This window comes from Urechidicola vernalis (assembly GCF_031846385.1).
Taxonomy (GTDB): domain Bacteria; phylum Bacteroidota; class Bacteroidia; order Flavobacteriales; family Flavobacteriaceae; genus Urechidicola; species Urechidicola vernalis.
Genome location: NZ_JAVRHV010000002.1, coordinates 346,029 through 431,475 on the forward strand (window position 1 = coordinate 346,029; position 85,447 = coordinate 431,475).

Annotated in this window: 77 protein-coding genes, 2 tRNA genes and 1 pseudogene (1 of these 80 running past the window's edge); 44 read left to right on the forward strand and 36 right to left on the reverse strand. The window is 33.6% G+C overall.

Going from position 1 to position 85,447, the window contains the following annotated elements:
• From RM519_RS06785 to RM519_RS06800, 4 genes are all read left to right on the forward strand, one after another.
• Positions 1-1,447 carry the 3' end of an amidohydrolase family protein gene (locus RM519_RS06785; RefSeq protein WP_311592907.1) on the forward strand. 1,838 nt of this gene lie to the left of the window's left edge, so the window shows 1,447 of its 3,285 coding nt (coding positions 1,839-3,285); its start codon lies beyond the left edge, outside the window; the stop codon is at positions 1,445-1,447.
• 13 nt (positions 1,448-1,460) lie between these two features.
• The gene (locus tag RM519_RS06790) at positions 1,461-4,580 is read left to right on the forward strand and encodes a glycoside hydrolase family 2 TIM barrel-domain containing protein (RefSeq protein WP_311592908.1); all 3,120 of its coding nucleotides are present in this window, start codon (positions 1,461-1,463) and stop codon (positions 4,578-4,580) included.
• Positions 4,581-4,584: 4 nt separating this feature from the next.
• A complete protein-coding gene (locus RM519_RS06795) occupies positions 4,585-5,016 on the forward strand; it encodes a YybH family protein (RefSeq protein ID WP_311592909.1) in 432 nt (143 codons plus the stop codon).
• A 292-nt stretch (positions 5,017-5,308) separates the two neighbouring features.
• Positions 5,309-7,657, forward strand: coding sequence for a TonB-dependent receptor (locus RM519_RS06800; RefSeq protein ID WP_311592910.1), 2,349 nt, complete (start codon positions 5,309-5,311; stop codon positions 7,655-7,657).
• 150 nt (positions 7,658-7,807) lie between these two features.
• Here the strand turns inward: RM519_RS06800 and RM519_RS06805 are convergent, their stop codons facing one another.
• The 4 genes from RM519_RS06805 to ruvB form a co-directional block, all read right to left on the reverse strand.
• Entirely contained in the window at positions 7,808-8,284 is a 477-nt protein-coding gene (locus RM519_RS06805) for an acyl-CoA thioesterase (RefSeq protein WP_311592911.1), read from the reverse strand.
• Between the two features lie 29 nt (positions 8,285-8,313).
• On the reverse strand, positions 8,314-8,910 hold the full coding sequence (locus tag RM519_RS06810; RefSeq protein WP_311592912.1) for a TetR/AcrR family transcriptional regulator: 597 nt from the start codon (positions 8,908-8,910) through the stop codon (positions 8,314-8,316).
• Between the two features lie 79 nt (positions 8,911-8,989).
• Positions 8,990-9,412: a rhodanese-like domain-containing protein gene (locus RM519_RS06815; protein ID WP_311592913.1), complete on the reverse strand. Its 423-nt coding sequence runs from the start codon at positions 9,410-9,412 to the stop codon at positions 8,990-8,992.
• 12 nt (positions 9,413-9,424) lie between these two features.
• On the reverse strand, positions 9,425-10,444 hold the full coding sequence (gene ruvB, locus RM519_RS06820; protein WP_311592914.1) for a Holliday junction branch migration DNA helicase RuvB: 1,020 nt from the start codon (positions 10,442-10,444) through the stop codon (positions 9,425-9,427).
• A 197-nt stretch (positions 10,445-10,641) separates the two neighbouring features.
• On the opposite strand from ruvB, the gene RM519_RS06825 reads away from it, so the two are divergent.
• The gene (locus RM519_RS06825) at positions 10,642-12,042 is read left to right on the forward strand and encodes a Gfo/Idh/MocA family protein (RefSeq protein ID WP_311592915.1); all 1,401 of its coding nucleotides are present in this window, start codon (positions 10,642-10,644) and stop codon (positions 12,040-12,042) included.
• A gap of 121 nt (positions 12,043-12,163) precedes the next feature.
• On the opposite strand, the gene RM519_RS06830 is transcribed toward RM519_RS06825, so the two are convergent.
• The 8 genes and pseudogenes from RM519_RS06830 to RM519_RS06865 form a co-directional block, all read right to left on the reverse strand.
• The gene (locus tag RM519_RS06830) at positions 12,164-13,915 is read right to left on the reverse strand and encodes a cytochrome c oxidase subunit I (RefSeq protein WP_311592916.1); all 1,752 of its coding nucleotides are present in this window, start codon (positions 13,913-13,915) and stop codon (positions 12,164-12,166) included.
• 25 nt (positions 13,916-13,940) lie between these two features.
• Complete coding sequence (locus RM519_RS06835) at positions 13,941-14,951, reverse strand: cytochrome c oxidase subunit II (protein ID WP_311592917.1); 1,011 nt, start codon at positions 14,949-14,951, stop codon at positions 13,941-13,943.
• A 23-nt stretch (positions 14,952-14,974) separates the two neighbouring features.
• Positions 14,975-16,309, reverse strand: coding sequence for a quinol:cytochrome C oxidoreductase (locus RM519_RS06840; RefSeq protein WP_311592918.1), 1,335 nt, complete (start codon positions 16,307-16,309; stop codon positions 14,975-14,977).
• Between the two features lie 30 nt (positions 16,310-16,339).
• Complete coding sequence (locus RM519_RS06845) at positions 16,340-16,885, reverse strand: c-type cytochrome (protein WP_311592919.1); 546 nt, start codon at positions 16,883-16,885, stop codon at positions 16,340-16,342.
• Positions 16,886-16,889: 4 nt separating this feature from the next.
• Complete coding sequence (locus RM519_RS06850) at positions 16,890-17,414, reverse strand: DUF3341 domain-containing protein (RefSeq protein WP_311592921.1); 525 nt, start codon at positions 17,412-17,414, stop codon at positions 16,890-16,892.
• Between the two features lie 44 nt (positions 17,415-17,458).
• Positions 17,459-18,841, reverse strand: a pseudogene (gene nrfD / locus RM519_RS06855) (NrfD/PsrC family molybdoenzyme membrane anchor subunit); the annotation flags it as partial.
• Positions 18,842-18,876: 35 nt separating this feature from the next.
• On the reverse strand, positions 18,877-21,903 hold the full coding sequence (locus tag RM519_RS06860; protein ID WP_311592922.1) for a TAT-variant-translocated molybdopterin oxidoreductase: 3,027 nt from the start codon (positions 21,901-21,903) through the stop codon (positions 18,877-18,879).
• A 61-nt stretch (positions 21,904-21,964) separates the two neighbouring features.
• Entirely contained in the window at positions 21,965-23,224 is a 1,260-nt protein-coding gene (locus RM519_RS06865) for a c-type cytochrome (RefSeq protein WP_311592923.1), read from the reverse strand.
• A 291-nt stretch (positions 23,225-23,515) separates the two neighbouring features.
• On the opposite strand from RM519_RS06865, the gene RM519_RS06870 reads away from it, so the two are divergent.
• The gene (locus tag RM519_RS06870; protein WP_311592924.1) at positions 23,516-23,881 is read left to right on the forward strand and encodes an SPOR domain-containing protein; all 366 of its coding nucleotides are present in this window, start codon (positions 23,516-23,518) and stop codon (positions 23,879-23,881) included.
• A gap of 98 nt (positions 23,882-23,979) precedes the next feature.
• Here the strand turns inward: RM519_RS06870 and infB are convergent, their stop codons facing one another.
• Genes infB through rimP form a run of 3 tightly spaced genes read right to left on the reverse strand, consistent with a single transcriptional unit; the run spans position 23,980 to position 28,577 of the window.
• The gene (gene infB / locus RM519_RS06875) at positions 23,980-26,802 is read right to left on the reverse strand and encodes a translation initiation factor IF-2 (RefSeq protein WP_311592926.1); all 2,823 of its coding nucleotides are present in this window, start codon (positions 26,800-26,802) and stop codon (positions 23,980-23,982) included.
• Between the two features lie 46 nt (positions 26,803-26,848).
• On the reverse strand, positions 26,849-28,105 hold the full coding sequence (gene nusA / locus RM519_RS06880; RefSeq protein ID WP_311592927.1) for a transcription termination factor NusA: 1,257 nt from the start codon (positions 28,103-28,105) through the stop codon (positions 26,849-26,851).
• A 4-nt stretch (positions 28,106-28,109) separates the two neighbouring features.
• Positions 28,110-28,577, reverse strand: coding sequence for a ribosome assembly cofactor RimP (gene rimP, locus RM519_RS06885; protein WP_311592928.1), 468 nt, complete (start codon positions 28,575-28,577; stop codon positions 28,110-28,112).
• Between the two features lie 244 nt (positions 28,578-28,821).
• On the opposite strand from rimP, the gene RM519_RS06890 reads away from it, so the two are divergent.
• From RM519_RS06890 to RM519_RS06900, 3 genes are read left to right on the forward strand one after another with little or no spacing between them, the layout of a single operon-like run.
• Entirely contained in the window at positions 28,822-29,655 is an 834-nt protein-coding gene (locus RM519_RS06890; protein WP_311592929.1) for a universal stress protein, read from the forward strand.
• Positions 29,656-29,687: 32 nt separating this feature from the next.
• A complete protein-coding gene (locus RM519_RS06895; RefSeq protein WP_311592930.1) occupies positions 29,688-30,611 on the forward strand; it encodes a phage integrase SAM-like domain-containing protein in 924 nt (307 codons plus the stop codon).
• A 26-nt stretch (positions 30,612-30,637) separates the two neighbouring features.
• Positions 30,638-31,468 (forward strand): amidohydrolase family protein, encoded by an 831-nt coding sequence (locus tag RM519_RS06900; protein ID WP_311592931.1) that lies wholly within the window; start codon positions 30,638-30,640, stop codon positions 31,466-31,468.
• 104 nt (positions 31,469-31,572) lie between these two features.
• On the opposite strand, the gene RM519_RS06905 is transcribed toward RM519_RS06900, so the two are convergent.
• Positions 31,573-31,644 (reverse strand) — tRNA-Gln (locus tag RM519_RS06905).
• A 164-nt stretch (positions 31,645-31,808) separates the two neighbouring features.
• Between RM519_RS06905 and RM519_RS06910 the strand changes: the two genes are divergently transcribed.
• Both RM519_RS06910 and RM519_RS06915 read left to right on the forward strand, forming a co-directional pair.
• Positions 31,809-34,898 carry a protein O-mannosyl-transferase family gene (locus RM519_RS06910; protein WP_311592932.1) on the forward strand — a complete coding sequence of 1,030 codons (3,090 nt, stop codon included), beginning with the start codon at positions 31,809-31,811 and terminating at the stop codon, positions 34,896-34,898.
• Between the two features lies 1 nt (position 34,899).
• Entirely contained in the window at positions 34,900-35,520 is a 621-nt protein-coding gene (locus tag RM519_RS06915) for a polysaccharide deacetylase family protein (RefSeq protein ID WP_311592933.1), read from the forward strand.
• Here RM519_RS06915 and RM519_RS06920 read toward each other — a convergent pair.
• The 3 genes from RM519_RS06920 to RM519_RS06930 all read right to left on the reverse strand — a co-directional run bounded on the left by RM519_RS06920 (position 35,517) and on the right by RM519_RS06930 (position 38,655).
• Complete coding sequence (locus RM519_RS06920) at positions 35,517-35,813, reverse strand: thioredoxin family protein (RefSeq protein WP_311592934.1); 297 nt, start codon at positions 35,811-35,813, stop codon at positions 35,517-35,519. The genes RM519_RS06915 and RM519_RS06920 overlap by 4 nt on opposite strands.
• Positions 35,814-35,963: 150 nt before the next feature.
• Positions 35,964-37,364, reverse strand: a complete 1,401-nt coding sequence (locus tag RM519_RS06925; protein WP_311592935.1) for an aldehyde dehydrogenase family protein — start codon at positions 37,362-37,364, stop codon at positions 35,964-35,966.
• Between the two features lie 73 nt (positions 37,365-37,437).
• Complete coding sequence (locus tag RM519_RS06930; RefSeq protein WP_311592936.1) at positions 37,438-38,655, reverse strand: metallophosphoesterase; 1,218 nt, start codon at positions 38,653-38,655, stop codon at positions 37,438-37,440.
• A 160-nt stretch (positions 38,656-38,815) separates the two neighbouring features.
• Between RM519_RS06930 and polA the strand changes: the two genes are divergently transcribed.
• From polA to RM519_RS07015, 17 genes are all read left to right on the forward strand, one after another.
• Positions 38,816-41,641 carry a DNA polymerase I gene (polA, locus tag RM519_RS06935; RefSeq protein WP_311592937.1) on the forward strand — a complete coding sequence of 942 codons (2,826 nt, stop codon included), beginning with the start codon at positions 38,816-38,818 and terminating at the stop codon, positions 41,639-41,641.
• Positions 41,642-41,754: 113 nt separating this feature from the next.
• Positions 41,755-43,236 carry a thioredoxin-like domain-containing protein gene (locus tag RM519_RS06940; protein WP_311592939.1) on the forward strand — a complete coding sequence of 494 codons (1,482 nt, stop codon included), beginning with the start codon at positions 41,755-41,757 and terminating at the stop codon, positions 43,234-43,236.
• Between the two features lie 432 nt (positions 43,237-43,668).
• The gene (locus RM519_RS06945) at positions 43,669-44,799 is read left to right on the forward strand and encodes a glycoside hydrolase family protein (RefSeq protein WP_311592940.1); all 1,131 of its coding nucleotides are present in this window, start codon (positions 43,669-43,671) and stop codon (positions 44,797-44,799) included.
• A gap of 205 nt (positions 44,800-45,004) precedes the next feature.
• Positions 45,005-45,472 carry an OsmC family protein gene (locus RM519_RS06950; RefSeq protein ID WP_311592942.1) on the forward strand — a complete coding sequence of 156 codons (468 nt, stop codon included), beginning with the start codon at positions 45,005-45,007 and terminating at the stop codon, positions 45,470-45,472.
• Between the two features lie 70 nt (positions 45,473-45,542).
• Entirely contained in the window at positions 45,543-45,923 is a 381-nt protein-coding gene (locus tag RM519_RS06955; protein WP_311592943.1) for a VOC family protein, read from the forward strand.
• Between the two features lie 8 nt (positions 45,924-45,931).
• Entirely contained in the window at positions 45,932-46,363 is a 432-nt protein-coding gene (locus RM519_RS06960; protein WP_311592944.1) for an MBOAT family O-acyltransferase, read from the forward strand.
• Between the two features lie 205 nt (positions 46,364-46,568).
• Complete coding sequence (locus tag RM519_RS06965; protein WP_311592945.1) at positions 46,569-47,054, forward strand: hypothetical protein; 486 nt, start codon at positions 46,569-46,571, stop codon at positions 47,052-47,054.
• A complete protein-coding gene (locus RM519_RS06970) occupies positions 47,047-47,622 on the forward strand; it encodes a magnetosome magnetite crystal formation protein family (protein WP_311592946.1) in 576 nt (191 codons plus the stop codon). The genes RM519_RS06965 and RM519_RS06970 overlap by 8 nt, the downstream gene beginning before the upstream one ends.
• Before the next feature lie 198 nt (positions 47,623-47,820).
• The gene (locus RM519_RS06975; protein ID WP_311592947.1) at positions 47,821-47,991 is read left to right on the forward strand and encodes a hypothetical protein; all 171 of its coding nucleotides are present in this window, start codon (positions 47,821-47,823) and stop codon (positions 47,989-47,991) included.
• A 33-nt stretch (positions 47,992-48,024) separates the two neighbouring features.
• A complete protein-coding gene (locus RM519_RS06980; protein ID WP_311592948.1) occupies positions 48,025-48,822 on the forward strand; it encodes an alpha/beta hydrolase family protein in 798 nt (265 codons plus the stop codon).
• Positions 48,815-49,264, forward strand: coding sequence for a hypothetical protein (locus RM519_RS06985; protein ID WP_311592949.1), 450 nt, complete (start codon positions 48,815-48,817; stop codon positions 49,262-49,264). Before RM519_RS06980 ends, RM519_RS06985 begins: the two co-directional genes overlap by 8 nt.
• 183 nt (positions 49,265-49,447) lie before the next feature.
• Entirely contained in the window at positions 49,448-49,903 is a 456-nt protein-coding gene (gene rplM, locus RM519_RS06990; protein ID WP_311592950.1) for a 50S ribosomal protein L13, read from the forward strand.
• 2 nt (positions 49,904-49,905) lie between these two features.
• Positions 49,906-50,292, forward strand: a complete 387-nt coding sequence (rpsI, locus tag RM519_RS06995) for a 30S ribosomal protein S9 (RefSeq protein ID WP_311592951.1) — start codon at positions 49,906-49,908, stop codon at positions 50,290-50,292.
• A gap of 153 nt (positions 50,293-50,445) precedes the next feature.
• On the forward strand, positions 50,446-51,189 hold the full coding sequence (gene rpsB, locus RM519_RS07000; protein WP_311592952.1) for a 30S ribosomal protein S2: 744 nt from the start codon (positions 50,446-50,448) through the stop codon (positions 51,187-51,189).
• 64 nt (positions 51,190-51,253) lie between these two features.
• On the forward strand, positions 51,254-52,075 hold the full coding sequence (tsf, locus tag RM519_RS07005; protein ID WP_311592953.1) for a translation elongation factor Ts: 822 nt from the start codon (positions 51,254-51,256) through the stop codon (positions 52,073-52,075).
• A gap of 133 nt (positions 52,076-52,208) precedes the next feature.
• A complete protein-coding gene (locus RM519_RS07010) occupies positions 52,209-52,664 on the forward strand; it encodes an acyl-CoA thioesterase (RefSeq protein WP_311592954.1) in 456 nt (151 codons plus the stop codon).
• A 46-nt stretch (positions 52,665-52,710) separates the two neighbouring features.
• Positions 52,711-53,355, forward strand: a complete 645-nt coding sequence (locus RM519_RS07015) for a hypothetical protein (RefSeq protein ID WP_311592956.1) — start codon at positions 52,711-52,713, stop codon at positions 53,353-53,355.
• Between the two features lie 51 nt (positions 53,356-53,406).
• Here the strand turns inward: RM519_RS07015 and RM519_RS07020 are convergent, their stop codons facing one another.
• Positions 53,407-53,949 (reverse strand): DUF2911 domain-containing protein, encoded by a 543-nt coding sequence (locus RM519_RS07020; protein ID WP_311592957.1) that lies wholly within the window; start codon positions 53,947-53,949, stop codon positions 53,407-53,409.
• Between the two features lie 194 nt (positions 53,950-54,143).
• Between RM519_RS07020 and RM519_RS07025 the strand changes: the two genes are divergently transcribed.
• Positions 54,144-56,459, forward strand: coding sequence for a M28 family peptidase (locus tag RM519_RS07025; protein ID WP_311592958.1), 2,316 nt, complete (start codon positions 54,144-54,146; stop codon positions 56,457-56,459).
• A 172-nt stretch (positions 56,460-56,631) separates the two neighbouring features.
• Here the strand turns inward: RM519_RS07025 and RM519_RS07030 are convergent.
• Positions 56,632-56,713 (reverse strand) — tRNA-Leu (locus tag RM519_RS07030).
• A 200-nt stretch (positions 56,714-56,913) separates the two neighbouring features.
• Here RM519_RS07030 and RM519_RS07035 point away from each other — a divergent pair.
• From RM519_RS07035 to RM519_RS07045, 3 genes are all read left to right on the forward strand, one after another.
• Positions 56,914-57,453, forward strand: coding sequence for a gluconate 2-dehydrogenase subunit 3 family protein (locus RM519_RS07035; RefSeq protein ID WP_311592959.1), 540 nt, complete (start codon positions 56,914-56,916; stop codon positions 57,451-57,453).
• A complete protein-coding gene (locus RM519_RS07040; RefSeq protein WP_311592960.1) occupies positions 57,446-59,155 on the forward strand; it encodes a GMC family oxidoreductase in 1,710 nt (569 codons plus the stop codon). The genes RM519_RS07035 and RM519_RS07040 overlap by 8 nt, the downstream gene beginning before the upstream one ends.
• Positions 59,156-59,248: 93 nt before the next feature.
• Entirely contained in the window at positions 59,249-60,637 is a 1,389-nt protein-coding gene (locus RM519_RS07045) for a dipeptidase (protein WP_311592961.1), read from the forward strand.
• Positions 60,638-60,785: 148 nt separating this feature from the next.
• Here RM519_RS07045 and fabD read toward each other — a convergent pair whose 3' ends face one another.
• On the reverse strand, positions 60,786-61,673 hold the full coding sequence (fabD, locus tag RM519_RS07050; protein WP_311592963.1) for an ACP S-malonyltransferase: 888 nt from the start codon (positions 61,671-61,673) through the stop codon (positions 60,786-60,788).
• A gap of 241 nt (positions 61,674-61,914) precedes the next feature.
• Between fabD and RM519_RS07055 the strand changes: the two genes are divergently transcribed.
• On the forward strand, positions 61,915-62,604 hold the full coding sequence (locus RM519_RS07055; RefSeq protein ID WP_311592965.1) for a queuosine precursor transporter: 690 nt from the start codon (positions 61,915-61,917) through the stop codon (positions 62,602-62,604).
• On the opposite strand, the gene RM519_RS07060 is transcribed toward RM519_RS07055, so the two are convergent.
• The gene (locus tag RM519_RS07060) at positions 62,591-63,385 is read right to left on the reverse strand and encodes a DUF2797 domain-containing protein (protein WP_311592967.1); all 795 of its coding nucleotides are present in this window, start codon (positions 63,383-63,385) and stop codon (positions 62,591-62,593) included. The genes RM519_RS07055 and RM519_RS07060 overlap by 14 nt on opposite strands.
• Before the next feature lie 43 nt (positions 63,386-63,428).
• On the opposite strand from RM519_RS07060, the gene RM519_RS07065 reads away from it, so the two are divergent.
• The gene (locus RM519_RS07065; RefSeq protein ID WP_311592968.1) at positions 63,429-64,955 is read left to right on the forward strand and encodes a GH3 auxin-responsive promoter family protein; all 1,527 of its coding nucleotides are present in this window, start codon (positions 63,429-63,431) and stop codon (positions 64,953-64,955) included.
• On the opposite strand, the gene RM519_RS07070 is transcribed toward RM519_RS07065, so the two are convergent.
• The 8 genes from RM519_RS07070 to RM519_RS07105 form a co-directional block, all read right to left on the reverse strand.
• On the reverse strand, positions 64,952-65,752 hold the full coding sequence (locus tag RM519_RS07070; protein WP_311592969.1) for a cyclase family protein: 801 nt from the start codon (positions 65,750-65,752) through the stop codon (positions 64,952-64,954). The genes RM519_RS07065 and RM519_RS07070 overlap by 4 nt on opposite strands.
• Positions 65,753-65,820: 68 nt before the next feature.
• Complete coding sequence (locus RM519_RS07075; RefSeq protein ID WP_311592970.1) at positions 65,821-66,207, reverse strand: hypothetical protein; 387 nt, start codon at positions 66,205-66,207, stop codon at positions 65,821-65,823.
• 6 nt (positions 66,208-66,213) lie between these two features.
• A complete protein-coding gene (locus RM519_RS07080; RefSeq protein ID WP_311592971.1) occupies positions 66,214-67,191 on the reverse strand; it encodes a polyprenyl synthetase family protein in 978 nt (325 codons plus the stop codon).
• A gap of 47 nt (positions 67,192-67,238) precedes the next feature.
• Complete coding sequence (gene rlmN / locus RM519_RS07085) at positions 67,239-68,279, reverse strand: dual-specificity RNA methyltransferase RlmN (protein ID WP_311592973.1); 1,041 nt, start codon at positions 68,277-68,279, stop codon at positions 67,239-67,241.
• Positions 68,280-68,367: 88 nt separating this feature from the next.
• Positions 68,368-69,417, reverse strand: a complete 1,050-nt coding sequence (queA, locus tag RM519_RS07090; protein ID WP_311592974.1) for a tRNA preQ1(34) S-adenosylmethionine ribosyltransferase-isomerase QueA — start codon at positions 69,415-69,417, stop codon at positions 68,368-68,370.
• A gap of 78 nt (positions 69,418-69,495) precedes the next feature.
• Positions 69,496-70,701 (reverse strand): 3-phosphoshikimate 1-carboxyvinyltransferase, encoded by a 1,206-nt coding sequence (gene aroA / locus RM519_RS07095; RefSeq protein WP_311592975.1) that lies wholly within the window; start codon positions 70,699-70,701, stop codon positions 69,496-69,498.
• A gap of 3 nt (positions 70,702-70,704) precedes the next feature.
• Complete coding sequence (locus RM519_RS07100; RefSeq protein ID WP_311592976.1) at positions 70,705-70,944, reverse strand: hypothetical protein; 240 nt, start codon at positions 70,942-70,944, stop codon at positions 70,705-70,707.
• Positions 70,945-71,271: a nucleotide pyrophosphohydrolase gene (locus tag RM519_RS07105; RefSeq protein ID WP_311592977.1), complete on the reverse strand. Its 327-nt coding sequence runs from the start codon at positions 71,269-71,271 to the stop codon at positions 70,945-70,947.
• A 328-nt stretch (positions 71,272-71,599) separates the two neighbouring features.
• On the opposite strand from RM519_RS07105, the gene RM519_RS07110 reads away from it, so the two are divergent.
• Positions 71,600-71,791, forward strand: a complete 192-nt coding sequence (locus tag RM519_RS07110) for a cold-shock protein (protein WP_311592978.1) — start codon at positions 71,600-71,602, stop codon at positions 71,789-71,791.
• Between the two features lie 75 nt (positions 71,792-71,866).
• Here the strand turns inward: RM519_RS07110 and aat are convergent, their stop codons facing one another.
• A complete protein-coding gene (aat, locus tag RM519_RS07115) occupies positions 71,867-72,517 on the reverse strand; it encodes a leucyl/phenylalanyl-tRNA--protein transferase (protein ID WP_311592980.1) in 651 nt (216 codons plus the stop codon).
• A 50-nt stretch (positions 72,518-72,567) separates the two neighbouring features.
• Here aat and RM519_RS07120 point away from each other — a divergent pair, with 50 nt between their 5' ends.
• The gene (locus RM519_RS07120; protein WP_311592981.1) at positions 72,568-73,437 is read left to right on the forward strand and encodes an AraC family transcriptional regulator; all 870 of its coding nucleotides are present in this window, start codon (positions 72,568-72,570) and stop codon (positions 73,435-73,437) included.
• 101 nt (positions 73,438-73,538) lie between these two features.
• Positions 73,539-74,273 carry a methyltransferase family protein gene (locus tag RM519_RS07125; RefSeq protein ID WP_311592982.1) on the forward strand — a complete coding sequence of 245 codons (735 nt, stop codon included), beginning with the start codon at positions 73,539-73,541 and terminating at the stop codon, positions 74,271-74,273.
• A 51-nt stretch (positions 74,274-74,324) separates the two neighbouring features.
• On the opposite strand, the gene RM519_RS07130 is transcribed toward RM519_RS07125, so the two are convergent.
• Together RM519_RS07130 and RM519_RS07135 are read right to left on the reverse strand one after the other, a co-directional pair.
• Positions 74,325-74,690: a DUF3127 domain-containing protein gene (locus RM519_RS07130; RefSeq protein WP_311592983.1), complete on the reverse strand. Its 366-nt coding sequence runs from the start codon at positions 74,688-74,690 to the stop codon at positions 74,325-74,327.
• 10 nt (positions 74,691-74,700) lie between these two features.
• Positions 74,701-75,561 (reverse strand): flavin reductase family protein, encoded by an 861-nt coding sequence (locus tag RM519_RS07135; protein ID WP_311592984.1) that lies wholly within the window; start codon positions 75,559-75,561, stop codon positions 74,701-74,703.
• Between the two features lie 85 nt (positions 75,562-75,646).
• Between RM519_RS07135 and RM519_RS07140 the strand changes: the two genes are divergently transcribed.
• Positions 75,647-76,831 (forward strand): sensor histidine kinase, encoded by a 1,185-nt coding sequence (locus RM519_RS07140; protein WP_311592985.1) that lies wholly within the window; start codon positions 75,647-75,649, stop codon positions 76,829-76,831.
• A 64-nt stretch (positions 76,832-76,895) separates the two neighbouring features.
• Positions 76,896-78,593, forward strand: a complete 1,698-nt coding sequence (locus tag RM519_RS07145; protein ID WP_311592986.1) for a tetratricopeptide repeat protein — start codon at positions 76,896-76,898, stop codon at positions 78,591-78,593.
• Here RM519_RS07145 and RM519_RS07150 read toward each other — a convergent pair whose 3' ends face one another.
• Both RM519_RS07150 and greA read right to left on the reverse strand, forming a co-directional pair.
• Positions 78,594-78,983 carry an HIT family protein gene (locus RM519_RS07150; RefSeq protein ID WP_311592987.1) on the reverse strand — a complete coding sequence of 130 codons (390 nt, stop codon included), beginning with the start codon at positions 78,981-78,983 and terminating at the stop codon, positions 78,594-78,596.
• The gene (greA, locus tag RM519_RS07155) at positions 78,983-79,456 is read right to left on the reverse strand and encodes a transcription elongation factor GreA (RefSeq protein ID WP_311592989.1); all 474 of its coding nucleotides are present in this window, start codon (positions 79,454-79,456) and stop codon (positions 78,983-78,985) included. The genes RM519_RS07150 and greA overlap by 1 nt, the downstream gene beginning before the upstream one ends.
• Before the next feature lie 136 nt (positions 79,457-79,592).
• Between greA and RM519_RS07160 the strand changes: the two genes are divergently transcribed.
• From RM519_RS07160 to RM519_RS07180, 5 genes are all read left to right on the forward strand, one after another.
• Positions 79,593-80,003, forward strand: a complete 411-nt coding sequence (locus tag RM519_RS07160; protein WP_311592990.1) for a Rieske (2Fe-2S) protein — start codon at positions 79,593-79,595, stop codon at positions 80,001-80,003.
• Positions 80,004-80,053: 50 nt separating this feature from the next.
• Positions 80,054-81,208 carry a 5-(carboxyamino)imidazole ribonucleotide synthase gene (locus RM519_RS07165; protein ID WP_311593000.1) on the forward strand — a complete coding sequence of 385 codons (1,155 nt, stop codon included), beginning with the start codon at positions 80,054-80,056 and terminating at the stop codon, positions 81,206-81,208.
• A 2-nt stretch (positions 81,209-81,210) separates the two neighbouring features.
• On the forward strand, positions 81,211-81,696 hold the full coding sequence (gene purE, locus RM519_RS07170; protein WP_311592992.1) for a 5-(carboxyamino)imidazole ribonucleotide mutase: 486 nt from the start codon (positions 81,211-81,213) through the stop codon (positions 81,694-81,696).
• 67 nt (positions 81,697-81,763) lie between these two features.
• Positions 81,764-83,803, forward strand: a complete 2,040-nt coding sequence (locus RM519_RS07175; RefSeq protein WP_311592993.1) for a M3 family metallopeptidase — start codon at positions 81,764-81,766, stop codon at positions 83,801-83,803.
• Between the two features lie 584 nt (positions 83,804-84,387).
• Positions 84,388-84,894, forward strand: coding sequence for a CAP domain-containing protein (locus RM519_RS07180; RefSeq protein ID WP_311592994.1), 507 nt, complete (start codon positions 84,388-84,390; stop codon positions 84,892-84,894).
• The last annotated feature ends 553 nt before the right edge of the window (positions 84,895-85,447 follow it).

Below are 85,447 nucleotides of genomic sequence, written 5' to 3' on the forward strand. Positions count from 1 at the left end.
TTGGTCTTTAGGTGGGGAATACTTTTCAAAAAATATTACAAACAACTTAACGGATCCCTTTTCTGAAACCGCATTGGGAGAAAGCTCTGATGGAATTGAAATTAACTTAACATCAAAAGCGGATGTTCCTGAGGGTATTATCGCATTTATAAATGCCCGTATCATTACCATGAATGAAGATGAAATAATTGAAAATGGAACCATTGTAATTAAAGAAAATAAAATTGTAAGTATTGGAACTTCTAATAATGTAAATATTCCTTCAAAAGCAAAAGTATATGACATGGAGGGCAAAACCATAATGCCGGGAATTGTTGATGTACATGCGCATGTAGGTGCCTTTAGAAATGGTTTAAGCACCCAAAAACATTGGCAGTTTTATGCAAACTTAGCTTACGGTGTTACGACATCTCATGATCCTTCTGTAAATACCGCTGCTGCATTTACTTTAGAAGAATTGCAACGCTCAGGATTAACTGTCGGGCCTAGAATGTTCTCAACAGGATTTATTTTATACGGTGCAGAAGGAGATTTTAAAGCTGTAGTTAACAACTTAGAAGATGCAAGATTTGCCATTGAAAGGACAAAAGCCTTTGGAGCATATTCTGTTAAAAGTTACAATCAGCCACGACGCGAACAGCGTCAACAAATTATGCAAGCGGCCAAAGAATTTGGGGTAAATGTAGTGCCGGAAGGAGGTTCTACTTTCTTTGCTAACATGAGTATGATCTTTGACGGACACACGGGAATTGAGCATAACGTACCTGTAGCACCTTTATATAAAGATGTACAAACACTTTGGAAAAATAGCGAAACCGGCTATACGCCTACCCTAGTGGTAAACTATGCTGGAATGAGTGGTGAATATTATTGGTATCAAAAATCTAATGTTTGGGAGAATAGTAAATTATTAAGTTATACTCCTAGACATGTTGTAGACCCGAGGTCAAGACATAGAACCATGATTCCGGATGAAGAGTATGAAAACGGTCATATTTTAACTTCAAAATCTGTGTCTAAATTGGCCGAATTAGGAGTTAAGGTAAACGTAGGAGCACATGGACAATTACAGGGATTAGGAGCACATTGGGAATTATGGATGCTTCAACAAGGTGGTATGAGCAATCATGAAGCGCTTAAAGCAGCCACCATAAATGGGGCCTGGTACTTAGGCATGGATGAAGAAATTGGATCTCTAGAAGTTGGAAAATTAGCGGATTTGATTGTTTTGGATAAGAATCCATTAGAAGAAATTCAAAACACTGATTCAGTTAAATATACTATGATAAACGGTCGTTTATATGATACATCTACCATGAATGAAATTGGAAATTACGACACGAAACGTTCTAAATTCTATTGGGAAAAAGAAGGTCATAATCAAGGTGTACCAATTAATTTAGAAACAAACAGTTTTACCATTCCAACATGTAGTTGTCACAATTAATTCTTAGTTCCAAATGAGTCTAAAAACCTTTTTGATTGCTTGCAGTCTTATTAGTTTAATAAGTTGCGAAAAGGAGAAACTACAATCAGTTCCAAGCCAAGAAAACCATTTCAATCATGAAATATTTGAGGAAAACAAACTAGATCCTCGTGCTACTTTTTTCGCTTTTGAAAATTCTAAAGTATCAACTAAAGAAGCGTCTTCTAGATATCTAAGTCTAAACGAAAAATGGAAATTTCATTGGACAAAGAACCCTAAAAATAGGCCGAAAACATTTCATCATTTAAATTATGATGATTCGGATTGGGATCAAATTCCAGTACCAGCAAACTGGGAAGTAGAAGGCTTCGGAAACCCGATTTATTTAGATGAACGCTATCCATTTAACACGAATTGGCCCAATGTTCCAGAAGATTATAATCCTGTTGGAACCTATCGCAAAGTAATAGACCTAGATAAAAACTTCTTAAAGGAAGATGTCATTCTTCATTTTGAAGCAATAAAAGCGGTTTATATTTATGTTAACGGTCAATACGTCGGGTATTCTCAAGGCAGTAAGACAGCTGCCGAATTTGATATTACTTCATATTTGAATGAAGGAAAAAATTTAATCGCTTTACAAATGTATCGATGGACGGACGCCAGTTATTTAGAAAGTCAAGATATGCTAAGAATGAGTGGCATTGAGCGCGATGTATATTTGTTTACGAGGCCAAAAGTATTTATTGAAGATTACTACGCTAAAACAACCTTGGATGATTCTTATAAAAACGGAGTATTTAATGGTGAAGTAACAGTCTCTAATACTACAATGGATGGAGTATCAAGAGCCATTGAATTGGAAATATTAGATGGTGATCATTCCATATTTAAAACTACGGACACTATCAGTATTCATGGAAATGGAAATGCTGTTTACAAAACAACTTCAATCCTCAAAAATTTGAAATCTTGGTCGGCAGAAACCCCAAACTTATACGGTTTGCATATTTCTATAGGCAATCAAATTATTAAACGAAAAATTGGATTTAAACGCGTAGAAATTAAAAATGCTCAAGTTTTAATCAACGGAAAAGCGATTTACATAAAAGGTGTGGATAGGCACGAAACAGATCCGTTTACGGGTCATGTGGTTTCAAAAGAATTGATGGAGAAAGACATTAAATTAATGAAGCAAAATAATATTAATTCGGTACGTTCATCTCATTATCCGAACAACCCTTATTGGTTAGAGTTATGCGATACATACGGATTGTATGTTGTAGATGAAGCAAATATTGAAAGTCATCCATTGGCCATTTCAGAAGATACTCAAATTGGTAATGAAATGAGTTGGCTACCTGCTCATATGAGCAGAACACAACATATGTATTATAGAGATCGAAACCACGTTTCTATTTATTCTTGGTCTTTAGGCAATGAAGCCGGTGAAGGAGATGTTTTTAGAACTACATATAAATGGCTAAAGGAGCAAGACGATAATAGAATTGTACAATATGAACCGGCAGGAAAAGAGGATTATACCGATTTGTATTGTCCTATGTATCCAAAACCTGAATATCTCTTAAAACATGGAGAATCTGATTCTGACAAGCCTTCTATAATGATTGAATATGCCCATGCTATGGGAAATTCTGTTGGAAACTTACAAGATTATTGGAACATTATAGAAAAGTATGATAACCTTCAGGGTGGTTTTATTTGGGATTGGGTAGATCAAAGTTTGGAGTATAAAGATGAAAACGATAAACCGTATTTGGCTTATGGTCACGACTATCACCCAGATTTACCAACTGATGGAAATTTCTTAAATAATGGGTTAGTAGATCCATATAGAAATGCTCATCCGCATTTATCTGAAGTAAAAAAAGTTTATCAACCCGTAGAACTTTCATATTTAGGATATCAAAAAATACAGGTTAAAAACAAGAATTTCTTCTCTAACTTGTCCGATAAAACATTGAATGCAAAGGTTTTTATGGATGGCTTATTGGCATTCGAGGAAAAAAATATCAACATTCAAGTTGCGCCGCAATCGAGTAAAACTTTTATAATTTCTGAAATTCCAGAAATGTTTATTCCAGAGAGCGAATACGTTTTGGAGTTAAGTTTAGTTCAAAATGAAACTTCAAAAATGCTACCAAAAGGCCACGAAATTGCTTGGGAACAATTTATAATAAAGGAAGGTGTGACTATAAATTTCGAAAATCATGAAACACCTGAACTAGCGATTCAAAATAAATCGAACACAATTGAAATTAGTAATGAATTAGTGCAGTTATCCATTGATTCAAAATCGGGAGAAATTGTTTCATGGAATTATGAAGGGCAAGAAATAACGAAATCTCCAATCAGGCCAAATTTTTGGAGACCTCCTACGGACAATGATTTAGGAAATGGCATGGATAAATGGGCTAGAATATGGCAAAACGCAACATACAATTATACTGCTAGCTTAATTGAAAAACCTAAAGCAAATGATACAGGAGTTTATTTTAAAGTAAATTATCAAATTCCTAATAATGCGGCAACTATCAAAGTAGGATATTATCTTTCTAACAATGGAAGTTTAACAGTTGATTATACTTTTAGCCAAGCTCAAAATGATTTACCTAATATTCCTCGATTAGGTATGTACTTAACAGTTACTAATAAATTTACCGATGTCTCTTGGTATGGAAAAGGCCCGGAAGAAAGTTATTGGGACCGAAAAACTGGACAAAAAGTCAGAGAATATTCTGGTAAAATTAAAGACCAATTTCATCCCTATTCAAGGCCACAAGAAACCGGAAATAAAACAGATGTTAGATGGATGCAGATAAAATCTGATAAATTGGAATTACTCGTTAACGGAAATAAATCACTAAACTCAAGCACATGGCCCTTTGAAATGAAGGAAATCGACTTCAATTCTGATGACGCCGGAGAATCTGCTTCAGGATTAGTTCCTGTTACAAAAAAACATGGTGCGGATATTAAAATTGGAGAAACCGTACAATGGAACATAGACTATTTGCAAATGGGTGTTGGAGGTGACACTTCTTGGGGTCGATTGGTACATCCAGAATATACCATTCCCGCTAACAAAGATTATTCCTATTCTTTTACAATTATTCCATCACTCATAAAATAAATACATGAAAAGATTACTTACATTTTTTATCGTAATTACAAGCCTAATTTCCTGTAGCACAAGCAATGAACAACAGGATAAAAAAGAAATACTGACGCTAATGGACCAGCAACAATCAGCCTGGTCTAAACATGACTTAGAAGGATTTATGCGAGGCTATTGGAAATCCGATTCTTTAAAATTCTACGGGAGCAATGGATTAACTTATGGCTGGAATAAAACGTTGGCTAATTATAAAAAAGGCTACCCTACTCCAGATCATTCTGGAGAATTAAAATTTAAAATAAATGATATTTCTAAAATAGAAAACGAATCGTATTATGTAATGGGTGAATACCATTTAACGCGAAAAGTTGGAAATGCTGATGGTGTTTTTATGATCATTTTCAAAAAAATTAATGGGGAATGGAAAATTGTAGCAGACACTTCTTGCTAACATTTTGATATCGTGTAAACTAACAACACCAACCATCAAAGTAAAAATTATTAAAAAACCGTTTTTTATCTAAAAATACTTTCTAATTTTGCGGCGTTCTCATAAAGGGGTGCCGCAAGGCTGAGATCATACCCATTGAACCTAGAACAGGTAATGCTGTTTAGGAAGGCGAACATCGCCAAACTATGTTAAACCAGAAAAAGAATTAAAAAATAGCCATTCTTTTTCGAAAATTAATTATTCAAAACATCGAGTAATTACCTCTTTTTATTCGTTTTAAATTTTATTTAAAATGAAAAAATTATCACTTATTTTATTAATGCTTGTCGCAATTTCAAGTTTTGCTCAAGAAACGTTTAATGTAACTGGAACATTATTCGACGAAAACAAAGATCCGTTACCCGATGCTACTTTGCGAATCGTAGACACTGATTTCTACACCATTACTGATATAGAAGGTGTCTATTATTTTGATTTAGTTCCTGGCGAATACACTATCGAAATTATGTATATCGGTTACCAGTCAATTCGTAAAACAATCAAATTAGACTATCACATTAAAAATTTAGATTTTAATCTTGTTCCTTCTTCAGAATTACTAGATGAGGCATTAGTTTCTGCGGTTCGTGTAGATTCAGAATCTCCTGTTACCCACTCAAACATGAGTAAAAAAGAAATTGCAAAAAGAAACTTAGGGCAAGACATTCCTATAATTATGAATTACATGCCAAGTGTTGTTACTACCTCTGATGCTGGTGCAGGGATTGGATATACTGGTATACGTGTTCGTGGTAGTGATGCCACTAGAGTAAATGTTACCATTAATGGTATACCTTATAACGACTCTGAATCTATGGGAACTTTCTGGGTAAATATGCCAGATTTCTCTTCATCTGTAGAGAATTTACAATTACAGCGTGGAGTTGGAACATCTACCAACGGTGCGGGTGCCTTTGGTGCTAGTTTAAATTTATTAACTGATGCCGTTTCTGAAAAAGCATATGCCGATGTTTCATTATCAACAGGGTCGTACAATACTTTTAGAAGTAATGTAAAATTCTCTACAGGAAGAATTAATGACCATATCGAATTTGCAGGAAGGCTTTCAACAATTAAATCTGACGGCTATGTAGATAGAGCTTCATCAGATTTAAAATCTTACTTTTTACAAGGTTCTTATGTTGATGATAACACTTTGATTAAAGCTTTAGTATTTGGTGGGCAAGAGGAAACCTTCCAAGCGTGGTATGGCGTTACAGCAGAAGACCTTGAGAACGATAGAACTAAAAACTATTATACGTATGACAATGAAGTAGACCACTATAACCAAGATCACTATCAATTGCATTGGAATCAAACGTATAATGAAAACTGGTCTTCTAACATTGCATTGCATTACACTTATGGAAGAGGGTATTACGAGCAATTTAAGGAAGATGAAGACTTTGCCGATTACGGTTTTGACCCTATAATGATTGGTGGCGAAACTATTGATGAAACAGATATCATCAGAAGAAAATGGTTAGACAATGACTTCTTCGGAACTACGTTTTCGTTTAAATATCAAAACAACGACGACTTTAACTTAACTGTTGGAGGAGCTTGGAATAAATATGACGGAGATCATTTTGGAGAAGTAATTTGGGCAGAATATGCGAGTCAAACTGACATCAGACATCGCTATTACGATGATTATGCTATAAAAACTGACTTCAATTTATTCGCAAAAGCAAACTACACTTTAAATGAAAAACTCAATCTATTTGGTGATTTGCAAATTAGAAACATTAATTACGAAGCGAATGGTGTTTCTGCAGATATCGTAGATGATAATTTCAATTTCTTCAATCCAAAGGCAGGTGTTACCTATACTGCTTCTGAAGAAAGCAGTATGTATTTCTCTTATGCAAGAGCTAACAGAGAACCAAACAGGACGGATTATGAAAATGGAAACCCTAAACCTGAAAAATTAAATGATTTCGAATTAGGGTGGAGATGGAAAAAGGAGTCTTTCAAAATCAATACGAACTTATACTATATGCGTTATCAAGATCAACTAGTTTTGACTGGTGAATTAGATGATGTAGGAGCACCAATTAGAGCGAATGTAGGTGATAGTTATAGATTAGGATTGGAAATTGATGCCAACTTTGTATTAAGTGATAAGTTTAGCATTGTACCGAATCTTGCCATTAGCAGTAACAAGAACATCGACTTTACAACTAAATGGGACGGAGAAGTTAGCAACTTAGGGAATACAAATATTTCGTTCTCTCCAAATGTAATTGTTGGAAATATGTTGAACTATTCCCCTGTACAAAACTTACAATTATCGTTGTTGTCTAAATATGTCGGAGAGCAATATATGGGTAATGTAGATACTGAAAATTCTAAATTAGATGCTTATTTCACAAATGACCTTAATGTAAACTATGTAATTGCTACGAATAAAATATTTAAATCAATTGTATTAAGTGCGTTGGTAAACAATATCTTTAATGAGGAATATGTTTCTAATGGATATTATTATACTTATGACGATACTTGGTCAGTGCCAGGAGAAACGACGACATTGGATGGTGCAGGATATTACCCGCAAGCAACAATTAACTTTTTGTTAGGTGCAACATTTAACTTTTAATTGAGAACATATTGTCATTCTGAGTGAAACGAAGAACCCCATTCTACATCAATAGATTCTTCACATAAGTTTAGAATAACATGACACAAAAAAAGGAGCGCAATGCGCTCCTTTCTCGTTGAGAACTAATAACTGTAATTTTGAAAATTATTAGAGTTTACCTTTTAAAATATTGGTCATACGTTCTTCAAAAGTCTTTGCTTCTATTGGAGCATGCGCCTCTGAGAACAATTTCATAAAATCTTCAGAATGTTCCGCTCCATTCTGATTTCTAATATCAAAATAAGCAAACTTAGACCACATAATAGATTTCAATTGTGTTTTAGATTCATCAAACATTCTCAACTCTACTTGAATACTTCTTTGAGAAAAATTAATTATTTGAGATTCTACCGTAACAGTTTCTGTCAATAATGCTGGCTTAAAATAACTAATCTGATTCGATACTACTACCCAACCTTTTCCAGTTTTTTGCGCATGTTCATATATGTCTATGTCATAATCTTTTAGTAATTGATCTTCACGCGCATTGAAGAAATAATCTATATAACTTGAATTATTCAAATGATTAAATGGATCACAATCTTGAAACCGAACTCTTACTTTGCTTTCTAATATTTTTGTCATAGTATTTATTTTATACCTATTGGTATTAATTATTTTAATAATTCCTTTTTTATTACCTCATCAATATGATTCATCATTTCTGAAATATAAACTTTATCCTTATGCATAAATGCCATGAAAATACTACCTTCTATCATTGAGTAAATATTCTTGGAAATCATCTTCGCATTTACACCTTTTTTTATTTCATTTTCAGAAATTCCGACCTGAATCAACTCTTCTAAACTTTCTTCTAATTTCTTCGCTACTTGTTTTACTGATTCAAACAATTTTTCATTTAAATTATTCGTGTCTGATGCAATATTTAAAATTGGGCATCCACCGTAATCATTAACAAAATCATAATACTCTCTATAATAATTAGTCAGTGCAAATAATTTATTAATTGCTCCGCTATGTATGTTTAACTTCTCTGTTAAAGGTTGTAAAACACGTTTCACATTGTGCCTAAATGCTTTTATTGCCAAATCTTCCTTATTCTCAAAATTTCCATAGATAGCGCCCTTCGTTAATTTCGTTGCATTGGTTAAATCAGAAAGGCTCGTAGCTGCATATCCCTTCTTATTAAAAATAGGTGATACACTATCTAAAATGAATTGTTTAGTATGTTCTGATTTAGACTTCATACCGCAAATATACAAAAATATACCAATTGGTATATTTTTAATTAAAGAAAAAGCCTAAAATTAATTAAGCTCTATTTTATTAGTCCATGCTAATTTGTTTTCCTTGATCTAACCAAGTTCCATAACCTTCTGTATAATTATAAACTTTTGTAAACCCAGCATCCTTCAGTTTTTCCGCTGCTTTTGTACTTCTAACTCCTGCCATGCAATACACATAGACCGGTTTACTTTTATCAATCAGAATTGTTTGCTCTAAAAACTCATCCGATTTTACATTTAAATTAATCGCATTTTTGATATAGCCTTGTTCAAACTCTTCCGGAGTTCTTACATCAACCAACTGTATATCATTCCCCAATTTTTCCAACTCTGAAGTCGAAATTGTTTCAATTACGGTAACCACTTCTTCTATTGGTGCCGGTTCGTTCTTTTTTTCATCAGACTTACAAGATGTTGCAAATACCAACACAAGCAACATCGCTAAACTCAATAATTTTCTCATTATAACTTTAATTTAAAATAATTCTCCTGGTCTATTTCTTTTACGTCCCAAATGTTTGTAGGCAGCCTCTGTTACTTCTCTACCCCTTGGAGTTCGCATTATAAAACCTTCTTGAATTAAGAACGGCTCATATACCTCTTCTATTGTCTCACTACTCTCTCCAACTGCAGTTGCTATTGTTGTAATTCCTACTGGACCTCCCTTAAACTTATCTATAATAGTTGAAAGAATTTTATTATCCATTTCATCCAAGCCATGGGCATCTACATTTAACGCTTCTAATGCGTATTTTGCTATTTCTATAGTAATTGAACCATTTCCCTTAATCTGAGCAAAATCACGAACCCTTCGTAATAACGCATTGGCTATTCTTGGTGTTCCTCTACTTCTACCGGCAATTTCAATTGCAGCTTCCATCGAAATTGGGACTTGCAAGATATGTGCACTACGTTGCACTATGGTTGTCAATAACTCTGTATTGTAATATTGTAAACGACTACTTATTCCAAAACGCGCGCGCATTGGTGCGGTTAACAATCCAGAACGCGTGGTTGCTCCAACCAAGGTAAACGGCTCCAATTCTATTTGAACAGAACGCGCGTTTGGTCCCGTTTCAATCATAATATCAATTCGAAAATCCTCCATTGCAGAATACAAATACTCTTCTACTATTGGACTTAAACGATGAATCTCATCAATAAACAGCACATCTCTTGGACTTAAATTAGTCAATAACCCTGCTAAATCACCAGGCTTATCCAATACTGGTCCTGATGTGATTTTAATACCGACATCTAATTCATTTGCTAAAATGTGCGCCAAAGTAGTCTTACCCAATCCCGGAGGGCCATGAAATAAAGTATGGTCCAAAGCTTCCTCACGTTGATTCGCAGCCTGAACAAAAATTTGGAGATTCTCCAACACCTGTTCTTGCCCTGTAAAATCATCAAAGGACAGTGGACGTAATTGCTTTTCAACATCCAACTCATCAGGTGAGTAATTCGAATTTTCAGGATTTAAATTTTCGTTCATTCTAGACAATCATAAGTTCTTACGAAGATATAAAAATATGTGTTGATGATTTCATAATATCCGATAGAATATAAATCCATACGAATAAAAAAAAATAAAAAGGTCAACCGGTCTTAATCCTTTTCATAATAAAATCCAAACACTTGAAATTAGAACTTCTTATTTGTATTTTTAAAGCTAATTTTTACACAATCACAATGAATTCAAACCGAAGAGATTTCCTTAAAAAAACATCTATTGCTGGCGCCGGAATGGCAATGCTGCCGAATTTTCTGCAAGCATCCAATTTTACGAACGCTTTTAACTTTAATCAACAAAAATATATGGGAGATTTCATAGCTCCTAAATTGGAAACAGTTCGCTGCGCTTTTATTGGTGTAGGTGCACGTGGTTCAGGGCATTCGACTAGAACGGCTACGATTGAAGGAACTGAAGTTGTCGCTATTTGTGATTTATATGAAGATTTAGCGACAAAGTCTGCTAATAAGTGTAAAGAGATCGGTAAAGGTGAAAGACATCAGAACATAGCCTTATATCATAGCGACAAGAAGGCTTGGAAAAAAATGTTGAAAAAGGAAAAACCTGATGCGGTTTTTATTAGCACTCCTTGGGCAGACCATGCAACAATGGCAATAGAGGCCATGAAATCTGGGGCTCATGCTTTTGTTGAAGTTCCAATTGCTCTTACCATTGAAGAGATGTGGAAAATTGTAGATACTTCTGAAAAAACGCAGAAGCATTGTATGATGATGGAAAATGTTAATTATGGGCGTGAGGAATTACTTTACCTTAATATGTGTAGAAAAGGCGTGATTGGTGAATTACTGCATGGAGAAGCGGCTTATATTCATGAATTAAGATTTCAAATGAATGAAGTTGAAAGAGGAACCGGATCTTGGAGAACCTATGAGTATGAAAATAGAGATGGTAACCTTTATCCAACTCATGGACTTGGACCTGTAGCACAATACATGAATTTAGGACGTGGTGATGATAACTTTGAAAGAATTGTATCTATGTCTTCTCCGGCTAGAGGAAGAAACTTATATGCGAAGAAAAACTTTCCAGCAGACCACAAATGGAATCAATTAGATTTTAAAGGTGGAGATATGAATACATCCATAATAAAATCTACCATTGGGAGAACTGTCATGGTTCAATGGGATGAAACAAGTCCTAGACCTTATTCTCGTCATAATTTAATTCAAGGAACTAAAGGAACTTTAACCGGTTTTCCAACTCGTATTGCTTTAGAAGGCGGAGTTGAAGATATTACTAAAAACCACCATCAATGGGCGCAGGGAGAAGCGCTAGATGCGATTTACGAAAAGTATGAGCACCCAATGTATAAACGCTTAGGAGAAATCTCTAAAAAACAAGGAGGACATGGTGGAATGGACTTTATGATGTCTTATAGAATTATAGAATGTTTGCGTAAAGGACAACCCTTAGATCAAAATGTATACGAAGGTTGCTTCTGGAGTGCTGTAGGTCCATTAAGTGAACAATCTGTCATGCAGCATGGAAGTTCTGTTGAGTTCCCAGATTTTACAAGAGGGCAATGGAAAAATACAAAACCGCTAAATATTGTTTCATAAACAATAACTTAAGTAATGTTAAAAGAGCGTTCAAATGAACGCTCTTTTTTAATTCCCTTTGCAAATAAAAAAGCCTTTCTAAATGAAAGGCTTTTAATTTTATAATAAGTACGTTTTTCTTTTATGATTCCTCTTCTCCATCTTTTAACGGAACCGTTTGCATAACGAAATCTTCGTCATGTCCTGGCTTAGAATAATCATAAGCCCAACGGTGAACTTCAGGAATAGCTCCTGGCCAGTTTCCGTGGATATGCTCTACAGGAGTAGTCCATTCTAATGTGTTTGACTTCCATGGGTTTTGAGATGCTTTTTTCCCTTTATAAATACTAAAGAAGAAATTCGCTAAGAATATTAATTGTGCAGCTCCTCCAAATAAAGCAAACATTGTAATGATAACGTTGATGTCTGCTAAATCATCAAAATAAGGGAATGCTGTATTTGTATAATATCTACGTGGTAATCCTGCCAGTCCAACAAAATGCATTGGGAAGAAAACTCCGTAAGCAGCAATTGCTGTCAACCAGAAATGCCAGTATCCCAATGTTTTATTCATCATTCTACCAAACATCTTTGGGAACCAATGATAAACCCCAGCAAACATACCATAGATTGCAGATACACCCATTACTAAGTGGAAGTGAGCTACTACAAAGTACGTATCATGTACATTTATATCCAAGGCACTATCTCCAAGAACTAAACCAGTTAAACCTCCAGATACGAATGTTGACACCAATCCGATTGAGAATAACATCGCCGGATTGAATTGTAAGTTTCCTTTCCAGAGTGTCGTTATATAGTTGAATGCTTTTACCGCTGAAGGAATTGCAATTAACAAGGTTGTAAATGTAAACACTGAACCTAAGAATGGATTCATACCTGTAATAAACATATGGTGACCCCATACGATTGTAGATAAGAATGCAATTGCTATTATAGAACCAATCATTGCACGATATCCAAAAATTGGTTTACGAGAATTGGTTGCAATAATTTCTGATGTAATACCTAATGCTGGTAATAATACAATATATACCTCAGGATGCCCTAAAAACCAGAATAAGTGCTCAAATAATATTGGCGACCCTCCTTGGTAATGTAGAACACCTCCATCAATAAAGATGTCAGATAAATAGAAAGAAGTTCCGAAACTTCTATCGAATATTAATAATAATGCTGCAGATAATAATACCGGGAACGAAACCACACCAATAATAGCAGTGATAAAGAACGCCCATATTGTTAATGGTAAACGTGTCATTTTCATTCCAACTGTTCTTAAATTTAATACAGTTACAATGTAGTTCAATGATCCTAATAAAGAAGATGCAACGAAAATAGCCATAGAAACCAACCATAAAGTCATACCTGCTCCTGAACCAGGAATAGCTTGTGGTAATGCACTTAATGGAGGATAGATTGTCCAACCTGCTGATGCTGGCCCTGCCTCTACAAACAAAGAAACCAACATTAAAACACTTGATAAGAAAAATAACCAATACGATACCATGTTTAAGAAACCTGATGCCATATCTCTAGCCCCAATTTGCAATGGAATTAGCAAGTTACTAAATGTACCAGACAAACCTGCTGTTAAAACAAAGAATACCATTATTGTTCCGTGAATGGTAACTAAAGCCAAATAAATATCTGGACTCATTACCCCGCCATCTTGATGGTTTCCTAAAAACGCTTCTATAATACTAAATGAGTGGTCTGGCCATGCAATTTGCAAACGAAATAACATAGACATAAATACACCTATTATTCCCATAAAAATACCAGTAACCAGGTATTGTTTAGAAATCATTTTATGATCTTGACTAAATACGTATTTAGTTATAAATGTTTCTTTATGATGATGATCTGACATAATCGCTATCTTTTTTTATCGTATCTTATTTGTTTATAACTTCTGTTATTGTTTGTTGTTCAGCAATCCATTTATTAAAATCTGCCTCTTCTTCAACAACAATTTTCATTTGCATATTATAATGCGATGCTCCACAAATTTTGTTACATAATAACAAGTAATCAAATTCATAAGCATCTTCACCTTTCTCTGCTCTTATTTTGTTGATGTTTTCAACCTTCGCAACAATCATTTCGTCCTGACGCATTTCTGCAGTCGTCTTATTTGGAGTAAATGCAAATTGAGTTGTCATACCAGGAACACAGTTCATCTGCGCTCTAAAGTGAGGCATATAAGCTGAGTGTAAAACATCCTGAGAACGGAATTTAAAGATTACCGGTCTACCTTTTACTAAGTGTAATTCACGAACAGGAATATCATCTGCAGCATTTGTATCCGTCATATCAACACCCATTGTATTGATACCCTTTATATTTCTGACGTTTGCTCTACCCAAAGTGTTATCGTCACCTGCATAACGCGCTTCCCATTGGAATTGCTTTGCATACACTTCAATAACTAATGGATCTTCTAAGTCAGACACATCCGTAATATCCGTCCAAACAGATAAACCATAAATAATAATACCTGCTAAAACTACTGCTGGTGTAATTGTCCAAATAGTCTCTAGTTTATGGCTATCGGCATAAAACAATGCTTTTCTATTTTTAATACCTCTGTATTTATACGAAAAGTAAAAGATTAAGAATTGCATAATTGCTTGCACAACTAAAATCAATACCATTGTGATAAGATATAAATTATCGTATCTCAATCCTTCTTCTGACGATGCTCCAGGCAATAACACTTCGCTATAAGCCCAAAAACAGTAAATCATTAAACCATAGAAGGCAACCATAAAGGCAAACATTAGTTTTCCTTGTTGGTCGTTATCACTATCGTCTGCAATAGGTGTCTTTAAATTAAAGATATTGGTCAATTGCCAAATTACACTTGCAACGAATATTCCAATTAAAATATAAATTAATGCTAACATATTTCTTTCTTTTCTATATCTAATTAATAGTGATAATTTTCACTTTCTTTCATAAATGGATTTCCTTTCACTTTCAAAGGAGATTTGCTCAATGCAGTAAATACAACGAAAATAAACAAGCCTAAGAAAAATAACATAGATCCTATAACTTCAACTGATAAGAATTTCCATTGTGCTCCAACTGATCCAGGAGTAATTAAAAGATACACATCAATATAGTGTCCTAATAAAATTACAATCCCTCCCATTACAACAAACCAAGGTAAACGCTTATAATCACTGTTCATTAATAATAATACAGGGAACGCAAAGTTCATTGCAACCATTGTTAAGAACGGTACTTTAACTTCTTCAAAACGTTGAACATAATATGTTACTTCCTCAGGAATATCTGCATACCAGATTAACATAAACTGAGAGAACCATAAATATGTCCAGAATACACTAAATCCAAACATAAACTTTGCCAAATCATGAATATGACTGTCGTTTACGTATTCTAATAATCCTTTAGATTTTAAGTAAATAGTAATCATTGCAATAGTTGTGATTCCACAAACAAACATACCTGCAAATACATACCATCCGTATAATGTACTAAACCAGTGGTGATCTATAGACATTAACCAATCCCAAGACATCATAGATTCTGATACTAAGAAGAATACTAAGAATATAGCGGATGCTCTAAATGTTTTCTTATAATGCGTTAAATCTCCTTCAGCAGCAGCGTCTAATTTTAAAGATTGCTTTTTAGTATAATGACGGTACCAAACCCAACCAGCAATATAAATTGCAGATCTAATTAAGAAGAAAGGTACATTTAAGTAACCTTTTTTGTCATATAATAAATGATCAAATGTTGGACTATCTGGGTCTACTAATGCAGGATCCATCCAAGCAAATACATGATTCATATGTAAACTTGACAACACTAAAAACGCAAACAAAATTACTGCACCAATTGGTAAATAGGCCGTAATTCCTTCCATAACTCTAAACAAAACAATAGACCAACCGGCTTGTGCTACATGCTGTATGGCATAAAAAGCCAACACTCCCAGTGCTATCATCATAAAGAAAAATATCCCTACATATACAGCAGACCAAGGTCTGTTTTGTAATTGATGTAAAGTATGTACATCATGCGAAGCATCATGGTGTTCATCTGCATGAGAATCGGCATGTGCATCTGCACTTCCAACACCTCCATGATGACCATCATTACTATGTGCTACTATTTCTTTTGCCTCTTCTACCGTAGATGGCGCAGATAAGAATCCCCATCCAATTCCAAGGGCTCCAATAATCATTAAAGCAAAGGCTGCTGTTTTTAATTTACTCGAAAACTGATACATATCTTCTAAAATTCTAATTAAAAAGAATTATTAATTGTTTCTTAATTCTTGAACATAAGCAGTTACTTGCCAACGCTCTTCTTCAGTTAATTGTGATGAATGAGATCCCATCATGTTTTTACCATACATAATTGTATGATAGATACTACCTTCTGTAATTTCTCTATCTTTATAATTAGGTATACCCAAAAACTTTTCATTTTTCACTAAATCTCCTTGACCATCACCTTTTGTTCCGTGACAAGAAGCACAATAGATTGTGTAAAGTGATTTTGCTCTGTCAGCATCTACCATAGTAGAATCTAAAGGGCTTTTTAAATTCGCTTTTGCCAATTCATAACCTTCAATGCTATTGTCATATTCAAATGCAAACTCCGCACCTCTTGCTATAGTACCTGCCACCGGCATACGCTCTTCCATTCCTGGTGCGTAATTAGGATTAGACATATACGTTTCATAAGGAACTGCCTCATACATATTAGGCATAAATTGCAAGTTTGGCGTTCTCTTGTCATTACAAGAAACAATTACCAAAGTAACTGCCAAAACTAAAAATGTATTGATTACTCTCTTCATCGAATTAATGCTTTTCAGTTATTTTAATTTCAACTGCTCCCGTAGATTCTAAAAATGCAGTCATCTCTTTTTCATCACCAGTAACTGGAATCTCCATTAAGAACATATCATCTGTAGTTCTTGGATCAGGATTTTCCGCTTCTTTAAATGGCCATAATTTTGAACGCATGTAAAATGTAATTACCATTAAATGCGCTGCAAAAAACACAGTCATCTCAAACATAATTGGCACAAATGCCGGTAAGTTATAGAAGAACGAAAAACTTGGTTTACCACCAATATTTTGTGGCCAGTTCTCAATCATAATATAATTCATCATCCACATTGCTGTACATAACCCAACCAATCCATACATAAATGCAGTAATTGCAATTCTTGTGTGAGGCAAGCCCATTGCTTTATCTAATCCATGTACTGGAAATGGCGTATAAATTTCTTCAATATGATGGTTTGCAGCACGTACTTCTTTTACGGCTGACATTAACACATCATCGTCATTGTATATTGCGTGTATTACTTTAGAACTCATAATACTTATTTTTTAGATTTATTAGTTGGTGCCGGGTTTTCTCCACCTGCATCTCTATATCTCTTGTAATTATCTCCAGAAGACTTTAAGATAGACTTCACCTCTGCCTGTGCAATTACAGGGAACGTTCTAGCGTATAATAAGAACAATACAAAGAAGAATCCGATTGTACCAACGTATATTCCGATATCTACAAATGTTGGTGAGAACATTGTCCAAGACGATGGTAAATAATCTCTATGTAATGAAGATACGATAATTACAAAACGTTCGAACCACATTCCTATATTCACAACAATTGAAATAAAGAAAGAGAAGCGAATACTTGTTCTTAATCTCTTAGACCACATAAATTGTGGAGAGAACACATTACATGTCATCATTAATAAATATGCCCACCAATAAGGTCCCGTTGCTCTGTTTAAGAATGCATATTGCTCATATTCTACTCCAGAATACCAAGCTATAAATAACTCAGTGATATAAGCACAACCAACGATAGAACCCGTAATCATAATTACAATGTTCATTAATTCGATATGTTGTATTGTAATATATGCTTCTAGGTTAGATACTTTACGCATAATAATCAACAAAGTATTTACCATGGCGAACCCAGAGAAAATAGCCCCTGCCACAAAATACGGTGGGAAAATTGTTGTATGCCATCCTGGAATTACAGAAGTAGCAAAGTCCATAGATACAATTGTATGCACTGAAAGTACTAATGGTGTTGCCAAACCTGCCAATACTAAAGATACTTCTTCAAAACGTTGCCAATCTTTTGCACGACCTGTCCAACCGAAACTCAGTAAAGAATAAATTTTCTTTTGAAACGGCTTAACAGCTCTATCACGTAACATTGCAAAATCAGGTAATAAACCAGTCCACCAGAATACTAATGACACCGATAAATAAGTTGAAATTGCGAATACATCCCACAAAAGAGGAGAGTTAAAGTTTACCCATAATGAACCAAATTGGTTTGGTAATGGTAAAACCCAATATCCCAACCAAGGACGTCCCATGTGTATAATTGGAAATAAACCTGCTTGAACTACCGAGAAAATAGTCATGGCTTCTGCAGAACGGTTAATACCCATTCTCCATTTTTGACGGAATAATAAAAGAACGGCAGAAATCAAGGTTCCTGCATGCCCAATACCTACCCACCATACAAAGTTGGTAATATCCCAGGCCCATCCAATAGTTTTATTCAATCCCCAAACTCCGATTCCTGTTCCTACGGTATATAAAATACAACCGATTCCCCAAAGGAAGGCTGCGATAGATATACCAAAAACAATCCACCATTGCTTGTTTGCTTTTCCTTCAACAGGAGCTGCTACTTCAACTGTAATGTCGTGGTAACTTTTGTCTCCTTTAATTAAAGGCTCTCTTATAGGTGCTTCGTAATGCGACGCCATAATCTATATATAATTACTTAATTATTATTCTTTTTTTATGCTTCCGTGTTTCTTACTTTCACTTGGTATACAACATTTGGTTGTGTACCAATATGCTCTAATAAGTGGTAAGATCTTTTATCGTTCTTTAACTTGTAAATATCACTATTTTCATTGTTGATATCTCCAAACACCATTGCTCCAGTACTACAAGCGTTAGAACAAGCTACTTCAAACTCATTGTCTCCAACAGGTCTTCCTTCTTTCTTCGCTTTTAATATAGTTGCTTGCGTCATTTGGATACACATAGAACATTTTTCCATAACTCCTCTAGAGCGAACTGTAACATCTGGATTCAATACCATTTTCCCTAAGTCGTCATTCATGTTGAAATCAAACTCACTATTGTTAGAGTAATCGAACCAGTTGAAACGACGTACTTTATAAGGACAGTTGTTTGCACAATATCTTGTTCCAACACAACGGTTATATGCCATATGGTTTTGACCTTGACGACCGTGAGATGTTGCCGCAACCGGACAAACAGTTTCACATGGTGCATGGTTACAATGCTGACACATAATTGGCTGGAATGCTACCGTTGGATTCGCCGAAGGCTCTTCCATTTTTTGGTATTTCTCTTTTCCTCCAACATTGTTATCATGTGCATATTCTTCAGTCATATCTGAAGAGTAATATCTGTCAATACGCAACCAGTGCATATCTCTCGATTTTCTTACTTCTGCTTTACCTACTACAGGAACATTGTTTTCTGCGTGACATGCTATAACACATGCTCCACAACCAGTACAAGAGTTTAAGTCAATAGATAAATTAAAGTGATGTCCTACTGAACGATCAAACTCATCCCATAAATCAACTGTTGTTGCATCAACTTCTTGGTGCTTCAATGAAACCTTTGGAACTGGGTTGTAAACCTCAGGATCAGTAGCAGTATTAAATACTCCTAATGTAGTTTCTTTAATAATATCTCCGCGACCCATCATAGTATTATGTAACTGCGTACATGCAAACTTATGAGTTCCTGAAACTTTTGTTATTGTTACTCCGGTTTGAGTTGTATTGAAATCGTTGTATAAAGGGTAAGCATTTACTCCTGTTTGCATTGCCGATTTCATTCCTGTTGTACGTCCGTAACCTAATGCTAAACCAACAGACCCTTCTGCCTGACCAGGCTGAACTAATACAGGAACTTTTAAAGAAACATTACCAGATTTTAACTCAACGTAATCACCATTCATTGCACCATCGGCAACATATACATTCTCTAAACCTAATGCATCAGCATCAGCCTTAGAAACAGTTAAGTAATTATCCCAAGTTGTTCTAGTAATAGGATCTGGTAATTCTTGCAACCAAGGATTATTTGCCTGCTGACCATCTCCTAATCCTGTTTTTGTATATAATTGAAGTTCTAACTCACCTACATTAGGTTTCTTAGCGCTTTTTAATTCTGTGTTTAAATCAAATCCTTCTACGATTGACGCTGTTTCCGTTACCTCTAAGGCAAACGAACCATCATGTAATGCTTGATTCCAAGAAGTACTTGCTCCTAATGTAGCAAATGTTTCTTTTAAATTTTCATAATAAGACTGCGTACTTCCACTCCACTTTAATAAACTGTCTTGCACTTGACGCGAATCAAACAAAGGTTGAATAGTAGGCTGCATTAAACTATACTGACCTTTCTTCATTTCAACCATTCCCCACGACTCTAAGTAATGAGGGGTTGCCAATGCAAAATCAACAACATTTGCAGTTTCATTATCTGCCATTGTAAATGCAACAGATGCATCAACTTTTGCTAAACCATCTACAAACTCTTTTGAATTTGGTAACGTGTAAACTGGGTTTGCATTATTAATTAATAACACCCCAACCTTACCTGCGTTCATATCAGCAATTAACTGAGCAACTGCAGTATCGTTTCCTTTCTTTGTATTGTTTGTTATAGAAACATCCATTGCTGCACTTTGAATAGCATTGTTAATTGCTAACGCTAACAATTGAATGTGTTTATCATTTACACCTGATACAACTACTGCTTTTGAACCTGCCGCTTTAATTTTAGAAACTGCATTTTGAACAGCATCTTGTAAAGGACCAGCCTCTCTAGTAGAGACACCATTTACTACCGCCTGATATAATTTAGTCATTGCTAAATATTGCTCAGATGGTTTTACTTTTATTCTTTTATCAGCATTCGCTCCAGTCAATGTCAAGTTTGACTCGAACTGAATATGATGTGACATTTTTCCATTTTTAGGAACTCTTCCTTTTGCATAGCCACCTTCATAACCTCCACCTTGCCAATCTCCTAAGAAATCTGCACCAACAGAAACAATAACTTCTGCTTTAGAAAAATCATACGATGGTAATGTTCTTGTACCATACATAGTTTCATATGCATCTACCGCTCCAGATTCAGACACCGCATCATAAACAACATGGTTCACTTCACCTAAAGAAGCAACTAAATTTGCAGTAGAAGGACTCGCATCAGAACTCGATAAGAAAGCAATTTGCTTTCCTGATGCTTTTGCAGCAGCAATTTTCTTGCCTACTTCAGCATCAACTTCATTCCAAGAAATATAACCGTCTTTTCCTTTTGGTCCTTTTAAACGCAACCCATCATATAAAGATAATACAGATGCTTGCACACGTGCATTCGTTTCACCGCTTGCATCTTTATTCGGTTCGATTTTAATTGGACGCCCTTCTCTAACTTTTACTAATACATTTGCAAAATCATGACCATCAGCAATCGCTGTAGCATAATAATCTGCAACACCAGGTATTAGTTCGTTTGGTTTCACTACATAAGGGATTGCCTTTTTTACAGGCCCTTCACAAGCTGCCAATGAAGCCGCTGCAGTCGTAAATCCAACATATTTTAAGAAGTCTCTACGAGTTGTTGATGAATTATCTAATGATTCCTTATCTCCTAAGAATTCATCTGTTGGTAATTCTTCTACAAATTCGTTTTTCTTTAACGTATCAACAATAGAACTATTTTCGTTTAGTTCCTCAACACTTTTCCAGTATTTTTTGTTTGATGCCATTTGATTATTTATTTAATTAATAAAAGGAACTTACGTTACTTTCAATTTTAATTTTATTTTTTTAGTAGTGACATTTACCACATTCCATTCCGCCCATCTGAGCTTCTGTCACTTTCTCTACTCCGTATTTACCAGCTAACTGCTCGTGAATTTTCTCGTAGTATCCATTTTCAGTCATATCCACTTCAGTATCTCTATGACAGTCTATACACCAACCCATTGTTAACGGAGCGTGTTGATAAACTTCATCCATTTCTTCAACAGGACCATGACATTCCTGACATTTAACACCTGCTACAGTAACGTGCTGTGAATGATTGAAATAAGCGAAATCTGGTAAATTATGAACACGAACCCATTCAATAGGTTTCTTCTCGTACCCTTCGATGTATTGCAATTTGTCTTTATCCCAACCAATTGCATCGTATAATTTTTGAATTTCCTTATCTAACACTTCTTTCCCGTGGTTTCCAATTGCAGTTCCTTCAGCAACTTCAGAAATATTCATATGACAGTTCATACAAACGTTTGCTGATGGAATACCTGAAGTCTTACTGTGCTTTGCAGAAGCATGACAGTACTGACAATCAATTTTATTATCTCCAGCGTGAATTTTATGAGAAAACTCGATTGGCTGAATAGGTTGGTATCCTTCATCTACACCAACTTGCATAAACCATGAGAACACAATATAAGCTGTAGATAACAAAAAGAAGATCGTTAATAAGAAATGTAAAAACTTATTAGCTTTAAAAGCAGCCCATATTGCATTTGCTTGTTCTCCTGTTGTTTTTCTTTTTGGAGCATCGTCTCTTAATTCTGAAACGGTACGATATAGATTTACAACCATTAACAACAATACAAATACAATTGCTATTAAAATATACAATAACGTATTGTCTGCTTCAGCAACTACTACATCTCCTCCTCCAGTTGTAACGACTGGTGGTGGTGGCGGTGGTGCAGACGTATATGCTAAAATATCATCAATATTTTCATCTGTTAAAAACGGAAACGCCGTCATTGCTGTCGGGCTATATTTTGCCGCTTCTTTTGCATCAGCATCTGTAGCTTGCAATGCTGCATTGTCTTTGATCCATGCTTTTAACCAAGCATCTTCACGGACATCTGTAATTCCACCTAACTTAGGCCCTACTAAATCTTTATCTAATTTATGACATGCCGCACAATTTGTATTGAATAGTTTTTTACCATTCGCTGCATCTCCCTGGGCCGATAAATTTAAAGTGAAAAAGAATAGGAAAGCAATACTACTGAACGCTAATCTTGCTGTTAGACTCTGTTGTTTCACGCTTTTCATATAAATATATGTTTTCTTTCTTGTTTGGTACAATAATTTCAAATGAATTACGTACTGATTAAAATAGTGGCACAAAAGTACTATTAATTAGCAAGATTTAAAATCTAAAAATAATGTTAAATGCAATTTATAATTATTCTAAATAGAGTAAAATGATACCGTTTTAATAAACAATAGATTAGATTTGCAAAGCCTTATTTCGGATTAAAATCGGACAAATAATACGTTTTAATCCCAGTACAAAAACAACAATAAAATTGCTTATTTTAAGCATCATAAAAATATATAAAAATGAAAAAAACAACATTTGGCTTCTTAAGTTTTTTATTCTTCCTCTTGATTGGAACATCTGGAATGGCTCAGGAAAATACTGAGATTAATGATGTTTTAAGAAAAAAAGCGGCCTATAACAAAGAACATCCTGAAGCAAACGGATTTAAAATTCAATTGTATAATGGTAATGAAACCCAAGCATACCGAGTAAGAAGTGAATATCAAATTGAATTCAATAAAAAGGCGGAATTAATTTATGAGGCCCCAGAATGGAAAGTTAGAGTTGGTAATTATTTGACTCGATTAGAAGCAGATAGAGCACTTTTAGAAATTAAAAAAGAATTTTCTGGTGCTATTGTATTAGAGACTGAAATTAAAATGTAATCGCTTCGATTTCATTCGTAATCTTTCTAATAATTAAATGACATAAAAAAACCGAATCAATCTTGATTCGGTTTTTTTTATATCCTGAAGGTTGATTTTTATTTCAACTTCTTCTTAACTGCTACTTCTTCGTAAGCTTCAATTACATCACCGATTTTTATATCGTTGAATCCTTTAATTTGAACCCCACAATCGTACCCTTTTGTCACTTCTTTAACATCATCTTTAAATCGTTTCAACGCTGTTAATTCTCCAGAGTGTACAACAACTCCTTCGCGAATAATTCTAATCAATGAATTACGCATAATCTTACCGCTTACGACCATACAACCTGCAATGTTTCCAACTTTAGAAATTTTATAAACTTCTCTAATCTCAACATTACCAGTAACCTCTTCTTTCATCTCTGGCGATAACATTCCTTCCATGGCATCACGTAAGTCATTAATCGCATCATAAATAATCGAGTATGTTCTAATGTCTATTTCTTCCTGATCTGCAATCATTCTTGCATTTCCAGAAGGGCGCACATTAAATCCAACAATAATCGCTTCAGATGCAGATGCTAACAATACATCAGATTCTGTAATTGCTCCTACTCCTTTATGAATAATATTTACTTGGATTTCTTCAGTAGATTGTTTTTGGAACGAATCAGTCAAGGCCTCTACAGAACCATCCACATCACCTTTAAGGATAATGTTCAATTCTTTAAAGTCTCCTAACGCTATTCTACGTCCAATTTCATCTAACGTAATATGTTTCTGAGTTCTAACAGATTGCTCACGTTGTAATTGAGAACGTTTTGTTGCAATTTGTTTTGCTTCTTTCTCATCTTCGAATACATGGAAACGATCACCTGCTTGTGGTGCACCATCCAATCCTAAAATTGAAACTGGTGTTGAAGGTCCTGCTCCGTCCATTGCGTTTCCACGCTCGTTGAACATTGCTTTTACCTTACCACTATTCTTTCCTGCTAATACGTAATCTCCAACTTTTAAAGTACCTTCTTGCACTAAAATTGTAGATACATAACCACGACCTTTATCTAAATACGCCTCTACAACTGTACCGATAGCACGTTTCTCAGGATTCGCTTTTAAGTCTAGCATTTCAGCCTCTAACAATACTTTCTCCAATAATTCGTCAATTCCTTGACCTGTTTTTGCAGAAATATCATGCGATTGAATTTTACCTCCCCAATCTTCAACTAACAAGTCCATACCTGCTAATTGTTCTTTGATCTTATCTGGATTTGCTCCTTGCACATCAATCTTGTTGATTGCAAATACAATAGGAACCCCGGCTGCTTGTGCGTGACTAATTGCTTCTTTTGTTTGAGGCATTAATCCATCATCCGCTGCAACCACAATAATAACTAAATCAGTTACCTGAGCACCACGTGCACGCATCGCCGTAAAGGCCTCGTGACCTGGTGTATCTAAAAAGGCAATTCTCTCACCGCTTTCTAATTGTACACCGTATGCTCCAATATGTTGTGTAATTCCACCAGACTCACCAGCAATTACATTCGCTTTACGGATATAATCCAATAACGATGTTTTACCATGATCTACGTGACCCATTACTGTAATAATTGGTGCTCTACCTTCTAAATCTTCAGCGCTGTCTTCTTCCTCAACAATTGCATCTTCTACCTCTGCTCCAACAAACTCAACTTTATAATCGAATTCTTCTGCTACGATAGTTAATGTCTCTGCATCTAAACGCTGATTCATTGTTACCATCATACCTAATGACATACAGGCACCAATAATTTGATTCACCTGAATATTCATCATCGTTGCAATTTCACTTACAGTAACAAACTCTGTTACTTTTAGAATTTTGCTTTCTGCCGCTGCAATTTCCTGATCAATTTCAGTTTGTTGACGGTGCGAATCTCTTTTATCTCTTCTATATTTTGCTCCTTTAGACTTCTTACCTTTTCCTTGTAATTTCTCTAAAGTTTCACGAACTTGTTTTTGCACATCAGCTTCAGAAGGCTCTTCTTTAACAACATTTCTGCGTCCTTGACCTCCTTTATTAAATCCTCCACGTTGATTTCCCTGTCCTTGACCTGGCTTAAATTCTTTACGAATTCTTTTACGTTTACGCTTATTATCCGTTCCTGCTCCTCCTGGTTTTTTATCGCCAGGCTTTTTATCTCCAGGCTTCCCTGCTTCAGGCTTTTTCTTTTTAGGCTTCTCGAATTGCTTTAAATCAATTGTCCCTGCCAATTTAGGCCCGTCTAATTTCTTATACTGAGTCGTTATTGTTTGCGGTTCTGTTGGCTTTTCTTCTTGAGGTTTTTCCTCAACCTTTTTAGACACAACAGGTTCTACTTTTTTAGACTCACCTTTTTTAGGCGCTTCCTTTTTAGGTTCTTCTTTTGGCTTTTCCTCTTTCTTCTCAACTGGTTTTGGCGCCTGAGCAACAACCTTTGGACCGTCCAATTTCACCTTAGCCTTAATAACCTCTACCTTTTCCTCTTTTACTTCAGGTTTCGCAACTTCTTCAACTTTAGCAGGAACTTCTTCAACTTTCTCTTCTTTTTTAGAAGATCCATCGATATCGATTTTTCCAACAGTTTTCACCTCAACCTTTTCAGCTTTCGCTTTTAAGACTTCGTTTTTGGCCTCTTCTTCAAGACGCTGCTTTTCAAGTTTGGCTGCACGTTCTAATGCAATAGCTTCCTTTTCCTTTCTTTTCTCTTCACCAACCTCTTTCGATTCCGCTTTTTTGCTTCTATCGGTTTGGAAACCATCTAGTAAAACTTCATACTCTGCGCTAGAAATTTTGGTTGTAGGACGTGCCTCTATTTCATGCCCTTTACTGGCAAGATGTTCAACCGCTCTGTCTAACGAAATATTCAGTTCTCTTAGAACTTTATTAAGTCGCATTGTTTTGTTTTCAGACATACTTATTGTTACTCTTAATTATAATTCTTTTTGCGAAAATTACTATTTAATTTTCAAACTCTGCTTTTAAAATGTTTTGAACCTCTACGATTGTTTCTTCTTCTAAATCAGTTCTTTTCACCAATTCAGCAACATCTTGACTCAATACACTTTTTGCAGTATCTAATCCAACATTTTGGAATTCCTTAATTACCCATCCTTCGATTTCGTCCGTAAATTCAGCTAATTCAACATCTTCGTCTTCAACTCCTTCTCTTTGAACGTCTAAATCGTATCCAGTTAATTGGCTCGCTAAACGAATATTCACTCCGTTTCGTCCAATTGCTTTAGAAACTTCCTCTGGCTTTAAGAACACATCTACACGTCCTTTCTTACCGTCTTCTCTTCCTTCTTCTTCATGAATATCCATAGATGTTACTTTAGCAGGGCTCAAGGCACGTGCTATAAATAACTGGTTATTCTTAGTATAGTTAATTACATCAATATTCTCATTTCCTAATTCACGAACAATACCATGAATTCTAGATCCTTTCATACCAACACAAGCTCCTACAGGATCAATTCTATCATCGTAAGAATCTACCGCTACTTTTGCCTTTTCACCAGGGATCCTTGCGACACCTTCAATAGTAATTAAACCATCAAATACTTCTGGAATCTCTTGCTCAAATAATTTCTCTAAGAACTTAGGTTCTGTTCTAGACAAAATAATTACTGGCTTATTTCCTCTTAACTCAACCGTTTTAATAATACCTCTTACAGACTCTCCTTTTCTAAAGTAATCCGAACGAATCTGTTCACTTTTAGGCATGATGATTTCGTTTCCTTCATCATCTAACAAAATAACAGCATTATGCTTAATATGATGTACTTCTGCACTATATAAATCGCCCTCTAAATCTTTAAAGTGCTTAAATATATTTGTGCTATCGTGCTCATGAATTTTAGAAATTAAATTTTGACGTAAAGCCAAAATTGCTCTACGACCTAAATCCATTAATTTAACCTCTTCCGATACATCTTCTCCAATTTCAAAATCTGGCTCAATTTTTCTCGCCTCTGCTAATTCAATTTCTTCATTATCATCCTCCGACATTCCATCAGCTACAACAATTCTATTTCTCCAAATCTCTAAATCTCCTTTATCTGGATTTATAATAATATCAAAATTATCATCTGAACCAAATTTACGTTTTAAAGCCGCTCTAAACACCTCTTCCAATAACGCCATTAACGTTACTCTATCAATACTTTTGTCGTCTTTAAATTCTGAAAACGAATCTATTAATGCTAAATTTTCCATTTCTTTAATTAAAAATAATCTTCACTTTTGCTTCCTTTATACTATTGTAATCAATTACTGCTTGTTTTGTTACAGTAACTTTTCCTTTTCCAATTGGTTTAGGCTCTCTAGCTTTCCATTCTAAACTTACATTGTTTAAATCTGCACTCACTACAGTTCCTTCTATTTTTTCTCCTTCAACAGTTTTAACACTTAAAATCCTTCCAATATTCTTTTGATATTGTCTTGGAACTTTTAACGGCTTAGAAATGTCTACCGAAGTCACTTCAAGAGAAAAATCTTCATCTTCTCTATCTAAATTATGCTCTATATGGCGGCTAATTCTAATACACTCATTCAAGTTAATTCCAGCATCACCATCTAGCTCTATAAAAATCTTATTATTTGCTAAAAAAGATAATTCAATCAAGAATAAAGTCTCATTCTCTTCCAATGCTTCCTGCAACAACTGCTTTACAACCTCTTGATTCATTTATTAAATTTCACTTTTATTATGAAACAAACTTTCTTTTTATGAAGTAATTTTTAAAAAAATTACAACTGTTTTTTTTATTCTTTTGTATAAAAAGAGGGGACTTCACGTCCCCTCCACTTTCCAAATAATACTTTATTTTCGACTGCAAATATACAACTATTTTTTTAATGATAAAAATCATTTAAACTTGTATTTCTTTTTTTGTAACTTTACAAAACACCCACTATAAAAAATGATGGTCATGAAAAAAATTTTAGTCCCAATAGATTTCTCAAATCAGGCAGAATATGCAGCCAAAGTAGCAGCAAAAATTGCAGAAGAAACAAATAGTGAACTGCATTTATTACACATGTTAGAATTGCCAACTGAAGTAATTGATCCTTCTAACTTTGGCGCCGAAAACAATTCTCCTTCTACGCTTTTATATATGAAACGTGCACAGGAGAAATTTGAAAAATTAACGAAGCGCTATTACCTAAGAAATGTAAAAGTGGTAAAATCTGTTTTTTTTCATGAAACTTTTGACGGTATTATTAAGGAAAGTCAAAAACAAAATGCAGATTTAATTGTTATGGGATCTCAAGGAGTTTCTGGATTTGAAGAAATGTTTGTGGGTTCTAATACAGAAAAAGTAGTACGTCATTCTGATGTTCCAGTATTAGTTATTAAAAATGAAATTGATGATTTTAAATTAGAAAATCTCGTCTTCGCCTCTAATTTTGACGAAGATGGACTCAAAACATTCACAAACATCGTTTCATTTGCAAAAATATTCAATGCTAAAATTCATTTATTAAAAGTGAATACTGCTCAGAGTTTTGAACCTACAATCAAATCTCAATTAAAAATAAAAGAGTTTGTAAACCATTCTGATTTAAAAAACTATACCATAAACATTCATAATGATGTTACTGTAGAAATGGGCATCTTAAATTTTGCCGAATATATTGAAGCTGATGTTATTGCATTAAATACACATGGTCGCAGAGGTCTTATGAGCTTCTTTAGCGGCAGTATCTCTAAAGACATTTCGAATCACTCCGTTTTACCAGTTATTACTTTTAAATTGAAATAATTCTTGATTAATTTTTTATTTCTGATACAAAGATGACGGACAAACCTCAAAACTTTTTGCTTACCGACGCAATTCAAAACATAATTCACTCTTCTAGATCTGGTACTAAAAAATTATCAAAAAACAGGATTGCCTCGTACGGCTCATTTAAAAAAATAATAGAAGGCTATGAAATTTACCTGCAAAAATCAATATATGTTCAAAATATAAATTTAGATTTTCTGAATAAGTTCTCTTCTTATTTAGAAGAGGAAAAAAAATATTCTAATGGCTATTCATTGAAGAAAATAGCCGATTTAAAAACGATTTGTTTAAATGCAGAACAGAAAGGTTTTAAAATTAACACCGAATTAAAAACATATAAAGCACTCAAAGAGAAAAAGCAACACATCATCTATCTAACTATTGAAGAGTTAGAAATGATCAAAATATTTCCTCTTTTTGACTCAGAACTAGAAAACGCTAGGAAATGGCTATTATTAGGATGTGAAATTGGTCAAAGATCTGTTGATTTATTAAAAATCGACGAATCAAGTCTAACCACAAAAAAAGGAATAGAAGTAATTGAACTAACACAAGAAAAAACAGGCAAGCAAATTTCTATTCCGATTCGACCATCTTTAAAACTAATACTAACTGATGGATTTCCTACTAAAAAACCTCTTCACAAGTTAAACGAACAAATTAAAAAAATCTGCAAACTATGCGGAATCAATCAAAAGATTGAAGGTGTCTTATATGATTTTGAATCAAAACGTAGAACAGAAGGAATTTTTGAAAAACACAGGTTGATAACAGCTCATGTATGCAGACGGACATTTGCCATAAACAACTACGGAAAAATGCAAAGTCGCTTATTAAGACAAATTACTGGACATAGCACAGAAACAATTTTACTCGAATATATTGGCAAGAAAGAGACTCCTCACAAATCTCAAACATTAAGTTTATTTTAATTATTTATGCTCTCAATACCTAAATCATGGTAATAGATTCTCATCAACATTTTTGGAAATACAATATAGAATCCCATGCTTGGATAAATGACGAAATGAAAGTAATCCGCCAGGATTTTCTACCATCTGATTTAAAAGAAGTATATCTGAAACACAATATAGATGGCTGCGTAGCAGTTCAAGCAGACCAAACTACTGAAGAAACTGACTTTTTAGTATCATTAGCAGAAGAAAACAACTTTATTAAAGGGGTTGTTGGATGGGTAGATTTAAAGTCTGGCATACTTGAAAAAGATTTAGAGAAGTATAGCACCGACTCACTTGTAAAAGGATTTAGGCATATTGTACAAGGTGAGACTGACCCAGAATTCTTACTCAGATCTGATTTTTTGCGAGGGATTTCTAAATTAGAAAAATACGGTTACACCTATGATATTTTAATTCTCCCGCATCAATTAAAAACTACTTTAGAGTTTGTGAAACGTTTTCCAAATCAAAAATTTGTCATAGACCATATTGCAAAACCATATATTAAAGATGGTTTATTCAATGAATGGGCTACTTTAATGAAAGAAATTGGAAAACACGAAAACGTTTATTGTAAAATTTCGGGAATGATTACCGAGGCTCACTATAAATTATGGACTCCAGCACAAATAAAACCGTATATGGATTTAACATTAACTGCTTTTGGACCCGATAGAATTATGTTCGGTTCTGATTGGCCAGTTTGCTTGGTGGCTGGCAACTATGAAAAAGTAAAATCGTTGGCCACAAATTTCATCGCTCAATTGAGTAGTAATGAGCAAGAAAATTTTATGGGAGCCAACGCCATTAAATTTTACAATTTGACTTGAAATGATTCTTTTTTTTCCAGTGTAAATAACTCATTTTCACTATAAAAAAACTGACATTTAAAGCCACTAAAAAAGCCACTCAAATGAGTGGCTTTAAATGCTTGTTGTCCCACAAGGACTCGAACCTTGAATGTCGGTACCAAAAACCGGTGTGTTACCAATTACACCATGGGACAATTGCGGGTGCAAATTTACTGTATTCTTTTAATTTTGCAAACATTTTTTAAGTTTTTTAAACTGTAATTTAAATTTAACATCTTGTTAATACTTTTTGCACCTAAAACTCCGTTTTATTGCATCACTTATTTTTAGTAAATTCGCCCTTGATAAAAATGAATCTATGTCATCATTGAACTATTCCAAACTAAACACCATTCTAGGATGGTCAGTATTTGCAATTGCATTATTAACTTACACCTTAACTCTAGAACCAACCGTTAGTTATTGGGATTGTGGCGAGTATATTTCTACCGCCGTTAAATTAGAAATTGGACACCCTCCTGGGGCTCCTCTATTTCAAATTTTGGGGGCGTTTTTTGCTATGTTTACATCAGATGTCACTCAAATTGCAGCAATGGTCAACTTTATGTCGGCCTTATCTAGTGCTTTTACCATTCTATTTTTATTCTGGACGATTACTGCTTTAGCTAAAAAAGTGGTTGCCAAAACGGAAGAAATTAGCGGTGGAAACATGTATGCTATATTGGGTAGTGGCTTGGTAGGATCTTTAGCCTATTGTTTCTCAGATAGTTTTTGGTTTAGTGCTGTTGAAGGTGAAGTATATGCAATGTCATCATTTTTAATGGCATTGTTATTTTGGCTAGGAATTCGTTGGGAAGCAGAAATGCACAAACCAAAAGGAAATAAATGGTTGCTAATTATCAGTTTTGTTGTAGGACTCTCATTTGGAGTACACATTCTTTCATTGTTGGTAATTCCTTCATTGGTTTTGCTTTATTTCTTCAAAAACTATAAGAGCTATGATAGTAAGAAATTTATCATAGGAAACATTGCTTCTATAGCCGTATTACTTTTCATTTTTAAATTTTTATTCCCGTTTACTTTAAAATACTTTAGTGCTTTAGAACTATTCTTCATCAACACTATTGGACTTCCTTTTAATACAGGAAGTATTATAGCTATGATTTTACTGGTCGCTGGATTCTATTTTGGATTGAATTATACCAGAAAGAAAAACAAAGTAGGCGCCAATACACTATTATTATCAGTACTCTTTGTAATGATCGGATTTTCATCTTGGTTAATGTTACCAATAAGAGCCAATGCAAATACAACGATAAACGAAAACAATCCTTCGAGTGCACGTGAATTATTAGCCTATTACAATCGTGAGCAATACGGAGATGCAAGTGTCTTCTACGATAAATATTATTCACTTTATTATAAAAGAGAACAAAAAACAGATCCTCAAGGAAATCCTCTTTTTAGAGACGATAAACCTAAATACGAGAAAAATTTTGAAACAGGGAAATATGTAATTGTTAATGATTTCACCAATGTTTTACCTGATTATTCTGACAAACACAAAGGACTTATTCCAAGGATGGTAGATCCTTCACCAAATGTAATCCAAAACTATAAAGCCATAGCGGGTATTCCGCAGAGTAGCAAACGAAAGCCTACTATGATTGAAAATGTTCGATTTATGATCGATTTTCAATTTGGCTATATGTACGGTCGTTATTTTATGTGGAATTTTGTTGGACGACAAAACGACATTCAAGGAAACCTAGACATTCACAATGGAAACTGGATAAGCGGTATTAATTTTATTGACAGCATGCGTCTTGGACCACAATCCGACCTTCCGGATGATATTAAAAACAACAAGGGAAGAAATACCTATTTTTTCCTTCCATTAATATTAGGTTTAATCGGAGTATTATTCCATTTAAGAAATGACAAAGAGAATTTTTACACCCTATTATTATTCTTTGTATTCACCGGATTGGCAATTATTTTCTACACCAATCCAAAACCATTTGAACCAAGAGAACGCGATTATGCCGTTGTAGGTTCGTTTTATGTATTCGCTGTTTGGATTGGATTTGGCGTGTTGGCTTTGTATCAAATTGCATCGCAGTTTGCTCCTAAAAAAATTGCCGCGTTTGCAATTTCTGGAATTACCTTATTAGCAGTTCCTGTTTTAATGGCGCAGCAAAATTGGGACGATCATGACAGGTCAAACAGATATACCTCGCATTTAAATGCAAAAGCTTATTTAGATTCTTGCGCAGAAAATGCAATCATGTTTACCATTGGAGATAATGACACTTTCCCTCTTTGGTATATGCAAGAAGTGGAAAATTATAGAACTGATATTAAATTGGTAAACACAAGTCTATTTGCTACAGATTGGTATATCGATCAAATGAAACGAGCAACATATGAAGCGCCTCCAATTCCTTCTCAACTAACACATGATGAGTATAAATATGGAACTATGGATTTGGCGTACCACTATCCGCTGCCTCAATTTAAAGATAGTATCATAGAAATCGATTATTTAATGCGTTGGATACAAAGTAAAAATGATGTTACTTACGTAGAAACCATAAATGATAAAAAAGAAAAAACATATCCTACAAATAAGATTAGAATTCCTGTTGACAAGGCTGCTGTTTTAGCAAGTGGATTGGTTAAACCGCAAGATGCCGATTTAATCGTTCCTTATATAGATATTGAAATTGATCAAGACGGATTGACCAAGAATAGAATTTTAATGTTGGACATCTTAGCCAATAACAATTGGAAACACCCAATTTACTTTACTGGTGGAGCGTCAGCAGATGAAGAATATATCTGGCTAAAAGATTATTTACAATCTGATGGACTGGTCTTTAAGTTTGTTCCTATTTACACGCCAAAAGGAGATAAGAGTTTATTTGATATGGGGCGTTTAGACGCAGAAATAAACTACAATTACTTTACCAATATAGATTGGAAAAACATTAACGATGGCAAAATTTATTTAGATACAGAAACTCGTAAAAATGCCGTTTCTATGCGTAATAATATGTTGCGTTTAGTTGACCAATTAATTCTAGAAGGAGACTCTATTAGAGCGGAAGAAATAATTGATCTTTCTTTAGATAAAATGCCGGTAGAAGGCTTTTTACATTACGGAATGTTATTAGGCTACCCAGAAGCATATTACAGAATTAACAAGCCAGAAAAAGCAAGGATATTAATTGAAGAGTTAGCCGTTAAATTCGAGCAGAACTTAGTGTATTATAGCCGATTTGACGATACTTATTTAGAAGCCGTTTTTGATGAGATTGAAAACAATTTAATGATGTATGATCAACTTGTAAGAACTGTTAATAATTACGATACAGAAGAACAAGCTAAACTTGCACGAGATAGGTATGTTGAACATATTGAATTATTCAGTGATTTATTAGAATAATATGAAGGCGTATTTTGTAAAAACTCCACACTGGATTCAACGTTTATTTAAGAATTGGGTTTGGAGTTTTTCTACTTCTAAAAAAGAGATTTACCTAACTTTTGACGATGGACCAACGCCAGAGATAACCGAATGGACGCTAACAGAACTTGCTAAGTTCAATGCCAAAGCTACCTTCTTTTGTATCGGAAAGAATGTAAAAAAATATCCTGACATCTTTCAAAAAATTATTGAGCAAGGACATTCTATTGGCAACCATACGCACAATCATTTAAATGGCTGGAATGAGCAAACTGAGGAATATTTGAATAATTCGGAGAAAGCGGCCTTGGAGATCGATTCAAAACTCTTTAGACCTCCTTATGGAAAACTAAAATTGAGTCAGGCTAAAAAACTGAGAACACTTGGCTATAAAATTATTATGTGGGATGTTTTAAGTGCCGATTTTGATCAATCAATCTCTAAAGATAAGTGTTTGGAGAATGTTCTAAAGAACACGCAAAACGGTAGTGTCATTATTTTTCATGACAGTTTAAAAGCAGCAAAAAACTTGAAATTTACACTCCCTAAAGTCTTAGAAGCGTTTACTAAAAAAGGATATAGTTTTAAAGCAATAAACTAAACGTATTGCTCTACTAAACTTATTAACGAATTAGCATCTTGTTCTCCCGTTTGACGCCATTTCATCTCCCCTTCTTTATAGATAATAAAAGTTGGATTCCCTTTGATTCTTAATGCGTTTGCTAAGGTTTCATTTTTATCAACATCAATCTTAATCACCTTTGCCTTGTCACCTAAAGCCGCAGCCACATCTCGTAACACAGAATGCAATTCAGTTGTCGCTTCTTCTAACTCTGCATAAAAGTCTATTAACACAGGGATTTCAGAACTTATTAACTCGCCAAACTTTGCCATAAATAGAAAATATTGTTTGTATCTTAACTTAAAATGTAGGTGAATTATTATAATTATCTGTAATTCAACAACACTTTAATACACAAATATAAGATTTTCTTATAATTTAACATAATTAGAGTGTTAGGGGAATGTTAAATCGAAGAACACCTAAAACCACTTAACAGTAAATTCTGTCAATCGTTTCTTAAAATTATTATAAGGAGGAAACAATAATTGAATCGCTCCAAAGGTATGTTGTTTCATTACTGAACGCGCGTTAGAAAATTCTTGAAAACCATAAAAACCATGTACCTTCCCTATTCCACTATTGTTAGAACCACCAAATGGTAGATAGTGATTTGAATACTGAATTAAGTTATTATTAACACAAGTACTTCCTGCTCTGGTATTGTCTAATAAGTACTTTATGTTTTTATTCTTAGAACTATAAATATAAAGTCCAAGTGGCTTCTCTTTTGATTGAATGATTTCAATGGCCTCTTCTAGCGTATTGAAGGTAACAATTGGTAAGAGTGGGCCAAATATCTCCTCTTGCATTACTCGAGAAACCAGAGTAACATTAGACAAAACGGTAGGTTCTAATCTAAGAATATCCTTATCACTATTCCCACCAATTTCAACAGTTGCACCGCTTTTAACTGCATCATCTAACATTCCTTTCATTCGATCAAAATGACCCTCATGTATCAATTTACAATAATGTTCTGATTGCATTGGATGCTCGGTAAAGAAATCGGTTATGGCATTCTTTAAAGCCCCGATAAACTCTTTTTCTACCTTTTGTTCAACTAACACATAATCTGGCGCTAAACATGTTTGACCAGCATTGGCAAAACGACCCCAAACAATTTTCTTCGCCGCCGTTTTTAAACTAGCGCTACTATCAACAATTGTTGGTGATTTACCTCCTAACTCTAGGGTTACAGAAGCCAAATGTTTGGCTGCCGCAGCCATAACTATTTTTCCAACCTGTGGTGAGCCAGTAAAATACACATGGTTAAAGGGTAACTTCAACAAATCAGTAGATTCTTGAACTGCTCCTTGAACCAATGCTATTTCATTTTCATTAAATAAATCCTTTATTATTTTCTCAATTATATCAGTAACATTCGGGCTCATTTCTGAAGGTTTTAAAACCACCGTATTGCCAGCAGCAATTGCCGAAACTAAGGGGCATAATGCCAAATGAAATGGGAAGTTCCAAGGTGCAATAATTAAACTAACACCTTTAGGTTCATATTTTATCCAGGAAGAAGCACCTAATAAAGACATCGGCGTTTTTACATAATTATTAGAAACCCAAGTTCTCATGTATTTAATGGCAAATTTTATCTCGCTAATTACAGGGAACAACTCTGTAAGATCTGTTTCTACTCTTGGTTTGTTCAGATCTGCTTCTAAGGCCTTATAAATATCTTCTTTATAAGTAACCATAATAGCCTTTTTTAAGGCTTCTAATTTTTTGATTCTCTCTTTAGCAGTAGTATTAGCCAAAGCATATTGATTTGCCTTTTGTGCATCAAATAATTCTTGAAATGGATTACTCATTTTAAATACTTTTTTAACAGATTGAAGGCGTATAATTTACGGCTAAATATAAAAGAATTTTTGAGAAAACAGACTAAGCGGTTTGTTTTTTCTTCTTTAGTGTAATTACCGAAATCTCCGGCCAAATACCTACACGACCTGGAAAGGCTAAAAATCCAAATCCTCGATTTACATTTATATAGCGCCCAAATTCTTCATACATACCTGCCCATTTTTTGTAAACATACTGTACCGGACTCCATTTAAAGCCAGGAATCTCGATACCAAATTGCATTCCGTGGGTATGTCCACTTAAAGTTAAATGGAATTTATCATCGTGATTTTTCACTTCAGACTCCCAATGCGAAGGATCGTGGCTCATTAATATTTTAAAATCTTCTTTATTAATTTTAGCAGTCGCCTTTTGCAAGTCTCCAGCCTTTTTAAATCGTGTTCCCCAATTTTCTACCCCAATCAAAGCAATTTTTTCATTCTCACGCTCTAAATATACACTATCATTCAACAATAAATCGAACCCTATTTTTGGATGAATATCTTTTATGGCTTGAAAGTTTTGCTCCTTTTCCTGAACAGAATTAAAACTCACATATTCTCCATAGTCATGATTTCCAAGAACTGAATATTTTCCTTGTTTTGCCTCTAACTTTTTAAAATAAGGAATCCAATCATCCATTTCACTCGCCACATTATTTACGATATCACCCGTAAACAAAATAACATCACTCTCTTGCTCATTAATCAAATCTATACCGTGTGCAATTTTTTCAGCATTGTCAAAACTACCACTATGCACATCTGAAATTTGTGTTAATTTAAACCCATCAAACGCTTCTGGCAAATCCTCAAAAAATAAGGTATGTTTCACAATCTGATAATTGTATTTCCCTCGAGTCATTCCGTATAAAATGGACGCAAAAGGAATCGCAGCAACACCTAAGGCCAATTTCCCTATAAACCCTCTTCTACTCGGAATTGAAACTCCTTCACCTTTAAAAAAATTAATAGACAGTCGAATAATTCTACTGATATCTTCACCAAACATAAAAAGCAGCATGAACAACTTTGGCACAAATGATAGAATAACCAATCCAAAACTTAACATTAAAGATTGAGGCATCCCACTACTTCTGTCGCTAGTTTCTATTTGATAAATTACATTGGCAATTATTGCTAAAGAAACAAGCCAATAAACCCACAGCCCTATTTTACTTTTTACAACTGTTTTAAAACTTTGAAACGCATAAAAATCCGCAACTAATAAAATTCCAATAAAAATAATCCAACGAAGCATAAACAGTTTAATTTGAGGTAAAAGTATTTTAATTATTGTTAAGTAGCGCCCCCTATTAGGGTTAATCTCTTGTTAAAAGTAGTATGACGAATTTGTTTTGGAAATATTACAAACAAGGTCGACTGATTTTAGTATTTTTACTTTCAATAATTATTTACACATGCCAGAACAAAAAAGACTCTTTCTTCTTGATGCCTTTGCCTTAATTTTTAGAGGTTATTACGCACTTATAAAAAATCCAAGAATCAATTCTAAAGGAATGGACACCTCTGCTATTTTAGGTTTTACCAATTCCTTATTAGATGTTATTAGACGCGAAAAACCAGATCATTTAGCCGTCGCTTTTGATAAAGGAGGTTCTTCGGCCAGAGTTGACGCTTTTCCAGAATATAAAGCCAACAGACAAGAAACACCGGAAGCTATTAAAATTGCCGTGCCGTATATTCATAAAATATTGGAAGCCATGAACATTCCGATTATTGAGGTAGCAGGTATTGAGGCGGATGACTTAATTGGAACACTTTCGGTGCAGGCAGATAAGGCAGGTTACAAAACCTTTATGGTTACCCCTGATAAAGATTATGCACAATTGGTAACCGATAATGTGGTGATGTATCGACCAGCAAGAATGGGGAATGGTATTGAAATTTGGGATGTAGAAAAAGTAAAAGAAAAATTTGAAATTGAAGACCCAAAACAGGTCATTGATTATTTAGGAATGATGGGAGATGCTGTAGACAACATTCCTGGTTTACCTGGTGTTGGAGACAAAACGGCGAAGAAATTCTTAAAAGCTTATGGTTCTATGGAAGGCTTACTTGCCAACACACATGAACTAAAAGGAAAAATGAAAGAAAAGGTAGAAGCCAATAAAGAACTAGGGCTTTTATCTAAGCAATTGGCTACCATTATACTCGATTGCCCAGTGCAGTTTCATGAAGATAATTTTGAATTATCTACTCCAGATTTTCAAGCGGTGTCAGACATTTTTCAAGAATTGGAATTTAGACGAACGTTTGAAAATTTTCAACGAATCTTTAAAGCACCTACTGAAAATAATACCGCAGAAAAAACAACACCAGTTTCAGAATCTGGAGGCAATGCACCAAGTACTTCGCAATTAGATTTATTTGCAGCGCCAAGCGACGCCCCGGCTGAAGTAATTACCGGATTTCAGGAAGCAAAAAACACCAATCATTTTTACCAACATATTAATAATGAATTAGCGCAAAACCTTCTCTTAAAAAAACTAATGCAACAAAAATCGGTTTGTTTTGATACCGAAACTACAAGCCTAAATACGTTTGAAGCACAATTAGTCGGAATCGCATTTTCTTTTGAAAAAGGAAAAGGATATTACTTACCAATTCCCGAAGACAAAAATCAGGCCTTAGTTATTTTGGATAAATTCAAAGCGTTTTTTGAAAATGAGGAAATTGAAAAAATTGGGCAAAATATCAAATACGACATCAAGGTTTTAAGCAATTATAGCATAGACGTGAAAGGCCCTATTTTTGATACCATGCTTGCGCATTACCTTATCAATCCAGACATGCGCCATAACATGAATGTGCTAGCAGAGTCTTATTTAAACTACCAAGCTATCTCAATAGAATCATTGATTGGCAAGAAAGGTAAAAATCAAAAAACAATGCGCGATGTTTCTGTTGATGATCAAACAGAATATGCCGTTGAAGATGCCGATATTACATTTCAATTAAAACAAGTTTTTGAAAAAGAACTGAAAGAAAACGGATTGACAAAATTGTTTTCAGAAATTGAAATTCCGCTATTGAAAGTCTTGGCTAAAATGGAAATAGAAGGAATTAATGTAGATGCAGACTTCCTTAAAGGTTTATCGGAAGATTTAAACAAAGACATTTTAGAATTGGAAACGAGTATCTATGGTGAAGCGGCGGTTGAGTTTAATCTGGCATCACCAAAACAGTTAGGAGAGGTACTATTTGATCACCTAAAATTGGTGGATAAACCAAAGAAAACAAAAACAGGTCAATACAAAACAAGTGAAGATGTATTGTCTTACTTGGCCAACGACCATGAAATTGTTGCCAATATTTTAAAATGGAGAGGCTTGGTAAAACTAAAAAACACCTATGTAGATGCCTTGCCAAATGAAATCAATTCAGAAACCAATAGAATTCACACTACTTATAGCCAAGCGGTAGCTGCAACAGGTAGATTGAGCTCTAACAATCCGAACCTACAGAATATTCCAATAAGAACCGAACGTGGCAAGCAAGTGCGTAAAGCCTTTGTTCCAAAAGATAAAAATTACACTCTATTGGCAGCGGATTATTCGCAAATAGAATTGCGTTTAATTGCGGAATTAAGTGGTGATGAAACTATGAAAAGTTCCTTTTTAAACGGAGAAGACATTCACCGCGCAACAGCGGCAAAAGTGTTTAATGTTGCTTTGGATGAAGTTACCAGAGAACAACGTAGCCATGCAAAAACCGTGAATTTTGGAATTATTTATGGAGTCTCTGCATTCGGTTTGAGTAACCAAACCAATTTAAGCAGAAAAGAGTCGAAAGCCCTAATTGACACCTATTACGAAACTTACCCTACCTTAAAAGCATACATAGCCAAACAAATAGATTTTGCCAGAGACAACGGCTATGTAGAAACTTTGTTAGGCAGAAGACGCTATTTAAAAAATATAAACTCGCAAAACGCAATTGTTCGTGGAGCAGCGGAACGAAATGCGGTAAACGCTCCAATACAAGGAAGTGCCGCTGATATTATTAAAATTGCGATGATTAATATTCAGAACCTATTTGAAAAAGAAAACTACAAATCTAAGATGTTATTGCAGGTGCATGATGAATTGGTTTTTGACATACATAAAGACGAATTAGAATTATTAAAACCGATTATAAAAGAGGAAATGGAAAACGCCTATAAATTATCTATTCCTTTAGATGTTGATATGGATATGGGCGATAATTGGTTGGATGCTCATTAAACTAAAAGAAAAAAATAGATAAACTCACAGAAAACTACGTTTATCCGGAAATAGCACCAGGATAAAAGTATATATTCTTATGATATAACACGTTATATGCAAGCAAGTTAAAAATGAGAAAACTACTGTTTCTAATAATTGCTATTTCAACAATCTATTGTAAACAAGAAAAAAAAGAAGTTTTTTCACTGAAAAAAGATGAATCAATTACTTTTAAGGAAATACCTAATGAAGTAACAATAACTGTTAATGATACGGTTTACTCTCAGGTTTTGAATATCTCTTTTAATGAATTTCAACCTATGCTAGATAAACTCTATCTGGGAAAATATCATAATAGAACATCTATAACTTTACCATTAGAAGATGAACTATCAATTAGTGGTTTTGACCTTCGGGGAAATTTTGGATATAACATTACAGTTCATAAAGGAGATAGTGTTTCAATAATTCATAATCACTTTAAATTAATTAACGGATATGAATTTGATTACCCAACATTTGAAATAACTAATAGAACTGCAAGTTTCTGTGAATTGAATTTTGATTATTTATTATATAAAAAAAATTTAGAAACAAATGCTTTTCCAACTACAAAACATGGAATACTGAAATTAAAGGATTTGGATTATAGTCAAAATGACAATAATTCAATTTATCTATTGGATAGTTTATTTGCAATTGACGCAATCTCTTCTGATTTTAGAAATAAAAAAGAAGTAGAATTATCCATTAATAGAGCTCAAATCACATTATATAAATCCATTGATAAAAAAGAGAAACTTGATGTCTCAGAATTAGAAATGTCATTAAATAATGAAGAATTATATTTAAATGATAAATATCTATCTTTCTTATTAAGTGTGATTAAAAATGAATATTTCTTTGATAGAAAAAAATATCCGAAACCATCAGAGTATTTTGATTATATCTCTACAAATGAAACTTTTTTAAAAGGAAAATTAAAAACAGCTATTTTAAAAAGAAATTTAAAAGGTATTAACTCAAGTGAGAATGAAAAGTTTTTTCTCTACTTAGAAAAGTTCAAACAAATTGCAATAGATAAGGAGGATATAGATTTCTTGGAGCGTGCTTTAAAATATCAAGAAAAACAAAGGAATTCAACAGGTGGTTTAATGGAAATACCTACTGATAATATTAGTCGTTTGAAACTGATGGGAGATGAAACTATTTATGATTTCGAAAAAATATTGAAAAGTGAAAAAGGAAAAGTAGTATTGGTTGATTTTTGGGCTAGTTGGTGTATTCCTTGTAGGCGAGAAACACCCTACCTTCAAAAACTTGATGAATCAATAGACCATTCTAAGTTCACAATAATTTCGATATCAACAGATAAAGATTTAAAGGCATGGGAAAGAGCCTCAAAAATGGATGGTCTTGATAAAAACAAACATAACTACTTAATTTCTAATTGGGAAAATTCATCACTTCATTCAAATTATCAGATTCACACAATTCCTCGGTATTTGCTTTTTGATTCAGATGGAAAAATAATTGATGATGATGCTCCAAGACCAAGTAACGAGGAACTTAAAAAACTAGTGGAGAAAAACATAAGCAAAGCCAGCATATAACAATGGCTATAATTCATTGTGGCATTAGAAGAAAAAAATATAAATTTAACAAACCAATCGGCTGATTTCATAAGAGGAAAAGTCTCCGACATTTTCCACAACGAAATCATAGCCTAACCGTTGTGACACATTCAACTAGCGTTGAACTTTTGTTGCTACGTGCTTTGCACGCCCAATAATCAGAATTTAGTTCAGTACATCGTCATTTTTTATTGGTCTTCATGAATCTCACAAGTTCGATTTGACAAATAACGATAATGATATTATCTATTTGATGAACTATTATCGAACTTTAATAGGAAGTACTTTACTTCGATAATAGTTCATCAAATTCTTTATATTTACTCTTAAAACACAGAACGGAGCATGTCCCGAAGAATTGAGGGTTTTAGCAGGTCGTTAGCGATTATACTATAAAGCGAAGAACGCATAATGAAACTTAAAAGAATAAAAAGATTACTGGTACAAATATTTTGTATTATAGCCGTTTTTTCCTGCCAAAATAGTTCTTCGCCTAGTAGAACAAAATATTTAAAAAAAGCAGACTATAAGGATTTACGTTTTGATGAGTTGTCCCCAAGCGTGAAGGAAAATTTCTTTAATCATTCTAAAAATGAACATGTTCTTGTAGAAGAAGATTATTATGTCTGGGGAGTATCGGTAATAAAATGGAAAGGAAAATATCATGCATATTATTCAAGATGGAACAAAAAATACAAGCATAAAGGATGGATGACCAACTGCGAAATTGCTCATGCAATTTCTGAGAAACCGGAAGGTCCCTTTAAATTTGTTAATGTAGTTTTACATGATAAAAAAACTAGTGGGTGGGATATAAACAATTCTCATAATCCTTATGCTATAATAGTGGAGGGGGAAATATGCCTGTACTATATTTCTAATGACATTAAGCCACTCCTAGAAAATGATAATTCCAATATGGCTTATCCTGATAGTTCTTGGTTTGCCAAAAACAGAAAAAATTTAAGAAATAGTCAACGTATTGGTGTGGCAATTTCTGACAATCCATCTGGTCCATTTTTACGTTCAGAAAAACCATTAGTGCAGCCAGATAATATTAAATTTAAAAATATTGCTGTTAATCCTTCAATTGTATATCATAACGATACATATACCATGATAATGAAGGGTGACGATGTAAATAAAGAAAAATGGTATAGAATTCAGTTGGTAGGCAAATCCTCTTCACCCGAAGGACCCTTTGAATTTTCATCAAAACCAGTATACAATAAGGCGCAAACAGAAGATGCTTGTATTTGGTTTGACGAAGTTTTGAATAAATATTACATGGTTTGTCATGTAATGGGAAAAACCGAACTTGCTCTTTTCAATTCAGAAAATGGTTCTGATTGGCGTCCAGATGAAAGAAGTATTTTTATGAAAAAAGAGTTTGCTCTTTCTGATGGTACAATATGGAAACCAGAACGTGTTGAACGTCCATTTGTTTTAACAAATGAAAAAGGCCAGCCAATAATGTTTTATGTTGCTGTTGCTGATAAAAATATTAACGGTAATATTGCCATACCAATAAAATTGGAATAAAAAACAAGTGCTAACAATAAGATAAATAAAAAGCCTAAATCGCTAAAAATGTGAGTAATTCATAAAGTTTCATAAGTTTTCAAGCGTTATAACGCCCATCAATTTTTGGTGGTAAACTGATAAGTTTGAATCCAAACTCCTTACCAAATCATTGCCAAAACCATTTTAAGTTATTTGTGAAATTGAATAAAAATTTAAATTCAGAATGAAAAAACATAGTTATGAAGTAAAAGTTCAATGGACAGGAAACGAAGGAAACGGAACTCTCAATTACAAGTCTTATAACAGAAACCATAAAATCATAGGTGACGGAAAATATACCGCAATCAATGGCTCATCTGACCCTGCTTTTTTGGGAGATAAAACAAGATATAATCCGGAAGACCTTTTTTTATCTTCTTTATCTGCTTGCCATATGCTTTTTTATTTACATCTATGTTCAGCACATAAAATAATAGTAACCGAATATGTAGATAAGGCTACAGGAATTATGGAGGAAACTAAAAACGGGAGCGGGAAGTTTAGCGAAGTTACCCTTAATCCGAAAGTAAAAATCACTGACGCAAATATGATAGAACAGGCAAATGAATTACACAAAAAAGCGAATGAACTCTGTTTTATTGCAAACTCTTGTAACTTTAAAATTGGACATAAAGCGGAAACAATCACGTGAAAATTAATTCTTATTTCTCACTACAAAGTCACAAACAAACATGTAGTATTCGATAATAATAATTTAAATAATGAACCTAAACCAAATAACAGTTCCATCATTAGACTTAACAAAATCAATTCCCTTTTATGAAAATTTAGGATTGAAATTGATTGTAAAAGCACTTCCGCATTATGCAAGGTTTGAATGCCCAAATGGAAACGCAACCTTTTCAATTCATCAAACAGACAAACTACCCAAGGGAGATGGAGTATATGTGTATTTTGAATGCGAAAATCTTGATGAGCACGTTGAAAACATAAAAAGAAATGGAATTGAGTTTGACCAAGAACCAACGGACCAAAGTTGGTTGTGGAGAGAAGCAAGGCTAAAAGATCTTGACGGGAATCAGCTGATATTATTTTATGGCGGAGAAAACCGACTAAATCCACCTTGGAGAATTAAAAACTGAAACCATAAATGTTGAATTTATCTGACTACGTAAAAAGAAGAAACGGCGTACCTTTAGGGCATCGAGATTCGCTTCGGAATATGTTATATCGCTCTCTAGGTGCAGGGAGGTTTTCCATATTTTGGAAATACTGGAACCCAATTTGGGGATATTATTTAGGGAAATACATTTTTAAACCGCTAAAACTGGTTTTACCTAAAGCATTAGCTCTTGTAATTACTTTTGTTGTCTGTGGTTTTATACATGACCTAGCCGTTATATTATTAAAACAAGCGCTTTTCCTGCTACTAACACCTTGGTTCTTATGTATGGGCATCTTTGTGGTTTTAGGAGACTATAGCAAAATTGACTACTCAAAATTGCCATGGATAGCACGTGCTTTCATAAACATATTAATCGTATCAATTTGCTTAGTTCTTGCTTACCAAGTAAGATTCTAAAATAAAATCTAGTTATTAAATTGTCTAACAAAAAAACGAATCACACCATCTATAAAAAACATTGTGTTCAGTTTCAAGAAAAAATGCTGTTTTATCTATGTTTCTGAAATTAAGCATAGATGACGTAATAATGTCCTATACATGACGACATCAATGCCTACCCTACTGTTTACTTTTGTTTCAGATATTTAATCATAGTTAATTAATGGAAACAAAAATAAACATTAAACAAAAAACAACATTTCGTCGTGCTCTGCGCCTAGCTAAAACTGCAATACTATTTGCATTAATATTAACACCAATTCGCTTTTCGCTTGAACTTATTGGATTACCTGAAAGGATTATTTTTATTATTGGACTACTCTGGTTAACATTAGCATTTGCGATTTATTGGGGAATTAAATTATACAATGAAGAGAACGCTTTAGGAGTACTCCTTTTAAGTTTATTACTATTTTCCCCAATTTCAAGATTTCCAGTGGCTGTAATTTGGTGGATTGATCACAAATGGGAAATAGGAACTCATTATAGCCTACATTTTGATAACTTTGCCCAAGCTGCATTTCAACAAGTTGTTTATGGTTCTTTAATCCAATTAATACCTGGTTTTTTGTTAGGAACAATAACAATTGCTATAATGCGAAAAAAAAATAATGGAATAAAGAAAATGAACACTATTCATAATGAATAATAACTACTTAGCAATCAGACTAAAAAAATTAAGAAATCAAAGAGGTATGTCTCAAGAGGCTCTTGCCGATGAATCAGGGTTAAGTTTAAGAACTATTCAACGTATTGAAAATAATTCTACAAACCCAACTGGAGAATCGCTGAAAAGATTGTCAAATGCATTGAGCGTAAATCCAGATGAATTAATTGATTGGACTATTAAAGAGGATAAAAAATATTTGGTATTTCTAAATCTTTCCTCACTTACATTTTTGTTTTTTCCAATGCTTGGGATTCTAGTTCCATTTATATTATGGACATCAAAAAAGGATAAAATAAAGAACATTAATAAATTAGGTAGAGACTTAATTAACTTCGAAATAACGTGGACAATACTTCTTTTTTTTATTCCTATTTTATTTCTTTTCCTTTCAAAAATTGGAATTTTGGAAAATCTTTCTTTAAATATGATTTTTACTATAACTGGGCTTATGTATATAATTAATCTATTTTATATATTATGGAATATGTTAAGAATTAGTAATGACCAAAGTGTGATGTATTATCCTAAAATTAAATTTTTAAGATAAAAGCCAACTTTCTAAAACCTCAATGATTTATTTCTTACACTATTTTTCTAAAGAAAAAGGTAGAATCATATTTAATTTCACTTCTTTTTCAGAGATTTTATATTCGGTTTGTATTTATTAAATTAGATGCTTAAAACAACTTAACCATATCATACAATTTGTTTTTTCATTTTAGAATTTAACATAAACCAATAAATGATGACTTATAAAAAGTACCTATCACTTTCTGCCGTTTTCTTAATAGGCTATTTAGTAATTGAATTTACGGACATATATGGTGACCCAGGATGGTTTAAATTTTATCTTGTAATAATTGGTGTTACATTTTTAATCAGTGGTATTTCAGAATATTCAAAAACTAAAAAATAGAAAAAATCGTTATGTATTTGTAATACTTGGCTTATGAAAAATTTAATCTTATTATTTGTTATTTGCTTCTGTTCAATATTTTATTCTTGTGATTCAAAGAATAAAATTCTGAAAACTGAGACCGCAAATGACTTAAAAGAAATTAGTTTTATCACTTCGGACAGCATAAAAATTTATGGCGATTTATATGAAAAAGATAAGTCTAGTCCTATCATTTTATTATTTCATCAAGGAGGCTCAAATGCAAGAGCAGAGTATGACTCCATCATTCCAAAATTAATAAGTCAGGGGTTTAATGTACTAGCCATAGACCAAAGAATGGGAGGGCAATATTATGGTGGGTATAATCGAACGGTTGCCCAAATAAAAGATCATATTTTTGGCAACCCATACTCCTATTGTGATGCGTACAACAATTTGGAAGGAGCCTTAAATTATGTTATCGGATCTGGCTTTACCGGAAATAAAATTTTGTGGGGCAGCAGTTATAGTGCTTCATTGGCAATTAAATTAGGTAACAACCACCAAACGGATATAAGCGGTGTATTGGCATTTTCTCCAGCTTCCGGAGGTTCTATGAAAAACTGCCTTCCCGACCCGTATTTTGAATCCTTAAAAATTCCATTGCTTATTTTTAGACCTCCGAATGAAATGAAAAGTGAGAATTCCAAAACTCAATTTGAAAAAGCGCGTCGATTCGGCCATCAAACTTATGCCGCGATAAATGGAGTTCATGGATCTTCCATGTTAGTCAAAGAACGTGTTGGAGCCGACACTAGTAAAGCTTGGGAAGTTGTTAATTTGTTTTTAGCAAAATTTAAAAATGACTAACCGCAACGCAACCCTTATTGTTTTAGTAGCAATTACTTTAACCATAGGAGTGCTCTTATTTTTGGGAACTCCAATTCTATCTAAATCATTATTTGAAGGAATAACGATTCCGGCAGGCACATTAATTACTTGGCTCGGACTAATAGGACTGCCACTTTCTATTTTCATTGGAGTTGTTGAATTTAGAAAGCCCTCGAACAAATGGTTTAGGTTTTTATCCATTCTAATAAAAACCATCTTAGTTTTAGCCATCTTATGGGTGCCAATCTCATATCTTTTGTCTGGAAGTTTTTCCTTTAACTATTCGAATACTGATTCTTTTCAAGGAGGCCATATTGCCATGAAAATATTTTGGATTTTGAGTTATGGAATCGCAATTGGCTCTTTATCTATTTTGATACTGTATTGGATTTCACTTCTAGTGAAAAAGATTAAAAAATAAGTTAAATTTCAAACAGAATTTAACCCCTAATTCAAAGGGTGAAATTCAACCCTAATTTTCTTTTATTTACATTTAAAAAAATAACTGACACTCTGTTTGTTATCTAGTTTTTTGTTTGTACATTTGCACTCCCTTTTTAGAGGGATAAAAATTATTTATTAACATACAAAAACTAATAGTGTAATGAACACATTAAGTTACAAAACAGTATCGGCAAACAAAGCGACTGCTAACAAAGAGTGGTTGGTTGTTGATGCGGACGGACAAACATTGGGTCGTTTAGCTTCTAAAGTAGCAATGCTAATTAGAGGTAAATACAAGCCTAACTACACTCCTCACGTGGATTGTGGTGACAACGTTGTTATTATCAACGCTGAAAAAATTAATTTAACTGGTAAAAAGTGGACAGATAAATCTTATATCCGTCACACAGGTTACCCAGGTGGTCAAAGATCATTAACTGCAACAGAAATGTTTGAAAAAGATCCTACAAGATTGATTGAAAAAGCAGTAAAAGGAATGTTACCAAAAAACAAATTAGGTAGTGCATTGTACAGAAATTTATATGTATATGCTGGAACTGAGCACGGACAAGAAGCTCAAAAACCAAAAGCTATTAACCTTAACGATCTTAGATAAGCATGGATACTATACATAAAATAGGAAGAAGAAAAACAGCTGTTGCTCGTATCTATCTTTCAGAAGGAAAAGGAAATATTACAATCAACGATAGAGCGTTTGATAACTATTTCACAACTGGAACCTTACAATATAAAGTAAAGCAACCTTTAATGTTAACAGAGAACGAAAAGTCTTTTGATATTTCTGTATCTGTTTTTGGTGGAGGTGTAACTGGACAAGCGGAAGCAATTCGTTTGGCTATTTCTAGAGCTTTATGTGAAATTGATGCTGAAAACAGATCAGTTCTTAAGCCAGAAGGATTGCTTACTAGAGACCCAAGAATGGTTGAGCGTAAGAAATTCGGTCAGAAGAAAGCACGTAAGAAATTCCAATTCTCGAAACGTTAATATTTGTTGGACTTGTTCCTTCATTTATTTTACAAACAGAGATTTAAAAAGAAAATTAAATTTAATGTTGTTAAAGTTTAGCATCTAAATAATTAAGACCGAATTATCGCTACTTAGTTATTGCTATCGCAACGAACGTAAACTAAAAACAAAATGGCAAACATCGAAATTAAAGAATTATTAGACGCAGGTGTACACTTCGGACACTTGACAAGAAAATGGAATCCAAACATGGCTCCGTATATTTATACAGAGCGTAATGGAGTTCACATTATCGACCTTTACAAGTCGGCTGCAAAAATGGAAGAAGCAGGAAAAGCATTAGGTAAAATTGCTGCTTCTGGAAGAAAAATCCTTTTTGTTGCAACTAAAAAACAAGCAAAAGACATCGTTGCTGAACAAGCAGGAAATGTAAACATGCCTTTCATCACAGAAAGATGGCCAGGTGGTATGTTAACGAACTTTGTTACTATTAGAAAAGCTGTTAAAAAAATGGCTCAGATTGATAGAATGAAAGTTGATGGATCTTTTGATGCACTTTCTAAAAGAGAAAAATTACAAATTAACCGTCAGCGTGCAAAATTAGAAAAGAACTTAGGTTCTATCTCTGATATGACACGTTTACCAGGTGCATTATTTGTAGTTGATGTAAAGAAAGAGCACATTGCAGTTGCTGAGGCTCAGAAATTAAACATTCCAATTTTTGCAATGGTTGATACAAATTCTGATCCAAGACCAATCGACTTCGTTATTCCTGCAAATGATGACGCGTCAAAATCAATCAACAAAGTATTGGGGGTTGTGACTGAAGCTATCGCTGAAGGTTTATCGACTAGAAAGTCTAATAAAGAAAAAGAAGTTGCTACAAAAGCAACAAAAGAAGAAGTTAAAGCATAATTAACATTTGATTCAATTACCCAAGTAAAATTGGGTAGTTGAATTTATATAAATACACAATAAAATGGCAAATATTTCTGCTGCAGACGTAAAAAAATTACGTACTACCACAGGTGCTGGTATGATGGATTGTAAAAAAGCATTGGTTGAGGCTGATGGTGATTTTGACAAAGCAATTGAAATCCTTAGAAAAAAAGGACAAAAAGTTGCTGCCAAAAGAGCTGATAGAGAATCTACTGAAGGTGCTGCTATTGCTAAGGTAAATGCTGACAGTACAACAGGAGTTTCTATTGTATTAGGATGTGAAACTGACTTTGTTGGTAAAAACGACAGCTTTGTTTCTTTAGCTAATGAATTGGCTGAATTAGCATTAAACTGCGCTTCTAAAGACGAGTTTTTAGCTGCTGATTTCGGAGGAATGACTGTTGCTGATAAATTAATTGAGCAAACTGGTGTAATTGGAGAGAAAATTGAAATCAATGGTTTCGAAAAATTAGATGCTCCATTCGTAGGATCTTATATCCACGCGGGTAACAAAATTGCTACTATGGTTGGTTTATCTGCTAATGTAGATGGTGCTGCTACTGTTGCAAAAGATGTTGCAATGCAAGCTGCCGCTATGAACCCAGTTGCTTTAAACGAAGATGCTGTTGATGCTACTGTAATTGAAAAAGAAATTGAGATTGCAAAAGATCAATTACGTCAAGAAGGTAAGCCAGAAGCAATGTTAGATAAGATTGCACAAGGAAAAATTAAAAGATTCTTTAAAGATAACACTTTAGTAAATCAAGCATTTATTAAAGATAGCAAACAAAGCGTTTCTCAATACGTTAAAACTATTGGTGATGTTGAAGTTGTAAGCTTTAGTAGAGTTGCTTTAGGATAATTTTCCTAAACCTTATAAAACAAAAATCCCGAAGCAAATACTTCGGGATTTTTTTATGTTTAAATATTATAAAAACAGGAGTCTTTAATTAATTCGGAATTAAATGTAAGTTTGTGCAACTTAAATTTAAACTATGAATTTCGAAATTGCATTCCCTACTATTTGGGCAAACTTTGATGCCAATGCACATATGCGACACACTGCATATAATGACTATGCTGCTGAAGTAAGATCAAGGTTTTTTGCCTCAAATGGATTTTCTTTAACCGATTTTGCAAAGCACAATATCGGACCGGTTCTATTTACAGAAAACACAAAATTTTACCGTGAAATATTAATTGGAGAAAACATTAAGGTAAACTTAATTTTTATTGCTGCTTCTAGCAAATTTGAGCGCTTTAAGTTCAACCATCAAATTATTAAAGAAGATGGAGTTATATCTGCAGAAATTGAAATTTATGGAGCATGGATAGATTTAACCCAACGAAAACTAACTACACCTCCACAACAAATGATTGATATTTTTAATGACCTGGAAAAATCGGCTGATTTTGAAGAAATTGTATTAAAATCTAAACCATTGAATTAAATTATTAAATTTGAGTGTTTCAAATAAAAATCTAAAAAGACCAAATATGAAAACTCAAATTTTAAGTTTCGTTTTAATTTCACTTCTTATTAGTTGTAATTCAAAACCAAATGAAAATGCAACTCCTGAACCAGCACCAACTCCCGAAGTTGAATTTCCAAAAAACCAGCAACTGACAAAAGAACAGCAAATTAAGGCCGCTCTTTTTGCCGCACCTTCAGATGCTCGTGATGGAGCTATGGTGTATGGATTTGATGATAACAATGAATTTGTTGTTATAAAAGAAGGAACTAATGAGTTTATCTGTATTGCTGATGATCCTAAAAAGGATGGATTTCAGGTAGCGGCATATCATAAAAGTTTAGAGCCTTATATGGCAAGAGGTAGAGCATTGAATAAGGAAGGCAAAGGAAGAAAAGAAAAAGAAGAAATTCGATCTTCAGAAGCAGCATCTGGCGTTTTACAAATGCCTGAAAATCCGGCTACATTGCATTTGTATTATGGAAAAAACGGATATTTTGACACTGAAATTGATTCAATTAAAAACGCAAAATATAGGTATGTAGTTTACATACCCTATGCTACTCAAAAATCTACTGGTTTAGGGTTAAGCCCTAACAAAAGTGGGCATCCCTGGTTAATGTTCCCAGGAGCCTACAACTCTCATATTATGATTACTCCAATAGAGTAATAAAAAAAGGGTCCAAGTTAACTTGGACCCTTTTTTTTATCGTATAAATCTTTACCCTTTAACTGGTAAACTTGCTACAACATTTCCAAATCCAAAGTGCATTTGGAAATCACTTCCTTCACCATCGAACATAATAGAGAATGCCTCAATAGATTCAGCAGCATTACTAACCTTAGCGGTTACGCGAACAACATCTTCATTTTCTTTATAGAAATAGGCTCCCCAAACATTGCTTGCAGTGCTTAAAATTACAGTCCATTCACCTTCATTTGGAATTGTAAATAAGGTATAAGTACCTGCCTTTACATCTTTACCTCCAAAATTAACATCTTTATAAAAAGTAATTTCTGGTGCTTCATTTGCTCCAGTTCTCCATACTTTACCTGCAGGTGCTAATTCACTTACAGCTCTTCCTTTTAATTGTGGTCTACCGTAAGTTATTTTTACCACTTTATCTGATATTTTATAACTCGATGGATAAGATGCTCCATCCATTGGACTTTTATCTAACCCTGGAAATTCTTGAGCCGAAGCATCAAAATTTACAAATAAACATAACGTAAAAATTGCTGTAAAAAATAGTTTCGATTTCATCTTAAATAAATTTGGTTTAATAATTATTTGATTTGTTTGTCGAATTTAATTCAATTCTTAACAAACTCAATAAAGAATTTTAAAATTATTCAATCTTATCTCTCTAAAATTCAGAAAAACAAGCATCTAAATGATTTAACAAAATGTTTTCTTAAATTCGTGTACCATCATCAATTTAAACAAGACTAACTATTATGAAGAGAATTATTCACTTTATTTCATTACTACTAATCATAACATTAACATTTCTTAGTTTTTATTCTCTTTTACCTAAAAAAATTAGTGATTTAAATACAGAAAAGACTTCGTTTTCTACAGAGCGCGCAATGAAACAACTTGAAGTAATTGCTAAGGAACCGCATTTTGTTGGAACTAAAGCCCATACAGAAGTTCGGAATTACATTTTAAATGAACTGCAAAAACTAGGAATAGAACCTCAAGTTCAAGAAGGATACACATTTGAACAATGGGGTGGTTATGGCAGCCTAGTTAAACCAAAAAACATCCTTGCACGTATTCGTGGTACAGGAAGTGGAAAAGCCGTCTTGCTAATGTCGCATTATGACAGCGCTCCTCATAGTTCATCATATGGAGCAAGTGATGCTGGTTCTGGAGTTGTTGCTATTTTAGAAGGCATAAGGGCCTTCCTTGCTAAGGAAATACCACCAGTAAATGACATTATAATCTGTTTTACTGATTCAGAAGAGTTAGGCCTGAACGGCGCACGCCTATTTGTAAATGAACACCCTTGGGCAAAAGACATAGGAATCGCATTAAATTTTGAGGCACGTGGAAGCGGAGGACCTTCGAATATGATTGTAGAAACAAATAATGGAAATTCAAATTTAATAAAAGGTTTTAAAGAGGCAGATGTACCATATCCAGTTGCAACCTCGCTAATGTATAGCATTTATAAAATGCTTCCCAACGATACAGATTCAACCGTATTGAGAGAAGATGGTGATATCGATGGTTTTTTCTTTGCTTTTATTGATGATCATTTTGATTACCACACTTCTAATGATGTTATAGAAAATTTAGACAAAAATAGTCTCGAACATCAAGGAAGTTATCTAATGCCTTTACTTAACTATTATGCAAATTCCGATCTATCTAAAGTAAAGTCTAATGAAGACTATGTGTATTTTGATGCTGCCGTTGTAAATTTTATGGCCTATCCCTTTTCATGGATTTGGCCAATGGTTTTTTGTGCATTTATTCTTTTTATTACACTCATAATCTATGGTTTAAAAAAGGAAAGACTCCATATAAAAAGCATATTCAAAGGGCTTTTAATTTTCTTGGTAAGTATTTTTATTAGTGGTGGACTTTTATATCTCTTATGGGAAATAATAAAATTGATATACCCTTCTTATTTAAATATGCTCCCTGTATTTTTATACAACGGTCATTGGTATATTATTGCTTTTGTTATGCTTACTTTAAGTTTAGTATTCAGTCTATATCAGAAATATACAACTCCAGAAGACACTCCTAATTTATTAGTTGCACCGCTATTTGTTTGGTTGCTTATAAATGTTATTGTTGCTTCTAAGTTACAGGGTGCGGCTTTTTTTATAATTCCTGTTTATTTTGGTCTGCTAGGATTATTTATGATTTTAAATCAAGAAAGTCCGTCCAAGATTTTATTAACTTTTATTTGTGCCCCAGCAATTTTCCTAATTGCGCCTCTTATTCAATTTTTTCCAATCGGATTAGGACCAAATATGCTCTATGTTTCTTCCATTTTTCTGACATTACTATTTGGATTATTAATTCCCGTTTTTGGTTATTATGAAAACAAGAAAATAATTGGGGTTTCAACTCTATCTCTAGGACTATTATTTCTAGTAATTGCACATCTAAATTCTGATGCCACTCCAGATAGTCAAAATCAAAACAGTTTAATTTATTATTACAATATGGATCATGGAAAAGCATATTGGGCAACTTATGATAAATCAATGGATAATTGGACCAAGTCATTTTTAGGAGAGCAGCCTGAAGAGGCATCAAAATATATTGGAAACGCGGCAGGTAGCAAATACAATACTCCCTATTCTTATGCGAAAGAAACTGATACTATTGATTTCCCAGAGACGGTTATTCAAATTAAAAAAGATACGGTTATAGGCAATTTACATTATAGGACTATCAACATTTCCCCTAAGCGAAATGTGCATCAATTACGTCTATATACCGATCGTAATATAGATTTTAGACATCTAGAATATAATGGTATAATTTTTAAACCAGATAGCACAGAAACCTTGTATAAAAAAAGACGAAGTAAGGGTATTTTAAATTACTTTATTGGAGAGGGAGAATCGCTAGAATTCACCTACGCCGTTCCTAATGGAACAGAACCAATTTTTACACTTAAAGAGTTTTCTTATGAATTACTGAACAATCCATATATGTCGGTTTCACCACGTCCGGATACTAGCATGCCTAGACCTTTTATTCCAAATGACGCTATAATTATTGAGCGTACATTATCATTATACTAGAAGCATAAAGCATCATTTAATTCAAAAAAGACTCAGAATCATTTGAGGCTTTTAATTTGTACGGCGGAGAGACACCTTTCAACTCCGGCCAGGATTAACTTCTCGATCCACTTAAAAAAACTATATTCTGAAAAACAAAAAAGCTTCAGATAATTCTGAAGCTTTTAACTCGTGCGGGCGGAGAGACTCGAACTCTCACACCGCAAGGCACTAGATCCTAAGTCTAGCGTGTCTACCAATTCCACCACGCCCGCAAAGTGGGTGCAAATATACACAATACTTATAAATGTCAAAGGAGAAGTAGTATATTTTTAATGTTACTTTCTCCTTATTTTGATTGCTTTTTAACTTTCCTAAATCGTTTTCTATCGAAAACATTTGAATTCCATGGCTAAACTCAATATATTTAAATAATTATATCTATTGACAACTAATTAATTGCTAAACTACTTGCATGAATAGAAGAAATGCTCTTAAAAATTTAGGCTTATTTACTGGTGGAGTGTTACTCTTTCCATCTTGTGATTTTTCTGACGAAAAAGTTGGGATCATATTAAACAAACTAAAAATAAACGCTAAACAAGAATCTTTATTAACTTCTATAGTTGATACAATTATTCCTGAAGATAAAACACCGGGTGGAATTTCTGCTAAGTGTCATAATTTTGTTTGGGCTTATATAGATGATTGCACATCTCCTGAAGATCAAAAAAAGTTTATCGCAGGTTTAAATGAATTCAATACAAAAACAAACAATTCATTTGATCAAAAAAATATGGAGGAAAGAACAAAAATAGTAGATAGTTCTTTTTCTGACGATAATAAAAACATTCAAAATTTCCTTAATTCTGTAAAAGGCTTATCTGTGTGGTGCTATACTAATTCTGAACATTTCTTAACTGTTGAAATGCCGTATAAATTGGTACCTGGAGCCGGAACTTACAACACCTGTAAAACGATAGATCCAAACCAAAAAATAAATAGCAATGCCTAATTTTAATATAGACAATACAACTAAAAACACCTTTGATGCTATAGTTATTGGTTCTGGTATGAGCGGTGGATGGGCTGCTAAAGAATTTACTGAGAAGGGGCTTAAAACATTGGTTTTAGAAAGAGGAAAATCTGTAGAGCACATCAAAGATTACCCTACCACAAACATGCAACCATGGGAATTAAAACATGGCGGGCAATTAAATTACGATCTTAAAAAAAACAATCCAATTGCAGCAAGTTGCTATAATTTACGTGAAGATTCTCAGCACTTTTTTACAATGGATGATGAGCAACCTTATATTCAAGAAAAACCATTCGAATGGATACGCGCTTATCAAACTGGAGGAAAATCTTTGCTTTGGGCTAGACAAACACAGCGTATGGGTGATTTAGACTTTGAAGGCCCAATTCGAGATAATTTTGCTGTAGATTGGCCAATTAGATATAAAGATATTGCCCCATGGTACAGCCATGTTGAAAAATTTATCGGGATTTCTGGTGAGTATGATAATTTAGACATCCTGCCCGACGGAGAATTTTTAAAATCGATGGGGCTTAATTGCACCGAAGAACATTTTAGAGATGTTGTTGCTAAAAAATATGGTGGGAAACGACATGTAATCTATGGACGATGTGCACATATAACCGAGAATAAAGAGATATTCACAAAACAAGGTAGAATGCTTTGTCAGCAAAGAGATTTATGCAGAAGAGGCTGTCCGTTTGGGGGATACTTCAGCGCCAATGCTAGCACATTACCTTGGGCTCAAAAAACGGGAAATTTAACATTACAAAATAACGCTGTTGTTCATTCTATTATTTATGATGATAAGAAAGAAAAAGCAACAGGAGTATTAGTTATTGATGCTATAACCAAAGAAACTACTGAATATTATGCTCCGGTAATTTTTGTAAATGCTAGTGCTTTAGGCAGTAATTTGATTTTACTTAATTCAAAATCTAAACGTTTTCCAAATGGTTTAGGAAATGACAATGGTTTACTCGGAAAATACATCGCCTTTCATAATTACAATGCTAGTATCAATGCAGAATATGAAGGGAACTTGGATAAAACAACTGAGGGAAGAAGACCAACTAGCGCCTATTTACCAAGATTTAGAAATGTTTACAAACAAGAAACAGATTTTTTAAGAGGTTATGCTTCAGGATTCTCTGCATCGAGACAAACACATCAAAACAGTAATGGAATTGGATCTAATTTAAAAGAGAACTTAACGAACCCTAGTTATGGAAACTGGAGAGTAGGAGCACATATGATGGGTGAAACTATCCCAAAGGAAGAAAGCCAGGTGCGTTTAGATTCAGAAAAAACAGATAAATATGGCATTCCACAATTGCGTATTAATATTGATTATGACGAGAATGACCGAAAGATGATGAATGATTATTTAGAGCAATTTACAGAAATGTTCGAAGCGGCAGGTTTTACAAACATCAAAACGAATAGTAATTATAGAGCTCCAGGAAATGACATTCATGAAATGGGTGGGATTCGTATGGGTAAAGACCCTAAGACCTCATTGCTAGATAAATGGAATAGATTGCATAATTGTAAAAATGTTTATGTAACAGATGGTGCTTGTATGACGACTACAGCTACTCAAAACCCATCATTAATGTTCATGGCTTTAGCTGCTAGAGCTGCAAATCATGCAATTGAAGAATCAAAGAAAGGATAAACTTTAATCTTCAAAAAAATAGTAAGGCCACTAATTAACAGTGGCTTTTTTTATTGATAATTTCGTAATTTCGACACTCTAAAACTATCAATTATGCAAGACAACCTTTCCTACATAAATCAACATAAAGACCGATTTATCGATGAGTTAATCCAACTTTTAAAAATACCGTCTATAAGCGCGGATCCTGCCTATAAAAACGATGTGATTAAAACTGCAGATTTGGTAAAAGAATCATTGAAAAAAGCGGGGTGTGATAACGTTGAAATCTGTGAAACACCTGGATATCCAATTGTGTATGGTGAAAAAATCATAGACCCTGCACTACCGACAGTCTTAGTATATGGTCACTATGATGTGCAACCAGCCGATCCAATAGAATTATGGGACTCACCGCCATTTGAACCGGTAATTAAAAAAACGGATATTCATCCAGAAGGAGCCATATTTGCACGTGGTGCATGTGATGACAAGGGACAAATGTACATGCATGTGAAAGCAATGGAGTTAATGACCGAAAATGACCAATTACCTTGTAATGTAAAATTTATGATCGAAGGTGAAGAAGAAGTTGGATCAGAGAGTTTAAGTTGGTTTGTTAAACGCAATCAAGAGAAATTAGCGAATGATGTAATCCTAATTTCAGATACTGGAATGATTAGCAATACGCAGCCATCTATAACAACTGGATTAAGAGGTTTGAGTTATGTAGAAGTTGAAGTCACCGGACCTAATCGAGACTTGCATTCTGGATTATATGGAGGTGCTGTGGCAAATCCTATAAACATATTAACTAAAATGATTGCATCCCTACACGATGAAAATAATCATATTACAATTCCAGGATTCTACGATAAAGTTGAAGAATTATCAAGAGAAGAAAGAGACGAAATGGCAAAAGCACCATTTTCTTTAGATGCTTATAAAAAGGCACTGGATATTGAAGAAGTTTATGGTGAAGCAGGTTATGTAACGAATGAACGAAATGCTATCAGACCTACGTTGGATGTGAACGGAATTTGGGGTGGATACACTGGTGAAGGAGCAAAAACCGTAATTGCATCCAAAGCATTCGCCAAAATATCAATGCGATTGGTTCCAAATCAAGATTGGCATGAGATTACAGATCTTTTTAAAAACCATTTTGAAAGTATCGCACCAAAATCAGTAAAAGTTGAAGTGAAACCTCATCATGGCGGACAAGGTTATGTGACTCCAATCGATAATATTGGATATAAGGCAGCTAACAAGGCTTATACAGAGACTTTTGGCATACAAGCAATTCCGCAACGTAGCGGAGGATCAATTCCTATTGTAGCGCTATTTGAAAAAGAATTAAAAAGTAAAACTATTTTAATGGGCTTTGGATTGGATAGCGATGCTATTCATTCTCCAAATGAACACTACGGAATTTTCAATTACCTAAAAGGGATTGAAACTATCCCTCTTTTTTACAAGTATTTTACTGAAATGAGTAAATAGTATGCAAAAAAAATCCTACCAAGACTGGTAGGTTTTTTTTATAAGAACTCTTAATAAGTTATTGTCAAACTGAGCCTGTCGAAGTTTAAACACCATCGTAATTAGTCTTCGACAGGCTCAGACTGACAACCGATAATCCCATAAATCTTTAAAAAGATATTTCTGCACTTTTTGCCACAACAGATCTATCAATTTTACGCATTAAGCCAACCAAGACTTTTCCAGGTCCAACTTCCGTAAATTCTGTTCCCCCGTCGGCAATCATCGCTTGCACACATTGCGTCCATTTCACAGGTGCAGTTAACTGAGCAATTAAATTCTCTTTAATCTCACTTGGATTTGTTACCGCTTTGGCCACCACATTTTGATAAACTGGGCAAGTTGGTTCATTAAAGTTCGTAGCTTCAATTGCCGCTGCAAGTTCTTCTCTTGCTGGTTCCATTAACGGTGAGTGAAATGCGCCTCCAACAGGCAAGACTAATGCTCGTCTCGCTCCTTTTTCGGTTAAAACTTCACATGCTTTATTTATAGCCTCTATTTCTCCTGAAATTACCAATTGACCCGGGCAATTGTAATTTGCTGCAACTACTACACCATTAACCTCAGCACATCCTTCCTCAACAACATTATCATCTAATCCTAAAACTGCTGCCATAGTAGATTCTTGTGCTTCACATGCTTTTTGCATGGCCATAGCCCTTTTAGAAACTAATATCAATCCATCTTCAAAAGACAATACACCATTTGCAACCAAGGCAGATAATTCTCCTAAAGAATGTCCCGCTACCATTTCTGGTTTAAATGAATCTCCCATTACCTTTGACATAATTACTGAATGTAAAAAAATAGCAGGCTGTGTTACCTTTGTTTGTTTTAACTCTTCAGCCGTTCCTTCAAACATTATTTTGGTAATTTCGAAACCTAAAATTTCATTCGCCTTATCAAACAACTCTTTAGCAACGGGTGAGTTTTCATACAAATCCAACCCCATACCTGAAAATTGCGCTCCTTGTCCAGGAAAAATATATGTTTTCATATTAAATGTTTTATTCAAAAATTAAAGTGCAAAATTAAGAAATTAGATTCTTCGCTTCGCTCAGAATGACAAATAATTGTAAATTCAAGTGATTTTATATTTGATTACAAATTGAAAATTGTATCGAGAATCTATTTTAACAATATTGCTTTTAGCTCTCGATACTTTATCCACAGGATCAAACTCGACCTGACAAAGCAATCTTTTTTATTTTTCTATCTTCGTGTTTCAACAAACTCTCATGACAACCCAAAAAAAGGCTTTAGCATTTAAAATTTATCTCATTCTTGCAGGAATGTTTATTGCTGCTCTGGTAGCCTCAAACCTAATTTTTCAAAAATTTTTTTATTGGAATCCGTTTGGACTTTTTCGCTTTGAAATATCTGTAGGTATACTTCCTTACCCTATCACTTTTTTAGTCACCGATATAATTTCTGAGATTTATGGAAAAAAGAAAGCCTATCAGGTAGTTGTAGCCGGAATTGCCGCATCTGTTTTTTCTATGGGAATTATTTATGTTGCTAATATTGCTCCTGCAATTCCGAATTCTCCAGTTGATGATATCACATTTACAAAAGTCTTTGGTCTGTCACCTCTTGGAGTGTTTGCTTCTATGATTGCATACCTTTTTGCTCAATTTATTGATATTCGAATTTTTCACTATTGGAAGGCAAAAACACAAGGTAAACACTTATGGTTACGAAACAATTTTTCCACATTTACATCTCAGTTCATAGACACCTTTACTGTTGTTGGACTCCTATGTATTTTTGAAGTTTTGCCATGGGAGATGTTTGGAGGTTTATTACTCAGTGGCTTTCTATTTAAAGTAATTATCGCCGCTTTGGATACACCAATTCTTTATATACTTGTATATATGTTCAGAAAAGAGTTCGGATTAAAAATTGGTGAAGAAATTAAACTTCAATAGAAACAACTAACCCTTCATTAGCCCGTACATTAAAAACGGTATTGTCTTCAAATATTAAATACTGTGCTTTAATCCCTTTCAGCACTCCACTATATGTTGGTGTTTTAATCAAATTTAAACTCTTCACTTTTTCTGGGTATTTTTCTACCGGAAAATTTATGTGAATCTCTTCGGAGTTTGCTTTAAGATAATATTCTTTGGCCTCATCAGGAATGTATTGAGATAATTGTTCTTTTACTGCGACCAAATCAGCATCCTCATTGTCATTAGTTAGCATCTTTCTCCAATTCGTTTTGTCGGCAACATGCTCTTTTAGTGCTACTTCAGTAATCCCTGCTAAATATCTATTAGGCGCCTCCAAAATTTCAATTGCTTCATGCGCACCTTGATCAATCCATCGTGTTGGTACTTGTGCTTTTCTAGTAACCCCTACTTTTACGTTGCTAGAATTTGCTAAATACACTATATGTGGCTTTAATTGCATTTCTTTTTCAAATTCTAAATCCCTATCCTCAACACCTAAATGTGCCTTACTCAATTCTGGACGCATAATCCAATCTCCTGCCCTAGGGGTCTCAAAAAAACATGATTGACAAAAACCTTGACGATATATCTGCTTTTCTAACCCACAATTCAAACATTCATACTTTACAAATGACAGTGTTATTTCCTTATTTATTAACTGATTCATATTTAAAAAATCAGCCTCCATGTCTAAATAATATTGTACAACATCATTATTAGATGTCATCATTTTTTTAAGTACTCCTTGATAGGTCATTTTGAATTTGTATTTTTAACTCGATAAAGATACTCAATTAACGATGCCAATACCAATAGTAAATTCGATAATTTCGTGGTTTTTAAAAAAGAGGATTCATCAAATTGAATTGTTTTTAAAATACCCTAATGACGTTCAAGAAGAGTTATTGATGCGCTTAATTAAGAAATCTGAAAACACCGTTTTTGGGCTCACTTACAATTTTAAGTCGCTTCAATCTTATGAAGATTTTGCAGCGAGAATGCCTATTCAAAAATACGAATCCATTGCACAATATATAGAACGAAATAGATCTGGAGAACAAAATATATTTTGGCCAACAACTATTAAATGGTTTGCAAAAAGTAGTGGTACAACCAACGCCAAGAGTAAATTTATCCCTGTTAGTGATGAAGCTATAGAGAACTGCCATATGAAGGCAGGAAAGGACATGCTGTGCTTGTACATTAACAACAATCCAGATACTCAATTATTTACTGGTAAAGGATTGCGTTTAGGAGGTAGTTCTGCAATTTATGAGGATAACAACACCTATTTCGGCGATTTATCTGCAATTATAATTGAAAACATGCCGTTTTGGGCTGATTTTAGTTCCGCTCCAAAACAAGAAACTGCTTTAATGGGTGAATGGGAGACAAAAATGGATGCCATAATTTCGGAAACTATAAATGAAAATATTACGAGTTTAGTTGGAGTTCCTAGTTGGATGCTTGTACTTTTAAATAGGGTTTTAGATGTAACCGGAAAAGACAATATTTTAGAAGTTTGGCCCAATTTAGAAGTCTACTTTCACGGAGGGGTTAATTTTAACCCATATCGTGAACAGTATAAAAAATTGATTCCGAAAAAAGACTTTAGATATTATGAAACATACAATGCCTCAGAAGGCTTTTTTGGAATACAAGATCAAAACAATTCAGATGAATTATTGCTAATGTTAGATTATGGAATATTCTATGAATTTATTCCTATGAGTTCTTATGATGGTGAAAATTCTATTGCAATACCCTTATCTAAAGTAAAGAAAAATACAAACTATGCTGTTGTAATTACAACCAATGGAGGGCTTTGGCGCTATTTAATTGGTGATACTGTTAAGTTTACCTCATTAAACCCATATAGAATTAAAATTACGGGAAGAACCAAACACTTTATCAATGTTTTTGGAGAAGAACTGATTATAGAAAACGCCGAAGAAGCATTAAAACAAGCTTCTAAAAAAACGAATGCGACAATTTCCGATTACACGGTTGCTCCTATTTTTATGAATGGAAAAGAAAACGGTTCACATGAATGGATTATTGAATTTAGCAAAGTTCCTAAAAATTTAAATCTATTTACAGAATTATTAGACAATGCTTTAAAAGCTATTAATTCTGACTACGAAGCAAAACGCTATAACAATCTAACATTATCAATGCCAAAAGTACACCAAGCAAGACAGGGTCTTTTTTATGATTGGTTAAAAATGAAAGGCAAACTAGGCGGGCAACACAAAATTCCAAGGCTTTCTAATAAACGTGAATTTCTGGAAGAACTATTACAATTGAGTATTGTTACGAGCAATTAATTTAACAAAGCAATAATTCTTAAAGGGGCACCACTTCCTCCTTTAATTTTCATAGGCAAGGCAACTACATTAAATCCATAAGGAGGCAGTTGATTTAAATTTGTTAAATTTTCAAAAGCCGGAATATTTTTTGACAATAAAATTACATGACTTTTAAAAAAGGTTGATTGCCCATAATCGATACTAGGTGTATCCAACCCTATTGCATTGATGTTTCTGTTCTTTACTAGCCACGCAGCCGCCTCAGGATCTAAACCTGGAAAATGCAATTCTTTTACTGCATCTTCTCCTCTGGCAGTTGTACCCAAATATTTCTGAGCATCAGGGTAGAACTTTGAGAAACCAGTTTCTAACAACACAATACTGCCGTCAGGGATTTGCATTCCTTGCTTCTTTTCCCAAGTCTTAAAATCATCAATATTAATTAAATAATCAGAATCGCCTTTTGCATTTGCAGTAACATCAATCTTAATTGCTGAACCCACTAATTTTTGAAGAGGCAATTCATCGACAGACATGGTGTTTTCTGCAAAATGAATAGGGGCATCTATATGTGTTCCTCCATGCTCAGCTGTTTCAAAATTATTGGCTGTATAGTAAAATCCTTTATCAGTAGTCCCCGCAAAAACCGTATCTAATTTAAACTCCTTCGCTGTAACCCAATATAAAGTTTCGCTAGAATAATCGTGACTAAGATCCACAATCTTATTAAAATTTAGAAGTTCTTGGCTAGGTTCTATTTTGCTTGAACAAGAATAGAGATTAAAAGCAACCAGAAAAATGAAAAGTTTCTTCATAATGTAATTGTTAAAAATCTAGAAGAGATTTCTATTGGATTATTGCAAGATAAGAAAATATGATAAGGTTAAGGCTTTACTTTTATTGAAGCAATACTATCGACCTTTACTTTATGTATCATCCCTCCAACCAAATAAGTTGGCCCCATACCTTTAAATTCATTCTCAAATAAAGACATCGAATTCAAGTAATATCTAAATTTAAATCCATCTTTTCTTGTTACCTTTAAAACTATAGGCGTATCGGTTTTGAGTACTACTTTTTCCCCATTACCATTTAATACTATTAATTCTTCTAAGTTCTCGCCTTTAAAAAAAGTGATATCCCTTCCTTCACTTAATGAATCAATTACAGGAGTAGTTTTCTGTAATTGCGATTGCAAACTATCTGCGTCAATTTGATATGATTTACACGAAACTAAAAGTAGAAAACAAAGTACAAGAAATTTATTCATCAAAACTTAAATTTTTCGTTCGATTACATAATTCACCATGGTATGCAATGATGTTTTATACTCCGATTCTGGGTAGCTATTTAAAATTTCTAAAGCCTCTTGTTGGTATGCCAACATTTTTTGAGTAGTATATTCTATTCCGCCTTTTTCTTTTACAAAAGCAATAACTTCTTTTACACGTTTTTTATCTTTATTGTGTTTTTTAACCGAGTTAATTAACCATTTGCGTTCTTTAGATTCGCAGTTATTCAAAGCATAAATAAGCGGCAAAGTCATTTTCTGTTCTTTGATATCGATACCTGTAGGCTTACCAATTTTGGCATCGGTATAATCAAATAAGTCATCTTTAATTTGGAACGCAATTCCAATCAATTCTCCGAACTTTCGCATCTTTTGGATCTCTTCTTCATCTGCTCCAACTGAAGCTGCTCCTATACCACAACAAGCAGCAATTAATGTCGCTGTTTTCTGTCTAATAATCTCGTAATACACCTCTTCGGTAATATCTAATTTTCGAGCCTTTTCAATTTGTAGCAATTCTCCTTCACTCATTTCACGAACGGCAACTGAGATTAATTTCAACAAATCAAAATCATCATTATCAATAGAAAGTAATAAGCCCTTAGATAATAAGAAGTCTCCAACTAAAACAGCAATTTTATTTTTCCATAAAGCATTTAAAGAAAAGAATCCTCGACGTCTATTAGAGTCATCTACAACATCATCATGCACCAATGTGGCTGTATGAATTAATTCTATAACCGAAGCACCACGATATGTTCGCTCATTAAACTTTCCGTCAGAAACCATTTTAGCAACTAAAAAAACAAACATAGGACGCATTTGTTTTCCCTTACGACGGACTATATAATGTGTAATTCTATTGAGAAGGGGAACCTTTGAAGCCATAGACTCTTTGAATTTCTCTTCAAAGAGTTCCATTTCAGATAAAATGGGTTGTTTAATTTGTTCTACGACTTTCATTGAAGATTCAAAAATAAGAAAAGTTCCATTGACAAAGAAGTAGTTATTTAAGAAGATTTATTTGCCAATTGACCACAAGCAGCATCTATATCTTTTCCTCTACTTCTACGCACATTCACAACAACATCATTCATTTCTAAAACTGCAACATAATCATCTATTGCACGAGTTGATGCTTGTTGAAATTCACCATCATCAATTGGATTGTATTCTATGAGATTTACTTTACAAGGCACATAACTACAATATTTTACCAAAGCATCGATATCGGCTCTTGTATCGTTAATTCCTGCCCAAACAATGTACTCATAAGTTATCATTCTTTCAGTTTTCTCATACCAATACTTTAATGATTCACGTAAATCTTCTAAAGGAAATCTATCATTAAATGGCATAATTTTCGTTCTGACTTCATCAATTGCTGAATGTAAAGAAACCGCCAAATTAAATTTCACCTCGTCATCCGCCATTTTCTTAATCATCTTTGGGATACCTGAAGTTGAAACCGTTATTCGCTTTGGAGACATCCCTAATCCTTCAGGAGAAGTAATTTTATCAATTGACTTTAACACGTTATTATAGTTCATCAATGGCTCACCCATCCCCATAAAAACAATATTTGTCAACTTTCTATTGTGATACAATAAACTCTCTTGATTTATAGCAGCAACTTGATCGTAGATTTCATCAGGGTTTAAATTTCGCATTCTTTTTAAACGGGCAGTTGCACAAAATTTACAATCTAAACTACAGCCTACTTGACTCGAGACACACGCAGTAGTTCTGGTTGCTGTTGGAATCAAAACCGATTCAACCATAAGTCCATCATGTAACTTAACAGCATTTTTTATGGTACCATCATTACTTCGTTGCATTTCATCAACGCGTATATGATTAATTACAAAGTTATCTTCAAGCATTTGACGTGTTGCTTTTGAGATATTAGTCATATCATCAAAAGAATGTGCTACTTTATGCCATAACCACTCATAAACTTGATTTCCTCTAAAGGCTTTATCGCCATTTTCTACAAAAAAATCTCTAAGTTGGTCTTTAGATAATGCACGTATGTCTTTCTTCTTTGTCAAATCGAATATTTAGTAGGTTGTAAATTTAACATAAAAAAACTGGTGCAATGTATTACACCAGTTTTCAATAATTTATTTCTATAAATGACTATAAAATCAACATCGCATCTCCATAAGAATAGAAACGGTATTTCTCTTTAACAGCCTCTTCATATGCTTCTTTTAAGAAATCATGCCCTGCAAAAGCAGAAGTCATCATCATTAATGTAGACTTAGGCATATGGAAATTTGTAATCATACAATTAGCGATACCAAAATCATAAGGAGGAAAAATAAATTTATTTGTCCATCCTTCAAATTCATTTAATTTTCCATTTGTAGAAACCGAACTTTCTAAAGTTCTCATTGCTGTTGTTCCAACTGCACAAATTCTACGTTTTTTCTCCAAAGCACTATTCACCATTTTAGTGGCTAATTCGGGAATAAAGATTTTCTCTGAATCCATTTTATGCTTTGATAAATCTTCAACCTCAACAGGATTAAATGTTCCTAAGCCAACATGTAAAGTAACATTCGCAAAATCAACACCTTTTATTTCCAAACGCTTCAATAAATGCTTAGAAAAGTGTAATCCAGCAGTTGGCGCTGCAACAGACCCTTCATTCTTTGCATAAATTGTTTGGTAGCGCTCTTTATCTTCTGGCTCTGCCTCTCTTTTAATATATTTTGGCAATGGCGTTTCTCCTTGCTCTTTTAATCGCTGTCTAAATTCTTCATAAGATCCGTCAAATAAGAAACGTAAAGTTCTTCCTCTTGATGTTGTATTGTCGATTACTTCAGCAACTAAACTTTCATCATCTCCAAAAAACAACTTATTTCCAATTCTAATTTTCCTTGCAGGATCTACTAAAACATCCCATAAACGTTGCTCTTCGTTTAGTTCTCTCAACAAGAAAACTTCAATTCTAGCACCCGTTTTTTCTTTTTCACCATATAATCTTGCAGGGAATACTTTCGTATCATTCAAGACCATTAAATCTCCTTCATCAAAATAATTGATCAAATCTTTGAACTGCTTGTGTTCAATAGTTTGTTCTTTTCTATTTAAGACCATTAGTCTAGACTCATCTCTGTGCTCTGCAGGATACTCAGCTAATAATTCTTCTGGTAATTCGAAATTGAACTTTGATAACTTCATAAAAACTTCTAAAATTTAAAACGGTTGCAAATATACAACATCGATATAGGGGTTGTCAAGTGTTTGGGGTGAAAAGTTTTATTTTGTTAAACTTTCTATATCCTTCCAAAAATCTGGATAGGATTTAGAGACCACATTGGCATCTTCAATTTCTAAAGAAGTCTTTAGCAATAAAGGTGCAAATGCCATAGCCATCCTATGATCGTCAAAAGTTTTAATTAGCACATCTTTGTTTATGCCAGTTGAAGCTTTTAAATGTAAACTCTTATTTGTAACCGAGATATCTGCGCCTAACTTTGTCAATTCACTTTTTAGTGCCTCTAATCGATCCGTTTCTTTAATCTTTAAAGTGTGTAAGCCTGTTAAATCACAAGAAATGCCCAATCCAAAACAAGTAACCGCAATGGTTTGTGCAATATCTGGTGCACTCACTAAGTCGAATTCTATGTGATTTTTACACGGTAGTTCTTTTTTTAATGTAAGTGATGTTTCATTAAATGTTGAAGTCACTCCCAATTCTTTATAAAACTGAATTAATGAAGAATCTCCTTGTAAACTATGCTCTTTATAAGAACTAATGGTAATAGTAGCCTCTTCACTTAGAGCCACCAAACTATAATAATAAGATGCAGAACTCCAATCAGATTCAACAATTGCTGTGGTATCTTCAATCTCTTTTTGAGGTTGAACAAAAATGGTTGAATCCGTCCATTTAACTTTTACACCAATTGAAGCTAACAAACCTAAAGTCATTTTTATATATGGTACCGATGTAATTTTTCCTTCAAATTTTAATTCTAATCCATTCTCTAAACTTGGAGCAATTAAAAGCAATGCAGAAACATATTGACTACTTACGCCTCCATCAATAACTACTTTACCTCCTGAAAGTTTATTCCCTTGAATTCGAATTGGAGGGTAACCTTCGTTTAATTCATATGAAATGTTCGCACCTAAAGAACGCAATGCATCTACCAATATTTTTATTGGTCTTTCTTTCATTCGTTTAGAACCTGTCAGCACTGTTTCTCTGCCATCTGCAACCGCAAAATAAGCCGTTAAAAAACGCATGGCGGTACCTGCATGACTAATATCTACAACCTCTTCCTCTGAAGCCAATGCTTTTTGCATATAATTGGCATCATCAGAATTACCAAGGTTTTCTATAGTAAGATTTGAAAAAAATTGTTTCAGAATTAATAAGCGATTCGATTCACTTTTAGATCCTGTAATTTGAATGTTCCCGTTCAAGGGTTTTGAATAGTGTTCTAATTTTAAATTCACTTCTTACTTCTTTATATATTTATAATAACCCGCCATAAACAATCCATAAACTAAAGATAGTCCTACTTGCAATTGTAAAAACAGCATCCATTTTCCATCTTCAAATAGCTCGGTTTTCATGCCTTGAAATCCATCAAACTTAAAAATCCCCATAAATACTCTCATAAATCCAACTAGGATAAAAAATACTATAAAAAAACGGAGTGCTAATTTTAAAAAAGAGGTGTTTTTAAATCTATTCATTTATTTTAGTTTCTCGTTATTATGATGGCGATCATGATCTCTTTTAGTTTTCAAATCTAATTTTTTATCAAAAGCATCCTGTAAATTAACACCTGTTTGATTCGCTAAACACAGAACCACAAATAGTACATCCGCTAATTCTTCTCCTAAATCCTTATTCTTATCAGATTCTTTTTCGCTTTGCTCTCCATACCTTCTTGCTATGATTCTAGCAACTTCACCAACTTCTTCGGTTAATTGTGCCATGTTTGTCAATTCGTTAAAATAACGAACTCCATGTTCCTTGATCCAATTATCTACTTCTAATTGTGCTCCTTGAATATCCATTAATTAAAATGTATTTGTCGTTTTGAGGATTTCTATGACCTTTTGCCATAGAATGAAATGCTAAAAACTTTCAATTAAATTTAAGTTTCCAAAGATAAAAATTCTATTTGAAGGTTGTTTGTAAAAAATGAACTTCTTCATATTCATAAAGTATAATTAACAATTATTCATTTTTAAAATTCAAATCTATAAGTCATTTTATACATAAATCAGCATAGAAGTAATTCATAAAAAAACGCTCGTAACCAATTGAAATTCAAAATAAACAATTTTATTAGCAGAATTCAAATTAAAAGGTTAATTTTGCCGCTTATAAAAATATAATATTATGAGTAACGGAACAGTAAAATTTTTTAACGACACTAAAGGGTTCGGATTTATCACTCCAGAAGGAGGAGAAAAAGATGTATTTGTACATGTGAGCAATTTAGTTGACGAAATCAACGAAGGCGATAAAGTGAGTTATGACTTAGAAGAAAGCCAAAAAGGATTAAATGCAGTGAATGTAAAAGTAATCTAATAAATTACTATCAACATATTTGTAGTAAAAGCCTGTCTATTAGACGGGCTTTTTTTATGCTTCTAAATTACGAACCTACCCTTTTAGGATTTTTAAAAATTCATCCCTAGAAATTTCTCTTGCTCCTAAACTAGCTAAATGACTGTTGTAAATTTGACAATCGATTAGTTGATATTTTGACTGTTTTGGGTTGGTCTCGCTCCGTTCATTAATCAAGTGGTGCAAAGCAACCTTTGAAGCGTTGCTTACTTTGCTGAACATGCTCTCTCCGCAAAACACATTACCTACTTCTACTCCGTATAGACCACCTACTAATTCTTTATTTTTCCAAACCTCTACAGATTTAGCAACACCTATTTTATGTAATTGGATATAGGCCTCTTGCATTTCATCTGTAATCCAAGTCCCAAATTCTTCTTTGCGATTAATATTCTTACAATTATAAATCACCTCTCTAAAAGCCTGGTTTTCTGTTACAACAAATTCGTTTTTTCTTATAACCTGTCGCATGCTTTTTGATACTTTAAACTCCTCTGGAAACAAAACCATTCGATCTTGCGGGCAATACCAAACAATAGGTTCTCCATCAGAAAACCATGGAAAAACCCCATTTTTATAAGCTAATTGCAAACGTTCTTTAGATAAATCACCACCAATGGCAAGCATGCCATATTCATTTGTTTGATTAACGGGTGGAAATTCTAATTTTTCTGATAAAAAATGCATTCAACAAAAATAACTCAATTTTACAATTCACTTTTCTTAAATTTGTAAGAATGGCATTAGATGTTTTTCAATTTTTTATAGACAACCCTAAATACAACAAACTAGTTGGAAACGATTTTATGTTTGTAGAATACAAATGCCCTCTAGAGGTTGAACAATTTAAACTTTGGACAGACAACAACTTTTTAACCTATGTAATTAGCGGAAAGAAAGATTGGACATCATTAAACGAGTTTAAAACCATTGAACAGGGTGATGTTCTATTTCTAAAAAAGGGTGTTTATAACACAAAGCAATATTTTGATGTAGATTATTGTGTCCTATTGTTTTTTATAACAGATGACTTTATCCGAAATTTTATAAAGCAGCAAGTGGGTTACAAAAAAACTAATTTGACATATCCTGCCGATAAACAAATCTTTTCTGTCGACCCTGACCCCTCGTTGAAATCATTATTCTTGACTATTTTTAACTATTTACAAAAAGGAGAAGAGATCCCTCGAGAATTGGTCGAAATGAAGTTTAAAGAACTTTTATACACCATCATTTTGAATCCTGCCAATAATGAACTCGTAAATCATTTTCATTCACTACAAAATTCTTTTAAATCTAGTTTAAATGAAATCATGCTTCAAAATTTTCATTGCGACTTAAGTTTAAATGAATATGCGCGATTAAGCGGAAGAAGTTTATCGTCATTCAAAAGAGATTTTAAACAGTCTTTTAACGAAACACCTCATAAATGGATTGTAAACAAACGTTTAAACTACGCGAAATCGTTACTTCAAAATCCTGAATTAAACATCAATGATATTTGCTTTGAGGCAGGCTTTAAGAACACATCTCATTTCAACAACTCGTTCAAAGAAAAGTTTCAACTTCCTCCAAATCAATTCCGAAAGGCCCATTACAACTTGTAAAATGTTTCTCTGAACTTTTTTCAAAACTATTTGAACTTTTTCAAAAATCTTAAACTTAGAATTGGCTATAATTTTGACAAAAAAATTTAAAACTTGTAGTCATGAAAAAAGTATTAATGTTTACTTACTCAATTATTTCTTATTTAATAGGATTTACCTCGTTACTTTACTGGATCTTATCGGTTAGTAATTTAATTCCTGAAATTTCAATTGATCGCCCTGCCGAATTACCCTTTATCTATGCCTTGCTTAAAAATTTTGGATTGGTTGCCTTATTTGGACTACAACATAGCATTATGGCAAGAAAAACGTTTAAAGATTCATTTGCAAAAGTATTCCCAAGACCTATAGAACGAAGTACCTTTGTTCTTATATCCGGCTTGTTGTTAATTTTACTTGTGAAAGAGTGGGCTCCACTTGGTGGTTTAATTTGGGATGTATCACATATACCAGCATTGAATTACTCTCTGTATATTTTATTTTTTACGGGATGGGCAATTCTATTTATAAGTTCATTCTTAATCAATCATTTTGATTTATTTGGACTTAGACAAACGTATTTAGAATTGAAAAAGAAGCCATATACCCCATTAAATTTTAAGGTATTTTCTTTCTATAAATATGTAAGACATCCTCTTTATTTTGGTGGAATTTTAGGTCTTTGGGCAACTCCAACAATGACTATGACACATTTAACATTTGCGATCGGGCTGACCTCGTATTTTTTTATCGGAACTTTATTTGAAGAGCGAGATTTAATAAAAGAGTTCGGAAATCAGTATAAAGATTATCAAAAGAAAACCGCTATGCTCATTCCTTTTACCAAAAGAAAATAAAAAAAGGCGCACCAAAATGGTGCGCCTTTTTTATTATAAACTCTATTCTAACTAGAACGGTAAATCATCTGGCTCATTGCTAGATAAATCTGATGCTTGAATCTCTTCCATTGGAGGCATTTCATTACTTGGCGCCGCAGCTTGTAAGTTTTCAATTCTCCATCCTTGAATAGAATTAAAATACTTTGCAACTCCTTCTGGATTGATCCACTCACGACCTCTTAAATTAATTGCAACTTTAACATCTTGCCCAACTTGATATGAATTTAACAAATCACATTTATCTTGCACAAACTCAATCATTAACATTTGAGGATATTGCTCATTTGTCGTAATTACTAATTCTCTCTTTCTAAATCCGCTCGCTCCAAAAGTTTGCGTTTCATTAATCAACTTGATTTTTCCTGTTACTTCCATTCTTAATTTATTAGTTCATTAAAAGTACTTTCCAAGCACTTTCAACATCGTTATTTTTTATATACTCTTGTGCAAATGTATGTTTTTTAACAATTTCTACACCTATAAATTCTGGATGTTCTTGAGCAAACTTATCAACATTTTGTTCATTTGGAAGACACTCTACGTTACCCAACATTCCTAAATCATTTCCAGTTAAAACTTTGCTATTTCTTATCGTTGCGGGAATAGCATCAACCCCTACTCCTAACGTAGTTAATGGTTTAGCAATTTCGAACATCCCTTGGTTTGCCCTTGTGTACCAGTTACCTCCCATACGAGCCACAGTATCTATTTTAAATTGATCAATAGCACCATTTTCATCTAAAATAGTTTCATCAATATGCAATTTAACAACTTCACAAATAATCAGATTTCCAGCACCTCCTTCATTTCCTAATTCTACAATCTCGTTTATTTTACATTCAATTTGAACAGGTGATTCTTTGACTCTAAAAGGCTTCACTACATCAGATTGCAACATTGTCAGTCCAGATTTATCAAATTCATTCACACCATCGGGATATTCTGTACTAGACAACGACATTTGTTGAACAATTTTGTGATTTACAATATTTATGACAACCTCTTTTGTTTCTTTGGCATTAATCAAGGTGTGTTTAATCGTATTGTCACGAACTCTCCTTGCCGGAGAAAAAACTAAAATAGGAGGCTTTGCACTAAACACATTAAAAAAACTAAACGGAGATAAATTTGGGTTACCATCCTTATCTATTGTGCTTGCAAAAGCAATGGGCCTTGGAGTTACTGCCCCTAACAAGTAGCCATGCAATTGTTTCGTTGATAAATCTTTTGGTTTTACTGAAATCATACTCCAAAAATAAAGAAAGCCTAACAAACATAATATCAAATTGATATTTTAGTTATATGAGCAGATATATTTTATATTTGTGTAGATGACTCCATTCTCCAAATCTCAATTACTCCGAGGCACGGCTATTAGCGTGTCCTTTATAATTGTTTCGCTTATTTTATGGAATACATATACCTTTTTTCAAAAGTTTAAGACAGAGGAACGTCAAAAAATGGAGATTTTAGCAAAAGCGTATGAGCGCTTGGGTTATTTCGATTTAGAAGTTGATACTGACTTAGAACTTTACATCTTAGAGAATTACACAACCAACCCAATGATTGAGACCGATAAAGACGGAGAAATTACTATTTGGGCAAACGTTGGTATAGATGAACTTACAAGTTATGACTCTTTAACAAACAAAGATCGAGACATACTGCATGATAAATTGCAGTTAATGAAAAACCAAAATGAACCAATAAAATATAGTTACCATGCTTTTGATGCCAATATTGAACGTATAATATATTATCAAAATTCTGAATTGCTTCAGAAATTAACTTATTACCCTATAACTCTAATACTAATATTAGTCTTATTTACCTCTGTAATTTTCTTCTATTTTAAATCTTCTAAAACAGCAAGTCAGAACAAACTTTGGACTGGAATGGCTAAGGAAACCGCACATCAAATAGGCACTCCGTTGTCCTCTTTATTGGGTTGGATTGAATTATTGCGATTAGAAAATACTGATGAAACCATTGTTTCAGAAATTGAAAAAGACGTAATCCGATTAAATGTTATTGCCGAAAGATTCTCTAAAATAGGGTCGATACCGGAATTAGAAAAGCACAATATTGTTAAGGTTACTAAAAATGCCTTCGCATATTTAGAATCTAGAAGTTCCAAGCAAGTTAATTTCAGTTTTATTACGGAATCAGAAGAATTATTTGCACTTATTAATCTTCAACTTTTTGGTTGGGTAATTGAAAATTTGGTGAAAAATGCAATTGACTCCATGAAAGGTAAAGGGGCAATTTCCATTGAAATAAAGAATACTTCCAAAGAAATTCAAATTTTTATTTCTGATACTGGTAAAGGAATCCCAAAGAGTTTACGTCAACGCATATTTACTCCCGGTTTCACCACAAAAAAAAGAGGTTGGGGATTAGGTTTATCTCTCTCTAAACGTATTGTGGAAGAATACCACGATGGTAAAATATTTGTGAAAAAATCCGAAATAAACAAAGGATCAATTTTCTGCATTAACCTAAGAAGAACTGAATAATCAGATCTTTTTTGTATTTTTGAATACACTCCATTGATTTTAACACTAACCAAATCAACTTATTATGAAATCCAAAACTTTCTTAATTATTGGGGTAGTATCTCCCTTATTTTTAATTGTAGCATTTTTCAACCTTAATTCATCGGAGCAAGTTTCCACTTATGCAGCATCAAATTTTAAGAAATGTGTTTCGACCAACTTTTTACTTACAGAAGTTGATACCACAAGACCTATTGCTCCATTATTTAATGACTTAGGAGATTTGAACTATACAGTAAGTACAAAAAATAAAAAAGCACAAGCATTTTTTAATCAAGGATTAAAACTTACGTATGCATTTAACCATGCAGAATCACATAGATCTTTTATGGAATCCGGCCGTTTAGACAACAATTTAGCAATGGCTTATTGGGGACAAGCATACTCCTTAGGGCCAAATATTAACGATCAATTACCTGACGAAGAAAGAAGTTTAAAAGCCTATGAAGCCATTCAAAATGCATTGAAACTTATAGATAAATCCTCTAAAAAGGAGCAACTTCTCATTAATGCATTAAGTACTAGATATTCTAAAGATTCTGAAAACAGGGAAGAATTAAATATGGCATATATGTTGGCTATGGAAAAGGTTGTCAATGAATTTCCAAATGATGTTGATATTCTTACGTTATATGCCGCATCTGTTATGAATACTGTTCCATGGAATTATTGGGATAATGATGGAAATCCATCTCCTAATATTACAGAAGCGAAAGCTGCTTTAGAAAAAGCAATAAAAATAGATGACTATCATCCTGGAGCGCATCATTATTACATCCATATGGTTGAATTACCAAAACCTGATTTAGGTATTCAAAGTGCAGATAAATTAGGAACCACAATGCCAGGAGCAGGTCATATTGTCCATATGCCTGGGCATATTTATATGCGCGTGGGACGTTATGATGACGCCGTTAGAGTTAATGAAGATGCTATTTTAGCAGACGAAAGTTATATTTCTCAATGTTTCTCTCAAGGTCTTTACCCTTTGGGCTATTACCCTCATAATATTCATTTTTTGTGGTCAGCAGCAAGCATGCAAGGAAACAGCATAAAAGCAATTGCGGCGGCAAAAAAAACAGCAGAAAAAGTTCCTGCTAATAGTTTATCAGGTTCACAATTTCATCAAAATTTTGCTGCTACACCGTTACTAGCCTATACAAGATTTGGAAAATGGAATGACATTTTAACAACACCTGACCCTGGAGACAACCTTACCTATTTAAAGTTAATTTGGCATTACTCTAGAGGAATTGCGTTTTTGAGAAAAAATAATTTAAAAGAAGCTAAAGAGGAATTAGAATTGCTTGCAAATAGAAACACAGAAGAAGACGATGAAAGAGCTTCTACTGTTGCGAATGTTGCATATGAAATATTAGCAGGTGAAATAGAGGTTTACAAAGGGAATTTAGAAAATGGAATTAATCATCTTAAAAATGCAGTTGCCTTTGAAGATGAATTGCCTTACGATGAGCCTGCCGCGTGGTATATTCCTTCGCGTCAAACATTAGGAGCCTTTTTAAACAAGGCAAAAAAATACAATGAAGCAGAAATTATTTACCTACAAGATTTAGACTATTACCGAGCAAATGGTTGGAGTTTAATGGGGCTTTATACCAGCCAACTAGGGCAAGGAAAAATAGAAGAAGCTAAAAAAACAAAAAAGGCATTTGACCAAGCCTGGTCAAACGCCGATATTGAAATTAATAATTCTATTCTTTAGTTATAATTTCGATGCAATATCTTTTACTACTTGCTCAAATTCATCTTTAGATAAGGAAACTTTTTTCTGAAACTGAATATCAGCCATTGATTGTAATGGAATTAAGTGTACATGCACATGTGGCACTTCTAATCCAATAACGGACATTCCTATTCGTTCACAATTAATAGCCTTTTCCATTGCAATTGCAATTTTTCTAGAAAAGCTCATTAATCCATTGTACGTATCTTTATCTAATTCGAACAATTTATTCACTTCCCTTTTTGGAACTACCAATGTATGTCCTGGAGTATTTGGATTTACATCTAAAAATGCTATAAAATCATCGTTTTCTGCAACCTTATAACAAGGAATTTCGCCGTTTATTATTTTGGTAAATATAGATGCCATTATCTCGAAATTTCCATGATTTCAAATTTCATAATTCCATTCGGCACTTGAATTTCTGCAATATCGCCAACCTGTTTTCCTAACAATCCTTTACCAATTGGCGAATTTACAGAAATCTTCATCTTTTTCAAATCTGATTCTGAGTCGGCAACAAGGGTATACACAAACTCCATCTTGTTTGTGGTATTTTTAATTTTTACCTTAGATAAAACCAATACTTTTGAAGTGTCCAATTGAGACTCATCTATAATTCGTGCTTTAGAAAAAACATTTTTCAATTTTGCAATTTTAAACTCCAAATGAGATTGCTCTTCTTTTGCAGCATGGTATTCAGCATTTTCACTCAAATCACCTTTATCTCGTGCATCTGCAATTTCTTGAGTTACTCTTGGCCTTTCAACATTTTCTAAATGCTCTAACTCCTCTTTTAATTTTTGAAACCCTTCTGGGGTGTAATAAGAAACATCACTCATATCTTACTATTTTATAAATAAAAAATCTCAAAACTGCATTACAGCATGAGATTACATTATCTTGATTATCACTTAATACAAATGTACAAAATATTTGTAAATTGCCACCGTTTTAAAGATTCATACCTAAGATTTAATGAAAAAAGTATTCCTACTAATTTGCACCATTTTTATTTTGAGTTGTGAGAGCGATGGTGGAAATCAGCGATGCGATATAATTAATCCAGTTACCGTTAATTTAGCAAACCCTGAATTTATAAATATTCAAGTTCCAGGAGGTTGGTCTTATGCGAATGGCGGTCCAAAAGGTTTGGTCATTTACAACTTTGGTAGCAATTATAAAGCATTTAGCAGAGAATGCCCATCAATAAATAATTGTGCTCAGAAAATGACCGTAGAAAACGACATTAAACTTGTTTGTCCTTGTGATGATGCCGAATTCAGTATTTTAGACGGTTCTCCTCAGACTGCAGGAATTAACGAATCTGTATGTGAATTTAAAGTTTCATTAGTAGGAAGCGGTGTGTTAAATATCAGCAATTTTTAAAGTAAATTTGAATTCGTATCCTTATTTTTGTGCGAAACTTTTATAAGGTGATAAATTATTTTTCTTCAGATTTTAAATTGGGAGTTTTAGGAGGTGGTCAACTTGGAAAAATGCTCCTTACAGAAACTCATAAATACGATATTCATACGTCAATTTTAGACAATTCTGCTGATGCCCCATGTGCACAAATTTGCGATGAATTTGTTCAGGGTGATTTAATGGATTTTGATACTGTGGTTAATTTTGGAAAAACAGTTGATGTCCTTACAATTGAAATTGAACATGTTAACGTAGATGCCCTTGAACACTTAGAAAAAATTGGAAAATCGGTTTACCCTAAAAGTAAAGACTTGCGCATTATCCAAAACAAAGGTGTTCAAAAAACTTTTTATGAAAGCAATAATATTGCAACATCAGCTTTTAAAAAATTTGATACCATTGCTGAATTAAAAGCGAGTGTTGAAAATAATGAAGTAACAATTCCATTTGTATGGAAATCTACCCAGTTTGGTTACGATGGAAATGGTGTTAAAATGGTAAGAGCAATTTCAGATTTAGAAAATTTAACTGAAACGGAGTGTATTGCTGAAGAATTAGTAAATTTCAAAAACGAATTAGCTGTTATTGTTGCTCGTAACCCCAATGGAGATATCGCAACATATCCCGTTGTAGAAATGGAATTTCATCCAGAAGCAAATCAAGTAGAGTATGTAATCTGCCCTGCAAGAATTAATGATAAAGTCGCCGAGAAGGCAAAGAATACAGCGTTAAATGTTGCTAAAGCATTTGATTTTGTTGGTTTATTAGCGGTCGAAATGTTTCAAACTCAAAATGATGAAATCTTAGTAAACGAAGTTGCTCCAAGAACTCATAATAGCGGACATTATAGTATCGAAGCTTCTTACACAAGTCAATTTGAGCAACATGTCCGTGCTATTTTAAATCTACCATTAGGTAATACGGATAGTAAAGTTGCTGGAATTATGGTAAATTTGGTAGGTGCTGAAGGTTATCAAGGTGAAGTTGTTTATGAAAACATGGACAAAATTTTAGCTATTGATGGTGTAACTCCGCATATTTATGGTAAAAAACATACACGACCATTCAGAAAAATGGGGCATGTGACCATAGTAAATGAAAATATTGAAGAAGCAAGACGTGTTGCTGAACAAGTAAAAAATGCAATTAAAGTAATAAGCAAATAATCATGGCTAAAGTAGGAATTATTATGGGAAGCAACTCCGATCTTCCAGTAATGCAAGGAGCAATTGATATTTTAAATAGTTTTGATATTGAAGTTGAAGTTGATATCGTTTCAGCCCACAGAACTCCAGAAAAACTATGGGATTACGCAAAAAACGCACACACTCGAGGCATTACAGTAATTATTGCTGGAGCCGGTGGTGCTGCGCATTTACCTGGTATGGTTGCCTCTATGAGTCCTTTACCTGTAATTGGCGTACCAGTAAAGTCTAGAAACTCTATTGATGGCTGGGATTCTGTTTTATCTATTTTACAAATGCCGTCTGGTGTACCGGTTGCAACGGTCGCTTTAGATGGCGCAACAAATGCAGGAATTCTAGCTGCTCAAATTATCGGCGCACAAGACAAATGTGTTCTGGATAAAATTCTCTTTTATAAAGAAAGTCTTAAAGTTAAAGTAAATAAGGCTTCAGAAGAAATGAAGAAATAGTTCTATTTTTTAAATTCATTTATAATTAGTCATATTTTAACATGACTCAAACTTCAAATCATCACGCATGAACAATCCTTTAGTTTCAGAATTTAACACTCCATTTCGAACCGCTCCATTTTCAAAAATTAAATCAGAGCATTTCGAACCAGCAATTAAGCAAGGAATTGCTATGGCAAAGGAAGATATTGATGCTATTACAAAAACTATAGATGAACCATCCTTTACTAATACCATTGAAGCACTTGAGTTTTCTGGTATGCAGCTAAAGAGAATAACAAGCGTGTTTTTTAATTTGAATTCAGCAGAAACAAATGAAGATATTCAGAAAATTGCTCAGATCGTTTCTCCTCTTTTAACAGAGTTTGCCAATGACATTAGATTAAATGAAACCTTATTTAATAGAGTTTCAACCATTTTCAAAATTAAAGAAACTTTAAATCTTACGGTCGAGCAGAATACATTACTAACAAACCAATACAAAATGTTTGTGCGAAATGGTGCAAACTTAAATGAAGATGAAAAGTCGCAATTACGGACTATTGATACTAGGCTTTCAAAATTAAGTTTAAAATTTGGAGAGCACGTATTGGCAGATACCAATAGTTTTGAACTTCATATTACAAACAAAGAAGAACTTAGTGGTTTACCGGAAGGCACAAAAGAAGCTGCTAAACTAACGGCTAAAGAGAAGAACAAAAAAGGCTGGATATTTACGCTAGACTACCCAAGTTATGTTCCTTTTATGACGTATTCAGAAAATAGATCTTTAAGGAAAAGATTGGCTATTGCATTTGGGGCTAAAGGGTTTCAAAACAACGAAAATAACAATGAAAACATTGTATTAGAAATTGTAAAACTTCGCCATCAACGGGCTAATTTGTTGGGTTATAAATCTCATGCTCATTTTGTTATAGAGGAACGCATGGCGCAAAACCCAGAAACAGTTTCATCGTTTTTAAATGAATTATTAGACAAAGCATCACCCGCAGCAAAAGATGAATTTGATCAACTTTCAGAATTTGCAAAAAACAATGATCAAATTGAAACTTTGGAAAAATGGGATAGCGCTTATTATTCTGAAAAATTAAAAAAGGAATTACTCGATTTAGACGAAGAACAATTAAAACCGTATTTTAAATTGGAAAACGTACTTAACGGAGTATTTACTGTTTCCAATAAACTTTTTGATTTAAAATTCGAAGAAGACAAAATGATTGACACATACCATAAGGATGTGAAGACATATAAGGTGTTTGACAGTTCCAGTAATTTTGTGGCAATTTTCTATGCCGATTTCTTCCCAAGAGCAGGAAAAAGGAATGGTGCATGGATGACTTCATTTAAAGATCAATGGATTAAAAATGGAGAAAATTCTAGACCCCATATTTCTATTGTTTGTAATTTCACGAAACCAACCGATTCTAAACCCTCACTCTTAACTTTTAACGAGGTTACCACTTTATTCCATGAATTTGGACATGCTTTGCATGGCATGCTAGCAAATACTGTATACCCAAGTTTATCTGGGACCAGTGTACATTGGGATTTTGTTGAATTACCAAGTCAAATTTTAGAAAATTGGTGCTACGAGAAAGAAGCGCTTGATCTTTTTGCAAAACATTATGAAACTGGCGAATCTATTCCTATGGAATTAATCGATAAAATCAAAAAGGCTTCAAATTTCTTAGAAGGCATCGCTACATTAAGACAATTAAGTTTTGGTTTATTAGATATGGGATGGCACGGAAACGATCCATCTACTATTAATTCTGTTAAAGAATTCGAAAGCAACGCTTTTAAAAACACTAATCTTTATCCAGAAGTTTCGAAAAATTGTATGAGTACCGCTTTTTCGCATATTTTTCAAGGTGGATACTCTTCAGGGTATTATTCTTACAAGTGGGCTGAAGTCTTAGATGCGGATGCATTTGATTATTTTAAATCTAATGGGGTATTTAACAAAGAAATCGCTTTAAGTTTTAAAGAAAACATCCTATCAAAAGGCGGAACTGAAAACCCAATGTCTTTATACAAGAGATTTAGAGGAAAAGAACCTAATTCAGATGCGTTATTAAAAAGAGCAGGACTTCTAAAAAAGCATTAAACGTCCATTTTTAAGCCAAAATTTCTTGTTTTGAATCACAAATCGAAGACAATCTAACTATTTTTCAGCAGGCTTCAATTTCAAATAAATGGTATCAAAATCAAACAAATGGTACGTTTTCTTAAACAAATGGTAAATTTTTTCCGTTTTTGTTTGGTGCAAACATATATTTTTTATACTATTGTAGTGTAATATTTCAATTGTACCCCACAAAAACCCCACAACGGATGAAATTAATTACATATAAACCAAACACTTTTTTGTCGCTGACATGCGTCAATTCTATTTATGCAAAAAAAAGTGAAGATTTTACTACAGTAATTAGCGTTAACAACATTAATTCTTTACTTGTAAAAATTGAATGTATTGCATTGTCAATAGTTCAAAGAAGTGTTGGTTTTTTAACTATTAAAAATTCGATACCCCAAATTTCAAAAAATATACAAAGATTCATTTTAGTAGGATGGATAGATCGGCCGTAGTTTCCTTCATTGATATTGTCCCCACAGCAATATCGTTGAAGAATTAATTACGGCTGAATTTATTTTTTTATGTTTTTCTTAACCCCACAAATCCCCACAATTATGAAAACAATTACTTTAAGATTATTACTTATTCTATCTCTAACTTTTTCATTTTATTCATGTACTTCAGATGAAGATGGAATCTTTTTAGATGAGACATCGTCAAAATTTAATGATATTAATCTTTCCTATACACAAATGGAATTTGAAATATTAAATTTAGTTAACGAACATAGAAAATCTGTTGGATTAAATCCATTAAATACTATAAATTTAGTTTCTAAGGAAGCTATATCCCATACTGATTACATGATTTCTGTAGGTACTGTGAGTCATGATAATTTTAGTGACAGGCATCAAAAATTAGTTAAAGGTGTTGCGGCAAAAAAGGTAGGAGAAAACGTAGCTTACGGATATAGATCTGCTAAAGCAGTAGTAAATGCTTGGATTAATAGTGACGGACATAGAATGAATATAGAAAATGAAAACTTTACAGACTTTGGCATTTCTACTAAACAAGATGCTGAAGGAAGAAACTATTTCACACACATATTTATAAAAAGATAAAAAAGAAAGTAGGATAAAAAAACTAAGTTGTCCCCACAACAATAGCACCCCAAAGTAATTTGTTTTCAAACTCCCATTAACTTAATTAAAATAGTTAATGGGAGTTTATTTAGGTAATAACTAAAAAATCACCTAACATTAAAATAATGATCGGTGATTAAAATGAACAGTCACAACTCGAATCTATATCTCGTCCCCACAACAATAAAAAAATTCGTAAACGCTGTGACCGTATGTTAAAAAAGCAGCCGGAATTAAATTAAAATAGATATTCTCGTCCCCACAACAATAGTCTCTAAAAATTTTGATTCGCGACTGCCAATAATTTTATTAAAATTTACTGAGGTTGATACAATTAGTATTTAAATTTTGAGGTATATGGGGATAATTTGAATGTTTTTAATTAAAAAAGCAGTCGTAATAACTTAATAGATATTCTCGTCCCCACAACAATAGTCTCTAAAGTCTTTACATTACGACTGCTCAAAGATAATCAATATTTTTATGAACTGCAACTATCTACAGTATAGCAGTCTTCATTTTTAATTTACTC

Coding starts and splice junctions, on each gene's coding strand:
- polA (WP_311592937.1), top strand. CDS start 38,816: ATGCCAGAACAAAAAAGACTCTTTCTTCTTGATGCCTTTGCCTTAATT.
- RM519_RS06845 (WP_311592919.1), bottom strand. CDS start 16,885: ATGAAGAGAGTAATCAATACATTTTTAGTTTTGGCAGTTACTTTGGTA.
- RM519_RS06960 (WP_311592944.1), top strand. CDS start 45,932: ATGTTGAATTTATCTGACTACGTAAAAAGAAGAAACGGCGTACCTTTA.
- RM519_RS06955 (WP_311592943.1), top strand. CDS start 45,543: ATGAACCTAAACCAAATAACAGTTCCATCATTAGACTTAACAAAATCA.
- RM519_RS07180 (WP_311592994.1), top strand. CDS start 84,388: ATGAAAACAATTACTTTAAGATTATTACTTATTCTATCTCTAACTTTT.
- fabD (WP_311592963.1), bottom strand. CDS start 61,673: ATGAAAACATATATTTTTCCTGGACAAGGAGCGCAATTTTCAGGTATG.
- RM519_RS07055 (WP_311592965.1), top strand. CDS start 61,915: ATGACAACCCAAAAAAAGGCTTTAGCATTTAAAATTTATCTCATTCTT.
- infB (WP_311592926.1), bottom strand. CDS start 26,802: ATGTCTGAAAACAAAACAATGCGACTTAATAAAGTTCTAAGAGAACTG.
- RM519_RS06910 (WP_311592932.1), top strand. CDS start 31,809: ATGTCATCATTGAACTATTCCAAACTAAACACCATTCTAGGATGGTCA.
- RM519_RS06915 (WP_311592933.1), top strand. CDS start 34,900: ATGAAGGCGTATTTTGTAAAAACTCCACACTGGATTCAACGTTTATTT.
- RM519_RS06890 (WP_311592929.1), top strand. CDS start 28,822: ATGAAAAAAATTTTAGTCCCAATAGATTTCTCAAATCAGGCAGAATAT.
- RM519_RS07145 (WP_311592986.1), top strand. CDS start 76,896: ATGAAATCCAAAACTTTCTTAATTATTGGGGTAGTATCTCCCTTATTT.
- RM519_RS07065 (WP_311592968.1), top strand. CDS start 63,429: ATGCCAATACCAATAGTAAATTCGATAATTTCGTGGTTTTTAAAAAAG.
- RM519_RS07025 (WP_311592958.1), top strand. CDS start 54,144: ATGAAGAGAATTATTCACTTTATTTCATTACTACTAATCATAACATTA.
- rimP (WP_311592928.1), bottom strand. CDS start 28,577: ATGAATCAAGAGGTTGTAAAGCAGTTGTTGCAGGAAGCATTGGAAGAG.
- RM519_RS07045 (WP_311592961.1), top strand. CDS start 59,249: ATGCAAGACAACCTTTCCTACATAAATCAACATAAAGACCGATTTATC.
- queA (WP_311592974.1), bottom strand. CDS start 69,417: ATGAAGTTATCAAAGTTCAATTTCGAATTACCAGAAGAATTATTAGCT.
- RM519_RS07040 (WP_311592960.1), top strand. CDS start 57,446: ATGCCTAATTTTAATATAGACAATACAACTAAAAACACCTTTGATGCT.
- RM519_RS06985 (WP_311592949.1), top strand. CDS start 48,815: ATGACTAACCGCAACGCAACCCTTATTGTTTTAGTAGCAATTACTTTA.
- RM519_RS06810 (WP_311592912.1), bottom strand. CDS start 8,910: ATGAAGTCTAAATCAGAACATACTAAACAATTCATTTTAGATAGTGTA.
- RM519_RS07125 (WP_311592982.1), top strand. CDS start 73,539: ATGAAAAAAGTATTAATGTTTACTTACTCAATTATTTCTTATTTAATA.
- purE (WP_311592992.1), top strand. CDS start 81,211: ATGGCTAAAGTAGGAATTATTATGGGAAGCAACTCCGATCTTCCAGTA.
- rpsB (WP_311592952.1), top strand. CDS start 50,446: ATGGCAAACATCGAAATTAAAGAATTATTAGACGCAGGTGTACACTTC.
- RM519_RS06850 (WP_311592921.1), bottom strand. CDS start 17,414: ATGAGTTCTAAAGTAATACACGCAATATACAATGACGATGATGTGTTA.
- RM519_RS07150 (WP_311592987.1), bottom strand. CDS start 78,983: ATGGCATCTATATTTACCAAAATAATAAACGGCGAAATTCCTTGTTAT.
- RM519_RS07020 (WP_311592957.1), bottom strand. CDS start 53,949: ATGAAATCGAAACTATTTTTTACAGCAATTTTTACGTTATGTTTATTT.
- RM519_RS06805 (WP_311592911.1), bottom strand. CDS start 8,284: ATGACAAAAATATTAGAAAGCAAAGTAAGAGTTCGGTTTCAAGATTGT.
- RM519_RS06945 (WP_311592940.1), top strand. CDS start 43,669: ATGAAACTTAAAAGAATAAAAAGATTACTGGTACAAATATTTTGTATT.
- RM519_RS06950 (WP_311592942.1), top strand. CDS start 45,005: ATGAAAAAACATAGTTATGAAGTAAAAGTTCAATGGACAGGAAACGAA.
- RM519_RS07120 (WP_311592981.1), top strand. CDS start 72,568: ATGGCATTAGATGTTTTTCAATTTTTTATAGACAACCCTAAATACAAC.
- RM519_RS06900 (WP_311592931.1), top strand. CDS start 30,638: ATGGTAATAGATTCTCATCAACATTTTTGGAAATACAATATAGAATCC.
- RM519_RS06980 (WP_311592948.1), top strand. CDS start 48,025: ATGAAAAATTTAATCTTATTATTTGTTATTTGCTTCTGTTCAATATTT.
- RM519_RS06925 (WP_311592935.1), bottom strand. CDS start 37,364: ATGAGTAATCCATTTCAAGAATTATTTGATGCACAAAAGGCAAATCAA.
- RM519_RS07035 (WP_311592959.1), top strand. CDS start 56,914: ATGAATAGAAGAAATGCTCTTAAAAATTTAGGCTTATTTACTGGTGGA.
- RM519_RS06975 (WP_311592947.1), top strand. CDS start 47,821: ATGACTTATAAAAAGTACCTATCACTTTCTGCCGTTTTCTTAATAGGC.
- RM519_RS07130 (WP_311592983.1), bottom strand. CDS start 74,690: ATGGAAGTAACAGGAAAAATCAAGTTGATTAATGAAACGCAAACTTTT.
- RM519_RS07010 (WP_311592954.1), top strand. CDS start 52,209: ATGAATTTCGAAATTGCATTCCCTACTATTTGGGCAAACTTTGATGCC.
- RM519_RS06825 (WP_311592915.1), top strand. CDS start 10,642: ATGAATTCAAACCGAAGAGATTTCCTTAAAAAAACATCTATTGCTGGC.
- tsf (WP_311592953.1), top strand. CDS start 51,254: ATGGCAAATATTTCTGCTGCAGACGTAAAAAAATTACGTACTACCACA.
- RM519_RS07175 (WP_311592993.1), top strand. CDS start 81,764: ATGAACAATCCTTTAGTTTCAGAATTTAACACTCCATTTCGAACCGCT.
- greA (WP_311592989.1), bottom strand. CDS start 79,456: ATGAGTGATGTTTCTTATTACACCCCAGAAGGGTTTCAAAAATTAAAA.
- RM519_RS06970 (WP_311592946.1), top strand. CDS start 47,047: ATGAATAATAACTACTTAGCAATCAGACTAAAAAAATTAAGAAATCAA.
- RM519_RS07135 (WP_311592984.1), bottom strand. CDS start 75,561: ATGATTTCAGTAAAACCAAAAGATTTATCAACGAAACAATTGCATGGC.
- RM519_RS06870 (WP_311592924.1), top strand. CDS start 23,516: ATGAAAAAAACAACATTTGGCTTCTTAAGTTTTTTATTCTTCCTCTTG.
- RM519_RS07140 (WP_311592985.1), top strand. CDS start 75,647: ATGACTCCATTCTCCAAATCTCAATTACTCCGAGGCACGGCTATTAGC.
- RM519_RS06795 (WP_311592909.1), top strand. CDS start 4,585: ATGAAAAGATTACTTACATTTTTTATCGTAATTACAAGCCTAATTTCC.
- RM519_RS07100 (WP_311592976.1), bottom strand. CDS start 70,944: ATGAATAGATTTAAAAACACCTCTTTTTTAAAATTAGCACTCCGTTTT.
- RM519_RS07105 (WP_311592977.1), bottom strand. CDS start 71,271: ATGGATATTCAAGGAGCACAATTAGAAGTAGATAATTGGATCAAGGAA.
- RM519_RS06815 (WP_311592913.1), bottom strand. CDS start 9,412: ATGAGAAAATTATTGAGTTTAGCGATGTTGCTTGTGTTGGTATTTGCA.
- aat (WP_311592980.1), bottom strand. CDS start 72,517: ATGCATTTTTTATCAGAAAAATTAGAATTTCCACCCGTTAATCAAACA.
- RM519_RS07015 (WP_311592956.1), top strand. CDS start 52,711: ATGAAAACTCAAATTTTAAGTTTCGTTTTAATTTCACTTCTTATTAGT.
- RM519_RS06800 (WP_311592910.1), top strand. CDS start 5,309: ATGAAAAAATTATCACTTATTTTATTAATGCTTGTCGCAATTTCAAGT.
- RM519_RS07060 (WP_311592967.1), bottom strand. CDS start 63,385: ATGACCTATCAAGGAGTACTTAAAAAAATGATGACATCTAATAATGAT.
- RM519_RS06940 (WP_311592939.1), top strand. CDS start 41,755: ATGAGAAAACTACTGTTTCTAATAATTGCTATTTCAACAATCTATTGT.
- RM519_RS06895 (WP_311592930.1), top strand. CDS start 29,688: ATGACGGACAAACCTCAAAACTTTTTGCTTACCGACGCAATTCAAAAC.
- ruvB (WP_311592914.1), bottom strand. CDS start 10,444: ATGAACGAAAATTTAAATCCTGAAAATTCGAATTACTCACCTGATGAG.
- RM519_RS06965 (WP_311592945.1), top strand. CDS start 46,569: ATGGAAACAAAAATAAACATTAAACAAAAAACAACATTTCGTCGTGCT.
- RM519_RS06930 (WP_311592936.1), bottom strand. CDS start 38,655: ATGCTTCGTTGGATTATTTTTATTGGAATTTTATTAGTTGCGGATTTT.
- RM519_RS06860 (WP_311592922.1), bottom strand. CDS start 21,903: ATGGCATCAAACAAAAAATACTGGAAAAGTGTTGAGGAACTAAACGAA.
- rplM (WP_311592950.1), top strand. CDS start 49,448: ATGAACACATTAAGTTACAAAACAGTATCGGCAAACAAAGCGACTGCT.
- RM519_RS06835 (WP_311592917.1), bottom strand. CDS start 14,951: ATGTTAGCATTAATTTATATTTTAATTGGAATATTCGTTGCAAGTGTA.
- RM519_RS07160 (WP_311592990.1), top strand. CDS start 79,593: ATGAAAAAAGTATTCCTACTAATTTGCACCATTTTTATTTTGAGTTGT.
- RM519_RS07075 (WP_311592970.1), bottom strand. CDS start 66,207: ATGAATAAATTTCTTGTACTTTGTTTTCTACTTTTAGTTTCGTGTAAA.
- RM519_RS06830 (WP_311592916.1), bottom strand. CDS start 13,915: ATGTCAGATCATCATCATAAAGAAACATTTATAACTAAATACGTATTT.
- RM519_RS06790 (WP_311592908.1), top strand. CDS start 1,461: ATGAGTCTAAAAACCTTTTTGATTGCTTGCAGTCTTATTAGTTTAATA.
- RM519_RS06865 (WP_311592923.1), bottom strand. CDS start 23,224: ATGAAAAGCGTGAAACAACAGAGTCTAACAGCAAGATTAGCGTTCAGT.
- RM519_RS07110 (WP_311592978.1), top strand. CDS start 71,600: ATGAGTAACGGAACAGTAAAATTTTTTAACGACACTAAAGGGTTCGGA.
- RM519_RS06840 (WP_311592918.1), bottom strand. CDS start 16,309: ATGTATCAGTTTTCGAGTAAATTAAAAACAGCAGCCTTTGCTTTAATG.
- RM519_RS06920 (WP_311592934.1), bottom strand. CDS start 35,813: ATGGCAAAGTTTGGCGAGTTAATAAGTTCTGAAATCCCTGTGTTAATA.
- rpsI (WP_311592951.1), top strand. CDS start 49,906: ATGGATACTATACATAAAATAGGAAGAAGAAAAACAGCTGTTGCTCGT.
- RM519_RS07080 (WP_311592971.1), bottom strand. CDS start 67,191: ATGAAAGTCGTAGAACAAATTAAACAACCCATTTTATCTGAAATGGAA.
- nusA (WP_311592927.1), bottom strand. CDS start 28,105: ATGGAAAATTTAGCATTAATAGATTCGTTTTCAGAATTTAAAGACGAC.
- RM519_RS07070 (WP_311592969.1), bottom strand. CDS start 65,752: ATGAAGAAACTTTTCATTTTTCTGGTTGCTTTTAATCTCTATTCTTGT.